Below are 115,343 nucleotides of genomic sequence, written 5' to 3' on the forward strand. Positions count from 1 at the left end.
CGCTCAGGCGGCCGCCGACCGGCTCGCGCACGACATCATCGCGTACGACGTCAGTGATGTGCTGTCGATCACCGACGCCTTCCTGCTCGCCTCCGCGCCCAACGACCGCCAGGTCAAGTCGATCGTCGACGAGATCGAGGAGCGGCTCAACAAGGAGCTCGGCGCCAAGCCGGTGCGCCGCGAGGGCGACCGCGACGCCCGCTGGATCCTGCTCGACTACGTCGACATCGTCGTGCACGTCCAGCACAGCGAGGAGCGCGTCTTCTACGCCCTGGAGCGGCTGTGGAAGGACTGCCCCGAGCTGCCGCTGCCGGACGACGCCATGAAGACGCGCGGCAAGGCCGCCGAGCACGCCGCGCTGACGACCGGCGCCGACGAAGCGGACGGTGAGCTGAGCTGAACAGCACCACCAAGGGCGGCCGGGGCCGCCGGATAGTCCTGTGGCGGCACGGCCAGACGGCCTGGAACCTGGAGCGCCGCTTCCAGGGCTCCACGGACATCGAGCTGACCGAGACCGGCATCGGCCAGGCACACCGGGCCGCGCGCCTGCTGGCCGCGCTGAAGCCGGACGCGATCGTCGCCTCCGACCTTCAGCGGGCCGCCACCACCGCCGCCGAGCTGGCGGCCGTCACCGGCCTGCCGGTCGAGCACGACTCGGCCCTGCGCGAGACGTACGCGGGCGCCTGGCAGGGGCTCACGCACGAGGAGATCGTCGCCCAGTACGGCGAGCAGTACGCGGCGTGGAAGCGCGGCGAGCCCGTGCGCCGGGGCGGCGGCGAGCTGGAGACCGAGGTCGCCGACCGGGCCGCCCCGGTCGTGCTGCGCCACGCCGACAAGCTGCCCGACGGCGGCACCCTCGTCGTCGTCAGTCACGGCGGCACCATCCGCACCACCATCGGCCGGCTGCTCGGCCTGGAGGCGCACCACTGGGAGAGCCTTGGCGGGCTCACCAACTGCTGCTGGTCCGTCCTCGGTGAGGGCGCGCGCGGCTGGCGCCTGCTTGAGCACAACGCCGGCACGCTGCCCGAGCCGGTCCTCGGCGACGACGACTAACCGCTGCTCAGGGGCGGTGACAGCCGGATTTCACTTTCCGGCAGGTCACAGGCTAGAGTTCTTCTTGTTCGCAGCGCGGGACCGCCGAAGAAGCGGAAACAAGGCGAACAGCGGGGCTATAGCTCAGTTGGTAGAGCGCCTGCATGGCATGCAGGAGGTCAGGAGTTCAATTCTCCTTAGCTCCACAATCGGATCCCGTCCCCTCATGGGGGCGGGATCTTCTTGTTGTCCACCCCCGGTGGCCGGTCTCGTACGGCGACAGCACTGACCCCCTTGCGAGGACATGGCAGAATCGGGACGGCCGGAGGGGGACGACGGACCGAACGGGAGGGAGTGCGCGATGCCCGCGAGTCGCGAAGAATTCCCGGAACCGCCCGGCGGGCCCGAAGCCGCGTCGCACGGCGCCCGCCTGAGCTGTCCCTCCTGTGGCTCCCTCCACGTCGCGCAGATGCTCGGCGACAACGGCGGGGTGTCCTACGTGTGCACGGCCTGCGGCCACAGCTGGAGCTGAACATGGGTGCACACAGGCGGAAATGCGACTGGTGCGGCAGCGGTACGCCCATCGTCAGGGACATGGATCCGGTCAACACCGACTATCAGTACTGGTGCGAGGAATGCGCCAGGGCGCTGATCATAAAGGGCGACCCGATCGAGACGTATCGGGAACTCGAAGGGGAGCCGATCTACGGCCGTCTCCTCGAGGCGCACTGCACGCTCAAGCGGTTCTACTCCTTCGCCACGGCCTGAGCGCCGCCAGGGCGAGCAAGCACGTCCCGGCCGGCGGACAGAACGCCGAGAGTGCCATCTGGCCGCCGCTCCGGGCGAGTTCGGGCCGGCCCGTGCCGTGCGGGACCCACCGCGGCGGGCCGGGGCGGCCGGTGTGCAGCAGCCGGGCCTCGGTCGCCCGCATCGCATAGAGGTCGGCCCCGGCCCGTACGGTCCGGCCCTCCGCCCGGCAGGCCATCAGGCCGATCATCGACCCCGGCGGCCCGCTGAGCCGTCCAGAGCCCCGCGAAGGAGAGCCGGCGGACGGCTGCGGCGAGCGGCATGGGACGGCGGGCGGAGGGGAGGCGGGCAGCGCTGTGCGCGAGTGCCTTCACGGTTACGAAGATGGACATTGCCGACCTTCTCCGTACATAACGGAAACCGATTTGGTGAAGTGCCGGGGGGACCGTGTAATGTTCTCGATGTCGCCGCGGGAAACCGGGCGGAGGGAAAACAAGGGGCTATAGCTCAGTTGGTAGAGCGCCTGCATGGCATGCAGGAGGTCAGGAGTTCAATTCTCCTTAGCTCCACAGTAAAGAAGGCGGGCCATCCGATTCGGATGGCCCGCCTTCTTGTTGTGCTCCCTCTCTGATCGTTACGCCGCCCCTTAGAGCGGCGTAACGATCAGGAACGGTCAACTCCGGCCGCTGCCCAGGGCTTTGCGGGGGATCTGGGGGAGCGCGGCAGGGGCCTGCTCGATCCGGAGCGCGAGTGCCGGGCAGCGGCGCACGGCTCGTTGGGCGCGCCCCCGCAGATGCATCGGCACGGTGGCGTCGGCGACGAGCGGATAGCCGTCGGGGCCGAGCCGGATCAGCTCCGGCACGATGTCCGCGCAGAGCCCGTGGCCCTCGCACAGCGTCCAGTCGACCAGCACCTTCTCGCCGCTCGGCACGCCCTCCTCCTGGTAGCCGGGCGAGGGCAGCGGCAGCACGCCCACCGTCGGCCGGCCGCAGCCCCCGGCCAGCACATGGGCCGCCAGGTCGTCCGTGAACGCCGCGAGCGTCGAGGCGAGGAAGCGGGCCGAGCCGTCCGGATGCTTGCAGGCACCGCGGCCCTTCACCGCCCCCGTCACCTCGCGCAGCGCCTCCAGGGCGGCCGGGCCACCGCCGTTCAGCACATCGGCGAGCCCTCCCGCGGCGGCCGGCAGACCCAGCCTGCACGGGCCGCACTGGCCGGCCGTCTCGGCCGCCAGCCAGTTGGCGACCCGCAGCGCCTCGCCGAGCGCACAGGTCTCCGTGCCGATCGGCAGGATCGCGCCCGCCCCCAGGGCGCCGCCGAGCGCCGAGAGCGAGGCTCGCGAGACGGCCGCGTCATGGGCGGCCACCGAGTTCAGCCAGCTGCCGTGATAGCCACCGGTCAGCACGCCCTGGGGCAGCGAGGGCGCCCCGGCCAGCTGGAGGACGTAGCGCAGCGGCACCCCGGTGGGCACCTCGACGACCATCGGGCGGGCGACCGCCCCGGACAGCGTGAGCAGCACGGTGCCGGGCTCGGTCGGCTCGCCGGTGTTGCAGAAGCGGCGCGGGCCGAGCCGGGCGGCCACCGCGAGCTGGGCGTACGTCTCCGCGTTGGACAGCAGCGTCGGGGCGCCGCCCACGCCCGATTCGGCGGCCCGCTCGCGGCGGCCCGGCGGCAGGGCGGGGCCGCCGTCCACGGCCCGGATCACCGCGGAGGCCTCGCCGGACACCATGCGCTCGGGGGTGCGGACCACGCGGGCGCGCAGGGGGGAGCTGCGCTTGTCGGCGAGGCCGCGCTCGGCGAGGGCGGCGCGCACGGAGGCCTCCGTGGAATCGCGTGTCACGGCGACGACCAGGGTGCGGGCACCGAGCGCCTCGGCGGCCAGCAGAGCGCCGTCCAGGACGAGATGGGGGGCCCGGCACACCAGGACGGTGTCCTTGCGGCAGGCGGGCTCGCCCTCGCTCGCGTTGACGACGACGACCGGGCGTATCCCGCGCCGGATCGCGGCGGAGGCGACCGCGCGCAGCTTGCGGCCGAAGGGGAAGCCCGCGCCGCCGCGGCCGTTGAGGGCGATGTCGTCGGCGAGTTGGGCCAGGCGTTCGCCGTCGACCGGCTTCAGCGGGCCGTGCACCTTGAGGTGCATCGGCAGGGCGAGGCGTTCGACGAGATCGAAACCCGCGGTCAGATGGGGCAGGCCGACGACGCGGACCTCGGGAACATCGGGGAGGGGGGTGTTCATGGTCGTACTCCTGCTGTTGCGGGCACCGTCACGGGCGTTCTTCGGAGGCCGAGCCCGGCTGCGAGTGCCAGGGCTCGCCGGCGGCCGGCGGCTGATAGGGCGTGGACGGCGAGGGCAGCGGCTCGGGAGGCCGCGGCGACGGCGCGGGCCAGCGGGCGGCCGGGGGAGCGGGGGGAGCCAGGGAGACGGCGCGGTAGGCCGCCGAGATGCCCGTGCCCGCATCGCCGCGGACCTCCTGCCCGGCGGCCGGACGATAGCGGGGCAGCGCCTCGTGCGGGGGCTCGTACAGGGCGTGCGCTTCCTGGAACTGTGGCGCCTCTTCGAGGGCTTCGTACGCAGGCTGCGCTCCACGGAGCGGCTGCGTCGGCTGCGCCTCATAAGAGGGCTCGTACGAAGGCTCGTAGGAGGGCGGCTCGTAAGCCTCATAAGAGGGCGGCGTCGCTGGACGCGGCGGTACGGCGGGCTCCGCGGGCTCGCTCTCCGGACGCGGCCGGAAGGGGGCGAGCCGGTCGGCGATGCGGCGCTTCACCGGCCGCGGCAGCGCGCGTACGGCCAGCGCGCTCGCCACTCCCGCCAGGGACAGGCCGTACATCGCGACCACCCAGCCGGCCGGCGGGCGTCCCGCGTACAGGCCGTGCACCAGGGCGAAGCACCAGGCCGGGTAGGCCAGCATGTGCACCGCGCGCCAGCGTGCCGCGATGCGGCCCGGGGTGGCGAAGGCGCTGCGCATCGCGCCCGTGACGGCCGTGAGGATCATCAGGATCGCGGCGAGTGCTCCGAAGCCGATCAGACCGGACGCGCCGGTGATGCCGAGCCCGAACGGGACCACCGCGCCGAGCAGCCCGACATGGCCGAGCGCGATCTTGACGGTGACGTGCAGCAGGAGGAAGCCGATCGAGGCGATCGCGGTCGCCCGGTGGACGGCCTGCGCCATGAGGCGGTCACGTGGAGTGAGGAGCAGCCGGTCGGTGGCGAGCAGGCCCCAGGCGACGGAGGCGGTCAGCGAGACCAGCGACAGGACGCCGGCGGTGAAGTCCAGGGCGGCGCGCAGCCCGTCCGAGGAGAGCAGCGCCAGCGGCGGTATGAGCAGGGCGACGACGCCCAGTGCGGCTGCGGAGAGCCCGCCCCTGCGGGCCGGGCGGCCCCGTGCCGGATTCTGGCGTGGGCGGTGCGGGTTGAGCGGATTGCGAGATTTCATGGTGGGGCGACTCCGAATGGTTCGGCAAAGCGGTCCCGTGGCGGCATGCTAGGTCGCCCCATACCGGCCGGTACGGGGTTTGAGCGGTTGCCCCAGAAGAGGGCGGTACGCGGAGTAACCTCGCCCTCGGCACCCCCAGGGGGTAGTCCCGGGCACCCCCCACGGGTACTCCGTGCGTGCCTTGCGGGGCCTGCGGTACCCTGACGCCATGCGTGCCGTACGCCTTCTGCTTAGCGAGCCGCGCTGAACACTCCCGACCGATGAAGAGATCCGGTCGGACTCGGCGCGGCGCCCCCTCCTGTGCGAGGGGTTTTTTCGTTTGGCGATTCGATGGCGGATCGACGGACGAACGCTCGTAACCGCTGGCAGAGACGATCGATGGAGCTTTGAGGACATGAGCGAGACGAATACCGCTGCCGCCGCAGAGACGGCCGCGCCGCACCGCTACACGGCAGCCATGGCCGCCGACATCGAGGCACGCTGGCAGGACTTCTGGGACGCCGAGGGCACCTACGCGGCGCCGAACTCGGCCGGTGACCTGGCCGGGGATCCGGCGGTCGTCGCCCGGCCCAAGAAGTTCATCATGGACATGTTCCCGTACCCCTCGGGCTCGGGCCTGCACGTCGGGCACCCGCTGGGCTACATCGCCACCGACGTGTACGCCCGTCACCAGCGCATGACCGGCCACAACGTGCTGCACACGCTGGGCTTCGACGCCTTCGGCCTGCCCGCCGAGCAGCACGCGGTCGCCACCGGCACGCACCCGCGGGTCTCCACCGAGGCCGCCATGGACAACATGAAGCGGCAGCTGCGCCGGCTGGGCCTGGGCCACGACAAGCGCCGGTCGATCGCGACGATCGACCCGGAGTACTACAAGTGGACCCAGTGGATCTTCCTGCAGATCTTCAACTCCTGGTACGACGCCGACGCGCAGCGGGCCCGCCCGATCGCCGAGCTGGTCGCCGCGTTCGAGAACGGCACCCGCGAGGTCCCCGGCGGCCGTGACTGGGCCGCGCTGAGCGCCGCCGAGCGCTCCGACGTCCTGGGCGAGTACCGCCTGGCGTACGCCTCCGACGCGCCCGTCAACTGGTGCCCCGGCCTGGGCACTGTGCTGGCCAACGAGGAAGTCACCGCCGACGGCCGTTCCGAGCGCGGCAACTTCCCCGTCTTCAAGTCCAAGCTGCGCCAGTGGAACATGCGCATCACCGCCTACGCGGACCGCCTGCTGGACGACCTGGACGCGCTGGACTGGCCGGACGCCATCAAGCTGCAGCAGCGCAACTGGATCGGCCGTTCCGAGGGCGCCCGCGTCGACTTCAAGGTCGGCGACACCGACGCCATCACCGTCTTCACGACCCGTCAGGACACCCTGTTCGGCGCCACCTACATGGTGCTGGCCCCCGAGCACGAGCTGGTCGACACGATCGTCCCGGCTGCCTGGCCCGAGGGCACCCACGACGTGTGGACGGGCGGGCACGCGAGCCCCGCAGAGGCCGTCGCCAAGTACCGCGCGTTCGCCGCCTCCAAGTCGGACGTGGAGCGCCAGGCCGACGCCAAGGAGAAGACCGGAGTCTTCACCGGCGCGTTCGCCATCAATCCCGTCAGCGGCGAAAAAGTTCCCGTCTTCATCGCCGACTATGTGCTGATGGGCTACGGCACCGGCGCGATCATGGCTGTGCCGGCGCACGACACCCGTGACTTCGCCTTCGCGCGCGCCTTCGAGCTGCCGATGCGCTGCGTCGTGCAGCCCTCCGACGACCGTGGCACGGACGCCTCGATGTGGGACGAGGCGTTCGCCTCCTATGAGGCGAAGCTGGTCAACTCCGCCAACGGCGAGATCTCCGTGGACGGCCTGGGAGTCGTCGAGGCCAAGGCGAAGATGACCGACTGGCTGACCGAGCGCGGCATCGGCGAGGGCACCGTCAACTTCCGGCTGCGCGACTGGCTGTTCAGCCGCCAGCGCTACTGGGGCGAGCCCTTCCCGATCGTCTACGACGAGGACGGCGTCGCCCACCCGCTGCCCGAGTCGATGCTGCCCCTGGAGCTGCCGGAGGTCGACGACTACTCGCCGCGCACCTTCGACGCGGACGACGCCGACACCTCGCCGGAGACCCCGCTGTCCCGCAACGAGGACTGGGTCAACGTCGAGCTGGACCTGGGCGACGGCGTCAAGAAGTACCGCCGCGAGACCAACACCATGCCCAACTGGGCCGGTTCCTGCTGGTACGAGCTGCGCTACCTGGACCCGCACAACAGCGAGCAGCTGGTCGACCCGGCCATCGAGCAGTACTGGATGGGTCCGCGCGAGGGCATGCCCACCGGAGGCGTCGACCTGTACGTCGGCGGCGCCGAGCACGCCGTGCTGCACCTGCTGTACGCGCGCTTCTGGTCCAAGGTGCTGTTCGACCTGGGCCACATCTCGTCGGCCGAGCCGTTCCACAAGCTGTACAACCAGGGCATGATCCAGGCGTACGTCTACCGGGACGGCCGCGGCTTCCCGGTGCCGGCTGCCGAGATCGAGGAGCGCGACGGCAAGTTCTTCTTCGAGGGCGAGCCGGTCAAGCGCGAGCTGGGCAAGATGGGCAAGTCCCTGAAGAACGCGGTCACTCCGGACGAGATCTGCGCCGAGTACGGCGCCGACACCCTGCGCCTGTACGAGATGGCGATGGGCCCGCTGGACGTCTCGCGCCCCTGGGACACCCGCGCGGTGGTCGGCCAGTACCGGCTGCTGCAGCGGCTGTGGCGCAACATCGTCGACGAGGCGACCGGCGAGGTCACCGTCACCGACGCCGAGCCCGACGAGGCGACGCTGCGCGCCCTGCACAAGGCGATCGACGGCGCGGGCGGCGACATGGCGGGGCTGCGCTTCAACACCGCCATCGCCAAGATCACCGAGCTGAACAACCACCTGACCAAGGCGGGCGGCCCGCTGCCGCGGCCGGTCGCCGAGCAGCTGGTGCTGCTGATCGCCCCGCTGGCCCCGCACATCGCCGAGGAACTGTGGCGCAAGCTGGGCCACACCGACTCCGTGGTGCACCGCGACTTCCCGGTCGCCGACCCGGCGTACGTCGTGGACGAGGCCGTGACCTGCGTCGTCCAGATCAAGGGCAAGGTCAAGGCGCGCCTGGAGGTGCCGCCCTCGATCTCCGACGACGAGCTGGAGAAGCTGGCGCTGGCGGACGAGGCCGTCGTCGCGGCGCTGGCCGGCGCAGGCATCCGCAAGGTGATCGTGCGCGCGCCGAAGCTGGTGAACATCGTCCCCGCGTAGGGGGCCGAAACGGTACTGGGGGCTTTCCCCTACGGGCAGGTTGGGGGTTCCACGGGAACCCACGGCCTGCCCGTTCCGTTTACGGTGGAGGGGATGATGCCGACCGACCGAGGGGACGTTCATGGAAGCCGCGATCCTGATCCTGGCGCTGCTGTTCGTCGCCTTCGTGGTGCTCGGCGTGTATGTGACGGTCAAGGTGGTCGGCGCCGCCAAGCGCGGAGTGGAGCGTACGGTCACGCAGGCCCGCAGGACCGTCGAGGACACCACCCTGCGCGCGAAGAGCGTGGGCCAGCCGGGCGTCGCGGGCCAGCTCGCCCAGCTGCGGCTTTCATTGCGTACGTCGATGCGGGCCACGCAGGACGCGCTGCACGCGCGCCTCGCCGAGGACGAGTCCCTGAAGGAGTCGCTCGCCCTGTTCGAGCGGCTCAGCGCACACGGTCATGAACTGGACGACGAGCTCAGGCGCTTGGAGCGGGAGCCGGACAAGCGCACCATAGCGGCCCGGATGCCCGAGCTCCGCGAGCGTACCGAGCGGATCACGCACTCCGCGGACTCGCTGCGCTGGGCCGCGCTGGACCGGGCCCGGCAGTTCGCCGACGACGATCTCGCCTCGCTCAGCGAGCAGATCGAGATGGAGTCGGGAGCGCTGCGGGACTGGTCGACCAAGGGGCCGACCAACGGCGAGTCCGTTTCCTGGGGCGACCTTTCGGACAACCCGGCGCCCGCGCAGAGCAAGCCGTCGCCTTCTCCGGCGCCGGAGCGAGGCGCGCAGACGCGACCCGAACCGCCGGCCCAGGCACCTCAGGCGATAGGCGCCGCCGAGGCGCCGGTGACGTACCCCTGGCAGAAGGCGCCGCGCCCCGAAACCACGAGCTGACCCGGCGAACACCAGGTCAAGGCGCTGGAACAGGGCGCCTGGCGCTGACCCGAACTGATCATTCCACCAGGGCCGGACTGCCGTCCGGCGGCCTCGGCGGGTAACCTCCCGCTCATGTCCCGCCATGTCGCGATCGTCACCGATTCAACGGCCTATCTGCCGCCGCAGACGATGGAGCGGCACAGTGTCACCGCAGTGCCGCTGACCGTTGTCCTGGGCGACCAGGCGCTGGAGGAGGGCACCGAGATCTCGGCCCGTTCGCTGGCGCTTGCCCTGCAGAAACGACGTCCCGTCACCACTTCCCGGCCCAGCCCCGAGGTATTCGCGGCCACCTATCGCAAGGTCGCCGAAGCCGGGGCGACCGGGATCGTCTCGCTGCACCTCTCGGCCGAGTTCTCCGGCACCTACGACGCCGCCGTGCTCGCCGCCAAGGACGCCCCGGTGCCGGTGCGGGTGGTCGACACCGGGATGGTCGCGATGGCTCTCGGGTTCTGCGCGCTGGCCGCGGCCCAGGTTGCGGACGCGGGCGGCACGCTGGACGAGGCGGTGGCCGCCGCGGAAAAGCGCGCCGGTGAGACCTCCGCCTTCTTCTACGTCGACACCCTGGACTATCTGCGCCGCGGCGGCCGCATCGGGGCCGCTCAGGCGCTGCTCGGTTCGGCCCTGGCGGTCAAGCCGCTCCTCCAGCTCGACGGCGGCCGGATCGACATGCTGGAGAAGGTGCGCACCGCCTCGAAGGCCATCGCCCGGCTGGAGGAGATCGTGGTCGACCGGGCCGGGAGCAGCCCGGTCGACATCGCCGTGCACCATCTCGCGGCACCGGAACGCGCCGCCACCCTCGCCGACCGGCTGCGGGCAAGGGTGCCCGGCCTGGTCGACCTGTACACGAGCGAGGTCGGAGCGGTGATCGGCGCACACACGGGGCCGGGGCTGCTGGGGGCGATCGTTTCACCGCGCTGAGCCCGGTGGGGCGGTTCGGGGCCGTCGAGTCGGCCGAACTGAGGGGCGTCGACGTGCCGTGGCCGCCCCGCCGAGCGGTCCGGACCGGGCCGGGCTCCCTCGTACGAGTGGCGGAGTTATCCACAACTTGCTTGCGGTCCACCGGAATTGGGCCTGCTCAGCGGGCTCGCGCTCGGGTGCCTAACGTCTCGTGACATGGCACTCCGATCACCACGCACCGCCACGAGCGGACCGGGCCGGGCCCCTGGCTCCGACGGCCGGGCCCGCCCGGGCCACGCCCGCCGAAGCCGCACCGCCCAGGCCCACGTCTCCGCCCTGACCGCACGCAGGCGCGCGGACGCGCTGTTCCTCCCGCCGCCACCGGGCACGGCGGCCCCGCCGCGCGAACCCGTCGCCCCGACTGCGCGCACCCTCGGAGAGTCGGCGCTGGCACCTCCGTCTGTACCCGAGCGGGCTGCCCGGCAGGAGGGGCCGATCGGTTCGGCCCTGTCGGCCGACCCCGCTGGTCCGCGTGTGCGCGAGCGGGTCTGGGTGGCGGTGCGGGAACGGCTGCCGGTGTGGGCGCAGTTGAGGTTCGGTCTCGCGCCGCGCAGCCTGGCCGCGCTGTGTGTGGTCCTGGTGGTCGCGGCGGGGTTTGCCGTACACCACTTCTGGGCCGGGCGCCCGCAGTCCGTACGTGCCCCTGACCTGGTCGACGGGCCGGCGCCGCCGCTGCCCGGGGCGAAGAGCGCGGAAGGCGGCGCATCGGGACGTGCGGCGAGCGCCGCGGCGACGCCTCGGCCGGTGGCCAACGCGGTGCCGTCGCCGGCCGGAGTGCTCGTGGTGGACGTCGGCGGGAAGGTGCTGCGGCCGGGGATCTACCGGCTGCCCACCGGATCGCGGGTCGCCGACGCGCTGGCCGCGGCGGGTGGGGTGCGGGACGGTGCCGATCTGACCGGCCTCAACCGGGCGCGGCTGCTCACGGACGGCGAGCAGGTGCTGGCCGGAGTGCCGGGCGCGGCGCCCTCCGGCACGGGCGGCGGTGCCGGTCCCGGAGGTGGCGCCGGCAGCGGATCGAGCGGGCCGGTCAGTCTCAACTCCGCTTCGGCGGAGCAGCTGGACGGGCTGCCCGGCGTCGGTCCCGTACTCGCGCAGCACATCGTGGACTACCGCGCCCAGCACGGCGGCTTCCGCTCGGTCGATGAACTGCGGGAGGTCAATGGCATCGGCGAGCGCAGGTTCAACGATCTGCAAGCGCTGGTGCGGCTGTGAACCGCCTGGAGATCCATGCCGAGTCGGGCCACCGGCTGGGCGCGGCCAACCCGTATCAGGAAGGACCGGCGGACCTGCGCCTGATCGGCCCGGCGCTGGGGGTGTGGGGTGGCGCGGCTGCGGCGCTCAACTCCTCCGCAGATGCGGCGAGTTGGGGTGTTGTTGCGTGTCTCGCCGTGGCAGGAGTGCTGGTGGCGCCGGTCGTCCGGCGGGCTCTGCCGGGGTGGATCTCGGGCGCGGGGGTACGTGGAGTTCGCGAGCGGGGCCGGGAGGAGGGAGGCCGTCACGTCGGTGTAGTCGGCGAGCGCGATGAGGCACTGGGGGCCGGTGGGGTCTGGAGGTATCGGGGTGCTGTCGCGGGGGTGTTGGTCTGTGCGGCGGCGGGGATCGTGGCCGGGGGGCTGCAGGCTGCCGAGGCGCGGCGGGGGCCTCTGCCGGGGCTGGCGCGGGAGTTCGGGCAGGCCACCGTGGAGCTGGTGGTCCGGGGGGACCCGAGACCGACGCGGTCAGCCGGGTGGGGCGGTGCCTCGTTCGCGGTGGATGGCGAGGTCGAGCGGGTCCTCGGGCCGGGCGGCAGAGTCGATCGGGTCCACACGCCCGTCCTCGTCATCGCGCCCGCGAGCTGGCAGGGGCTGCTGCCGTCCACCCGGGTGCGGGTGACCGCGCGGCTCGCGCCGGGCGACGGGAAGATCGCCGCCTTGCTCAGGGCCCCGAACGGGCCGCCCCGCATCACCGGGCCGCCAACTGGCCTGCAGCGCCTGGCCGGTGGGCTGCGGGACGGGCTGCGCGAGGCGGCCGACGGGCTTGCGCCGGATGCGCGGGCGCTACTGCCCGGTCTGGTCGTCGGTGATACGTCCCGGGTGACGCCCGAGCTGCGCGCCGCCTTCGAGTCGACCGACCTCATGCATGTCATGGCGGTATCCGGAAGCAACTTCGCGATCATGCTTGCCCTGTTGATCGGATCGCCGGGGAAGGCCCTGCTGGCCGAGCGGGGCGGCCTCGCGCCACGGCTCGGGATCTCCCTGAGGGCGACCGCAGTGCTGGGCGGGGCGCTCACGCTGGCCTTCGTCGTGGTGTGCCGGCCGGAGCCGAGCGTGCTGCGGGCCGCCGCCTGCGGCCTGGTCACGCTGCTGGCGATCGGCACGGGCCGGCGCAGATCGCTGATCCCCGCGCTGGCCGCCGCCGTCCTGCTCCTGGTGCTGTACGCCCCCGAGCTGGCCCGGAGTTACGGGTTTCTGCTGTCGGTGCTCGCGACCGGGGCACTGCTCACGATCGCGCCGGGATGGGGCGCGGCACTACGACGGCGCGGGGTGCCGCCCCGGCTCGCCGAGGTGCTGGGGGCGGCGGGAGCGGCGCAGGCGGTGTGCGCTCCTGTGGTGGCCGTGTTCGCGGCGCGGGTCAGCCTGGTCGCGGTGCCCTGCAATCTGCTGGCCGAGCCGGCGGTGGCGCTGGCGACGGTCGCGGGCTTCGCCGCACTCGCCGCCGCACCGATCGCGATGCCCATCGCCAAATTCCTTGCCTGGTGCGCTGGTTGGCCCACGGGCTGGATCGCGTCGGTGGCCCGCACCGGAGCGGCCCTGCCCGGGGCGGAGTCGGGGTGGCCGGGCGGCTGGCGCGGGGGAGCGCTGCTCGCCGTCGTCACCGGGGTGGCGGTGCTCGTGGCGCGGCGGCTGCCCCGATACCCCTGGGCGGCGGCAGCGCTGGCGCTCATTCTGCTGCTCGCCGTGGTGCGGCCCGCCCCGCTGACCAGGATCGTCACGGGCTGGCCGCCGCCGGGCTGGTCGTACGCCATGTGCGATGTGGGGCAGGGCGATGCCACGGTGCTGGCCGCCGGGGCGGGCACGGCGGTGGTGATCGACACCGGGCCCGAGGCTCTGCCGGTCGACCGCTGTCTGCACGAGCTGGGGGTGAACCGCATTCCGCTGCTCCTCCTCACCCACTTCTTCTTCGGGCACTTCAGTTCTGTCTCATCCCTTGTAACTCGTCTCAGTGAACGCGTCGTACATCGAATCTCCTTCGCTGCTATCTCTCTTCTCCGCGGTGTCTCAGGAAGGAGAGAGAGTGCAACTGTTTTCAGTTGACGTGGAGTTGGCTCGGAAGTACTTGGACAGTCCGCTGTTGTCGGGTGACGAGGTGGCTGCCTTGCTCGACAAGCAGGCGATCTCCGACGGCACGCCGATCTACCTCGATGAAGAGACGATGATGCCGGTGGAGCCGTACTGCTCGTGGGGCCGGAAGATGTCGTACGAGGAACTGGCGAAGTCGACGCTCAAGGAGTACGGCCGGATCATGGCCCGCGTCGACGTACACCAGCGCAAGCGTGGCCGTGACATTTTGTCGGCGACGGAGTCTGACCTCGTCGCCTACAAGCGGTCGCGCACCCAGCGGACCCGGTTGGCCGACTCGGCCGAGGGAACCACGGCCGCCGATGAGGGGGTGCCCGCTCGAAAGCCATCCCGGCCGGTGGGCCATGCGGCGTGGACCAAGGAGTCCGGGGTCATCGACAAGTTCTACACGTACGCCGTCAAGGACCGGAAGTGCCTGGAGAGCGCCCCGATGCGGGTCGCCGCGCGGGGGCGGAATGCGTTGTCCTCGGGGATCCGTCTCGGTATGGATATCCGGCATCTGACCTTCGACCAGTTCCGGTATTTCCGGGATGTCGGGCTGGGCGGGCAGCGGCCCGATTCGAGCGTGAACCGGTCCTTTCGTGCCAGCGGCCCGCACCGCGGCCGGTGTGCCTGCGACCTGGCCTTGGGAACGGGGATGCGGTGGCAGGAATGGGCGACCGTGCTGCTGCCCGAGCTGGGCATCGGATGGGGGCGCCCCGGTGAAGCGGCCGAGTTCAAGGTCCAGGCCTGCGCTAAGTACGGCAAGGAACGCACGATCTACGCCCCCGAGGACTCCGTTGACTCGGCCGAGACCTACTGCCTGTTGGAGAGGCCCTATGTGGTGGAGGCTGCCGCTCGCAGGCTGGGCCGGCTGCACCGGGACTTGTTCGTCGTCTCGCGCATCGAACCCGCAACGGGCCTGGTTCGCGGCACGCTCGACGGGATCCAGCAGGAGTTCCTGATGTCCGCGATGGACCCCGACCTGCGGCGGATCACCGTGCGGGAGGGGGAGTTCGGGCTGGAGGCCCTGACTCTCTTCGTCTGCCGGGGCGGCCTGATGCCACTGGCCGACTCGTGGAAGCGCTACCGCCACGACGCCTGGCGCCGGATGGAAGCCCTCGCAGACGAGACCACGCCGCTGATGCCCGCGAAGAGGTGGCGCTGGCACGACCTCCGCCACACCTACGCCCTGCAGCTACTGACCTACCTGGAACGGCAGATGGACGGTGAAGAGCCAGATCAGGCAGCCCGCCGCCGCCGTCACCGCTCCTACCTGACGGGAAACATCCGCTACAACCCGCTGCTGATCGTGAGCCGCAGATTGGGCCACTCGAACCCGTCGACCACCTACGACTATCTCCAGTACACCGACGACCTGGTGAACGACTTTGAGGCGGCCTTCCGCGACTGGCTCGGCGACCTCGACGAACAGACCACCTACGCACAGATCGCCTCCCACGCCTTCCGTGTGGAGAAGCCCGCCTTGAAGAGCATGGAGGGCTGATGCCCAGGAAGCGCGTCGTCCAACAACGCCTGCTCGAGGCCCTGGACGCCCCGACGGGGACGTCCGGCCTGGGGCTGCGGGTCGTCTCCACGGCGAGCCGGGGTCGGGAAGTGCTGCAGTACGTCGACCCGGCCGCCTACCGATGCTCGCGGCTGGCCGCTCAACTGGCGGACGAGTGGGTTGAGTACGTCGCCTCCACTGGCCTCACCGCCGGCCCTTCGGACAGCTACCGCAGAGCCATCGAGAAGCTCTGCGAGACGGCGGATGCCGAGGCGGACGCCGGGCTGATGACACTGGAGAGCCCCGGGCTGAAGCCCGTCCTCTCGAAGTGGGAGCGGAATCTACCGGCCGACTTCACCGCGGGGTCACAGTGGCCCGCCATACTGGCCCGCGCCATGCATGTGCTGATCGTCCGGCGCGACGACCATCGGCACCGCAGCGTCGACGAGGGCCTCGCCCGCCTTGCCCGCGGCTCGATTCTGATCGGCTGGGGTGAGACGAACGAACGCGATGAGTTCAAGCTCGCAGAGAAGCAGGCCATGGTCCGAGCCGCGTGGACCTCGGCGAACGCCCTGCAAAAGCGCCTGGACGAGGGCTGGGCCCTGGCCGGGCAGGGACAGCACCCCGACCAGGGAAGTTGGTTCAACATCGCCGACTTGCTGTGGATCCTGTCCCAGAACACGGTCCACCCGAAGGAGATCACCCGGGCTCTTCCTCCCGCCTCCCAGTGGCCCGAGGACCTGCGCGCGCTCATCACCAGGCCGGACGGGCACATCTACTCCTGCACGGCAAAGATCATGCTGGTCAGCCGGCTATTGAGCCGTCTCTATCCGACCACCTTGGACCTACATGCGTTCCGGGTGCTGCTGATGGATGCCACCGGACATGCCTCCGAGGAAGTGACGGACTTCGGCCCCGGCGACGTCGAGTTCCTCCCCAAGGGTGTCCGGCTCACGTTGGTCAAGGACCGCGCGAAGCGGCTGCGGCACCGAGCCTTCCGTGACGCCGCCCAGCCCCAGCAGGAGGCGGGAGAGCGGAGTGAACACGAGAGCCACGACAAGCCCCGCCGGGAAGCGAGCGCGATCGTGCGCCGCCTGCTTCAGGCCACTGAGAAGGTCCGGGAACGGACACCGCACCTCACCAACACCCTCTTCGTCCGGGCCGTGGTGCACGCCAACCTGGAGATCGAGTTCTGCCGCTGGGACCCAGTGGTTCCCTCGATGGCTTTCGGGAAGTGGCTGGACTCCGTCGGCGTGACCATCGAAGGGGACCGGCACATCGGCCGACTGCGGAAATCGACCAAGGTCGAGAAAGCCATCGTGAGTGGCGGCCGGATCAGCGAGGCCGCCGACGACCACCTGGAAGAAACCTTCGCTGGCCACTACGCGCAGGGAACGACCCTGCGGGTGATCTCCGGCGAAGTGATCACCACGGCCCAAGACCACTGGTTCAGCAAGGCAACTGGAGGACCCACCGTCATCACCCCCGACGTGGCGGAGGCGGCGGGGGACAGCACGACACTCCAGGCCCTCGGGCTGCAGCCCGAGGAAGCGGACGGGATCGTCCAAGGCCAGCTCGACATGGGGATTTCCCACTGCAAGAACCCATACGACGGTCCCTACAGCCCGCCCGGTGAGCTCTGCGCGGTCGCCCCGCTGCGGTGTCTGGAGTGCCGCAACGCCTGGGTGATGCCCAGTCAGCTTCCGCAACTGCTGCTTTTCCAGTCTCACTTGGAGAGAGTCAAGCGGCGGCTGACGCCGCAGGCATTCACCAAACACTGGGGCCAGTCCTACACAAACCTCAAAGCGATCCTCGCCGACCGCAGCGACGAGGAGATCGCGCTGGCTCGTATGCACATCGAAGCCGGAGAGGTCACCTTGGACCTTCCATTGTCCGCGCGCGTGGAGTTCGACTCATGATCCTGACGAGCCCCGCAGCCGAGTGGATCCCTCTCTTTCCCGCGGACGAACCCGTCGTCCAGGGCCGCCCACTGCACAAGGATGCTCGACGCCCGGACGCTCGGATTCCCGTGTTCGGCGACATCAGATGCTGGGACTACAACGGTGTTCTCGAGCGGCCGGCCAACTTCTCCGTCTGCGAGTGGAAGATCAACTTCGTTGGTGTCCTGGAGCCGCCGGCATGGAACCTGCTGGCCCGCGAAGTCATGATGATCCTTTCCAATCCGCGGCACGAGACGCTGCAGGACAGAGGCATCCATCTCGGCTACTCCGAAGCCGAGGTGACCACCTTGCGTAATGCACTCTCGTGCCTTCGAGCAGCGGTCAAGTGGGGGCGCAAGAACGGCCTCCCTGATACCCCCTCGGAGTGGGAGGCCGCCGACCTCAAGCGCCACGTCAAGGACTTGGCCAAACGCCTGCGTCCGGCATCGGTCCATGGGCACGTCGGGCTCTTTAAGAAGATGTACGCGTTCAGCGAGGTGCTCACCGTCGGCTGGCTCACGGCGGACCCCTGGCCCGGGAAGAGCGCCCGCCAGGTCTCGAAGTACGTCAAGACGGCCGAACTGTCCACGCAGGCCGTCGCACCGGAAATCTGGTTCCCGCTGATTCGTGCGGCCTGGGCGTTCATCCACACGTTCGCGCCGGACATTCTCCGCGCCGTGCGATGCTACGGCGAACTCCGCCAGGCCGCCGGTCTGTCCACTGCAGGGAAGACCGCAGAACTCAAAGCGTGGCTAGCCGACCCGGCCAACAAGGTCCCTGTCTACTACGACCGTGACCGGCCTGAAGAGCAGCCCCCGCGGGTCAACTGGCGCTTGATGGCTCTGTTCCTTGGCGTTGCTGAAGAGCTTCACCATGCCCTGTTCTCCGAACGCCGCCGTCCCAGCAGCCGCGAGCGGCGCGAGATGGTCTTGAACGCCGTTGCCGACGGCCGGTTCACTCATGCTGGACCCGTGCAGGACCTGGCGGAGGTCACCCGACCGGACGGCAGCGTCGGCCCATGGCACCCCGGCTTCGACGCCCAGCAACTCCACAGACTCCAAACGGTGCTGCGGGATGCCGCGTTCGTATTGGTCGCGGCCTTGTCGATGATGCGCGACTCGGAGCTGCACAAGATCGGCCGCAACTGCATCGTCGAGCACTACAACTCGCCCGCCATCGCCTCGACCCTGAGTAAGGGCAACAGCAACAAGCCCCGCAAGCACTGGTGGATCTCCGAGCCGGTTGCCGAGGCCATCGCGGTCGCTGAAATCGTCTCAGTACACCCCGACCGGGTTTTCGCCCCGATCCAGAGGCCGGACTCCGACGAGGCCATCGACGGCTCTGAGATGGTGAGTTCCTTCATCGCCTTCGTCAACGAAGGCCGAGGCTGGTCAGGGCTCGACCGGATCCCTGAAGGGGATGCCTCGCCCCACATGTTCCGCAAGACCATGGCGATGCTGACCGACCAGTTCGCAGGATCGGAGATCGCCCTGGGCATTCAGCTCAAGCACATCGCTACCCGGGCTCTCGCCAACAGCTCCACCCGCGGCTATGCAGCCGCAGACGACGCCTGGGCCAAGCACCTTGAGAGCGCCATCGACGCCGCCCGATTCCGGCGACTGAAGAACCTCTACCAGGCCCACAAGGACGGAGAGGCCATCGGCTTCGGCCACGGAGCCGACCGCGTCAAAGCCGCCTTCGACCAGATCATCGCAACCGTCAAAGCCCGAAACGTCAGCTCCCGCGTCGAAGAGGACCTCCTGCGCAAGGCCAGAATCACCATCCGTTTTGGCGTCCTCAACAACTGCCTCTACGACGCCTCGCAACCCGCCGGGGCGGTCTGCCTCGAAAACGCGATCATCCCGGAAGGCCACACGGGTCCGCTGCCGGACCGCTGCCGTCCCGACCGTTGCGGCAACAGCATGATCGGCGTCGAGCATGTCCCGATCTACGACTCCCATCACCGCACTCAGCTCAAGCTTCTTCAGACCCCCGGCTTGGCACCCTGCCGCCGAGCCGTCATCACCCGCGAAGCCGAACGAGCCGAGGCCGTCCTGAACCAAGTCCAAGAGGCATCCGCATGAGCACTGCCCGCCCTGCCAAGGACCAAGTGTCCGACAAAACAGCCCAGGCCCTCCGGGCCGCCATGCAACGGCTCATCGCAGGCAAGCCCCAGCACACGGACGGCAAGCTCACCAAGGAGAACCTTTGGAGAGAAGCCCAGGTCAGCCGGGCGACGATGAACCGGGCCCCCAGCATCCTCGCCGAGTGGGACGCCTACGTCGCAGTCCACGGGAAGGTCACCCGCGGCGAGGCGCAACGCGACGGGCAGATCGCGGAACTCCTCAAGAAACTGAGGGCGAAGACTCAGGAATGCACTGGCCTTGAGAAGCGTCTCAAGGCCGCCGCCACGGCAATCGCCGCTCTGCACCACGACAACGAAGCCCTCCGAGAGGAGCTCAGCAAGCGAAGCGAACGCACCGTTGTCGAGTTGACTTCCCGCCGCCGAGGGACAACCGAGGACGAATGAGCTGTCACTCTCCAGCCTGACACGCGCGGAGCCAGGCTCCCGGTCTGCCCCAGGCCGCCTGGCTCTACTTCCGACCACCCACGGCGATCGTCACTGTCCTCAACAACCGGCGCCGCGAACGCATGGTCGACCTCGTCCGCCAGCAGCTCGACGGCACCCTCATGGGCAAGCGGATCACCGTCTGGGGCGCCGCCTTCAGGCCGAACACCGACGACATCCGCGACTCGCCCGCCCTCGCCGTCACCGACCCACAGGCCCTCGACAACGCCCGCAAGCAGCACCCCCGAACTCGACTACGTCGACGACCCGATCGCCGCCGTCCAGGACGCCGACCTGCTGCTGCACCTGACCGAGTGGCCGCAGTTCTCGCACATCGACCCGCACACTCTCGCTGCCCGCGCCGCGAACCCGAAGGTGGTCGACGGACAGGGAACTCTTGACGCGAACACCTGGCGCGAGGCCGGCTGGACCTTCCGGGCCCTCGGCCGCCCGTGAACCTGACACGGACAAGGCCTAGATCGTCGTGGCACGGCAGCCCACGCAGCCCACACGGTCCGGGCCTCGCCCACTTCGGCATCAGGGACACAAGGGACAGATTTCCTGGATGAACGGTGGCTAGGCACTGATCGGACAGTCCGACGCGCCTCTGAGACAGGCCGCCGCTCCCTCCTCCTCTCCCGGACGAGGGCGGATGCTTGCGCGTCTGAAATCCCAGGAGGTGCGATGCCGTCCTCTGGGATGCTTTGGCAACACCCTTGTCGAGGAGACGTGCGTGATCGTTTTTGACTCGAACGCGCTGTTCGGACTGAGTCCGGATGCCCCCAAGTTCGACCTGCTGCGCGCTCTGAAGAGGTCCGGCCGGCACAGGGTCGCCATCCCCTGGATGGTCCAGGAGGAGCTGGTCGCGCAGAAAGTGATCCGGCAGGCCGAGGCCCACCAGGAGGCAGTTTCCGCGGTCCGAGCCCTGAACCGTGTCACGCCCTGGCGGTTGGAAGCCGAGCCGCGCGCGTTCGACCCCGAGGAAGCGCGGCGCTACTGGCGGCAAAAGTACGGGGAGCTGTTCGAGATCATCGAGACCTCCGGTGACGTCGCCCGGCAGGCGCTGTCGAGGGAAGCACACTGCGAGAAGCCGGCCAAAGGCGCAGATGCGAAGGCCAAGGGCGGCGCGAGGGACGCGGCGATCTGGCTCTCCGTGATCGACTACCTGACGAAGAATCCGGGTGAAACGGTGCACTTCATCAGTGCGAACACGCGCGACTTCGGGGACGGGAATTCCTTCCCCTCCCCGATGGGTGAGGACGTCGAGGGTCTCGGAGATCGGCTCGTGCTCATGACCTCCTTCGACGCAGTCGTCGCGGAGTTCACGACGCCTCTGGAGATCGACGAGAAGCACATCGAGGACGTCCTGGTCGGCCTGCTGACGAGAGAGGAAACGCTCAGTCCCCTAGAGTCCGCGGTCAAGGACCTGCTGATCGCCAAGACGTGCTCCTGGGTGGGCACCGAGGCCAACGGCTTCCTGGCCGGGCTCGGCTCCACTGACGTCTATGCCCCGATCCGATGGAATGCCTGGGTCGGCACGCCCAAGGCCTTCCTGCGACGCGTCCACGAGGTCTCCGGTCACAGGATCGGCGAGGAGGAGTGGTACACGGCAACGGTCGACTGGATCCTCGTCGGCTATGCCACCCGGCCCACGACCGTCTCGCCTTCGATCCCTGCGGCGTCCCTGTCCGAGAACACGGGGAGGATCGCCTGTCAGTTGAGGAGCAAGCTCCTGTTCAGCTCGAAGCCCGGGGAAACACCCACCTTCCTGCAGTTCTGGCCTCCGACTGCCCTGGATCCGGCGGAAGTGGCCGAGTGGGAGCCTCGTGTCCTCGAAGGGATGAGCACACCCGGAGCCGCCACGGCTGCACTTGGCGTGTTGCTGGCGTTCATGGCCGCGAGCTTCCTCAAGAGTAAGAACAAGGGAGAGGAGAGCACGACGGGTTGATGCCGGGCGGGCAGGGGCCATTGTCGGCAGCCCCTACCCCTCCGTCGCGGTTACGCGGCGTTGAAGATCTTCCCCAGCTTGATCTCCCAGAGGTCGCTTTCCAGCTTCCCCCATCCCATCACCTGATGGCTCCGGCGGTATGCCTCCCGGAACGCGACGATCGCCATCTGGACCGTGCTGTCCAGGACATCGGGGTCCAAGTGCCAGTGCAGGACGGCTTCTCCGGTCGAGGAGACGCCCGGCGCCATGAAGTTCATCAAGCCATAGAGCTCGCCATGGGTCACCGCTGAATAGATGCGATAGACCGACTCCGCCGAGGCATTCGCAGGCAGCGCAGCCTTGAGCATCTTGGCCGTGCCGGCCGTGGCCGACTCCGCCTGCTCGCCCTCGATCACAGGCCGATTGCCTGAAGTGGGCTGTCCCACGATCAGCTCCGCAATACGCTGCAGTACCCGGGACTCCTGCTGGAGTGCGTCGGCCACCGCCTGGCTTGCCCCCATGTCCTGGGCAACCTGCTTCGCCCGGCGGGCGCTCTTCAGGCTGAGCACCAGCTCTCGGCACACGCGCCTTCGCGCACCGATCCCCGGCTCCATCAGCCACCAAACCGTCGACGCGATCTCGACTGCAGATCGCGCGACGACCGTCGGGCCGATCACGGGCATGCGATCGCCGAGCAACTGCTGCAAAGCCCCCAGATCGTCCAGGACCGCGCCCATCATGAGATTCGCCGCCGCATACGCGGTCCGCACCGGCCGCTCGCCCCAGTGACCGCTCTGGCCGGTCTCGTTGTTGGCGAGTTCGGCCTCCGCCTGGGACGCCGGACCAGGAGTCCACGCCAGCTCACGCACAGCGCGCTCGCCGAACTGGAGGGTCGCCTCAAGAGCTTCCCGATTCTGAGCGATCACCACCTGATGATCCATTTCCGGCATCCACCTCACATCGCCTGCACAGACCGTCCAGTCTGGCAGCGCCGGTCTCCGGTCACCGAGGGATTTTCCCGTCCGCCCGCTCGGCCGCTGCCAGCTCGCGCCGCACCCGCCGCTGCCGGTCAGGGTGGAACATGCCCAGGCGCGAGGACGTGTGCTCGACATCGTCGAGTAACCCTCGCGGGTGAAGAATTGAGTGCTTCGAACTGTGCCAGTCAACGACTGCGCCCCAGCTGGCCCAGGGACTTCCCTCGCGATGCAAACCCCAGGTCAAGCGTCCGGAACGTGACAAGCCGTCTGTCTCATGAGACATGCTGAACGCGAAGAAAACGGCCACGCCGATCATGTCGGCGGCCTGGCAGGGGTGTTGCGGGGCCGGTCCGTCGGGCTGATCGAGACGACGGGGTTCGCGGAGCCGCCCGAACAGGCGGCGTTCGTGCGGCGCACCGCCGCCGCGGACGGGGTGCCGGTGGTGCCGGCCGCGTACGGGGAACGGCGGGAGCTCGGCGGGCTTTCGTGGGAGGTGCTGTGGCCGCCGCCCGCGCCCGGACCGGTGCCGGACGGGCCGAACGACGCCAGTGTCACCCTGCTCGTCCGCACCGCCGCCGGGCTGACCCTGCTGTTGCCCGGCGACCTCGAACCGCCTTCGCAGCGTGGGCTGTTGAGGCGGTCCCCGGGGCTCGGGCGGGTGGACGTCCTCAAGGTCGCCCACCACGGATCGGCACACCAGGACCCCGCGCTGCTCGAAGCCGTACGTCCGAGGCTGGCGCTGATCTCGGTCGGCCGGGGCAACCGGTACGGCCACCCCGCGCCCGGCACCGTCGCCCTACTGCGCGCGTGGGGTGCGGCGGTGCTGCGCACGGACACGGACGGGGCGATCGCGGTCACGGGGGTGGGGGACGGGCTGCGGGCCGTACCTCGGGGGCGGGATCCCTGACGGGGGTGCGGCCAAGGCGTGGGCCGGCCGGGGAGGCGCCGGGTGCCCCGTGGTCTCGCGGGTCAGACGAGCCAGATTCCCTCGTGCATCAGGTCGCGGTCGGGGATTTCGTTGACCTCGCGCCAGGCCTGGATGCGCTGGGGGACGACGCGGAAGTAGGTGTACGAGGGGCCGCTGTTGCGCGGATCCCAGATGATCTTGGCGGCGAAGGCGTCCCCCGAGGACTTCGGGAGTTCGGAGGCCGGGATCACGGTGGCGGTGCCGGTGATGTGCACGACGTCCCGGGTGTGGCCGAGCGTGACCTGCACCGGGCGGTCGCCGGACCGGAGGTTGCGCAGGGTGGGGTTGGTCAGGCGGGTGCACATCAGCAGGGAGCTGTCCTCCCAGACGAAGGAGAGAGGCATGAGGTGGGGTTCACCGGAGGCGGAGGCTGTCGCGACCCAGGCGTCCTCGTCGTTTTCGAGGCGGGTCAGAACGTCCTGCTTGCGTTGTTCGCGGCTGCGCGCCGGCTCGCGTGTCGTCATGTCCCGTTACGCTAGCGGCGGTTGGGGCCTGAGTGCCTCGGGCGCCGGACCTAGGGCTTGCGGGGGAGAGCGGGGTTCGGAGGGGGCGGAACGCGGGCCGTTCGGGCCGGGCAAGCGGAATGGCCAATTCGGGCCTCTGGTGACAGGTGCCTCAACAGTGCCCAGGCGCCGCGTTTGCCTCGAACAGCACAACAGTGATCGAATGCATCTTCGTCAAGGGGCCGCAGTCCTGCTGTGGCGAGGACGGACGAGGATGTCTGCCCCCTGCGCGGCCCGGCAGAAACTTCAACGCACGGGGGTGCGTACACAGTGTTCAGCCGCTGGTTCGGCAAGAGCTCGACCAGTTCTCCGCTTCGTACCGGGCCACTGGCCGGCCTGTCCGTCCCGTCGACCGCGGGCGTGCTCAGCTGCCGGGTGCTCGATCCGGTCAGCGAGCCGGTGCCGCGGGCCGAGTTCGTGGTCAGCGATGCCTCGGGCCGCCGGGTCGTGGGCGGGGAGACCGACCCGTTCGGGACGGTGGTCACGACGGTTCCGGCGGGTGAGTACCGGCTGGCCGTCACGGCCGAGGGATTTACGCCCTTCCACGCCAATGCCACCGTCAGCGCGAGCGGGCTCGCCGCGCTCGGCGACGTCACGCTCCAGGTCGCGGCCCCTCCCTCGCTGCCCGACCCGGGCGAGTGGGAGCTCGACCCGACGCACTCCCAGATCGGCTTCACCGCGAGCCATATCGGCCTGGCCCGGATCCACGGCCGGTTCAACACCTTTGCCGGGGCCATCCGGATCGGGGAGCGCATGGAGGGGTCCGCCATGCACGTCATCATCGACACCGCCTCCATAGACACCGGCGTCCAGATGCGCGACGACCACCTGCGGTCGGGCGACTTCCTGGACGTCGGGAGCTATCCGACGATGGAGTTCTACAGCGACCGGTTCGTGCACCGGGGCGGCGGCCGGTGGGCGATCATCGGCGGGCTCACGCTGCACGGTGTGAGCCGCACGGTGACGCTCGACACGCAGTACCTGGGGCTCGGCACCGGGCTCGGAGGCGAGACCCGGGGCGCCTGCCGGGCCAGCACCGAACTGCACCGCGAGGACTTCACGCTCACCTGGCAGACCATGCTGGCGCGGGGCATCGCGGCGATCGGGTCCTCGATCTCGATCGACCTCGACATCCAGATCGTGCCGAAGACGGGCTGAGCCCGGGCGAGTCAGGGGGATTCGAGCCAGCCGTCGTGTTCGGCGGCCAGGGCGTCCAGGGCCTTGGGGTCCAGGCGGGCGTCCGGGTCCTCCACGACGACGAGCCACTGGGCGTCCTCGGCGTCGTCCTCGCCGGCCAGGGCGTCGCGGACGAGCTGAGGTTCCTCGGCGAGGCCGAAGAGGTCGGTCAGCTCGGTGGCCACGTCCTCGGCGGCATCGCGGTCCGGGAGCACCAGTACGTGTCGGGTCACATCGTTCACCTGGCCATTCTCCGATATGGGGGTGGCACGGGAGGGAGGGGGCCGAGGAGCGGGCCGGGACTGTCAGTGGCCCGTGGGATGCTGGAAGGCGATGGCCACCAGGAAGAACTCCACCGACGATCCGCTCGCCCCCGTCACGCTCGCCGTGGGCCAGGAGGACCTGCTGCTCGACCGCGCCGTGCAGCAGGTGGTGGCGGCCGCCCGGGCCGCCGACTCCGACACCGATGTGCGTGACCTGACCTCCGACCAGTTGCAGCCCGGCACGCTGGCCGAGCTGACCAGCCCTTCCCTCTTCGCCGAGCGGAAGGTCGTGGTCGTACGCAACGCGCAGGACCTGTCCGCGGACACGGTCAAGGACGTGAAGGCGTACCTCGACGCGCCCGCCGAAGAGATCACCCTGGTGCTCCTTCACGCGGGCGGCGCCAAGGGCAAGGGGCTGCTTGACGCGGCCCGCAAGGCGGGGGCGCGGGAGGTCGCGTGCCCCAAGACCACGAAGCCTGCCGAGCGGCTGACGTTCGTACGGCAGGAGTTCCGGGCGCTGGGGCGTTCGGCCACGCCCGAGGCCTGCCAGGCGCTGGTCGACTCCATCGGCAGCGATCTGCGCGAGCTGGCCTCCGCGGTGTCGCAGCTCTGCGCGGACGTGGAGGGGACGATCGACGAGTCGGTCGTCGGGCGCTACTACACCGGGCGCGCCGAGGCCTCCAGCTTCACCGTCGCCGACCGGGCGGTCGAGGGGCGGGCGGCGGAAGCGCTCGAAGCGCTGCGGTGGTCGCTGTCCACCGGGGTCGCGCCGGTGATGATCACCAGCGCGCTCGCGCAGGGGGTGCGGGCGATCGGGAAGCTGTCCTCCGCGCGGGGGGGCCGGCCGGCGGATCTCGCACGGGAGCTGGGCATGCCGCCGTGGAAGATCGACCGGGTGCGGCAGCAGATGCGGGGGTGGACGCCGGAGGGGGTCTCTTTGGCCCTGCGGGCCGTGGCTGAGGCGGATGCGGGGGTCAAGGGCGGGGGGGACGACCCCGAGTACGCCCTTGAGAAGGCCGTCGTCACGATTGCCCGGGCTGCGCGGTCCGGGCGGTAGCGCGCTGGGCTGCGCCCTGGCCCGCCTCGGGGGGGGGCCGGGGTTTCGCCCCGGGCCCCTTTGAATGGGGCTTCGCCCCGGGCCCCGCTTTTTCGTCGGGTGCGGGCCGTCTGTGGCTGGTCGCGCAGTTCCCCGCGCCCCTGATGGGCCTGGGCTGCGCCCGGCCCCCAACTTCCGGACCGCGTGGCCTTGGTGGGCTTGGGCTGTGCCCGGCCTCCGGACCCCGTGCCCTTGGTGGGCCTGGGTTGCCCCCGGCCCGACCTCCGCCCCCCCGCGCCAAGGCGGCCAGGTCCGGGGCGGGGGGGCGGTGTGGGCGGGACTACGCTGCCCTTCGCCAGCTCACCGGTGGCTCGTACGGCTGGCGGCGCCAGGCTGCCAGGGGGATGACCGGGGCCAGGGCCGCGGGGGGCTCCGCTGTCAGGGAGAGGAGGACCACGGTCAGGGCGGCCAGTTCGGCTTCCGTCGGGGTGCCTCTCAGTACCCGGAACAGCGGTTCAGGCGATTCATTCGGCACGCTCGCTCCTCACTGCGGGGGGTTGCCATGTTTGCGGGACGGCAGGTCTGCGTGCTTCGTGCGGAGCATCGCCAGGGCCGCGGCCAGCACCGCCCTCGTCTCGGCCGGGTCGATCACGTCGTCCACCAGGCCACGCTCGGCCGCGTAGTACGGGTGCATCAGCTCGGATTTGTACGCTGCGATCTTCGACGCTCGGACCGCCTCCGGGTCGTCCGAACTCGCTATCTCCCGGCGGAAGATGACGTTCGCCGCGCCCTCCGCGCCCATCACCGCGATCTCGTTCGTCGGCCAGGCATAGGTCAGGTCGGCGCCGATGGACTGGGAGTCCATGACGATGTACGCGCCGCCGTACGCCTTGCGCAGGATCAGGGAGATGCGGGGCACCGTCGCGTTGCAGTACGCGTACAGGAGCTTCGCGCCGTGGCGGATGATGCCGCCGTGCTCCTGCGAGACGCCCGGCAGGAAGCCCGGCACGTCGACCATCGTCAGCAGCGGGATGTTGAACGCGTCGCAGAGCTGGACGAAGCGGGCCGCCTTTTCGCTCGCCTCGATGTCCAGGACGCCCGCCAGGAATTGCGGCTGGTTCGCCAGGATGCCCACCACGCGGCCGTCGATCCGGGCCAGCGCGCAGATGATGTTGCGGGCCCAGTGCTCGTGGACCTCAAGGAGGTCGCCGTGGTCGACGATCTCCTCCAGGACCTTGCGCATGTCGTACGGGCGGTTGCCGTCCGAGGGCACCAGGTCGAGCAGCACGTCGTTGCGGCGGTCCGCCGGGTCGTCCCCCGGGGGCAGCGGCGGGGGCATCTCCCTGTTGTTGGAGGGGAGGAGGGAGATCAGGTAGCGGACTTCCGCCAGGCACGTCTCCTCGTCGTCGTGGACGAAGTGGGCCACGCCCGAGACCCCGGCGTGCACGTCCGCGCCGCCCAGGCCGTTCTGGGTGATCTCCTCACCCGTCACCGCCTGCACCACGTCCGGGCCGGTGATGAACATCTGCGAGGTTTCTCGCACCATGAACACAAAGTCCGTGAGCGCCGGGCTGTACGCCGCGCCGCCCGCGCACGGGCCCAGCATCACACTGATCTGCGGGATCACCCCCGACGCCTTCGTGTTGCGCTGGAAGATGCCGCCATAGCCCGCCAGTGCGCTGACGCCCTCCTGGATGCGGGCTCCCGCGCCGTCGTTCAGCGAGACCAGCGGCGCACCCGCCGCGATCGCCATGTCCATGATCTTGTGGATCTTCGTCGCGTGGGCTTCGCCAAGGGCGCCGCCGAAGATGCGGAAGTCATGGGCGTACACGAAGACCGTGCGGCCCTCGACCGTGCCCCAGCCGGTGACCACGCCGTCCGTGTAGGGCTTCTTCGCCTCCAGGCCGAAGCCCGTCGCGCGGTGCCGGCGCAGCTGCTCGACCTCCTGGAAGGTGCCCGGGTCCAGGAGCAGGTCGATGCGCTCGCGCGCGGTCAGCTTGCCCTTGGCGCGCTGGGCCTCGGTCGCCTTCTCGCTGGGGCCGAGCTTGGCCTGCTCGCGCAGCACGTGCAGTTCGGCGACGCGCACCGCCGCGGTCTGCGGCGGCGGCTGCTCAGTCACGGTCACGGTCGGTCCCTTCCTGTCGCGAAGTCGAAGAGATAGTCGAAGAGATAGGTGTAATAGGTGAGATCGAAGACGTCGCCCTCGCTCGCACCGCGTCCAGCAGGCTCGCCTGCTCCAGGCACTCCCCGGCGTCCGGCGACTCGACGGCGCCCGAGCGCACCGCGCGCACGAACGCCCGGACCGTGGCGGCCACTTGGTCGTGCGGGGCCAGGGTCAGCTCGCGCGGGCCGTGGGCGTCCGTGATCCACACCGCCGGTTTGTGGTCGGCGGGCGGGGTGAACGCCGGCTCGACGCGGATCCGGCCCTCGCTGCCCCACAGTTCGTACGCCGAGCGGTACGCGTGCTCCATGCCGAAGGCCAGCTGGCCGAGCACCCCGGCGGGGGAGCGCACGAGCACCGCGCCCGAGGTCTCCACCGCCGAGCCGCCGGAGTTCTCCAGGGCGGCGCCGACGATCTCCAGGCCCGCGCCGAGGAAGTACAGGGCGGCCCGCACCGGGTAGTAGCCGACGTCCAGGAGGGCGCCGCCGCCGAGTTCCGGGCGGTGCCTGATGTTCCCGGCGGGCAGCGCCGGGATGGCGAACGCCGCGCTGAACGCCCGGAGTTGACCGATCGCGCCACTCGTCACCAGCTCCCGTACGACGGAGTGCTGGGGATGGTGGACGAACATGACGTTCTCCATCAGCACCAGGCCCGAGGAGCGCGCGAGGCCGAGCAGCGCCTCGGTGGTCGGCCGGTCGGCGGTGAGCGGCTTCTCGGCCAGGACGTGCTTGCCCGCGCGCAGCGCCCGGCCCGCCCACTCGGCGTGCAGGGAGATGGGCAGCGGCACGTACACCGCGTCCACGTCGTCCCGGGCGAGGACCGCGTCGTACGACTCGACCGCCGCGCAGCCGAACTGGTCCGCGACCTCCTTGGCGCGCCCGCCGTCCCGGCTCGCCACCGCGGTCAGCTCGACCTCCGGGTCGGCCGCCATGGCGGGCAGCACCCGGCGGCGGGCGATGTCGGCGGTGCCGAGGACGGCGATGCGCAGGGGTCGTTCAGTCATCCGTCAGATGTCCCATGGCGTTGAGGCAGGCGAGGAGGGTCCTGGCCTGCACATTGACGTAGTGTCCGTGCTTGATCAGCGCCGTCAGCTGACTGATCGTTACCCACTGATAGCCGGTCGGTGGCTCAATAGGCGCGTCCTGTTCGTCGGCCTCGATGACCAGGTAGCGGTTCTCCGCGTACAGGAACCGGCCGCCCTCCTCCGAGTGGATGGCGTCGTAGCGGATGCGGTCGGGGGCCGCCTCCAGGACGAGATCCAGGAACGGCGGGCGGACCTGGAGGCCCTCGAAGTTGTCCGGCGAGCACTGCACGGTGGGGGCCAGTTCGACCGTGTCGAGGAAGCCGCCCTCGACCTTGGCGTTGGCCAGGACGTGCAGGACGCCGTCGAACGAACGGGTCAGGAAGGCCGCGATACCGCGGCTGCACGGCTCGATCAGGGGCTGCGTCCAGCTCGTCACCTCGCGGTTGCCGGCCTGCACCTCGACCGCGACCACGTTGAACCAGCGGCCGTCGTCCTTGCCGATGCGCGCCTCGTCCCGGGTCCAGCCCGGCACGTCGTCCAGCGGTATCCGGTCGGCCTGCACGTCGTAGCGCGAACGCTCCGAGGTGAACCACGAAAGCAGGTCGACGTCCGTGAGCAGCGCGCCCGCCTCGGGGTCGCGCGAGCGCACCAGGGACTGGCTGAAATCGTCCCCCCGCACGGCGCCCGCGCGGTAGGCGGGCAGGCAGGCCAGGACGGTGCGCGAGTCCATGTTGACCAGGTTGTCCCGGTGCAGGAGTTCGGATATCTGACCCAGCGTCAGCCAGCAGAAGTCCTCGTCGAGCGGGACGTCGCCGTCCACCTCGACGATCATGTTGCGGTTGCTCTTGTGGTAGAACCACGAGCCGTGCTCGGACTGGAGCACATCGGCGAGGACGCGGCCTCGCCCGCTGCCCGTGAAGTACTCGATGTACTTGACGTCCGTGCCCTGGTGGACCTTGGTGTAGTTGCTGCGGGTGGCCTGGACGGTCGGGGAGAGCTGGAGCAGATTGCGGTTGCCCGGCTCCATCTTGGCCTGCATCAGGAAGTGCAGTACGCCGTCGAACTCCTTCACCAGGATGCCGAGGATGCCGACCTCGGGCTGCTTGATGATGGGCTGGTACCACTCCTTGTGGGGGCCGTCGTCGGTCGTGACGTGCAGCCCTTCCACGCTGAAGAAACGGCCGCTGGAGTGCACCAGGTTCCCGGTGTCCGGCTCGAAGGACCAGCCGCGCAGCTTGGAGAACGGGATGCGCTCGATGTGGAAGCGGCCCGCCTTCCTGCGCTCGGCGAACCAGTGGTGGAACTCCCCGGTGGTCAGGAGCCCGCCGGTGGAGGCCGCGGACGCCGCGATCCGGTCGGCGACCGACACCGGCTCACGGGGCTGGACCACCGGCTGAAGCTCAGTCAGCTCCGCAAGTGTCGACGACATGTACGCTCTCTCCTCGTCAAGGGTGCTGTGGTGGAGGGGTGTCGGGGGCCGTCACCAGCCGGCGACGAAGTCCCGGATCGAGGACGTCATGAAGTCGGTGTGCTCGTCGGTGAGCCCCGGATAGACGCCGATCCAGAAGGTCTGCTCGGTGATGATGTCGGAGTTGGTGAGGTCGCCCACGATCCGGTGCGGGGCGTCGACGTAGGCGGGCTGGCGGGTCAGGTTGCCGGCGAACAGATTGCGGGTGCCGATCTTCCGCTCTTCGAGGAAGTTCACCAACTCCTTGCGCTTGAACGGCGCGTCGGGGTCGACGGTGATGACGAAACCGAACCAGCTGGGCTCGCTGCCCAGCGTCGCCTCGGGCAGGATCAGGTGCGGCACACCCTCCAGGCCCTCGCGCAGCCGCTGCCAGTTGCGGCGGCGGGCGGCGGTGAAGTCGTCGACCTTGTCGAGCTGAGTCAGACCGAGGGCGGCCTGGAGGTCGGTGGCCTTCAGGTTGTAGCCGATGTGCGAGTAGATGTACTTGTGGTCGTACCCGGCCGGCAGGGTGCCCAGCTGGTACTGGAAGCGCTTGAAGCAGCGGTCGCTCTCGCCCGGCTCGCACCAGCAGTCCCGGCCCCAGTCGCGCAGCGACTCCACGATGCGGGCGAGCGCCAGGTTCGAGGTCAGCACGCAGCCGCCCTCGCCCATCGTCAGGTGGTGCGCCGGGTAGAAGCTGACCGTCGTCAAGTCGCCGAAGGTGCCGGTGAGTTGACCGTTGTAGAGGGAGCCGACCGCATCGCAGTTGTCCTCGATGAGGAAGAGGTCGTTCTCCTCGGCGATCTGCGCGACCTCGGCCACCTCGAACGGGTTGCCGAGCGCGTGCGCGACCATGATGGCCCGGGTCTTGGGGCCGACGGCGGCCTTGATGCGCTCGGCGGTCGTGTTGTACGTCTTCAGCTCGACGTCCACGAAGACCGGGATGAGGCCGTTCTGCAGGATCGGGTTGACGGTGGTGGGGAAGCCCGCGGCCACCGTGATGACCTCGTCGCCGGGCTTGAGGCGGCGGTCCTCCAGGTGCGGCGAGGTGAGCGCCGACATGGCGAGCAGGTTGGCCGAGGAACCGGAGTTCACCAGGTGGGCCTTGCGCCGCTTCATGTAACGGGCGAAGCGGGACTCGAACTTGCGGGAGCTGGTGCCGGCGGCTATCCGCATGTCCAGTGCCGCCTCCACCAGCGCCACTCTGTCCGCCGGTTCCAGGACCGCGCCGGACGGCCAGATCTCGCTGACTCCCGGCACGAACTCGCGGGACGGCTCCTTCTCCAGGTGGTACTCCCGCACAGAATCGAGAATCCGTGCCTTGGTGTCACTCATTTTGGCTGCCTCCATGGTCGTCAGTTCGGCACGAAGCCCTCAGCGGTGATCCGACAGGGCCATCGTTGTGGGGGCGACTTGAAGGGCACTGGACAACGGCTCGCGATGGGCGGCGGCGCGGGCGTGGGCCAGCAGATCGCGCAGCGAATCGTCCAGGCTCCGCCGCGGCGACCAGCCGAGAAGCCGCTGCGCGCGCCCGATGTCCATGCGCTGCCACTCGGCCTCGGGAGGCCGTCCGCCCGCGCTCGGCGCCTCGACGATCTCGGCGGCCGCGCCCGCAAGGTCGGTCAGCCGCAGCACCAGGCTGCGCACCGAAGTCGCCTGCCCGCCACCGATGTTGAGGACTTGACCCGTCGCCCGGGACCGGGCCGCGGCGAGCGCCGCATCCGCGACGTCCCGTACGTCCACGAAGTCGCGGTGGGCGAGCAGCGGTGCGAGCCGCAGCGGTTCGGGGGAGGACGTGGCGAGATGGTGGGCGACCATCCCGAGCAGGCTCGCCCGGTGGGTGCCGGGGCCCGACACGTTCGAGACGCGCAGCACCAGGCCCTCCGCCTCGCCCGACGCCGTCGCCTCCAGCAGCGCACGGGCACCCGCCAGCTTCGAGCGGCCGTACGGGGTGACCGGCGCGGTCGGGGTGTCCTCGGTGATGCCGGTACGTGGCACCGGGCCGTACTCGTGCACCGAGCCCAGCTGGATCAGCCGGGGCCGTTCGTCGAGCCGGGCGGTCGCGGCCACCAGGTGCTCCACCAGGACGGCGTTGGCGCGGGTCATGTCGTCCTCGGTGGCCTGCCACACCGCGCCGGCCGCGTTCACCACCGCCCCCGCGCCGCGCTCGGCGAGCAGCCGGGCGATCTGCTCCGGCTTGGCGCCCACGACGTCAAGGGGGATGATTTCGTGGGGAGTTGACGGATCCTGGGCGCCGCGGGCGATGCCCGTCACCGTCCAGCCCGCCGCGCCGAACACCTCGCAGATGTGCCGGCCCACGAACCCCGTGGCGCCGAGCACCACCACCGACCCGGCTTCGCCGCCGCCTCTGCCGTCTGCTCTTCGGTCGTTCACCGACACCGTTGCTACCTCCTGTATGCGCGGTTTGAGCGGCACTGTGGCGTGCCTCGCTCGGGGACCGCTGGACAGGTGGTCATGCGGCGCTACCGGGACTTGAGTCGGGGCGCCTACCGTCCGGGAACATGAGGATCGAAGAGACCGCCGTACCGGACGCGTACCGCATCATGCCGAAGCTGCTGACGGACCCCCGCGGCAGTTTCCACGAGTCGTACCGCTACGACCTGCTGGCCGCCGAGACCGGGCACGAGTTCGTGCCGCGCCAGGTCAACTACTCCGCCTCCTCCCGCAATACGGTGCGCGGGCTGCACGGCGTGGCCATTCCGCCGGGCCAGGCGAAGCTGGTGAGCTGCGTGCGCGGGGCGCTGCTCGACGTGGTCGTCGACGTACGCGTGGGATCCCCCACGTTCGGCGAGCACGTGACCACGGTGCTGGACGCGCGGGAGGGGCGCGCGATGTTCGTGGCGGAGGGGCTCGCGCACGGGTTCGTGGCACTGACCGACGACACGTGCATCAGCTATCTGTGCTCCACGGAGTACGTGCCGGGTACGCAGCTCGACCTCCAGGCCTTCGACCCCGCCCTGGGTCTGCCCTGGGCGAAGTGGCTCACGGGGGAGCCGGTGCTGTCGGAGAAGGATGCGGCGGCTCCTGTCGTCGCTGAGGCCTTGGAGCTCGGGTTGCTTCCTACGTATGCGCAGTGCCTTTCCCTTTACGGGAGGGGTTCGCAGGAGGAGCAGGCTGCAGCCTAGGTACCGGGGGCTCTGCCCCCGGACCCCCGCTCCTCAATCGCCGGAGGGGCTGAATTTTGCTCCCCGGCGCCGAATCCGTGCCCGAAGCCGGACCTTTCTGTCCGGTAAGGGCACTTTTTGTGCTGCCCTGGAACTCCGCGCACACCACTTGGGCCCGCCCCGGACGACTTCCGGAAGCGGGCCCAATCGGTGTGCTCAGTACGTCAGTTGACGGGATTGTGCCGGGTGGATTCCCAAAGAGGTCAGTGCGGTCGACGGGGACTCCTTTGCTGTGCCTCTCGCGGCCAGGTAGCCGTCCGGGCGGATCAGGAGCCAGGTGCCCTCGGGGGCGCCCAGGGCCGTGGACAGGTGGCCGGCCGGGTCGGACAGGGTGTCCGGGCCGGGGGTGTTCACCGTGCGGATGCGTACCGAGGGGCCGTAGTGGTCCTCGGGGGCCTCGCCGAAGGTGAGCAACAGCCATTCCGGGCGCTGGAGTTCGGCGATCACCTCCTGCCAGCCGGGGCTGGTGGCCAGGTCCGGTGCTGTTACGCGGGCCACTCGCTCGCCGGGACGGACGCCGTCGGAGGGAGCCGAGGGGTGGGCCAGCGGGCCCGCCGCGTAGCCGAGGCCCAGTGCCGACATGCCGCCCATGATCTTGCGCTGGATGCGGCCCTTGACCGGGGGCAGCGAGCGCAGGACCGTGAACGCGGCGCGCAGGGCGGCCGCCGCCTTGCGGCTGCGCAGCTGGACCAGCATCGTCGCCATCTTGGTGGTGCGCAGCAGCTCCGCGCCCACCGGGACCCGTTCGTCGCTGTAGCTGTCCAGGAGCGCGTCCGGGGCCTCGCCGCGCAGGACCGTGGCGAGCTTCCAGGAGAGGTTGACCGCATCCTGGACGCCCGTGTTCATGCCCTGCCCGGAGGCCGGGCTGTGGACGTGGGCCGCGTCGCCCGCGAGCAGCACCCGGCCGTTGCGCATCTTGCCGATCATGCGCTGCTGGATGGTGAACACCGAGACCCAGGACGGCGATTCGACCACGGCGGGCTTGCCCGTACCCGTGGTGATCTTCGCCGAGAAGCGCCGGGCCACCATCGCGTCGTCGCCCCCGTAGGACGTCTCCGCGGTGTCGAGCAGGCGCCACTTGCCGGGCTCGGGGAACGGCACCATCATCACGGTGCCGGTGGGCGTGCGCATCCAGTGGATGCTGTCCTTCGGCAGGTCGCAGTGGACGGTGGCGTCCGCGATCAGCCAGGTCTCGCTCGACTCGCCTTCGAGCTTGAGGCCGAGCTGCTTGCGGATGGTGCTGTGGCCGCCGTCGGTGCCGACCAGCCAGTCCGCCGTGACGGTCTCGGTGGTTCCGTCGGCGTGGGTGAGGTGGGCGCGTACCCCGTCGGAGCCCAGGTCCTCGAACTCGGTGAGGCGTACGCCCCATTCGACCTCGACGCCGCGGCGGGCCGTCGCGGTGCGCAGCACCTCCTCGGTGATGACCTGGTCGACCATCAGCGTGAACGGGAAGCGGGTGGGCAGCCGGCTGTAGTCCGTGTCGAAGCGGATCAGGCGGCGGCCGTTCTGGTGGAGCGTGAAGTGCTCCACCCGCTGGCCGCGCGGCAGGAGCTCGTCCAGGATGCCCATCTGGTCGTACGTCTCCAGCGTGCGGGCGTGCGTGGCGAGCGCCCGGCTGGTGGTGGCCGGGCCGGCCGCCGCGTCCACGAGCCGGACCCGGACGCCGTGCCGGGCCAGCTCGTGGGCGGCGCTCAGCCCGACCGGCCCGGCGCCCACGACCAGCACCTGAGGTGCGGGCGCCGTTTCGCTGAGCAGTGTCACTTCTGGCCCTCCTGCGGCGCGTGCTTGACCGCCTTCCACCAGCCCGGGTTGTCGCGGTACCAGGCGGCGGTCTCGGCGAGGCCGTCCTCGAAGGAGATGCGCGGCGCGTAGCCGAGCTCCTCGGCGATCTTGGCCTCGCTGAGCGAGTAGCGCAGGTCGTGTCCCTTGCGGTCGGCGACCCGGACCACCTTCGACCAGTCGTTGCCGGTCAGCTCCAGGAGACGCTCGGTGATCTGACGGTTCGTCTGCTCGTTGCCGCCGCCCACGTTGTAGATCTCGCCGGCGCGGCCCTTGGTGAGGACGAGCTGGATCGCGCGGCAGTGGTCGTCGACGTGCAGCCACTCGCGGATGTTGGCGCCCTCGCCGTACAGCGGGACCGTCTCGCCTTCGAGCAGGTTGGTGACGAAGCGCGGGATCAGCTTCTCGGGGTGCTGGTAGGGCCCGTAGTTGTTGGAGCAGCGGGTGATGGAGACGTTCAGGCCGTGGGTGCGCCAGTAGGCACGGGTGATGAGGTCCGAGCCCGCCTTGGAGGCGGCGTACGGGGAGTTGGGCAGGAGCGGCCACTCCTCGGTCCAGGAGCCCTCGTCGATGGAGCCGTACACCTCGTCGGTCGAGACGTGCACCACGCGCTGGACGCCGGCGCGCAGCGCGGCCTCCATGACGTTCTGGGTGCCGCCGACGTTGGTGGCGATGAACTCGGCGGCCGACTCCAGGGAGCGGTCCACGTGGGACTCGGCCGCGAAGTGGACGACCGCGTCGTGGCCGGGGAACAGCTCCAGGAGCAGCGGCAGGTCGCAGATGTCGCCCTCGACGAAGGTCAGCCGGGGGTGCGAGGCGGGCAGGTTGTCGCGGTTGCCCGCGTAGGTGAGCTTGTCGAGGACGGTGACCTCGGCGTTCTCGTACCCCTCGTAGCCGCCCTCCAGAAGCGTGCGTACGTAGTGCGAGCCGATGAAGCCCGCGCCGCCGGTGACCAGGATCTTGTTCATGCCGCTCTTCTCCGTGGTGTTCGTCATGCCGCGACCTCCACGCGGGTGTGGTCGCCGACCACCAGGCGGTGGTGGCGGCTTGCCAAGTCGATGCCCGTGACCGCGGCGGACCTGCCGAGCAGGGAGCCGTGCAGGCCCCGCACCGCGGAGATCGTCGCGCCGTCCAGGGCGATCGAGTAGTCGAGATGGGTGCCGGACAGGACGCAGTCCCGGCCGATGGACGTGTGAGGTCCGACGTGGCTGTCCTCCAGGACCGTGCCCGCGCCGATCACGACGGGGCCCTCCACGAAGGAGCGGGTGATCTTCGCGCCGGGCTCGACGACGACCGCGCCGATCAGCACGCTCTGGTCGTCGACCTCGCCCTCCACGCGGCGCTCGATGCCGTCGAGGAGCATCTGGTTGCACTCCAGGACGTCCTCGACGCGGCCGGTGTCCTTCCAGTACCCGCGGTACTCCTGGGCCCGGACGGTCTGGCCGTCGGTCACCAGCCACTGGATGGCGTCGGTGATCTCCAGCTCGCCGCGCGCGCTCGGCACGATCGAGTCGACGGCCTCGTGGATGGCCGGGGTGAAGAAGTAGACGCCGATCAGCGCCAGGTTGGAGCGCGGCACCGGGGGCTTCTCGACCAGGCGCTCCACGACGCCGGTCGCGTCCACCTCGGCCACACCGAAGGCGCGCGGGTCCTCGACCTGGGCGACGAGCACCTGGGCGGCCGGGCGCAGCGCGTGGAACTCGGCGGACGCCTCGGCGATGCCCTCGGGGAGCATGTTGTCGCCGAGGTACATCACGAAGTCGTCGTCGCCGAGGAACGGCTGGGCGAGCTGCACGCACTGGGCGAGCCCCTGCGGGCTCTCCTGCGGGATGTAGGTGATCTCGACACCGAGCCGGGACCCGTCGCCGAGCGCCTCGGCTATCTCCTCGACGTGGTTGCCGACGATGATCCCGATCTCGGTGACACCGAGGTCGCGGATGTTGTCGAGCACCCGCTCCAGGACGGGCTTGTTGGCGATCGGGATGAGCTGCTTGGGCATGGAGTAGCTGAACGGGCGCAGTCGGCTTCCCGTACCGCCGCTCAGAACCAGAGCCTTCATGGGGTCCTCTTCTGTCGTGGTTACGTCGTGATCGACACATCAACAGGCGGATGAATAGGGGGAGTTGCGGGGTCAGGGGTGGCTCCGCGATGCCGGTCAGGCGGCGGGCACAAGGCGGACGGTCGGGGTGGCGGCCTCGGTGAGGCTCTCCACCAGGTCGGCGAACTTGTCGGTGGCCTCGTGCAGCAGGGCGTCCGTGTCGGGCTCAAGGCCGGCGAAGCCGCCCGGGCCCTTGCGGATGCCGCCCGCGTGCACGAAGAAGCTCTCGGAGACGGCCCGCGGCTTCATCGACATCAGCACCGGGCGCAGCCCGTAGTCGAGCGCGAGCACATGGGCGAGCGAGCCGCCGGTGGCCAGCGGCAGCACCACCTTGCCTTCGAGGGCGAACTGCGGCAGTACGTCGAGGAAGGACTTGAGCAGTCCCGAGTAGCCCGCCTTGTAGACGGGGGTGGCCAGGACGACGGCGTCCGCCCGCGCGAACTGCTCTGCCGCGTCGGCGAGTTGGGGGTGGTTCAGATCGGCCCGCAGGAGTTCGGCCGCGGGCAGGGTGCGCACGGCGAGCGTCTCCACCCGGTGCCCGCGGCCGGCAAGTCGGTCCGCCGCGAGGGTGAGTACCTGGTGGGTGCTGGAGACCGGCGACGGGCTGCCGGAGACGGCGAGGATCGTCGGCATGGACAACCTCCTGATCAAGTGAGTGAAGAGGCTCTTGCGTGGGGTCGGTGGTGGTGGATCAGGCGGCCGGCACCGGCTCGGCGGGGGTGGCCGCCTCGCGGCGGACCGCGGCGACGCGCTCCAGGGAGGCGAGCACCAGCTCCGGGTCGGCGACGAAGTCCACCAGGCAGGCGATCTCGTCGACGCCGGCCGCGCGCACCCGGCGGGCGGTCTCCGTGCACTCCTCGGCCGAGCCGATCAGCGAGTTCCCGGACAGATAGCGGTTGACGCCGAGCTCGGCGAGCTTGCGCTGGGCCTTCACCGCGGAGAGCACCTCGCGGCCCTGCTTGTTGCCGCTCATCCGGCCGCCGGCCTCGACCGCGAGGGCCTCCAGGTCGATGGCGGAGAGCAGGTAGTCGCGCAGGGCGCCGCCGCCCACCTCACGGGCCTCGGCCGCGTCGTCGGCGACATAGGTGTGCATCATGACGGTGACCTTGCCGGGGCCGTCCCAGCCGGCCTCGGCGCGGGCCGCCCGGTACAGGGCGATCTTGTCGGAGAGCGACTCGACGTCCTGGTTCTCCAGATGGGTCAGGATGTTGCAGCCCAGCCGCCCCGCCTCGCGGAACGTGCCCTCGCTGCGCGACGCCGTCACCCACACCGACAGGTCCTCCTGCACCGGGCGGGGGAAGACGGGCAGCGTGGTCTCGGCGCCCAGCGGGTTGGGGCCGGTCCAGTGACCGGTGCGCCAGGCGGTCCGGATGTCACCGACATCCTTGATCATCTGCTCGCGCCGGGTCTCGTACTTCTCCGGAGCGATCACGAAGTCGTTGACGTTCCAGCCCGAGCCCACCGAGATCGCGACCCGGCCGCCCGAGATGCCGTCCACCATCGCGAAGTCCTCGACGATGCGGGCGGCCGGGTGCAGCGGCGTCACGACGCTGCCGGCCCGGATCTGGATGCGGCTCGTCACCGCGGCGATGGCCGCCGAGGTCACGGCCGGGTTGGGGAAGGCACCGCCGAACCGGTGGAAGTGCCGCTCGGGCGTCGATACGAAACCGAAGCCGAGCTCGTCGGCGCGGCGGGCCGCGTCCAGCATCAGCCGGTAGGTCTCCTCCGCCCGGTCGCCGACCGCGGCGAAGAAGAAGACACCGAAGTCCAGCGGCCGCTCACCTGCCGAGCCGTCCGCACCCTGGCTGCCGGTCTGCCGGGAATCCGCGTTCATTTAGCGCTGCCTCCTTCCCCGTCGGACGTCGTCGCGGCGGGGTCGTCACCATGGGGGCTTGCTGCCCGGCGACACCATGGGACGCCCTCCTCGCAGCCCACTTGAGTCCCGGGCAGGTCAAGAGCGCTCCAGTGCGGCTCAAGTGCAGTGCGAGTCATGCCAGTTGTGATGGATTCGAGCAAGATCCGAGGGAGGCTAGATGAACCCCCTAGGGGCGCGGGGCTGCAACATTGTGCGGCTCCGCCGCGTGGGCGCGACCGGCCACGTACGGCCCGCAGCCGAAACCGCACACCCGGAAGGGGTGTCCACCGGCGCTCGATCCGGGGTCGAGGCAACCCCCTCACGCTCAGGGTGACCAACATCCGTTCCGATGACCACGAGGTTGCTGGATGACGACTCAGACGCTGGTTGCCGCGGACACCGGCACCGATACCGTCCACGGACTGCTCGCGGCGGCCGTGGCCGCCCGGCCCGACGCCCCCGCGGTGCGCGACGCCTCGGGCGTGTGGACCTATGCGGAACTGGACGCCTGGTCACGGGCGTACGCCGACTGGCTCACCGCCCAGGGTGTGGGACACGCGGACCGGATCCTGGTCCGCGTCGGCAACACCCGCGAATTCACCGCCCTGATGTTCGGCGCGCTGCGCCGCGGCATCGCCTTCGTGCCGGTCAACCCGGCGATGAAGCGCTTCCACCTCAACACCGTCGTACCGGACTGCGACCCGGTTCTCGTGATCGGCCAGGATGCCCAGGACACCGCGATTCTGCGGGAGTTGACGGACCGACCGGTCTACGGGCTCGACGAGGTGCGCCGCGGCGCCGAGGCGCTGTACGACGCCGCGCCCGCCGCGCTCGACGAGGCGCCGGTCGCCCCGGACGACCTGGGCCTGCTCATCTACACCTCGGGCTCCACTTCGGCGCCCAAGGCCGTGGTGAGCACGCACGCCCCGATCGTCTTCGCCGCCCGCGCCATCCAGGCCCGGCTGAACTACCGCGAGGACGACGTCGTCCTGGTCGCGGTGCCGGTCTCCTTCGACTACGGGCTGTACCAGATCCTGCTGTCCGTCATCGCGGGCGCCCAGGTGGTGCTCACCTCGCCGGACCGCCACGTACGGCTGCTCTCCACCCTGCACGAGCACGGGGTCACCGTCGTTCCGCTGGTGCCCTCGCTCGGCGAGATGCTGCTCACGCTGTCGAAGCGGGACCGCCGCGAAGCGCCCCCGGTACGGCTCTTCACCAACACCGGGGCCGCGCTGACCGGGCCCGTCATCGCCCAGCTGCGTGCCGCGTTCCCGGGGGCCCAGGTGTCGCCGATGTTCGGCACCACCGAGTGCAAGCGCATCACCGTGCTCGAACCGGACGGCGACATCGTCCGCCCCGGCTCGGTCGGCCGCGCCCTGGACGGCACCGAGGTGCTGATCCTGGACGACGACGGCCGGCTCCTGCCGCCCGGCACGGTCGGCGAGATCTGCGTACGCGGACCGCACATCATGACCGGCTACTGGCAGGCCCCGGAGCAGACCGCCCTGCGGTTCCGCCCCGACCCGGTCACCGGCGAGGTCACCCTGCACACCGGCGACTACGGCCACCTCGACGAGGACGGCCACCTCTACTTCGAGGGCCGCCGCGACGACCTCTTCAAGCGCAAGGGCGTCCGCATGGGCACCCTGGAGATCGAGACGGCCGCCCTGGACATCAAGGGTGTGACGGCCGCCGCCGCCCTGGCCCCGGCCGAGGGCCACGACCTCACGCTGTACGCCGTCACCGAGCTGACGGCCGACGAGGTGCTCGCGCAGCTGACGGAGCGCCTGGAGGCCGCCAAGGTCCCGGCCGCCTGCCACCTGCTCGGCGAGCTCCCGCTCACCCCGAACGGCAAGACCGACAAGCAGCGGCTGCGCCGCGAACAGAAGTGACCGAATCGACCGACTCCCCGAGTCAGTAACCCAGTAAGGAGATTCCGCCAATGACCACCACTGACGTCTCGTGGGACGCCGGCTTCGAGCAGCTGCTGACCTCGGTCCTGCCGCGTGTCACGGGCCCGCTGGACCCCGCGCTCGACCTCAAGGCCGTCGGCCTCGACTCGATGGCCACCATCGAGCTCCTGGTCCGCCTGGAGGACCAGTACGACGTGGAGATCCCCGAGGACAAGCTCACGGGCGCGACCTTCGCGACCCCGGGCGCGCTGTGGGCGGTCCTCGCCGCACAGCGCACCGCCGCCCACGTCTGACCGGCACCACAAGTTTCCGCCGCACCATCCAACCCCCCACCCACAACCGTCCTTTGGAGGACATCATGAGCCACCTCATCATCGGTCTCGCCGTCACCGTCGTCGTCTGCCTCGTCGTCAAGTTCGGCGGCGACGCCCTCAAGAAGCGCCGCGGCTGAGCCACCCCGGCAGGACCGAGGGGGCCCACCGACCACTCCGGTCGGTGGGCCCCCTTCCGTATGTCCACGTACACCGACCCCACTCGCGCCGATGGAGAAGGGCCCTTGCGTGATATCGCAAGGGCCCTTCTGCGTACGGGAGTTGAGGTCAGACGGCCACCAGGCCCTCCAGGTCCTCCACCACCCGGGCCGGGCTCGGCATCTCGTTCATGTCGGCGCGCAGCTCCTGGGCGCACTTGAGGTGGCGCGGGTCGTCCAGGACGTCCCGGATCGCCTCGCGGACCTGGCCGGGGTCGTTCTGCGGGGCCGCCTCGCCAAGCACCCGGGCGGCGCCGGCCGCGGCGAGCAGCTCGGCCGAGGCGAACTGGTCGACGATCTGCGGGAGCACCACCTGCGGGAGGCCGAAAGCGCACGAGGTGAGCGTGGTGTTCGCGCCGCCGTGGTGGATCACGGCGTCGCAGTCGCGCAGGAACAGGTTCAGCGGAACGGGCTCAACCACCTTGACGTTGGCGGGGAGTTCACCGAAGCCCTCGTGGAAGGCGGCGTCCGCCGTCACCACCGCCTCGACGTGCTCCAGGCCCTCGAACGCCGCGATGATCGAGCGGTACAGGCCGGTGCCGTTGAGCACCAGCGTCTGGCGGCCCAGGCACACCACGACGCGGCGCACCCCGTCGGCGGCCGGCCGGTGCAGCCAGTCGGGCACGGTGCCGGTGCCGTTGAACGGCACGTAGCCGATCGGCGCGCCCGGCGCCGCGCTCGGGTGGCGCAGCGCGGGCGGGCACGGGTCGAGCAGCAGCGTCGGGTCGGGCAGGCCGTCGAGGCCGAGCCGCTCGGCGGTCCCGTACAGGAAGTTGCGGGCCGAGGCGCGCGAGGGGCCGCTCAGCGGGTCGACGCCCCAGCGGTGCTGCACCGACGGGATGCCGAGCGCGCCCGCGACGAGCTGGCCCGCCAGTTCCATCTGCTCCGAGACGATCAGGTCGGGCCCCCACTCCCGGGCGAACTCCAGGTAGGAGCTCACCAGGTAGCGGGCGTGGGTCTCCCACAGCTTGGTCGTGCCCGCCATCTTCTCCGGCGGGGTCGGGCCCATCAGCTCCAACGGGCGTATCCCGTCCGGGAGGTGGCGCTGGAGGACGTCGAGGCCGTGGAAGCGGTCGCCGATGTCGACGGCCGATATCCCGGCGGCGCGGGCCGCGTCGGTGACGTCAGGCTGCGCGGCGACGATCACCTCGTGGCCCGCTCCCATCAGCGCCCAGGCCAGCGGCACCATGGGGGTGAAGTGGGTGGGGAAGGGGGTGCTCAGCATCAGTACGCGCATCTTCGTCGTCCTCCTCGGACATGGGGGCGGCCTCTTCGGCGGAAACCTCGGTGGACTCGGCGTCGGAGTTGACGTCGACGTCCTTCATGAGCACCGCGGTCACGAGTGCGAGCAGCAGCAGCCCGGCCGCGGTCAGGAGCAGGGTGCCGGTGGCGTGCGCGAAGGCGTCCGTCACCAGGTGGCGGCGGGCCGCGTCGAGTCCGGCCAGCTGCGCCGCGGCCGCGTCGGGGTCCTTCACACCGGAGGCTCCGGCGGCCGACGCGAAGCGGTCGCTCAGGATCGCGCCGAGCACGGTGCCACCGATGGTGGTGCCCAGCATGGTGGCGAACCGCGAGGTGGTGGTGACCACGCCCAACTGGTCGGCGGGAGCGGCCGACTGGGTCATGAACAGCGCGATCTGGGTCACGCCGCCCAGGCCCACGCCGAGCAGCAGGAGCAGGACGTCGAACTGCCAGACCGGGCCGTCGGCCACGGTGAGGCCGAGGCCGGCGACCGAGGCGGTCGCCGTCGCCGTGGTGGCGATCAGGACGGCCTTGCACTTCCCGGTCCGGGCGATGATCTTGCCCCAGCCGATGAACACGAGGACCACGCCGATGGCGAGCGGGATCAGATGCAGCCCGACCGCGTCCAGGCTCACGCCCCGCACGATGTTGAGGTAGTTGATGAGGAACACCGGCAGCGAGAGCAGCGCGAAGCCGCCCGCGAACTGGAGGATGGCGGCGGGCCGGAACACCTTGTCCTTGAACAGGCTGAGCGGCATCAGCGGATCGGCCGCCTTCAGCTGGCGGGCCACGAACGCGCCGGCCATGAGGAAACCGCCGTAGAAGTAGGGCAGCACCGGGCCCGAGAACGAGTTCTGGTCGCCGTACGCCTTGACGCCGAGCAGCAGTGCGCAGGTGGCCGCCGCGATCAGGACCGAGCCGAGGATGTCGACCTTCTGCCGAGTGCCCTTCACGGGCAGCCGCAGTGCCCAGGCCACTCCGGCGAGGGCGAGGCCGGCGAGCGGCACGTTGAGCAGGAAGATCCAGCGCCACGAGAGGTTCTCGCTGAGCGGCCCGCCGATCATGGGCCCGGCGATGAGGCCGGCCGCGATGAGGGCGCCGCCCGCGTTGGAGCGCCCGGCGCGGGACTTGGGCGGGTACAGCGTGGCGATCACGATCAGCGTCATGCTCATCAGGCCGCCGCCGCCGAGTCCCTGGATCGCGCGGAAGACGATCAGCTGGGTGAGCGACTGGGCGGTGGCGCACAGGGCCGAGCCGGCCAGGAACGCCGCGAGCGCGCCGAGGTAGACCCGGCGCGGCCCGTAGCTGTCGCTGAGCCTGCCGTACAGCGGCTGCGCCGCCGTCGCGGCAAGGAGGTAGGAGGTGATCAGCCAGGGGAAGCGGTCGATGCCGTGGGCCGGGTCGAGGTCGCGCACGATGGGCAGGACGGCCGAGGAGATGATCGAGCCGTCGAGCAGGGCAAGGGTCATGGTGGCCATCGCACACACGATGAACACCAGGACCTGGATGTCGGTCATCCCGTGCGGATTGGGCTTCTTCTCCTTGGCCCCGGCCTTCGCGGCCGCTTCGTTCTCGGTGGTTTCGGCGGTCACGTCCGTGCTCACGCCAGTACCTCCTGACGTGTCGTCAATTCTTCGAGCAGGGTGATGGTCTCGGCCGGGGCCGGCATGTCCTGGATCTCGGCGCGAAGGCGCTGGGCGCCGTCCCTGAATGCGGACTCGGTGAGCAACTGGCGGACGCTGTCGGCCAGTTCGGCCTCGCTGTTCTGCAGCTCGGCCGTGTCCAGGGTGGTGCCTGCGCCCGCGGCGGCCACCTTGTCGCCGGCGAGGAACGTCTCGTCGAGCTGGGGGAGCACGAGCTGGGGAATGCCGAGCGCGGCCGCGGCCAGGGTGGAGCCGGGCCCGCCGTGATGGACCACGAGGTCGGCGCCGGGGAACAGCAGTCCGGGGGCCGTCTCGGCGGAGTACGCCATGCCCGCGGGCAGGGCGCCGATCGCGGCCCGGTACTCGGGGGCCGCGGAGACGACCGCCTCCACACCGCCCGCCGCGGCCAGCGCGTCGACGATCCGGCGCACCAGCGGGGCGCCGTCGAGGTCGAGGGTGTAGCCGCCGAGCGCCACCGCGACCCGGCGTCCGGGCGGGGCCGCGTACGTCCAGGGTGTGCCGTCGCCGGTGTGCGGCACGGGGCGGATCGGCCGGGCGGCCGGGGCCTCGGTGCTCGCGAGCGCGGGCGGCGCGGGGTCGAGGATCAGGTCCGGCTCGGGGACGGAGTCGAGGCCGAGCCGCTCGCACAGCGGGCCGAGCCACATCCGGGTCTGGCCGAGCATGAACGTGGTGGTGGGGGCCACGCCCCAGCGGTGCCACACGCTCGGGACGCCGAGCACCTTGGCGACGACCGGGCCCGCGAACTCCATGTGGTCGGAGATCACCAGATCGGCCCGCCACTCGCGGGCGAGCTCCAGGTAGTCGTACAGGAAGTACGGGGCGTGGTTGCGCCACATCTGGGCGGCGCCGTCGATCTGCTGGACCGGCGGGCGGCCCACCACCTCGATGGGGCGCAGGCCCTCGGGCCGCCGGCCCCGGCGCAGATCCATGTAGTGGAAGGCCTCGCCGAACGTGGCGGTGGCGAGGCCCGCCGCCTCGGCGGGCCCGGTGACGTCGGGCTGCCCCGCCACGAGCACCTCGTGACCCGCGCCGGTGAGCGCCCGGACCAGCGGCAGCATGGGCAGGAAGTGCGTGTCGACGGGGGTGCTGATGATCAGTACGCGCATCGGAGGTTCTCCAGGTCACGGACGACGGCGGCGGGGCTGGGCATGGCGGCCATGGTCTCGGCGAGGACGGTCGAGCCCTTGGCGATCCGCTCCGAGGCGAGCAGGGTGCGCACGGCCTCGGCCACCTGGGCCGGGTCGTTCTGCGCCTCGGCCGTGCGCAGGGTCAGACCGGCGTCGGCGGCGGCGAGCAGGTCGCCGCCCTCGAACTGGTCGACCAGCTGCGGCATGATCAGCTGCGGGACGCCGAAACTGGCCACGGCGAGCAGGGTGTTGGCGCCGCCGTGGGTGATCACCGCGTCCGTCTTGTCGAGGAAGCCGTTGAGCGGCGTCGGCGGGATGATGGTGACGTTGGACGGGATGGTGCCGAGCTCGTCGACGAACTCCTCCTGCACGGTCATCACCGCCTCGGTCTCCGGCAGGTCGCCGAAGGCCTGGACGATGCCGCGGAACATGGGGAGCCCGCCGAGCGAGATGGTCTGGCGGCCCATGGTCACGCAGACCCGGGGCCTGTCGCCGCGCCGGCGCAGCCAACTCGGCACCGCGCCCGTGCCGTTGAAGGGAACGTGCCGGATCGGCGCGCCGGCCGGTGCACCCTTCACCAGGAGCTGCGGCGGGGCCGGGTCGAGCAGCAGGTCGATCTTGGGCAGGCCGCCCTCGATGCCGAGGCGCTCGCAGGTGCCCTGGAGCAGGTCCTCGGCGGTGGCCCGCATCAGGTGGCTCATCGGGTCGACGCCCCAGCGGTGCGAGACCACCGGGATCCTGTGGACGCCGCCGATGAGGCAGGCGACCCAGTCGAAGATCTCCGAGATCACCAGGTCCGGCTTGAACGCGTCGGCGACCTCCAGGTACTTGGGCGCCATGTAGCGGGTGTGGAGGACCCACACCCGGGAGCCGATCATGGTCATCTTCGGGGTGAGCGGCCCGACGATCTCGATGGGCCGCTTGTTCGGCGGCAGCGGCGGGCTGAGCAGGTCCTTGCCGAAGAACTGCCGTCCCACGGTGACCGTGTTGAGGCCGGCCGAACGAGCCATCGGGATGATGTCGGGCTGCCCGGCGACCAGGACCTCGTGCCCGGCGCCGCGCAGCGCCCAGGCCAGCGGCACCATGCAGGTGAAGTGGGTGGACTCGGGGCTGCTCAGGATCAGTACACGCATGAGGTGTCCTCGGATGTGATGGGAGCGGCGGGGGCTTCGGCCCAGGGCTCGGGGCCGCGGCGCAGGCCCTCGGTGTACGCGGTCACCACCCGGTCCGCGATCTCGGCCGGGATGCGGTCGGTGCGTACCGAGGCGGTGATCAGGGCGCCGTCCGCGGTGGTGCGGACGTCCAGCTCCAGCTCGGTGAACATGGTGGGCGCGCCGATGCGGGACAACTGGGCGGTGCAGTGGGCGAGTTCGAGCCGGGGGTCCGGGTCGTCCTGCATCAGGAAGCTCGGCATCGGGCGGAGGGACTCGCCGCCGCCGGTCAGCACCACGGTGCGGGCCAGCTGGGCGCCGCCGGTCTCCTGGGCGGCGAGCGCCTCGTCGACATGGGTGACCGCCTGCTCCAGGAGCCCGGAGCCGTCGTCCTTGTGCGGCGGCCAGAAGCGCAGGAACAGCAGGTCGACCCGGCAGCTGACGGCGGAGGCGAGCACCTCGCTGCCCCGGCGGGCCACCGGCACCTTGACGGCGATGTCGGGCTGCCCGGTCAAGTCCCGCAGTACGAGGCCGAATTGGGCCGCGAGCATCGCGAAGCGGGTGGTGCCGAGCGCGCGGGCCCGCTCGTCCCAGCGGGCGAGCTCGGCGTTGGTCACGGTGCGTGCGGGGGAGTAGCCGGGCCCGGCGTTGAGGTCGTTGTCGGCCCGGCCCGGAAGCTCCAGGGGCTCCTGGAGCTCCAGGTGGTCCTCCCAGTACTCGGCCTGCGCCGCCAGGTCCACCCGGGAGATCACCCTGCGGTGGTCGGCGGACACCTCGGCCAGCGTCGCGGCCGGCGCCGGGAACCCGGGGGCGCGGCCCGCTGCGCGTGCGGCGTAGGCGACCGAGAGGTCCCTGGCGAGCACCGTCTCGGAGGCCCCGTCGAACGCCACGTGGTGGGCGACCAGGCCGAACAGGGTGCGCCCGGTCTCCTCGGCGCGTATGACCGCGCACCGCCACACCTCGGCGTCCCGGACGGCGAGCGGGGTGAGCGCGGCGGCCAGCCACGCGGTGGCCGCGGTCTCCTCGTCGGCGGCGTCGGGCAGCCGGATCATCTCGGCGGCGGCCGGGATCTCGGGCACCACCGCGTACCCGATCTCGTTGTTGCGGATCAAGTACCGGGAGTGCAGGGCCTGGTGGCGCAGATGGACGTCGCCGACGGCGGCCGTGAGGGCGTCGACGTCGACCGGTCCCTCGATCCACCAGGTCATCCGGCACAGACCGCCGAGGCCGTCCTTGTCGTGGGCGGCGGCGAACAGGAAGCCGGACTGCTCGGGCGGCAGCGGGATCTCGCCGGGCTCAAGCCCCGGCACCGGGGCGTCGGCGGCCTCGGCCGAGCGCGCGGTGGCGTCGAGCCAGTCGGCGAGCCGGCGCACGGTCGGGGTGCGGAAGATCTGCGAGGGCTGGACGGCCGCGCCGAGCACCGCGTCCAGGTGCTGGCACAGCCGGGCCGCCTCCAGGGAACTGCCGCCGAGCTCGAAGAACGAGACGTCGCCCGGCACCCGCTCGGTGTCGAGGACGGTACGGAACCCGTCGGCGACCAGGGCCGCCGTGCCCTCGAACGCCTCGGCGGGCGCCTCGGCGCGCTCCTGCTCCGGGCGGACCCGCGCGGCCAGCTCACGCCGGTCGATCTTGCCGTTCGCCAACTGCGGGAACTGGTCCAGGAGTTGGACGCGGCGCGGCACCAGGTACTCCGGGAGCAGCTCGGCGAGCCGCTCGCGCAGCTCGTCGGGCCCGCTCCCGCCGTCGCCGCGCGTGTAGAACAGCGCGAGCCCGTGGTAGGACCCGTCGGGCTTGGGCACCGGCACCACCGCGGCGCCGGTCACCGTGGCCACCCGCTCCACGGTCCGCTCGACCTCGGCGGGCTCGATCCGGTGCCCCCGGATCTTGATCTGGCGGTCGCCGCGGCCGGTGTAGTGGTACACGCCCTCGGCCGAGCGGTTGCCCAAGTCGCCCGTACGGTAGAGGCGTTGGCGTCGGCCGTCGATCTCCGCCTCGACGAAGACCTCCTCGGTCAGCGCGGGATTGCCGAGGTAGCCGCGGGCCAGGCCCGGGCCGCCCAGGCACAGCTCGCCGGTCTCGCCCGGCGCGCACACCCGGGTGCCGTCCAGGACGTACACATCGGTGTGCGCGAGGGCGTGGCCGAGCGGGATGCCGGCCGGGTCGTCGCAGTCCTCGGGCCGTATCTCGTGCCCGGTGACGACGGCCCCGCACTCGACGGGCCCGTACACATTGAGCAGCCGGATGCCGGGGTGCTCGGCGAGGAAGGCGCGCACCCGGGTCGGGGCCGCCCGCTCGCCGCCGATGGACAGCCACTTCATTCCGGCGAAGGCGCCCACATCGGTGGTGACCAGCATGTTGAACAGCTGCGTCGTCATGAACGCGGCGTTCACGCCCTCCTCGGCGATCAGCGCGCGCAGAGTGCGCGGCACCAGGACCGTCTCGTCGAGCAGCACGGTCCGCCCGCCGGTGAGCAGCATGCTCCAGCAGTCCAGGGTGAAGCCGTCCCAGGTCGGGGGAGCGGTCTGCGGCATCACGGTGCCGGGGCCGAGCTCGGCGTAGAAGTCGCCGTCGAACAGGCGCACCGCGTTCTCGTGGCTCGACACCACGCCCTTGGGGGTGCCCGTGGAGCCGGAGGTGAAGAACACCGAGCAGGCGTCGGTGCCGGTCACCGCGACCGGCGCCGGGGTCAGACCGCGCGCCGCGGTGAGGGTCAGGTCCTCGGCCGGCGGCGTCCAGGCGGGCACCGACCAGTCGCCGTCCACGGTGGTCACCAGGAGCGGCGCGCCCAGCTGGCCGATCACTCCTTCGAGCCGGTCGACGGGCCAGCGGGCGTCCAGGAACGAATAGGCGGCCCCGCACTTGAACAGCGCGAGCAGGACCGCGATCAGCGGGGTGCCGCGCTCCATGAGCACCGGCACCAGGTGCCCGCGGCGCACGCCGTGGGCCTGCAGCAGCGCCGCGTACCCGTCGGAGGCGGCGTCGAGGTCGCGGTAGGAGACGCCGACTCCCCGGTGGGACACGGCAGTTGCCCCGGGGAAGCGGCGGGCCGCGTCCTGGAAGAGGCCGTGCATCGTCTCGCCCCGCACGAAGCGGTTCGTGCCCGTCGTGGGCTCAAGGAGTACGGTCATCGTCTTCCTGTCTCCTCAGGTGTGGGAACGTCCGTGTGACCGGCTCTCACGCACTCCTCCAGGAAGCCCACGAGCTGGTCGGGGGTGGGCATCCGGTCGGTCTCGGCCCGCAGTGCCTTCGACCGCTCCCGGTACGAGGGCCGCGTCAGCAGGTCCTGGACGGCCGCGCCGACCGCGCCCTCCTCGGCGTCGGCGGGCAGCGCGGTGCCCGCGCCGGACGCGCGCACCAGATGGGACCAGTGCTCCTGGAAGGCGTTGCGCGGCAGCAGGAGCTGGGGCAGTCCGTGGGTGACGGCGATGAGCCCGCTGCCGACGCCGCCGTGGTGGACCAGCGCGTCGCAGTGCGCGAGCAGCACGTCCAGCGGGAACGACTCCACCATCCGTACGCCGTCCGGGAGTTGGCCGGTGTTCGCGGCCTGCTCGGGGGTGACCGCGAGGACGACGTCGGTGTCCAGGTCGAGGAGTGAGCGGACCACGTGGTCGCGCACCTCGTCCAGGGCGGTGGTGGTGACCCCGCCGGTCACGCAGACCAGCGGCCGGCCCGAGGGGCGCTCGGAGCGCAGCCACTCGGGCAGTGCGGCCGGGCCGGCGAACGGGATGTAGCGCATGTCGGCGCGGCGCACCCCGTGCGGCGGGCGCAGGCCCGGCGGGCACGGGTCGATCCACACCGAGGGGCCGACCACAGGGTCCGCCCCGAAGCGCTCGAAGAGCTTCGCGTAGGAGGGGCGGAGCTCCGCCTCGCTCTCGCAGTGCACGCCGAGCGAGACGCCCCAGGTGTGGCCGACCGCCGGAACCTTGATCGCGGCGGCTGCGACGAGGCCCGCGGCGGCCGCGGTGTCGTGCACCACGACGTCCGGGCGCCAGAAGCGGGCGAAGTCGACGAGGTCGTCGGTGAGGGTGTCGGCGACGGCGATCATCTTCTCGATGAGCGCCTCGCTCAGGTCGGCGTCGAGCACGGCCACCGACTCGGCGGCCGCCTTCAACCGCCCCGGCCCGAGGCCGAGTTGGCGGGCCGCGACCTCTGCGGTGGCGGCCTCGTCGCCGACGGGCACGGCCACCAGACCGGCCCGGGTGACCGGGGCCACGCACTGGGGCCGCACCGCCACCCGCACCTCGTGGCCCGCAAGGCGGCAGGCCCAGGCGAGCGGGATGATCCAGGGGACATGGGCCGGGCCGTGCCCCACGAACAACACGCGCATTCAGTTGCCTCACTCCATCGCGTACGGTCAGTGGCAGGGCAAGGGTGGGGGCACCCGCTCGAATGCGACTCGCGTCCGGTACGAACACGAAAGTGCCCGCAGGGGAAGTCCCTGCGGGCACTTGGTGAGCCGTACGGATCAGGCGCGACGGCCGCCCCTGCGGTAGGCGAAGGCGGCGAAGGCCGCGAGCAGCGCCGTCCACAGGGCGAGCACACCGAGCCCGGTGCCGCTCGGCGCGGAGTTGGCCGCCGCGTCCCAGGAGAGCTGGGCGTAGCGGTAGACCGGGGTCTCCTTCGACAGCGGCTGCAGCCACTGGGGAAGGCTGTCGGTCGGCATCATCAGGCCGCCGAGCAGCGTCAGGGTCAGGTACGAGACGGTGCCGGCGATCTGCGCGAGCTGCGCCTTGAAGAGGTAGCCGATGCCGATGCCGAGCATCGCGAGCGGGGCGATGCCGACCCAGAGCAGCAGGAAGATCTCCAGCCAGGTGCCGGGCGAGAGGTCGACGCCCCGGTAGAACTTGCCGATCAGGCCGATGACCACGATCGGCAGGATGCCGAGGCAGGTGGCGACGGCGCCGCGGGCGATGACGACCTGCACCGGCGAGAGCGGGGTGAGCCGCAGCTGGCGCAGCCAGCCGAGCGCCCGGTCCTCGGCGATGCCGGTGCCGTTGGTGATGACCACGCCGAGCGCGCCGAACGCCGCCGCGCCGACCATGGCCCGCACCAGGGACTCCTGGTCGGGGCCGCCGCCCGCGAGGGTGACGTACAGGCCGACCGGCATGATGAGGCTCATCATGAGGTAGCCGCCGTTGCGGACCAGCCGCAGGATTTCGAGGCGGATGTAACCGAGCATCAGTTGGTCCGTCCTTCCGGAGCGGCGGCCGCGTGGCGGGACTGGTGGGTCAGCGCGATGAAGGCCTCCTCCAGGCCCACGCCCGAGACCTCCAGGTCGGTGAAGGCGTCGGCGCGCGACAGGGCGTGCACCGTCGAGTCGGAGTCGCTGGTGCGCAGGTGGACGCGGCCGCCGCGGAACTCCACGGAGCTGACGCCCGGCAGCAGGTCGAAGCCGTTCTGGGCGCCGCGCGGCACGAAGCTGACCGTGCGGCCCTCGATCATGGACTTGATCTGCGAGGTGGTGCCGTCGGCGACCACCCGGCCGGAGGCGATGACGATGACGCGGTCGGCGCTGTCGTCGGCCTCTTCGAGGTAGTGCGTCGAGAACAGGACGGTGTTGCCGCGCTCGGCGTACCGCTGCATCGCGGCCCACAGCTCGCGCCGCGACTCGACGTCGAGGGCGGCGGTCGGCTCGTCGAGGACCACCAGGTCCGGGTCGCCGGCCAGCGCGAGCGCGAACCGCACGCGCTGGGCCTGGCCGCCGGAGAGCCGGTCCACATTGCGGCCGGCGATCTTGGTGAGCTCGGCGAGCTCCAGGACCTCCTGGAGCGGCAGCGGCTTGCGGTAGGTCTGGCGCACGAAGTCGACCAGCTCGCGCACCGTCACCCGGGGAATCATCTTCCCCTCCTGGAGCATGGCCCCCAAGTGCCCGGCACGCATGGCGAGTTCGGGCTTCTTGCCGAAGACCTCGATGGTGCCCTGGTCCGGCGGGAACAGCCCGAGGAGCATGTTGATGGTGGTGGACTTGCCGGCGCCGTTGGGGCCGAGGAGGGCGACCGTCTCACCGCGGCCGATCGTCAGATCGATCCCGTCGACGGCACGGACGCTGCCGTACTCCTTGACGACACCCTTGAAGACGACCGCGGGCGGGCCGTGCTGTTCTGCCATGGGGGGTGGCACCTGTTCCCTTTCCTGTGTGAGTGAGCGCATGTCAGATCAGCCCTTCCAAGGTGTGGACCAGTTCCGTGGGGCCTGGCAGGCATTCGATCTCCGCGCGTACGTCGAGCGCGGCCTTGCGGTGACGCTCGTCCTCCAGAAGGCCGGCGAGGGCATCCCGGACGAGCTGCGGGTCGTGCTGCTCGGCCTCGGTGGCGAGGCTGAGGCCGGATCCGGACTCCTGGACGAGCCGGCCGGTGGTCTGGAGGAACGGCTTGTCGCCGGGCAGCACCAGCTGCGGGACGGCCGAGGCGAACGAGGTCATGCTGGTCCCGCTGCCGCCGTGGTGGACGGCGACCGCCGTGTGGCGCATCACCGGTCCGATCGGGAAGCGGTCGACGACCTTGACGGAGGACGGGATCCCGGCGAGCGCCGCGTGGTACTGGGCGTCGATCGGGAACAGCACGTCCAGGCCCTGCTCGGTGCAGGCGTCCAGGACGTGCCGGAAGCCCAGCGGCAGCTCGCCCGTCTCGGCGAGCACCCGGCCGTGCCACATGCCGAGGCAAAGGAGCGCCCTCGGCCGCTCGGGCCGCATGACCGCCCAGTCGGGCAGTTCGGCGGTGCCGCAGTACGGGACGTACCGCGAGAGCAGGCCCGGGGTGTTGTCGCCCTCGGGGAGCAGCGAGGCTGGGCTCGGGTCGATGATCAGGGCCGGGTCGGGGAAGCCGTCGGCCCCGAACTCGGCGCACAGGTCGTGGAGTTGGACCTTGGCTTGGCGAAGGAGCGGGCTGGTGAAGTCGTCGGGGCCCCAGCGGTGGATGACGCCGGGCACACCGAGGGCGGCCGCGACGACGAGCCCGCCGAACTCCACCGGGTCGGTCATCACCAGGTCGAGCTCCGAGGCCCGGCCGAGCGTCACCAGGTCGTCGATGTAGCCGCCGAGCCGGGTGCGCCAGCGCTCGCCGACCGCGTCCCACTCGGAGTCCGCGCGGCGGTCCATGCCCGCGCGGTCGGGCATCGCCACGGCGCCGGGCCGGGTGAGCCGCTGGCGGGTCTCGCCGCCGCCGACCAGCCGGGTGTCGAGTCCGGCCGCGGACGCGAACTTCACGAGCTCGGCGTCGCCGGCCACGAGCACCTGGTGTCCGGCCGCCCGCAGCGCCCAGGTCAGCGGCACCATCGGCACGATGTGGCTGGGGACCAGGGCGGTCACTAGGACGCGCATGTTTTCTCCTGAGCGGTCGCGGCCACAAGGGCTTCGAGGTCGGTGACCAGTTGTTCCACCGGGGGGCAGGCGAGGACCGAGCGCCTGACGGCGGATGCCCGGCGCCGGAAGGAGGGCTCGGTGAGCAGCCGGCCGAGGGCTTCGCCGACCGTCTCGCCGGTGGCCCAGTAGGCGGGCAGGCTGATGCCGCTGCCGACCTCGGCGACGTGCTCGGCCGAGTTGGGCTGGTCGTCGTACATCGGCGTGACGAGCATCGGCGTACCGCTGCGCAGGCCCTCGCGGATGCTGCTGTGGCCGCCGTGCGTGATGAACACGTCGGCCGCCTCCAGGAGCACGTCCTGCGGGACCCACTCGGTGAGCAGCCGTACGTGCGAGGGGACTTCGCCGAACTCCTCGGGGTCGCGGCCCACGCCGATCGAGACGAGCGCCGTGCAGTCGAGGCGTGAGACGGCCTCGATCACCGCGTGCAGTACTTCGTCGGACTTCCACGGCATGGACGGCGCCATGGTGCCGATCGAGGCGTACACCACCGGCTTGTCGTCGGGCAGCTCGGCGAGCCAGGGCAGGGCCTTGTCGTCGCTGCGGTACGGGGTGGTCTGGCGGTAGTGGCGCAGGGTGCGCGGGTCCAGGTCGTCGCCGGTGCACTCGGCCGGGAGCCAGCTGACCAGCAGGTGCCGGTAGGCGGAATTGTCCTCGGCGGCCTCGGGCAGGCCGAGCTCGGCCCGCAGCTTGTTCAGCGGCTCGTGCATCACGGACGGAGGCAGCAGGTGGGTCGAGCCGCCGGCCACCGCGATGTGCGGGATGCCGAGCGACTCGGCGGCGAGCAGGCCGCCCATCTCCTCGCCCTCGCGGACGATCAGGTCGGGCTTCCAGCCGGCGGCGATCTCCAGGATGTCGCGTGCCGCGGCCAGGGCGGGCGGCCCGAGCACACACTCCACGAGCCCCTCCTCGTACGCCTCCTGGTCGGCCCGGAACAGCGGAAGTGCGATCGCCTCGATGCAGAAGGGGTCCTTGGCCCAGTCGAACCCGGCCGGGAAGAACGCGAGCCCGTAGCTCACGCTCTCCTCGCGCATGGACTCGTCGTCGGCCACGGCGACGGTGTGCCCGGCCCGGACGGCGGCCTGGGCCAGGGGGATCAGCAGGCGCAGATGCGACTTGCCCGCATGGGCGGTGAACAGGATGCGCACGGCGGGTCTCCGATTGGGGGGTGGGGACGGCCCTTCAGGGCCGTCCGTCGGTCATGCCCAAGAGCGTGACCTGCCCCACTCGAACGGCACTTGAGCCGCCCTTGGCCGGGCTTTCCCCGGCCGCACTCAAGTCCGATTCGAGAGGCGGTGGCGACCTTGGGCGCATGCCGTATGCCCGAAGGATTCGACCGAACCGCCGAACAGGGGAGTAGCTGGATGCGTTGGAACGAGATCTATGTCGCCTCGCTCGGCAGCTGGCTGCCCGAGCCCGTCCCGGTGGCCGAGGCCGTCGCGGCCGGGGAGTGCGGCCAGGAGTGGATCGACGACTTCGGGTACGAGTCCGTGCGGATCGCCCGCGAGAGCGAGGAGGAGGGCTGGACGGCGCCGCCGGACATGGCCGTCGCCGCCGGACGCACCGCGCACGAGCGCTCCGGCCTGAACAAGTCCGCGTACTCGCTGCTCCTGCACGGCAGCACCTGGTTCCAGGGCCTCGACATCTGGCCGGCCGCGTCCTACATCGCCAAGCGGACCGTCGGCGCCACCGTGCCCGGCCTCGATGTGCAGCAGCGCTGCAACATCGGCATCAGCGGGCTCGACCTGGCCGCCGCCCACCTCACGGCCGGCTACGGCAAGGGCAGCGCGGTCATGCTCACCACCGCCGACCGCTTCGGCGGCCCCGGCGCCGACCGCTGGCAGCTGCGGCACGGCAACGCCTACGCCGACGGTGCGACCGCGACCATCCTGTCCACCGAGGGTGGCTTCGCCCGCCTGGTGGCCACGGCGACCGTCGCCGACAACTCCCTGGAGCCGATGGCCCGGGGCGACGAGGAGTTCGGCCCGGTCTCGCGCGCCGCCGAGCGGCAGATCGACCTCACCGCACGCGGCGACGCCCAGAAGGCCGTCAGCGACGAGACGATGACCAACATCCGCTTCGGCAAGGTGATGCAGGAGGCCAAGCAGGCCGTCCTCGACGACGCCGAGCTTGAGATGGACGACATCGCGTACGTCATCATCCCCTCCACCGGCCGGATCAAGGGCCCCTTCCAGATCCACCACCTCCTCGGCGTGGACGAGTCCGAGACCACCTGGGAGTTCGCCCGGCGCAGCGGCCACATCGGCGCCGGCGACTGGGCGGCCGGCCTCGAAAACCTGCTGCTCACCGGCCAGTTGAAGCCCGGCGACCACGTGATGCTCTACGGCGGCGGAGCGGGCTACACCATCACCACCGCCGTACTGGAAATCCTGGAGATCCCGGCCTGGGCCGAGCCCGCCGCGGCCTGAACCGGCCGCCCACCACAAGGAGTTGGCACACCCCATGGAGATAGTCGGCAGGGGCTTCCTGGCCGGACACCTGGCAGGCATCGCCGGACACCACCGGGACGTGGTGGCGCTGGCCGCCGGGGTCTCGGCCGCCGGGGACATCCCGCCCGAGCAGTACACCCGGGAGTCCAAGCGCCTCTACGAGGTGCTGCGGCACTGCGAGAAGACCGGCAAACGCCTGGTGTTCTTCTCCACGGCGTCCGCCGGGATGTACTCGGTGCCCGACGCCTCGCCCGGCCGCGAGGACGGCCCCGTCTACCCGGCGACCCCGTACGGCCGCCACAAGCTCTCCCTCGAAGCGGTCGTCAAGTCCTCGGACGTCGAGTACCTGATCCTGCGCCTGTCGCACGTCGTCGGCTTCAACCAGCCCGCCCACCAGCTACTGCCCGCGCTCGTACGGCAGTTGGTGAGCGGCGAGATCCAGGTCTACCGCGGCGCGCAGCGCGACCTGATCGACGTCGAGGACGTCATCAAGATCGTGCACACGCTGCTCGTCGACGGACGCACCCGTGACGTCGTCAACGTCGCCTCGGGCCACGCCCCGCACATCGAGGACGTCGTCACACACATGGAGCACCTGCTCGGCACCCGTGCCGAGAAGTCCTACGTGGAGGCCTCGGGCGCCCAGCCCGTCTCCATCGACAAGCTCTGCCGTCTCGTGCCGCCGGTGTACGGGCTCGGCTTCGGACCCGACTACTACCGCAAGGTCCTCGACAAGTACGTGCACGCCTACGCGCACCAGCCGGTCACCGCTTAACCACACACCCACTCAGGCACCTCCTTTTCAGGAAACGGAAGGTCACACCCCATGAGCGAGAACAGCCCCGTCGTCGCGGTCGCCCACTTCGTCCTCAAGGAGAAGCACAAGGCGAAGGGCGCCGAGTTCGAGAAGGCCTACCTCAAGTACAAGGAGGCCGTCGCCGCCAAGGACGGTCTGCTGCGCACGGCGCTGCTCCGCGGCATCAAGGAGCCCGACAACTTCGTCATCCTCACCTGGTGGCGGGACGCCGACGCGCACCGCACGGTCGTCGGCGACTGGCAGTTCTTCACCGCCGTCAGCAGCCGCTTCGTCTACCTCGCCGCCATCACCAGCGTGCACGGCCCGGTCCTGGCCGGCCAGAACGCGGCCGACGGCCTCGGCGAGCTCGCGGTGCCGTCCGCGGACGCGGCCGTCGCGCTCACCACGTTCACCCTGCGCGAGGGCGCCGACCAGCAGGCCTTCGAGTCCTCCTTCCTCGGCCACCTGTCCTTCGTCAAGGGCCACGAGGGCTTCCTCGGCCACCAGCTGGTGCACTCCAACCGTGAGACCGGCGCCTACGTCAACATCGGCTGGTGGAGCGGCCCGCAGGCCTACCTGCCGGTCCTGCAGAGCCCGGAGATGGCCGCCGACGCCAAGACCATGGCCGTGCACGCCGAGGTCAAGGGCGGCCTGTACAAGGCGGTCGTCGACTCGGCCCGCACCGAGGTCGCAGCCCTCTGAACCGCTGAACCACCGCACACCGAAAGGCGGGCCGGGTCTTCGAGACCCGGCCCGCCTTCGGCGTTTGAGTATGTGTCAGCGAGCCGTGAACAGCCCCTCGGCCACCTCGATCGACGGGTTGCCGAACGCGATGGTGCGCAGCACCTTGCGGTAGACCGGGGTGTGCTTCACGACGGCCGCCAGCTTCGGGCGCACCCGCGTCGCGAACGTGCCGGTCGACAGCATCGCCTTGGACTGCATGCCCTGGAGCCGCATCATCGTCGCGATGTCGGGCGCCCGGCGCTCCTCGAAGCGGGACAGGAACGCGGCGCCGGCATCCCCGCGGCCCACCGACTCGACAAGCAGCGGATGCAGAACGACCGCGTCCTGCACCGACAGGTTGATGCCCTGCGCGCCGATCGGGCTGTGCGTGTGCGCCGCGTCGCCCATCAGGACCAGGCCGTCGGTCGCCCAGCGCTCGGCGCGCCCGGAGAACACGTCGAGGAGGCTGAGGTCGCGCAGCGAGGTGATCTGGGCGTCGATCAGGTCCGCGTACGCCGGAACCGCCTTCGCCAGCTGCTCCTTGACATGGCCGAGGCCCTCGGCGACGACGGCCTTGTAGCCGCCGTGCGGCAGCGTCCAGCCGACCTGGATCCGGTTGGGCCAGGACCCGTACGAGAGCACCGGGCTGGTGCCGGCGCTCCGGAACACCCGGACGTCATGGCTGACTTCGGGCTCCTCCTTGGTCAGCTTGAACCACAGCACGTCCTGGTCGAAGGCCTCGCTGCGGCCCGCCTCGATGCCGGCGAGCCGGCGCACCTTGGAGAACCGCCCGTCGGCGCCGACCACGACCTTGCTGTGGAAGACGTGCCCGTCGGCGGCGGCCCCGGTGATCCGGCCCCGCTCGTCGCGCAGGAGCGCGTTGACACGGCAGCCGTCCACGTAACTGAAGTCGGCGAACTCGGCGCAGTGCAGCAGGAGTTCGGTCAGCAGATGGGACTGCGGGATGGACAGGAGGTGGTCGTACGGGGCCGGAAGCGCGCGGTAGTCGATGTCGAGCAGGACCCGGTCCTGCTCCACGAGGCGGAAGCGGTCGTGCTCGTGGCAGCCGCGTTCACGGGCTCCGGCGAGCACGCCGAGCCGGTCCAGGACCGTCATCGCGCCCGGCTGGAGGATCTCGCCGCGGAACTCCCGCTGGTGCGAGCGCGAGCGCTCCACCACGGTCACCCGCACCCCGGACTTGAGCAGCAGCAGAGCGAGGGTCAGACCGGCGGGGCCCGCCCCGACGATGCACACGTCACTGCGGTGCTCCTCGTCGGTGCGGGCCCCCGCGCGGACCTCCTCGGCGGCCGCGGTCATCGCTGCCCGGCCAGCGCGAGCGCGGAGCGCACGTCGTTGGTGGCCATTTCGAGGACCCGGTCGCGGCCGGCCGAGGCGACGGCGAGCACGTCCGCCGTCACCAGGACCCCGCCGGGCGCCTCGACCAGACGCCAGCGGCGCCGGTAGAGCTCGGCCGGCGCGGGCGGCGCGAGCGGCTTCTGTACGAGGGTGTGGCCGCCGTGCTCGATCTGCACGGTCGGTACGTCGTCCTGGGTGCCGAACCAGGCGCTCTCCTCGCCGTCGCGCCACGGCAGCGCGTCCAGGAGCCGGGCGTGCACCGAGGCGACCGAGCCGGACAGGATCGCACTGTCCTCCACCCGGATCACGTCGGAGGTGAGCGAACCGGGCTGCTCCGTCTTGGACTTGAGGGTGCGCATCTGGAGCCCGCCGTGCCGGTCGAGCTCGCCCGCCGTCTCCGCGGGGTCCGCGTCCGTGGTGAACCAGTGCCCGGACACCACGCGGCAGCCGCCGTCGGGGCGGGGCAGGAAGTCCCAGGTGCCGCCGAGCTCCTTGATCGGGCCCACCGAGCCCTGCTGCGCGAAGTCCATGCGCAGCGCCACCGGGTCCAGGGTGCGCCTGGAGGTCCAGATGCGCAGGCCGCCCTCGGGGCCCGGGCGCACCGCCCAGAACTTCACCTCGTCGTCCTGGCCCTCCTGGCTCAGGGTCTCGGTGTGCGCGATCCAGGGGTAGAGCAGCGGCCAGTCGGCCACATCGGTCAGCGCCCGGTAGACGGTGTCCGCCGAGGCGTCGATCTCGATGCCGGCACGCGTCCGGTGGATCTCCCTGTCGGTCGTGGAAGTGCTCACAGCAGTACCTCTCAGAGGGTGGCGGGGGAGGGGGAGGCCGCGGCCTTGGCGCGGAGCATGCGGCTCAGGGTCAGCCCGGGGTCGGTGACCACGACGGATCCGAGGGCCGCGTCGACGCGGGCCAGCAGCTCCGGGTCGAGCGCGGCCTCGGCGGCCGCGAGGTTGCGGCCGATCTGCTCGGGCGCGGAGGCCCCGATGACCGCCGTGGCGACCTGGGCGTTCTGCAGCACCCAGGCCAAGGCGAGTTGAGGCATCGTCAGATTCGTGTCCTCGGCCAGCTCGGCGACCCGGCCGACGGCGGTCAGGACCTCGTCCGACAGGAAGCGGTAGCGCTGGATGGAGACGTCTCCGCCCTTGGCGGCCACCGCCCGGGAGCCCGCGGGCGCCTGCCGGCCCGGCTTGTACTTCCCGGTCAGTACGCCGCCGGCCAGCGGCGACCAGACCATCTGCCCGATGCCGAGCGGCGCGCACGCCGGGACGACCTCGGCCTCGATGACCCGCCACAGCATCGAGTACTGCGGCTGGTTCGAGACCAGCTCGATGCCCAGCTCGCGGGCGAGTTCCGCGGCCCGCTCGATCTCGTCGGCGGCCCACTCCGAGACGCCGACGTAGCGCACCTTGCCCGCGGCCACGGCGTCCGCGAAGGCGCCCATGGTCTCTTCGAGCGGCGTCGAGTCGTCGTACAGGTGCGCCTGGTACAGGTCGATGTGCCCGGCGTTAAGGCGGCGCAGCGAGGCGTCCAGGCTCTCGGTGATCCGGGTGCGCGACAGCGCGCCCGGGCCGGGACCGCCGCCCCTGCCGACCTTGGTGCAGATCACGACGGCGTCCCGGTCGACGCCCGCGAGGGCCCGGCCGAGGTGCTCCTCGGCCCGGCCCTCGGCGTACGCGTCGGCGGTGTCGAACGTGGTGATGCCCGCATCCAGCGCGGCCCGTACGCAGGCGGAGGCGGCCCGGTCGTCCAGCTGGTTGCCCGCGGTCAGCGAGTTCCCGAACGCGACCCGGCTGACCACCGGTCCCGAGGCACCGAGACGGCGGTACTCCATGGTGAATCCCTTCTGTTCTGGGCGGGGCCCGCCTCCCGAGCCGTCAGGCCCCGGCCGGGGCGGGCTCGGCGCGGTTGCCCGCGACGTGGGCGGCGGGCACGGTGCGCACCTCGGCGAGCGCGGCGAGCGGCGCGTACTCCGGCAGGACGGTCGCCGCGAGTGCGGCTTCCGCGTCGCGCCAGCGGGTGAGCGCGGTGAACCCGCCGGGCCGGGCGAACAGCGACTTGGCGAGGTCGGCGGCGACGAAGCCGTCGATCGAGGCGGCCGCCCGGGCGTGGGCGCGGTAGGCCCCGATGAAGGCGTCCGTCGCGTCGGCGTTGTCGGCCTCGACGGTGAAGAAGTCCACGAGGAGCACGTCGCCGGGCTCGCCCGCGGCGCCGTCGAAGCGCGCGATCCCCATCGAGGGGTCGGCCTCCACGGAGACGATCTTGTGGAACTCCTCGGCATGCTCCTGGAACGTGGCGCTCGCCAGGACCTGCTGGAAGTCCTCGGGCCGCTCCCACCAGCCGAGGTTGACGTACACCTCGGGCCGGTCGGCGGAGCGGACCGCCTGGTGGGCGAGGAAGCCCGGCTGGGCGCGCATCCACTCCACGTGGGCCAGGAAGCGCGCCTCGAACTCCTCGGCGCCGGCCGGGTCGAGCAGCGTGAACGTGTTGATGACGGTGAAGGACATGAGGTGCCTCTCCGGCTCAGCCGGCGACAGGCTGACGAGTGGTCAACTGCTCGGCAAGCAGGCGTCGTTGGATCTTTCCGTTGCCCGAACGCGGGATCGCGTCGAGCGTCATGGCGTCGCGCACGTGCTGGTAGTACGGCAGGGCGTCATTGGCCTGCGCGATCACATCCGCGAGGCCGTCCGGGTGAGCGCCGACGAGCACCACGAGGGCGCCCGCGACCGCGCCGTGTTCGACATCGGCCAGCTCGACCACGACGACGTCGGCGACCCGCGGGTCGCGGCGCAGCACGCGCTCCACGTCCGAGGGTGCGACGAGGAAGTTGTCGCACTTGAAGACGTCCTTGAGGCGGTCCACCAGGAACAGCCGGCCGTCCTCGTCGATCCGGCCGACGTCGCCGGTGCTCAGCCAGCCGTCCGGCTCCAAGCCGGTGCCGTCGGGCCCGCCCGCGTACCCCTGCATCACCTGCGGGCCGCGCAGCTGCACCTCGCCGACGCCGCCCGCCGCGAGCACCGCGCGCGAGTCGATGTCGACGACCCGGCACTCGGTCCCGGCGACCGGGGTGCCGACCGAGCCGTGCACCGGGTGGTCCGGGTCGTCGCTGTGGGTCAGCGGGGAGGTCTCGGCGAGCCCGTACCCCTGGAAGACCGGCACGCCGAACCGCTTGGACAGGCGGCGCGCGGCAGGCACCGGAAGGCCCGAGCCGCCGGACGCGATGCGCCGCACCGACGTCATCGAGACGGAGTCCAGGTCCGGGTCGGCGGCGAGCCGGGCGAGCCGCACCGGCAGGCTGTACAGGATCGTCGCCCGATGCCGGTTCGCGGTCATCAGCGCGGCGTACGGCTCCGGCGAGGCACACAGGACCTGCGTGGCGCCCGCGGCGATCGCCGAGTTGAGGTGCATCGGGTGATAGGTCGGCAGATGGTTCAGGCTGACCGTCTCGCCGTCGAGCCGGTGCGCCTGGGCGATCTGCGCCGCGTTGACGGTCACATTGCGGTGACTGAGCCGAACGGCCTTGGGCCGCCCGGTGGTTCCGCTGGTGAACTGGAGCGCGGCGGTGTCCGCGGGCCCCTTGGCGGGGGCGGCGAGGGGCCGGTCGGAGGCAAGGACATCCAGTCCATCGGTACCGGCGCCGATCAGGACGACCTCGCGCAGCTCGGGCAGCCGGTCGCGGACGTTCTCCAGGCGCGCGTTCAGGCCGGTGTCGAGCAGGGCCACGCGGGCCCCGCCGAGACCGAGCACATGCAGCAGGTCGTCCTCGCGGAGCAGCGGGTTGACCACGGCCACGGTGTGCCCGGCCCGCACGGCCGCGTAGTACGCGACGGCGATGTCCGGGTGAAGGACGGTGCCCACCGCCACGACCGTCGGCTCGGGCGCGAGCGCCTGGAGCCCGGCGGCGACGGCGGTGACCCGGGCGTCGAAGGTGGCGTAGTCCATCGCGAAGTCGTCGGTGACGACGGCGCGCCGCGCGGGGTGCGCGGCGGCGGCCCGGGAAAGCAGCTGGTCGAGCCGGTCCGGCACATCGGGCACAGTGTCAGGCACGGAGCGCCTCCGCGTAAGTGCGGGCCAGCTTCAGGGTGTTGGTGGAGTTGGTGGACAGCGCACGGTGCACGTAGGCGCGCGCGTCGGCGACGGTCTTGCCTTCGCCGAGGTACTTCTCGATGGTGTCGGTCCGCAGCGTGACGGTGTGCCGAGAGGTCACATCGACGCCGCCCTCGACCTCGACGACGGTCCAGCGACCGGTGTGGGCGGTCATCAGCCCGGGCACGGTGGTCTGCTTGTAGACGATGCGATCCGGGGCGAAGACGACGCGGATCGACTCGGTGGTGTGCACCGAACCGTCGGCGGTGCTGGTGTCCATCGCCATGACCTGCACGCCCGGCTCGTCCTCGGTCAGGTCGAGGCGCGCGACGTGCGGCAGGCGATCGGGCCACAGGTCGGCCCGGTTGAGGAAGTCGAAGACGTCGGCGGCGTCGGCCTCCATGTGGACGGTGTCGTCGAAGGTGAAGACCAGCTCGTCCAGCTGGGCGTGCTGCTCGGCGAGTTCCTTGATGTTGTTCAGTTCGGCCGCGCTGTTGCGGTCCACCGCGGAGTTGATCCAGTCCACGGCGTCCGGGGCGTCGTCGACGGCCTCGAAGTCGTGGTGGAGTTCGAGCAGCGAGGTCTCGGAGTCCACGGGGGAGACCACCCAGGCGCCGCCCATACCGGCCACCGGCGGCGTCGAGACCTCCTGGCGGAAGTCGACCCGGAGGCGCTGGGGGTCGAAGGTGCGGCGCGAGATCCAGTTCTTGACGGCGCCGTTGGCGGTCGCCCAGATGTGGATGCGCTCGGCGCGGTCGTCCCGTTCCAGGTGCTCGACGTGCACGTTGGGGCCGAAGTACTGCGGCCACTTGGTGACATCGGCGACGATCCCGTACACGACCTCGGCGGGGGCGGCGACGGCGACGCTGTGAAGGGTGTGGTGCTTCGTTCCGGTCACGGACACGGGATAACTTCCTTATGTGGTAGGGGAGTTGATTGGAGCCGTCGGGCTCGTCGTGTGGGGCTGATCGACGGTGCCGGCGTCGTCAGAAGTTGCCGAGGCCGCCGCAGACGTTGAGGGCCTGCGCGGTGATGGAGGCGGCGGTGTCGGTGGCCAGGTAGCCGACGAGCCCCGCGACCTCCTCCGGGGTGGAGTAGCGGCCGAGCGGGATCTTCGAGGTGAACTTGGCGAGGATCGCGTCCTCGGAGGTGTCGTACGCCTCGGCGTAGCCCTGCCGCACGCGCTGCGCCATCGGCGTTTCGACGTAGCCGGGGCAGACCGCGTTCACGGTGATGCCGGTCGGGGCGAGCTCGTTGCCGAGCGCCTTGGTGAAGCCGACCACGCCGTGCTTGGACGCGGAGTACGGGGCGCCGAGCACCACACCCTGCTTGCCTGCGGTGGAGGCGATGTTGATGACCCGGCCCCAGCCGCGCTCGCGCATGCCGCCGGCGTTGAGCACCTCGCGGGTCACGCGGAAGACGCTGTTCAGGTTCGTGTCGATGACGTCGTCCCACACCTCGTCCGACACGTCGGCGGTCACGCCGCCGCCGCTGCGGCCGGCGTTGTTGACCACGACATCGACGCGGCCGTACGCGGTGACGGCGGCGGCCACGAGCTCCTTGACGGACTCGGGGCTGCGGACGTCGGCGGTCGCGCCGGACACCTCCAGGCCCTCCTCGCGGAGCTCCTTGACGGTGAGCTCGACGGACTCGGCGCTGCGCGCGCAGATGAACACGGCGAGGCCGGCCGCGCCGAGCGCCCGCGCCGAGGCCAGACCGATCCCGCTGGTCGCCCCGGTGATGAGCGCGACGCGGCGCTCGGCGGTGGGCTTGGGCTGAGTCATACGAATCTCCTCCGGAGGGGGTTGGGGTATGGGGGCCAAAGTGCGCCGGGGCACTTGAACGGGTATCGAGCGGGGCTGGACTGCTCGGCTCGGGCCCGGCGGGCGGCCCTGGGGCTCCGCCCCGGACCCCGCTCCTCAAAGGCCGGAGGGGCTGGATACGTTGCTGGTCGACTGCGGGTAGTCGGTGGCTGGTCGCGCAGTTCCCCGCGCCCCTAACAGGGTTGCCCCTGGCCAGCACCGGCATCTTCGGCCCGTCCGGCAAACACGGGCATCAGCCCAATCCAGCCCGTCCGGCGTTTGAGGACGAGCGCCCTTAAGGCGCGAACGGGGTCTGGGGCGGAGCCCCAGGTCACGACCGACGGGCCGCAGCCGACCCACTCACCCCAGAGGGTTTGGGGAAGGGGCGGGGCGGGAGCCCCAGCGGGGCACCAGCACGGGTCGAGCGGGGAGCGGCACGCTCCTGGGGCAGGAAGATCCAGGAGGAGAGGACCCCCATGAGCGTCACCGAGCTGCCGCAGGCCGCCACCATCGCCGGGCTGTACACGGAGATCCAGCAGTTCTACGCGCAGCAGATGCACCTGCTCGACGACGGCAAGGTCGAGGAGTGGGCCCACACCTTCACCACCGACGGTGTGTTCGCCGCCAACGCGCAGCCGGTTCCGGCGGTGGGCCGTGAGGCCATCACCGCGGCCGCGGCCGCCGCCACCGAGGCGTACGCCAAGGCCGGCGTCCAGCGTCGGCACTGGCTGGGCATGGTCTCGGTCGAGGGCGTCGACGGCGACGCCGTGAACGCCCGTTGCTACGCGCTGGTCATCGAGACGCCGCGGGGTGGGCGGCCCGAGATCAAGGCGAGCACGCTGTGCGAGGACCGGATCGTGCGCGTGGACGGTGCCTGGCAGATCCAGGACCGCCAGATCACCCGGGACGACCTGATCTGACCCTCCCCCCAGAGCCAGTGCCCGCACGCAATCCCCCGGCGTGCGGGCACTTCTGCGTGTACCGGTGGGCGGGGGTGGGGTGCGGGTCGGGCGGGGTGCGCTGGGGCTCCGCCCCAGACCCCGTTGTGACCCCACCCCACCCCTTCCCGAAACCCGCCGGCTGCGGCCCGTCGGTCGTGACCTGGGGCTCCGCCCCAGACCCCGTTCGCGCCTGAAGGGCGCTCGTCCTCAAACGCCGGACGGGCTGGATTGGGCTGATGCCCGTGTTTGCCGGACGGGCTGGGGGTGGGCTGGTGTCCGTGTTTGCCGGGCGGGCTGGGGTGGGCTGATGTCCGTGTTTGCCGGGCGGGCTGAAGATGCCGGTGCTGGCCGGGGGGGGGCGACCCTGTTAGGGGCGCGGGGAACTGCGCGACCAGCCACCGACTACCCGCAGTCGACCAGCAACGTATCCAGCCCCTCCGGCGTTTGAGGAGCGGGGTCTGGGGCGGAGCCCCAGGGGGTTGCCTCGCGGGCACACCCCGCGCAACGCAAACGGCCGCCGCACCCCGTAAGGGATGGGCAGCCGATCGCACCCGGAACCCCCGGAGGGGCTACGCCGCCGTCGCGGTAGACGACAGGCACTCGTTGATGAACTCCAGCAGCAGCCGAGGCGTGGACGCCTCCGCAACCGTGTCGTCGGACAGCTGTATCTGGTAGTCCCGCTCGATGACCCCCGTCACCTGAAGGATCGCGAGCGAGTCGTAGCCCAGGTCGTCGAACGGCACGTCCAGGACGTCGCCGTCCAGGTCGATCCCCTCGCCGACACCGGCGCACTCGCGCAGCAGCGTGGTCAGTTCCTTGAGATTCATGAAGCTCGCCTTCCAGGTTGGAGTTCAGTTCGCCGCGGTCACGACGGCCGCGGCGTTGAAGCCGCCGGTCCCGCGGGCCAGGACGAGTGCGGTACGGACCGGGCCGCGCCGGGCCTCGGTGACCAGGTCGAGCGCGTCGGCCGCGACCGGGTCGGTGACGTTCACGGTCGGCGGGATCACCGCGTCCCGGATGGAGAGCAGCGCCGCCGCCAGGTCGAGCGAGGCGCCGCCGGCCGACAGGCGGCCCGTCATGGTCTTGGGGGCCGTCACCGGCACGCCGCGGGGGCCGAAAAGGGCGGTCAGCGCCGCCTCCTCCTGGCGGTCGAGCTCCGGCACTCCGGACGCGTCCGCGAAGACGACGTCGACGTCGGATGCGGTCAACCCGGCTTCCGCCAGGGCCAGTTCGGCCGCTCGGCGCAGACCCGGCTCGCCGCCCCGGCCCGGTGCCGGGTCGAAGGTGGCGGCGTAGCCCGAGAGCTGTCCGTAGATCCGGGCGCCGCGCTCGCGGGCCGCCTCGGCGTCCTCCAGGACGAGGATGGCGCCGCCCTCTCCGGCGACGTAACCGCTGGCCTCGCTGTCGAACGGCAGGAACGCGCGCGCCGGGTCGGAGACCGCGCTCATGCGGCCGCCGGCGAGCTGAGCCGTCCAGCCCCAGGGGCAGACCGCGCCGTCCACGCCGCCGGTGACGATGAGCTTGCTGCCCTTGCGCAGCTGGCGCCGGGCCTGGGCGACCGCGTCGAGGCCGCCCGCCTGCTCGGTGACCAGCACGCCGCTGGGGCCGCGAAGGCCGTGCCGGATGGAGATCTGGCCGGTGTTGACGGCGTAGAACCAGGCGTACGACTGGTACGCGGAGACATACTGGCCGCCCTTGCTCCACAGCGCCTGGAGCTCGCGCTGGCCGAACTCGAAGCCCCCCGCGGAGGCCGCGGTGACCGCGCCCGCCGAGTACTGCGGCATCTCGGCCGGGTCGGCGCCGGAGTCCTCCAGGGCCTCCTTGGCGGCGGTCAGCGCGAGCCGCGTCATGTGGTCGGTCTGCGGAAGCAGCCGGCTCGGGATGTGCTCCTCGGCCTCGAAGCCGGGCACCTCGCCCGCGAGCGTGGCCGGGTAGCCGGAGGCGTCGAAGCGGGAGACCGGGCGGATGCCGCTCTCGCCCGCCACGGTCGCCTCCCACCAGGCCTGTGTGCCGAGGCCGTTGGGGGCGGTGACGCCGATTCCGGTGAACACCGCGGTGGCGGAGCGCACCGCCGTACGTTCGAGCAGCTCGCTCGTCATGCCGTCTTCCTCCGCTCGGGCTTGGTGAGCACGATCGCGCTCTGGAATCCGCCGAAGCCGCTGCCCACGCTGAGCACCGTGTTGATGTCGCGCTCGCGGGCGTGGATCGGCGTGTAGTCGAGGTCGCACTTGGGGTCGGCCTCGTGCAGATTCGCGGTGGGCGGCACCATGCCGTGCTCGATGGCCAGCGCGGACGCGGCGATCTCCAGGGAGCCGATGGCGCCGAGCGAGTGCCCGATCATCGACTTGATGGAGGAGACGGGCGTCGCGTACGCGTGGTCGCCGAGGCTCTTCTTGAACGCGGCCGTCTCGTGGCGGTCGTTCTGCAGGGTGCCCGAGCCGTGCGCGTTGATGTAGTCGATGTCGGTGCCGGGGATGCCCGCCTCGTCGAGCGCCGCGCCGATGGCCTCGGCCATCTCCGCGCCGTCGGCCCGCAGTCCCGTCATGTTGTACGCGTTGGAGCGCGAGGCGAACCCGGCGATCTCGGCGTAGATGTGCGCGCCGCGCGCCACGGCCTGCTCGTACTCCTCCAGGACGAACACCGCGCTGCCCTCGCCGAGCACGAAGCCGTTGCGGGACTTGTCGAAGGGCCGCGAGGCCGTCTCCGGCTCGTCGTTGCGGTTCGAGGTGGCCTTGATGGCGTCGAAGCAGGCGACCGAGATCGGCGAGATCGGCGCCTCGGTGGCCCCGGCGATCATGACGTCGGCGCTGCCCTCACGGATCAGCTCGACCGCGTGGCCGACCGAGTCCAGGCCCGAGGTGCAGCCGGTGGAGACCACGGCGGTGGGACCCTGCGCGCCGAACTCCCAGGCCACCTCGGCCGCGAACGAGCTCGGCACGAAGTAGTCGTACAGGTGCGGCACGGCCCGCTCGTGGTCGACGAGCCACTCGGCGCCGTTGTTGCTGACCGCCGCGTACTCGTAGTCGAGCCCGGTGGTCGCGCCGACCGCGCTGCCGATGGTGACGCCGGTGCGGAACGGGTCGATGCCCGCCATGTCCAGGCCGCTGTCGGAGACCGCCTCACGGGCGCCGACCAGCGCGAACTGGGCGGCCCGGTCGAGGCGTCCGGCCTGCTCCTCGGTGAGACCCTGGGCGACCGGGTCGAAGTCCACCTCGGCGGCGATCCTCGACCGGAAGGCCGAGGCGTCGAAGAGCGAGACGGCCCTGGTCGCGGTGCGGCCCGCGGTCAGCAGGGACCAGTACTCCTTGGTGCCGACGCCCCCGGGGGCGACCACACCGATTCCGGTGATGACTACGCGTCGGCTCACCTGTCCCCCTCGTTGGGCTGGGCCTGGGGGTGCGCCCCGGGAATGTGCAGCACGGCTGCGTCACCTCTCTGATAGGTCCGCTGTGAGATCCGCTGTTGGAAGGAGTCTCGTCCCGCCCTCTTGACGCCCGCTCGACTCGCCGTCGTACTTCCCCTTGAGCGACTCCCGCAGCTCAAGGGCCACTTCGCGCAGCAGCTCGGGGACCACGCGCTCGCGTACGAAGAAGTGGCCGCCGGGCATCGTCTGGAGCCGGAAACGGGTCACCGAGTAGTCGGCCCACTCGGCCACCTCCCACAGCGGCGCGATCGGGTCGTCGCGCCCGGCAAGGGCCATCAGCGGCGTACCGACCGCCATGCCGGCGTTGACCTGGCACAGCGCCTCGCCCAGGTGCAGATCGTCGCGGAGCGCCGGGATGACCTGGCGCTGCCACAGCGAACGGTCCCGCCCGGCGGCCTCCACAGGCGCCGCCTCCAAGTCGACCAGGAGATCGATGAGTTCGTGGTCGGGCAGCCGCGCCCCGCGCAGCAGCGTGTTGCGCAGATGCGGCGGCGGTACGGCGCCGATCACCAGGCGGGCCGGCGGCAGCAGGCCGTCGTCCTCCAGGGTGCGGGTCAGCGCGTGCGCGACCAGACCGCCGAGGCTGTGCCCGTACAGGAGGTAGGGCCGGTCGAGCAGCGGAGTGATCAACTCCCGCAGCTCGTTCATGAGTTCGGTGGCGTCGGTGATCCGCGCCTCCTTGGCGCGTGGACCGCGGCCCGGCAGCAGGACCGGCACCACCTCGGCGGTGTCGCCGAGGATCTTCTGCCACTTGGCGAAGGAGGAGATCCCGGCGCCCGCGTGGTGGAAGCAGAACAGCCAGGGCGTCACGGTGTCCTCCCGTGCGGCGCTCTCGGTTCTCATTCGTCGATCAGGGCGACGGCCCGGGTCCAGCCCGCCCCCGCTCCGGCGATCTTCACGGGGAAGCAGGACACCCGGAAGCCGTGCGCGGGCAGCGTGTCGAGCTGGGCGAGCCGCTCGACCTGGCAGTACTCGCGGCGCCGGCCCGCGAAGTGGGCCGGCCACAGCACCGACTTGTCGCCGGTCTCCTGGAAGGTACGGATCATGTGCCCGAAGGGCGCGTCCAGGCTCCAGGCGTCGGTGCCGATCACGCGTACGCCGAGGTCGAGCAGATAGTCGGTGGCGGCGCCGTCGAGCCCCGCGAAATCGGTGAAGTACCGTGGCGTACCGGAGTGTTGTGAAGCCCCCGTGTGCAGCATGACGATGTCGAGCGGCTGCGGGGTGTACCCGATCTCGGCGATCTGCTTCTCGATGCGCTCGACGCCGATGGTGCCGATGCCGACATCGCTCACGTCGAGCACGACGGCCGGGCGCAGGAACCAGTCCAGCGGCATCTCGTCGATGTGCCGGGGCCGCCCGTAGTCGCCGACCGAGCCGTAGTGCGAGGGCGCGTCCACATGCGTACCGGTGTGGCTGGTCAGGGTGAGGGTGTCCAGGGACAGGAGTTCGCCCCCGGGCAGGTCGGCCGGATCGAAGTCGAGCCCGAAGTGCTCCTTCATCTCCGCCGCCATGTGCGCGGCGCCCTCGGCGGGCGTCATGATCTCGTGGACGATCGGGTCCGGCTCCCAGCCGGCCGCGTCCACGGGCGACGACAGATCGATGACTCGCAAGGTAACCCCCAGTGTCGTTGGCGACGTTCGCGGGGCACTGTGCGTCGATCGCCTAGAGGCCGGATCGAGCCACGCACGCGTCGGACCCCGCCCTGTGGGGGGAGAGGGCGGGGTCCGGACGCGTTGCTGCCGGGCGGTCGGGCCGCCCGCGCGCCGCTCAGGCGGCGAAGAGGTCGAGCACCGGGCGACGCCCGGCCAGGTGCGAGTCGAGCGCCGGGTCACCGGCGAGCACCGCGCGGTGCAGCTGCTGGAGCCGCGCCGAGGGGTCGAGCCCCAGCTCGTCGGCGAGCCCGCGCCGCAGGTTCTGGAACACGTCGAGCGCCTGCCACTGCCGGCCGGACCGGTACAGCGCCACCATGCACTGGGCGTGCAGGCCCTCGTGCAGCGGGTGACGGGCCGTCAGAGAGGTGAGCTCGGCGAGCAGTTGCATGTGCCGCCCGAGCCGCAGATCGGAGTCGATCCGCTGCTCAAGCACACCGAGCCGGCTCTCCTCCAGACGCACCAGCTCGATCTCCAGGAGCGGCCCGAGGCGGACATCCACCAGGGCCGGACCGCGCCACATGCCGAGCGCCTCGCGGTAGAGCGCCGCGGCGCTCTCGTCGTCACCGCGCTCGGCGGCACCGCGCCCGGTCGCCACCAGACGGTCGTACTCGTGCACGTCCACCGCACCCGGCGTCACTTCGAGGAGGTAGCCACCGTGCCGGGTGGCGAGCACCTCACGTGCGGTGTAGGGGCTGTCCGGGCCGAGCGCCCCCGCGATCAGCCGGCGCAGCTGAAGGATGTACGTCTGCAGGGTGGTCAGCGCGCTGCGGGGCATGTCGGCACCCCAGATCTCCTCCATCAGCGTCGGCACCGGCATGACCTGGTTGGCGTACACCGAGAGCAGCGCCAGTATCTGCCGGGGCTTGCCGGCGCTCGGGACGACCGACGTGCCGCCCGACTCGGCCATGAGCGGACCGAGAACCTTGATCTCCATGGGATTCCTCCGGGGTCGGATCTGCCGGATGACCCGATGGATTTCGGACCCGGCTCCAAGCACCCTCAAAAGCTGTCACCCAGCCCCGACTTACGGCAGTGCCGGGCTCCTGAACCCGGCATGTGAGTGTCCTGGGGACGGGTATGAAAGTTTCATGTGCATCCCGTGACCGCGGCACTGGGGCGGAATCGGCCGACCCGGCAGAGTTCTGGACGTCGGCCCGACCAGGAGTCGAGAGCCGACGGCTAGGGGGTCAGGTCCCCCGAGTCTTCGTCAGCTGTCTGCCAGGGGGAAAACCATGAATGCGAACATCAGCCTCGGCGTCTCCGGTAGTGACGATCTTGTGATCGAGGAGTTCGGGCGCCACGCGTCCTTCGGCCAGGCTCCGTTCCTGTGCTCGGGCTCCGGCGTTGCCCAGATTCCGGCCTCCGCCGCCGCCGAGACCGCACGGCGCTCCGCCTGATGGCGGCCGTCCAGACCGCCGCCCCGCTCCTGGGGTTCAAGCCGCACCTGCGGGTCGAGCAGGTGCCCGGTGAAGCGGTGTACCTGATCTCCGACCAGCGCGTGACCGCACTGCACGGCGAGCAGATCGCCCGGCTCGCCCCCTTCCTCGACGGCACCCGCCCCCTGGAGCGCATCGCCCAGGACACCGCGGACGCGCTCCCCTCCGGGCAGGCCGCCCGGCTGGTGTCGCGGCTGACCGGCGCCGGGCTGCTGTGCGGCCGCGAGCGCCAGGTGACCGCGCAGGAGGCCGCCGAGCAGGCGTACTGGGAAGCGGCGGGACTGGACGGAACCCGGGCGGCGAACGCCCTGGCCCACGGCGCGGTAGGCGTCGCCTCGGTCGGCAGCACGGACGCGGACGAACTGTCCGCGAGCCTCACGGCCGCAGGACTCACCACCACCGAGGATCTCGCGGAACTCACGGTCGTCCTCTGTGACGACTACCTGGATCCCGAACTTGCTGTGATTGACGCGGAGTTCCGCGCCGCCGGGCGACGCTGGCTGCCGGTGAAGACCGAGGGCACCGAGATGTGGATCGGCCCCTTCTTCGGCGACCCCGACGGGCCCTGCTGGTCCTGCCTGGCCGAACGCCTGTGGCGGACCCGGCCGGTGGAGGCCCACGTCCAGCGCATGCTGGGCCGCTCGGGCCCGGTGCCCCGGCCCTCCTGCACGCTGCCCGCCGCCCGGCTCGCCGCCCTTCAGCTGGCCGGCCTCGAAGCCGCCAAGTGGCTTGCCGGATACCGCGATGAGAGCCAGCAGGCGCTGCGTACGCTCGACGGGCTCACCCTGGCCGGTGAACTCCACCCCGTCGTACGCCGCCCGCAGTGCCCGAGCTGCGGCGAGCCCGCGATGACCACCGCACAGGTGCAGGCTCCGGTCGTGCTGCGTTCGCGGATCAAGCGGGACACCAACGGAAACGGCCACCGCAGCCTCACCCCACAGCAACTCCTCGACCGATACGGCCACTTGGTCGACCCGGTCACCGGCCTGGTGCGTGGCATTGACCGCAACGAGTGCGGCCCCGCTTTCTTCAACTCCTTCTCCGCGGGCCTCAACCCGGCTGCGGGCACCCAGGGCCTTGGCGCGATACGGGGTGGACTGCGCGCTTCCTGCGGAGGCAAGGGTGCCACCGAGATCCAGGCCAGGGTCAGCGCTCTCGCCGAGGCTCTCGAACGCCACTCCGGCCACTTCGAGGGGGGCGAGGCAACGATCCGTGGCAGCTATCGCGAACTGATCGAGGACGCTGTCCATCCCAACGCCGTCCAGCTCTATGACGAGCGGCAGTACATCGGCCGCGCCGACTGGAACGAGATCCACGCACCCTTCCAGCACGTCGCCGACCCCTTCGACGAAGAGGAATCGACGGACTGGACGCCGCTGTGGTCGGTGACCGAGCAGCGGCACAAGCTGCTCCCGACCGCGCTGCTCTACTACGGCGTACCCCAGCCGCCCGGCGCCTTCTCCTGCCTGGCCACCTCGAACGGCACCGCAGCCGGGGGAACGGTGGAGGACGCCGTGCTCCAGGGCTTCCTCGAACTCGTCGAGCGCGACGCGCTGGCCCTGTGGTGGTACAACCGCACCCAGCACCCAGCGGTGGATGTCGATGCGTTCGACGATCCATGGATCACTGAACTCAAGCGCGTACACGCCTCGTTGGACCGTGAAGTGTGGGTGCTCGACCTGACCGCGGACCTCGGCATTCCGGTCATGGCCGCACTGTCGAGGATTGCCGGCGCCGAACCCGGGCAGCGGCAGGACATCATGTTCGGCTTCGGTGCCCACTTCGACCCCGCGATCGCGCTGCGCCGCGCCCTGACCGAGCTGAACCAGATGATGCCGCACGTGGTGGCACCCGACGGCAGCGTCTCCCGGGCGGCCGCCGAGGACCCCGACGTACGCGAATGGCTGCGTACGGCGACGGTGGAAGATCACCCGTATCTCCTCCCCGCGGACTGCGCCCCGACGGGTCCGGACACGCACCCCTACACTCCGAACGACGACCTGTACGAGGACATCGAAGCGGTCGTAGGGCTGCTGCGCGGCAAGGGGATGGAACTCCTCGTACTCGACCAGACGCGGCCCGACGTCGGCCTGCCGGTGGTCAAGGTTGTAGTGCCCGGACTCAGACCGCACTGGGCCCGCTACGCCCCCGGACGCCTCTTCGACGTCCCGGTGCAGCTCGGCAGACTGGCCGCGCCGACCGCGTACGAGGACCTCAACCCGGTCCCGCTCTTCCTCTGAACCCGCTGAACCCGAACGTCACACGCGAACCACACCCTGCCGGTGGAAGGACCCCCTCTCATGCGTATCGACCGCCTCGCGGCCCGTGAACTCGGTGAGTTCTGGTCGCTGCGCGAGGACGTCACGGTGCTGTTCGGCCAGAGCACCGTGCTGCGCACGCCGTGGGGGGAGCTGCACCTGGAACGCCCCGGGCCGCTGCTGTGCGAGGCGCTGCGCCGGATGCAGCTGGGCCCGGTGTCGCTCGCCAACGTGGTGCCCGGCTTTCCCGGCTACGACGTGCCCGAGGACGAGTGGAACGAGGACTCGCGCGAACTGCTCGACGCCCTGGCCCCGCTCCAGCACGTGATCGTGCGCCACCTCGCGATCGGCGCCTCGCCGCTGCTGAGCGTGGTTCCGCTCTCACCGCGTGCGTCGTTCCGGCCGCCGCCGGTCGCCCCCGGAGGCGAACTCCGCGTGCCGAAGGAAGCGGTCCTGCGCAGGCCGGGACGCGATCCCGTGCTCTCGTACGAGGGCTGCGACCACCGCATCGAGCTGCACGGACCCGACGCTCCACGACTGCTGCTCCATCTGCAGGGAGGGAGGGGCGATTTTCGGTCACCGCTCGATGTTCCGCTGCCGCAGACCGTCGTCCTGGCCGCCCGCGCCTACGCGGTCGCCGCCGGGATGCTCTCCGCGGTGGATCTCAAAGGTGCCGCCGGGCTGTGAGAACCGGTCGAGCACTACAGATTCGGCCTCCGGATTACCTATGATCCGGACCGGAGAGGTGCTTCTGACCGGGCGCCACGAACCATGGGGGACAGTTGAAAGAAGAAGTAGTCGACCGTACGGAAGGAATATCCGCGGACGTCGGCAGCGTGGTGCTTCCACCGCGTAAGGCAATAGCCGTGACCGCGGCCGCACTCCTCGGTTTTTTCGTGATCGACGCCGTTTTCATCTGGAACGAGAATCCGCCATGGTGGGAGGGGCTGGTCGCGCTCTTCTGCTTCGTGGCGATCATGGGTCTGCAACTCGTCCACTCTTTTCCGCAGCTCCTGCCGGGCCTGCACCGCTACCGGTACGCGACCTGGAGCCTCCAGGCGGTCCTGGCCTACGCACCCATCGCCCTGTTCGGCTCCGCGTGGAGCGGGATGACGGAGTTCCTCACTGCCTCCTCGGTCCTGGTCTTCCCGGCGGTGATCGGCTGGCCGCTCTACGGCGCCGGAGTGCTCACGTGTTGGGCCCTGTACAGCGGACGCGATACCAGCACCGTTCTCTACAACGTCCTCGAAGGCGCGTTGATCCCGCTGACCATCATCGGGCTCTCCCGCATGTCCGACATGATCGTCAAGCTGCACCGGTCCCGTGCTGAGCTCTCCCGTCTCGCGGTCGCCGGCGAACGACTGCGCTTCGCCCGCGACTTGCACGACGTCCTCGGATACAGCCTCTCGGCGGTCTCCCTCAAGTGTGAGCTCGCCTACCGGTTGTTTGCTGACGCGCCCGCCAAGGCGCAGGAGGAGCTCGGCGACGTGCTGCGCACTTCGCGCAAGGCGCTCGCCGATGTGCGTTCGGTCAGCCGCGGCTATCGCGAGATGTCGCTGTCCGGTGAGGCGCATGCGGCGGTGTCGATGCTCTCGGCGGCAGGCATTCGTACCTCGCTCACCTTCGACGGGGGAGAGCTGCCGGGCGCGGTGGACACGGTGCTCGCCACTGTCTTGCGCGAGGGTCTGACCAACATGCTGCGGCACAGCAAGGCCGAGCAGTGCGAGATCCGGGCGGAACGCCGGGATGGCACGGCTGTGCTGAGCCTGGCCAACGACGGCATTGGCCGCTCACGGCTCCCGAAGGGCGGCGCGGATGGCGGCCTGACCGCACTCGACTCCCGGGTCCAGGAGCTCGGCGGCACCCTGGCCCATGGCTCGGACGGGCAGGGTTGGTACCGCCTGGAAGCCGTTGTGCCCCTGCCCGCCCGCGCGGAACAGGAGTCCGGTGCGGGGCGGCCCGTTGCGCCCGAGGCGAGCGATGCTGATCAGCCGATGCTCCCTGGCCGGGGTCTCGGCCACCCGGACATGGTCCCGCGCGCGGCCGCCGCGATGACGTTCACGGTCCTGGTGGGCTACTTCCTGGCGTACTCGGTGATCGCCATGTCCTACCGGCCGCCGCTCGGCAAGGCCGTTGCGATCGAGCTCTGCATGTTCGCCACCCTCGTGCTCCAGCTGGCGATCTCCTTCCAGTGGCGATTCGCCTGGTCTGCGCGCCAAGCGCGACTGTTGCGCCATGGCGCCCTCGCCGGACTGCTGTTGCTCCAGTGCGTGCCCTGGAGCTTCTTCGGCCCGAGTTGGCTGGGGCTGCCGGGGTTCGTTGCGGGCGCCGTCCTTCTGACGCTGCCGACCGCCGTCGCCTGGCCGCTGATCGTCGCCATAACAGCGGCCACCGAAGTCGCGCTGTACCAGGCGGGCAACGCGCCCTGGGACATCATTTACGAGGGCTTCTACACAGTGATGTGCGCCCTTGTGGTCTTCGGCCTCTCCCGCATGGCCCAGCTGGCCTCCGAACTCCACTGGTCCCGTACGGAGATCGCCCGCCTGGCGGTGACGACGGAGCGGCTCCGCTTCGCCCGTGACCTGCACGACCTCCTCGGCTTCAGCCTTTCCGCGATCACGCTGAAATGTGAGCTGGTGCGACGCCTCGCGCAGACCAAGCCGGTGCAGGCACAGGCGGAGTTGACCGAGGTGCTGCAGATCGCCCGTCAGGCGCTCGCCGACGTTCGTACGGTGGCCGAGGGGCGGCAGCGCATGAGTCTGACCGCCGAGGCGGAGAGTGCTACCGCGATGCTGGCCGGGGTGGGGATCCGGGCGACCGTCGACACGGACTGCGGTGAGCTGCCGGGCGAGGTGGAGACGGTGCTCGCGACCATGCTGCGCGAGGGTCTGACCAACATGCTGCGGCACAGCAAGGCCGCCCACTGTGAGATCACGGCGGAGCGCACGGCAGCCGGTGTGCGGCTCACGCTCGTCAACGACGGGGTGGACGGGTGTGCCGCCCCGGGCCTTGACTCGAAGGTCAACGGCGGTAGCGGGATCGGCAATCTGACCACGCGGGTCAACGCGGTGAACGGCCGCCTGGAGGCGGGGGCCCGGCCGGACGGCCGGTTCGAGCTGAAGGCCGAAGTCGAACTCCTCGCGGCCGCCGCCTGACGCGTCAAGGCGTCAAGCCTGCCGGAAGGCGTTCACACGCCTCACCACGACGCGGTCTACGCGCGATGCACCACCCACAACCGAAGAAGAGCAAGCTCATGGGGGAGACTTGAGGACCGATGCGGTCGGCCGCGCGGCCGGGGAACCGGCGGGTGACGACGTCACTGTGCTGCCGCGACGTACGGCGATCGCCATCACCGCGGGGGTGCTGATCGGCTTCTTCGTGATCGACGGCGCTTTCCTGTGGGTCCAGCATCCGCCGTTCTGGGAGCGCATCGGCGCCGTATTCGGCTTCGGTGCGATCCTGGTTCTGCAACTCAGCCATTCCTTCCCGGAGTTCCTTCCGGGGCTCCGTCGGTATCGGTACGCGACGTGGGTGCTCCAGGCGCTTCTCACCTACATCCCGATGACGCTGGTCGGGAATGCCTGGGGCGGTATGCAGGCGTTCCTCTCGGCGTCAGCCGTGCTGGTGTTCCCGGCACTGCTCGGCCGGCCCCTCTTCGGCGCCGTGACCGTTGCCACCTTCCTGGGCATCGTGAACAACGGGGACGACGCGGTCACCATTCTCTACAGCACCTTTGATGCCATTCTGATCGCCCTGATCGTGGTCGGTCTTTCGCGGATGTCGGACCTGATCGTGAAGCTGCACCGGTCCCGTGCTGAGCTGTCGCGGCTCGCGGTGGCAGGGGAGCGGTTGCGGTTCGCACGCGACTTGCACGACGTTCTCGGCTTCAGCCTGTCGGCGATCACGTTGAAGTGCGAGCTGGCGTACCGGCTGTTCGCGGATTCGCCGGCGAAGGCTCAGGAGGAGCTGGCGCACATTCTGCGTACCTCGCGCAAGGCGCTCGCCGATGTGCGTTCGGTCAGCCGGGGCTATCGCGAGATGTCGCTGCGGGGCGAGGCGGACGCCGCGGTGTCGATGCTGGAGGCCGCTGGAATCCGGACCACTCTGCGCTTCGACGTGGGGGTGCTGCCCGGACCGGTGGACACCGTTCTTGCGACCGTGCTGCGCGAGGGCCTGACGAACATGCTGCGGCACAGCAAGGCCGAGCAGTGCGAGATCACCGCCGAGCGGCGTGACGGCGCCTTGCTGCTGACGCTCGCCAACGACGGCGTGGGGCGCTCGGGGCGGCAGGCGAAAAGCGGCATGGACGGCGGGCTCACCGCCCTCGACGAACGGATCCGCGCGCTCGGCGGCACCCTCAGCCACGGCCCGGCCGAGGACGGTTGCTTTCGGCTCACCGCCTCCGTGCCGGAGCGCGAGTGCCCCGATGCGGGCGCGGCGGCCGCGCCGCCCCCGAGCCGGGCCGACCACGACCATCCGTCGGACACGGCTGCTCGGTCGCGCGGGTTCGGCCACGCTGCCGTGGCGCCCCGGGTGGCCGGCAGGATCGCCGTGGCCGTCCTGATCGGCTACTTGCTCGCCAACTCCGTGATCGTGCAGTCCTTCCGGCTGCCGACCGGCAAGGCGGTCGGTGCGGAACTCTGCATGCTGGCCCTGCTCGGGCTGCAACTCGTGGTGAGCTTCCACCGGCGGTTCGCCGAGGTGAACCGGAGTACCCGCGCACTCCGGTACGGGACGCTGGGTGTGATGGCGCTGATCCAGTTCGTGCCGTACCTGTTCCTTGGCGACTCCTGGCTCGGGCTGCCCGGCTTCGTGGCAGGCTCGGCCCTGCTGCTTCTCCCCGCTCCGGCCGCCTGGCCCGCCGTCGCCCTGATGACCGCGGTCACCACCGAGGCCTGGTACGCGGCGGGCAACGTGCTGCTGGAAGTGATCTACGAGGCGGCGTACACGCCAATCTGCGCCTTGGTCGTCTTCGGCCTCTCCCGTATGGCGCAGCTGGCTTCCGAACTGCACCGTTCCCGTACGGAGATCGCCCGCCTGGCCGTGACGACAGAACGCCTCCGCTTCGCACGCGACCTGCACGACCTCCTCGGCTTCAGCCTGTCGGCGATCACCCTCAAATGCGAGCTGGTGCGTCGGCTTGCGCAGAGTCGGCCGGTGCAGGCGCAGGCGGAGTTGACCGAGGTGTTGCAGATCGCCCGTCAGGCGCTCGCCGACGTTCGTACGGTGGCTGAGGGGCGGCAGCGTATGAGTCTGACCGCGGAGGCGGAGAGTGCTACTGCGATGCTGGCCGGCGTCGGGATCCGGGCGACCGTCGACACCGACTGCGGTGAGCTGCCCGGGGATGTCGACACCGTGCTGGCCACCATGCTGCGCGAGGGGCTGACCAACATGCTGCGGCACAGCAAGGCCGCCCACTGTGAGATCACGGCGGAGCGTACGGCTGCCGGGGTGCGGCTCACTCTCGTCAACGACGGGGTGGACGGCGGCACTCCGCCCGGCCTCGGTTCCGAGGTCAACGGCGGTAGCGGGATAGGGAATTTGACCACGCGGGTCAACGCGGTGAACGGCCGGTTGGAAGCCGGGGCGCGTCCCGACGGCTGGTTCGAGCTGAAGGCGGAGGTCGAACTCCTCGCCTCGGTCTGAAGACGGAGCAGCACGCACCACACCACCACACCACCAACAGACGCATCGCACGGCACGCACCACCAACAGCCAAAGAAGCAAGCTCACGGGGGGACACTTGAGGACCGATGCAGTCGGCAGAACGGGCTGGGACAGGGCGAGCCGGGACCCGGCGGACGGGGACCCGGCGGGGCGCGGGGCCGGGCGGGCGCTGCCTCGGCGTACCGCGATCGCCATCACCGCCGGCGTGCTGCTCGGCTTCTTCGTGATCGACGGCAGTCACGTCTGGGCCGAACACCCCACGGTGCGGCACGCCGTGGCCGCCGTGCTCGGGTTCGCCGCGATCATGGGGCTCCAACTGGTCCATTCCTTCCCGGGGTTCATCCTTCGGCTCGGCCGCTACCGGTATGCGACGTGGGTGCTCCAGGGCCTGCTCGCCTATCTGCCGATCCTTGCGTTCGGGGCCGCGTGGGGCGGGATGACGGAGTTCTTCGCGGCCTCGGCGGTGCTGGTCTTCCCGGCGGCCCTCGGCTGGCCGCTGTTCGCCTGTGCGGTCGCCGGGGAGCTCGCGCTGTTCGACCACTTCGGCTTCGACGCCGGGGACTTCGTGTACGGGGGCATCGAGGCGGTGCTGATTCCGCTGGTCGTCATCGGGCTCTCGCGGATGTCCGACATGATCGACCGGCTGCACGCCTCGCGCGAGGAACTGTCGCGGCTCGCGGTCGCGGGGGAGCGGTTACGGTTCGCCCGCGACCTGCACGAGGTGCTCGGGCTCAGCCTCTCCGCGATCTCCCTCAAGTGCGAACTCGCCTACCGGCTGCTCGCGGACGCGTCACAGGAGGCCGCCAGGGCGTACGAGGAGGTCGGTGAGGTGCTGCGCACCTCGCGCAAGGCGCTCGCCGATGTGCGTTCGGTCAGTCGCGGCTACCGCCAGATGTCCCTGTCGGACGAGGCGAACGCGGCGCTCCCGTTGCTCTCGGCGGCCGGCATCGACACCACCGTGCGCCACCGCTGCGGCGACCTGCCCGCCCCCGTGGACACCGTGCTGGCCGCCGCGCTCGGCGAGGGCCTGACGAACATGCTGCGGCACAGCAAGGCCGAGCGCTGCGTGATCAGCACCGAGTGCGGAGGCGGCGTCGCCGTCCTGGTGCTCGGCAACGACGGCGTCGGCCGCGGCCGTACGGCCGGGCCGGAGCCGGGCGGCGGCCTCGCCGCGCTCGACTCCCGGCTCAAGGAACTCGGCGGCAGCCTCACCCATGGCGCCGACGGCCGCGGCTGGTTCCGGCTGCGCGCGGTCGTCCCGCTGAGGCAGGACGCCGAGGCGCCGAGGGCGCGGCGGCGTACCCCGGCCGTCGGTGACCGGAGCAGGGCGGCCCGGCCGGGCCGCACCGACATGATGCCCCGGGCCGCGGGAGCGATCACCCTCGCTGTGCTTGTCGGCTACTTCCTGTCGTACTCGGCCGAGGGCTGGTCGTACGCGCCGTACGCGCGCGGGCTGCCCACCGTCGAACTCTGTCTGCTCGGCTGCCTCGCGCTCCAGCTCGCCGAGTCCTTCCACCGGCGTTTCGCCTGGGGGCCGCGCTGGAGGGGACAGGTGCGGTACGGGGCGCTGGCGGCGCAGGCGCTGCTCCAGTTCGTGCCGTTCCTGGTGTTCGGCAAGGCCTGGGCCGGCATCCCCGGCTTCCTCGCCGGATCGGCGCTGCTCGCCCTGCCCACGCTCGCCGCCTGGCCGGTTCTGGTCCTGGTCACCGTGGCGAGCGATGCCGCGCAGTACGCGGTGGGCGTCTCGACGCAGGACGTGATCTACGAGACCGCGTACACGCCGATCTGTGCCGTGGTCGTGTTCGGGCTGACCAGGATGGCCCAGCTCGCCACCGAACTGCACCGCTCCCGCGCCGAGATCGCCCGCCTGGCGGTGACGACCGAGCGGCTGCGGTTCGCCCGTGACCTGCACGATCTGCTCGGGTTCAGCCTCTCGGCGATCACCCTCAAGTGCGAGCTGGTACGCCGCCTCGCGCAGGCCAAGCCGGTGCAGGCGCGGCACGAGCTGACCGAGGTGCTCGGCATCGTCCATGACGCGCTCGCCGATGTCCGTACCGTGGCGGGCGGAAGCCGGCGGATGTGTCTGAGTGCCGAGGCCGAGCACGCCATGGCCATGCTCGCCGGGGCCGGCATCCACGCCACCGTCCGGCTCGACTGCGGTGAACTCCCCGGCGACGTGGAGACCGTACTCGCCACCCTCGTACGCGAGGGCCTGACCAACATGCTGCGGCACAGCAAGCCGGAGTGCTGCGAGATCACCGTCGAGCGGACGGCCGGCGCGGTGCGGCTGACCCTCGTCAACGACGGGGCGGACCAGAGTGGAGATCCCTCGCTCGCCGCGCGGCTCGGCGGCGGCAGCGGGATCGGGAACCTGACGACGCGCGTCGAGGCGGTGAACGGCCGGCTCACGGCGGGGCCGCGGCCCGACGGCCGGTTCGAGCTCAGGGCCGAGGTCGAACTCCTCGCAGCCTGAGACCAGGGGCGGCAGGAACGTTTCGGCCGGGGCTGATGCGGCAGCTCCGGCCCGGTACTCAGACCGAGTGCAGCCAGCCCGCCTCGCGGGCGATACGGATGGCATCGACCCGGTTGCGCGCGTTGAGCTTGCTGACGGCCGAGGTCAGATAGTTGCGCACGGTGCCGGACGACAGATGGAGCCGGGACGCGATCTGGCCGGCTTCCATGCCCTCCGAGGCGAGCTGCAGCACTTCCTGCTCGCGGTCGGTGAGAGGGGAGGGGCCGGAGTCGAGCGTGGCGAGTGCCAGTTGCGGATCGATGACGCGCTCGCCCGCCGCCACCTGGCGGATCGCGGCGCAGAGGCTGTCGGGGTCGGAGTCCTTGGGAAGGAAGCCGGAGACATGGGCGGCGAGCGCCCGTCTGAGGTTCCCGGGTCTGCCCAGGCTGGTCAGGATGAGCGTGCGGCACTCCGGTACCGAGGTGTGCAGCCTGGCGGCGGCGGTGATTCCGTCGGTGCCGGGCAGGTCGATGTCGAGGACGGCGACATCCGGCCGCATGGCCATCGCGGTCGGCACGATGTCCGTACCGGACGACAACTCGGCGACCACTTCCAGGTCGGACTCCAGTTCAATGAGTGACACCAATGCCTTGCGCAGCATATGCATGTCTTCGGCAATCAGAACTCGCACCATGGTGCCCCCCGTTGTGCTGGATCATGGGTCGGTTGTTAGCGATTATGCAGTAGGCGGCGGCCAAGACCCGGGGCTGAGACTAATCCGGCACATGCCGTTTCCGGACCGGTACGAGCGGTTCCGCACCCGCACCTTTCAGCCAGAACCCGACCACGGCTCAAGTGGCCGCTCCCATCCTCCCTCCACCCAGCCGCCGTCCGGCGGCCAGGGGAAGGGAGAGGTGACGTGAACATGAACGGACATCCCAGCTCGGAAGGTGTTCTCTGACATGGCCCGCCGGAAGAACCCGGATGTTCCGGACGGACCGGACGGCTCCGCCCGCCGCCGTCCCAAGGGCTCATGGCGCCGCCTCGTCGGCCGCTTCCTGCGACCCGTGGGCGAAGCCCTCATGGTGCACGGCGGCGTCGACATGTATCTGACCGCCGCCGACGGGAACAGGGCCCGGCTGCGCTCGCTCGACAGCGGGTTCCGCCTGATGCTGCGCACCGACGACGACGGCCCGCCGCCGGGCCACCCCGAGCGGCTGCGCCCCGACGTCCCGCTCACCCGCCAGGAACTCCTGCTCCTGCAGGACCTGCTGAACGAGGTGCCCGGACGCAGAGGATGAGCGGCCCGGCCGCCCCAGCACAGTTGATCTTCAAGTACCCGTCTAGGGCCGAGGCACAGAGTAGGAGGACCAACCATCCGTCCGAGCACCAGGGAGCAGAGGATGACCCCAGCGAAGAGCTTCACGCAGGCACTGGCGGCGCGGTTCGCCGACCGGGCCGCACGGACCGCTCTGCTCTGCCTGGACGGTGAGGGCAACGCCCATCACCGCACCTACCGGGAGCTGGACGTACGGGCCAGGTCCGTCGCGGCCGCGCTGCTGCGCCGCCGCGCGGCCGGCGCGCCCGTCCTGATCTCGATGGACGGCGGCCCGCACACCGTCGCCGCCCTCGTCGGCTGCCTGTACGCGGGCGCCGTCGCCGTGCCCGTGCCGCCGCCGGACAGCTCGCGGGCCGCCGCCGAACGTACCGCCGCGATCGCCGCCGAGACCGACGCCGCCGTCATGCTCACCGAGTCCGCGCACGCCCCCGAACTCTCCCGGCGCCTCGCGGAGGCCGGGCGCTCGGCCGTGGTGTGCCTGGCCGTCGACTGCCTCCCCGACGACGGCGCCGACTGGCAGCCGCCCGCGCTGACCGGCGCCGACACCGCACTCCTGCAATACACCTCCGGGTCCACCGCCGCCCCGCGCGGCGTCCAGGTCACCCACGCCAACCTGCTCGCCACCATGGAGAGCCTGCGCACCGCGCTCGGCACCGACGAGGACGCCCGCATCGGCGGCTGGCTCCCGCTCCACCACGACCTCGGCCTGATCGGCCAGCTCCTTCACCCGCTCTGGCTCGGCGCCACCGCCGTCCTGATGCCGCAGCGCCTGTTCGCCGCCGACCCGCTGAGCTGGCTGCGCGAGGTCGCCCGGCACCGCGTCACCGTCACCGCCGCCCCCGACTCCGCATACGCCCGCTGCCTCGCCGAAGCCGGCGACGACGACCTCGCGGGCCTGGACCTGAGCGCCCTCGTCACCGCCGTCAACGCCTCCGAGCCGGTCTCCGCCGTCACCCTCAGCGCCTTCGCCCACCGCTTCGCCGCCGCGGGCCTGCGCCCCGGCGCGCTCGCCGCCGGGTACGGGCTCGCCGAGGCCACCCTCCTGGTCAGCCTCGCCGACGGGCTGCCGCCCGCCCCGGCCACCGTGTCCGCCGAAGGCCTGGAGCGCGGCGAGCTGAGACCGCCGGTGCCGGGCCACCCGGTGCGCACCCTGGCCGGCTGCGGACCCGCGCGCGGCGTCACCGTACGCATCGTCGACCCGGACAGCTCGGCCGTCCTTCCCGAGGGGGCCGTCGGCGAGATCTGGGTGCGCGGCGAGGCCGTCGCCGACGGCTACTGGCGCCGCCCCCTGGAGACCGCCGCCGCCTTCGGCCACGCCACCTCCTCGGGCGAGTACGGCTTCCTGCGCACCGGCGACCTCGGCGCGCTGCGCGACGGCGAGCTCTACCTCACCGGCCGCATCAAGGACGCCCTCCTCGTCGACGGCCGCACCCTGCACCCGCAGGAGGCCGAGCGCCAACTCGCCCAGTCCGGCGCTCCGTTCGGCTCCGCCGTGGTGCTCTCCGCGCCCGCCGAACGCGAGGAGATCGTCGCCATCCAGGAGATCCGCGGCGCCGGCTGGAGCCGCGGCCAGCTCGCCGACCTCGCCGAACGCGTCCGCGGCTGCCTGCACGAGGAGTTCGGCGCCTCGCTCGGCGGCGTCGTCCTGGTCCGCCCCGGCACCGTCCGCCGCACCACCAGCGGCAAGGTCCGCCGCTCGCTGATGCGCGAGCTCTATCTGCGCGGCGAACTGCGCCCGCTGTACGCGTCGGCGCCGCCGTACGCCGCCGAAGGAGGCTGAGTCCATGCCCATCGCCGCCGTCCGGGCCGCCGCAGAGCCGGACGTACGCCGCCGCGCCGAGCGGCTCGAATTCCGCTTCGGCGACCCCTGCGACCCGGCCAACCCGCTGGGCTTCCGCGCCCTGCTCGCCGCCGACGGCGACAGCCGACTCCTGGGCGCGGCCGAGGAGTTGCTCGACGAGGAGGGCTTCGGCGCCGAGCTGGTGCCGGTCGCCCTCGGCGGCCGGCTGCGCGACGCAGACCAGCTGATGCGGATGCTGCGCCCGGTCTTCCGCCGCGATGTCGCACTCGCCTTCGGCTACGGCATCACCTCGCTGTTCGCGGCCGCCCCGGTGTTCGCCGCCGGGTCCGACCGGCAGCGCGAGAGCGTGGCCCGGCTCCTTGTGTCGGGCGGCCGCGCGGCCATCGTGCACCGCTCGCTCGCCCACGGCACCGCCATGCTGCGCGGCGAACTCACCGCCATGGAGTACTCCGGCGGTTTCGTCCTGGACGGCCGCAAGGACGTCGTCATCAACGCCGAACGCGCCGGCGCCGTCGTCGCCTACGTCCGCACCGACCCGGCGCCGGGCCCCGCATCACACTCGGTGTTCCTGCTCGACCCGGCTCAACTCCCCCCGGAAGGCGTCCAGTTGCTCAAGCGTCGGCCCACCACGGGCATGCGCGGCTGCCGCTTCGCCGGGTACGAGTTCGACGAGTGCGAGGTGCCGGGCGACGCACTGGTCGGCGAACTCGGCGCGGGCGTACGCCTGTCCCTGCGTACGTTCCAGCTCAACCGCACCCTCATCACCGGCGCCGTCATCGCCTCCGTCGACACGGTGCTGCGCGCCGCGGTGCGGGCAGCGCTCGCCGAGGGAACCCTGGGAAGGCGCCAACGCGGCGTCCTGGCAGGGGTGTTCGCGGATCTGCTCGCGGGCGACGCCATGGCCACCGCCGTGCTGCGCGCCCTGTCCCTGCTGCCGGGAGCGGCCCACCTGGCCGCCGCCGAACTCAAGTACCTCGTACCGGATCTGCTCAGGGACGACCTGGAGGAGCTCGCCACCGTGCTCGGGGCCGGCGGCTACAGCCGCGACACCGACCAGGGCATGCTCACCAAGCTTCTGCGCGACCTGCCCGCCGCAGGTCTCGGCCACGCCGGGACCGCCTCCTGCCAGGCCGTGGTCATCCCCCAACTGCCCATCCTGGCACGGCACTTCTGGGGCCAGGAGGCCGAGCCGCCCGCCGCCCTGTTCCGCGGCACCGAACCCGTACCGCACCTCGACATCGGCGGCCTCGAAGTCGCGGGCGGCGGCGACTTCCTGGCCGCATCGCTGACCGCGTCCGCCGCCCGCCTCACCGCATCGGCGGCCACGGAACCGTACGGCGAGGTGCTCGCTGCGATGGCCGCCGCCTTTCATGCCGACCTGCTCGCCGTGCGCGAGGCCTGCCTCCGGATCGAACCCGGCGACCGGGCCGCGCTCGCGAGCCCCGCGACCGCGGCCCTGGCCGACCGGCACTCCGTGCTTGTCGCGGCCGGTGCGGCGCTCGCCGTGTGGGAGCGCCACCGGCACACCGCCGGATTCCTCGCCGACCCCGCCTGGCTGGTGCTCGCCCTGCACCGCTACGGCCGCAGGCTCGGCCTCACCCTTCCTCCGTTGCCGCCGGACTGCGTCGACCGGGTCGCGGAGGAGCTGCTGGCGCGCTTTCGGGCCGGCCGCAGTTTCGATCTTCACGACGCGCCTCTGGCGGAAGCAGGTACCCCATGAGCCCCCTCACAAGGACGGGCATCGCCGAACCCCTTCTGATGCCGGGACCCGACAGCCCATGGAGCCGGGTGCGGCAGTCCATGGCCTGGCACGGCCATGTCGTCGTCCACGCGAACTGGCGCGACTGGCTGCCCGCGGCCGTCGCCGACCCCCAGCTGCGCCCGCTGCTCGGCGCCCGCGACTGGCAGCGCCTCAACAACCTCCAGGACCCCGAGGCCCGCGACCGCTTCGCGGCCTCCCGGCTCCTGGTGAAGTACACCGCGGGCGCCGCCCTGCAGACCCCGCCCGAGACCGTCGAGCTCGCCTCCAAGGCGGGCGGGCGCCCCTATCTGCGCGGCTGCGACCAGATCGAGGTCAGCCTCAGCCACACCCGGGACCTCCTGGTGGTGGGCCTGAACCGGCGCGGCCGGGTCGGCGTCGACACCGAGCTCGCCGACCGCCGCATCCAGTACTCCGCCGTCCAGCGCCACCTGTGCACCCCCGCCGAGCGCCGCTGGCTCGGCGCCCTCGACGAGGCCGAGCAGCAGAGCCGCCTGGTGCGCACCTGGACGCTGAAGGAGGCGTACACCAAGGCGCTCGGCCAGGGCATGCGGATGGGCTTCACCCAGTTCGGCTTCGACGCGGAGGCCACCACCCTGCTCACCCCGCAGGGCGAGCCCGCCTCGCACGGCGAGTGGGCCTTCGCCACCTTCGAGCTCGACGGCGGCTATCTGGTCGGGGTGGCCTGCCACGACGCGGGGCTGCGCGACGAGGGCGACACCGCCGTCTCCACCATGCTCGACGAGGGCTTCCTCGGCGAGGTCGTCGACCTGGTCGGCCGCGTCCACCGCTGACCCCGGGCAGCACGAAGGCCCCGTTTCCTCCTGGGGAAGGAGGCAACGGGGCCTTCGGGTACTTCTGGCACTAGCACCGCGCCCGCGTGGCGAACGCGTCCGCGCGCGGCACTGGGGTGCCCTCGGGGAGCGGTAGAGGGGCCGCTTGGTCCCGTCGGGCGGGTCGATCAGATGAAGCGGGGTTTTCAGCCCTGGAGGCCGGCCACCTTGTGCGCCAGCGCCGACTTCTTGTTGGCGGCGGCGTTCTTGTGGATGACACCCTTCGAGACAGCCTTGTCCAGCTGACGCGAGGCGGCGCGGGTCGCAGCCGTGGCCTTCTCGACGTCACCGGCGGCGACGGCCTCGTTGGCCTTGCGGATGAAGGTGCGCAGGGAGGACTTGACGGACTTGTTGCGCAGGCGCGCCTTCTCGTTCGTCTTGTTCCGCTTGATCTGGGACTTGATGTTCGCCACGAAAGAGCCTTTGCAGGTTCGATGATTCGATCTTCGGTCGTGCCCGCCGCCACAAGGGTGACGAGACACAGCTGTCCACGGTACCAGCCGCCCCTCGACCGGCCCAAACCGAGCACAGGCCCGCAGGCGTGGGACGATAGAGGCTGTTCCTTACGTATCGAACCGTCGTCGACCCGAGACGAGGCGCCGCGATTTGTCCGCGGGCCTCAAGAATCAGGACCCTGCGTGCCCGCGACTCCTCCCAACGTGCCCGAGCCGAGCCGTACCGACCCGGCGCTGATCCGCAACTTCTGCATCATCGCGCACATCGACCACGGCAAGTCGACCCTTGCCGACCGGATGCTCCAGCTGACCGGCGTGGTCGAGCAGCGGCAGATGCGTGCTCAGTACCTCGACCGCATGGACATCGAGCGCGAGCGCGGCATCACGATCAAGAGCCAGGCGGTCCGCCTGCCGTGGGCCCCCACCGAAGGCCCCGGCCAGGGCCGGGCCCACATCCTGAACATGATCGACACCCCGGGCCACGTGGACTTCACGTACGAGGTGTCGCGCTCGCTGGCCGCGTGCGAGGGCACCGTCCTTCTGGTCGACGCCGCCCAGGGCATCGAGGCGCAGACGCTGGCCAACCTGTACCTGGCCATGGAGAACGACCTCACCATCGTTCCCGTCCTCAACAAGATCGACCTGCCGGCCGCCCAGCCCGAGAAGTTCTCCGAGGAGCTCGCGAACCTCATCGGCTGCCAGCCGGAGGACGTGCTGAAGGTCTCGGCGAAGACCGGCGTCGGCGTGGACGCGCTCCTGGACCGCGTGGTCCGCGACGTGCCCGCCCCGGTCGGCGTCGCCGACGCGCCCGCCCGTGCGATGATCTTCGACTCGGTGTACGACTCCTACCGCGGCGTCGTCACCTACGTCCGTGTGGTGGACGGCCAGCTCAACAAGCGCGAGCGCATCCGCATGATGTCGACCGGCGCCACCCACGAGCTCCTTGAGATCGGCGTCTCGTCCCCCGAGATGACCCCGTCCGACGGCATCGGCGTCGGCGAGGTGGGCTACATCATCACCGGCGTGAAGGACGTCCGTCAGTCCAAGGTCGGTGACACCATCACCAGCCTGCACAACGGCGCCACCGAAGCCCTCGGCGGTTACAAGGACCCGAAGCCGATGGTCTTCTCCGGTCTGTATCCGCTGGACGGCTCGGACTACCCGGACCTGCGCGAGGCCCTCGACAAGCTCCAGCTCAACGACGCCGCCCTGGTGTACGAGCCGGAGACCTCCGCGGCGCTCGGCTTCGGCTTCCGCGTCGGCTTCCTCGGCCTGCTGCACCTGGACGTGATCCGCGAGCGCCTGGAGCGCGAGTTCGGCCTCGACCTGATCGCGACGGCGCCGAACGTGGTCTACCGGGTCGTCATGGAGGACGGCAAGGAAGTCACCGTCACCAACCCGAGCGAGTTCCCCGAGGGCAAGATCTCGGACGTGTACGAGCCGGTCGTGCGGGCCACCATCCTCGCGCCGTCGGAGTTCATCGGCTCGATCATGGAGCTGTGCCAGACCCGCCGCGGCACCCTGCTCGGCATGGACTACCTCTCCGAGGACCGGGTCGAGATCCGCTACACGCTGCCGCTCGCGGAGATCGTCTTCGACTTCTTCGACCAGCTGAAGTCCAAGACGCGCGGCTACGCCTCGCTCGACTACGAGCCCACCGGCGAGCAGGCCGCCAGCCTGGTCAAGGTCGACATCCTGCTGCACGGCGACAAGGTCGACGCCTTCTCCGCCGTCTGCCACAAGGACGCGGCCTACGCCTACGGCGTGCGCCTGGTCGCCAAGCTGCGCGAGCTCATCCCGCGCCAGGCCTTCGAGGTGCCCGTCCAGGCCGCCATCGGCTCCCGGGTCATCGCCCGCGAGACGATCCGCGCCATCCGCAAGGACGTCCTCGCCAAGTGCTACGGCGGCGACATCTCCCGTAAGCGGAAGCTGCTTGAGAAGCAGAAGGAGGGCAAGAAGCGGATGAAGATGGTGGGCTCCGTGGAGGTCCCCCAGGAGGCCTTCATCGCGGTGCTCTCCAGCGACGACTCGGGCGCCAAGAAGAAGTAGTACGCCCTCGATCAGTCCTCGATCACCGGCTCTTTGCACCACCGCCACAACGGACCCCCGCGCCTTCGCACGGGGGTCCGTTCGTTATGAAACCACTCTCCGTTGCCTCTTACGCGCCGGGCGGCGGCGCTCTACTCTGATCACGGCCCGATGGTTACTCGCCAGTTAAACAAGCGTCGGACAGCCAGAGCACCCGGAGAACCAACCAGTCGCGCAGCCTTGCCGCAGGCCAGCCCGGAGGACGTCGTGAGCGACACACAGACCTTGATCGAGAATCGGCCGCCGTCCGTGGCGGCCCTCTTCGTCCAGCGCGTGGACGCCACGCCCGACGCGGAGGCCTACCGCTACCCCGTGCCGGGTGCGGGGCAGGCCCCCGACGAGTGGAAGTCGCTCAGCTGGGCCCAGGCCGCCGAGCGGGTCTACGCCATCGCCGCGGGCCTCATCGACCTCGGGGTGCGCGGCGAGGAGCGGGTCGCGCTCGCCTCCTCGACCCGCGTCGAGTGGATCCTGGCCGACCTCGGAGTGATGTGCGCGGGCGCCGCCACGACCACGATCTACCCCTCCACCAACGCCGAGGAGTCGGCCTTCATCCTGGCCGACTCCGAGAGCCGGGTCCTGATCGCCGAGGACGCGGCCCAGCTGGCCAAGGCCCGCGAGCGCCGTGCCGAGCTGCCGAACCTGAAGCACGTCGTGGTCGTCGACCCGGCCGGCGCCGAGGCGGCCGAGGGCGACCCGGAGGGCTGGGTGCTCAGCCTCGCCGACCTGGAGGCACGCGGCGCCGCCCACCTGGAGAAGAACCCCGAGGCGGTCAAGGAGCGGATCGCGGCCATCACCGCCGACCGGCTCGCCACGCTCATCTACACGTCCGGCACCACCGGCAAGCCCAAGGGCGTGCGGCTGCCGCACGACAACTGGTCGTACATGGCCAAGGCGATCGCCGCGACCGGCCTCGTGACCGGCGAGGACGTGCAGTACCTGTGGCTGCCGCTCGCGCACGTCTTCGGCAAGGTGCTCACCTCGGGCCAGATCGAGGTCGGGCACGTGACGGCCGTCGACGGCCGCATCGACAAGATCATCGAGAATCTGCCGGTGGTCCAGCCGACCTACATGGCCGCGGTGCCCCGCATCTTCGAGAAGGTCTACAACGGCGTCGCGAGCAAGGCCCGCGAGGGCGGCGGAGCCAAGTACAAGATCTTCCAGTGGGCGGCCGGGGTGGCCCGCGAGTACGCGAAGGTCAGCCAGGACAACTTCCGCCGCACCGGCCGGCCCGGCGCCCCCTTCGCGCTCTCGGCCAAGCACAAGGTCGCCGACGCGCTCGTCTACAGCAAGATCCGCGAGGCGTTCGGCGGACGGCTGCGGGCCTGCATCTCCGGCTCGGCCGCGCTCGCCCCCGACATCGGCTTCTTCTTCTCCGGCGCCGGCATCCACATCCTGGAGGGGTACGGACTCACCGAGTCCTCGGCCGCCTCCTTCGTCAACCCGGGCGAGGCCTACCGCACGGGCACCGTCGGCAAGCCGCTGCCCGGCACCGAGGTGCGGATCGCGGACGACGGCGAGATCCTGCTGCGCGGCCCCGGCATCATGCAGGGCTACCACGGGCTGCCCGAGAAGACCGCCGAGGTCCTGGAGCCCGACGGCTGGTTCCACACCGGCGACATCGGCGAGCTGTCCGCGGACGGCTACCTGCGGATCACCGACCGCAAGAAGGACCTGATCAAGACGTCGGGCGGCAAGTACATCGCACCCGCCGAGGTCGAGGGCCAGTTCAAGGCGGTCTGCCCGTTCGTCTCCAACATCCTGGTGCACGGCGCCGACCGGAACTTCTGCACCGCGCTGATCTCCCTTGACGAGCCCACCATCCTCGGCTGGGCCAAGGAGCAGGGCATCCAGGGCTCGTACGCCGAGGTCGTGGCCTCCCCGAAGACCGTGGAGATGGTCGACGGCTACGTCCAGCGCCTCAACGAGGGCCTCCAGCGCTGGCAGACGATCAAGAAGTTCCGGCTGCTCCTGCGCGACCTCGACGTGGAGCACGGCGAGCTGACGCCCAGCCTCAAGCTGAAGCGGCCGGTCGTCGAGCGCCAGTACCGGGCTCTCATCGACGAGATGTACGCGGGCTCCCGCGAGGCCTGAGCCTGCTCAAGGAAGACTGCGGGCCCGTCTCAGGGCCCGCAGGGCGTCCTCCAGGCGGGCCATCTGGTGACGCAGCTCCGGCACCTCGGCCAGCCGGCCCCGGGCCAGCTCGTCCTCGATCGCGGAGAGGCGCGCGGAAATCTGGTCGAACTGCTTCTGCTCGCCGGCCAGCATCCGCTCCAACTGCCGGTTCTTGCGGTGCAGTTCGAGGAACACGTTGACCTTGGCACGCAGCACCCAGGGGTCGAAGGGCTTGGTCAGGAAGTCCGCCGCGCCCGTGGCGTAGCCGCGGAACGCATAGCCGTCGTCGCCGTCCGTGCCGGTCAGGAAGATGATCGGCACGTCCTTCGTCTGGTCCAGGCGCTTGATGTTGGACGCCGTCTCGAAGCCGTCCATGCCCGGCATCCGCACATCGAGCAGCACCACCGCGAACTTCCGGCGCAGCAGCGCCTTCATCGCCTCCTCGCCCGAACGCGCCCTCACCAGCGGCTCGTTGAGGGAGCCGAGGACCGCCTCCAGGGCGACCAGGTTGTCCTCCATGTCGTCGACGAGCAGGATGCTCGCCCGCTCGCCGGGTGGTGCCTCTGTGCTCATGCCAGGTCGCCTCACGCGCTCGGTGGTGCAGTCGCGGACTCCCCGGTGCCGCTCGACTGCTCCGGTACGGACGGGGTGGTGCCGGCCGGCCCGGCCTGGTTCTCCGGATCCAGGAGCGCGCAGACGACGCCGAGAAGCAGGTCCACATCCACGGGCTTGGGTACGTACTCGTTGGCGCCCTGGGCGATCGACTTCTCCCGGTCGCCGGGCATCGCCTTCGCGGTGAGCGCGACGATCGGCAGGTCCTTCCAGAGCGGGCTGCGCCGGATGGCCTCGATCGTCTCGTAGCCGTCCATCTCCGGCATCATGATGTCCATCAGGACGAGCTCGATGTCGGGGGTGCGCTCCAGCGTCTCGATGCCCTCCCGTCCGTTCTCCGCGTACAGGACCGGCATGCCGACCCGGCCGAGCACATGGGTGAGCGCGAACACGTTGCGGATGTCGTCGTCGACGATCAGCACCCTTCGCCCGGGCAGGACCTGCCCGGCACGGCCCCGCTTCCACTCCTCCAGCTTGTTGGCCGTCGGCCAGCCGTCGTCCTGGTCGGGCAGCAGGAGATGGTCGTCGGAGAGCCGGTCGGAGGTGTCGAGGGTGAGCTCGGGGCCCTGCTGCTCGGCCTCGCTGGGCACGTGTCCCGGGTAGAGGACGGGGACGTACAGGGTGAAGGTGGAGCCCTGGCCCGGCTCGCTCTCGGCGATGATGCGGCCGCCGAGCAGCCCGGCGATCTCGCGGCTGATGGACAGGCCGAGGCCGGTGCCGCCGTACTTGCGGTTGGTGGTGCCGTCGGCCTGCTGGAACGCCTCGAAGATCACCGGGAGTTTCTCGGGCGCGATGCCGATGCCGGTGTCCCGTACAGCGAAGGCGATCAGGTCGTCGGAGCCGCGCAGTACCCCGTTCTCCGGGTCCTTGATGCGGCTGACGTGCAGCTCGACGCGGCCCGACGAGGTGAACTTGATCGCGTTGGACAGCAGGTTGCGCAGGATCTGCTGGAGGCGCTGCTCGTCGGAGTACATCTCGCGCGGCACGTCCTCGCCCACCGCCACGTCGAAGGCGAGGCCGCGGTCGAGGGTGATGGGGCGGAAGGTGGCGTGGACGTAGTCCAGGACCTTGATGAGCGGGAGCTTCTTGGGCCGTACGTCCATGCGGCCCGCCTCGATCTTCGACAGGTCCAGGATGTCGTTGATCAGCTGGAGGAGGTCGGAGCCCGAGCGGTGGATGGTGGTGGCGAACTGCACTTCCTGGTCGGACAGATGGGCGTCCGGGTTGTCGGAGAGCAGCCGGGCGAGGATCAGCAGCGAGTTGAGCGGGGTGCGCAGCTCGTGCGACATGTTCGCCAGGAACTCGGACTTGTACTGGGAGCTGGTCGCCAACAGGGCGGCCTTCTCCTCCAGTTCGGCATTCGAGCGCTGCAACTCGGCCTGTTGGCGCTGGAGTTCGTCCGAGCGCTCCTGGAGCTGGACGGCGAGCCGCTGGGACTCGCTCAGCAGGGACTCGGTGCGGGAGTTGGCGATGATGGTGTTGATCGCGACGCCGATGGTGTTCACGAACTGGTCGAAGAAGGCCAGGTGGACGTCGGAGAAGCGGGAGAAGGAGGCCAGCTCGATCACGCCGAGCAGCTTGTCCTCGAAGAGGATCGGGATGATGACGACGCTGGCGGGCGACGCCTCGCCGAGCCCCGAATTGATCTTGATGTAGTCCGGCGGGGCCTCCTCCAGGAGGATCCGCTTCTTCTCCAGGGCCGCCTGCCGGACCAGACCGTGCCCCGGCATGCCGGTCGTGTCCACCGTCGCGCCCTGCGCCGAGCCGTACCCGGCGATGAAGGCGAGCCCCTTGGTGGCGCTGGTGGTGCGGGCCGGGGTGCCGTCGCCGTCCGGGTCCGCCAGGAAGAACGCGCCGTACTGCGCGTTCACCAGCGGGGTCAGCTCGCGCAGGATCAGGTCGGCGACCTCCATCAGGTCCCGGTGGCCCTGCATCAGCCCGGCCAGACGGGCCAGGTTGGACTCCAGCCAGTCCTTGGCGCGGGTCGTCTCGCGCAGGTTGGACACCATCAGGTTGATGTTGTCCTTCAGCTCGGAGACCTCGCCCCGGGTCTCCACGGTGATCGAGCGGGACATGTCGCCCTGGGCGACGGCCGAGGCCACCTCGGCGATCGCCCGGACCTGGGTGGTGAGGTTGAGGGCGAGCTCGTTGACGTTGGTCGTCAGGCGCTTCCACGTCCCGTACACGCCCTCGACCCTCGCCTGGCCGCCGAGCTGCCCCTCGGAGCCCACCTCGCGGGCCACCCGGGTGACCTCCGAGGAGAACGAGGACAGCGTGTCCACCATCGTGTTGATGGTGGTCTTCAGCTCCAGGATCTCGCCGCGCGCGTCCACGTCGATCTTCTTCGACAGGTCGCCCTGGGCCACCGCCGTGGCGACCTGTGCGATGTTGCGCACCTGCGAAGTGAGGTTGTCCGCCATGTAGTTGACGTTGTCGGTGAGGTCCTTCCACACGCCCGACACGCCGAGCACCTGGGCTCGCCCGCCGAGCCGGCCGTCCGTGCCGACCTCGCGGGCCACGCGGGTGACCTCGTCGGCGAAGGCGCGCAGCTGCTCCACCATCGTGTTGACGGTGTCCTTCAGCTCCAGGATCTCGCCCCGGGCATCCACGGTGATCTTCTTCGACAGGTCGCCGTTGGCGACGGCGGTGGTGACCTGAGCGATGTTGCGTACCTGGGACGTCAGGTTGGAGGCCATGAAGTTGACGTTGTCGGTGAGGTCCTTCCAGACGCCGGACACGCCCCGCACCTGGGCCTGACCGCCGAGGTTGCCTTCCGTGCCGACCTCGCGGGCCACGCGGGTGACCTCGTCGGCGAAGGCGGAGAGCTGGTCGACCATGGTGTTGATCGTCGACTTGAGCTCCAGGATCTCGCCCTTCGCCTCCACCGTGATCTTCTTGCCGAGGTCGCCCTGGGCGACGGCGGTCGACACGAGGGCGATGTTGCGGACCTGAGAGGTCAGGTTGTCCGCCATGAAGTTGACGTTCTCGGTGAGGTCCTTCCAGACCCCGGAGACCCCGCGCACCTGGGCGCGCCCGCCGAGGTTGCCTTCGGTGCCGACCTCGCGGGCCACGCGGGTGACCTCGTCGGCGAAGGCGGAGAGCTGGTCGACCATGGTGTTGATCGTCGACTTGAGCTCCAGGATCTCGCCCTGCGCGTCGACGGTGATCTTCTGGGACAGGTCGCCGTTGGCGACGGCGGTGGTGACCTGGGCGATGTTGCGTACCTGGGACGTCAGGTTGGAGGCCATGAAGTTGACGTTGTCGGTGAGGTCCTTCCAGACGCCGGACACGCCCCGCACCTGCGCCCGGCCGCCCAGCTGCCCCTCGGTGCCGACCTCGCGGGCCACGCGGGTGACCTCGTCGGCGAAGGCGGAGAGCTGGTCCACCATCGTGTTCACGGTCAGCTTCAGTTCGAGCAGCTCGCCGGTCGCCTCGACCGTGACCGTACGGGTCAGATCGCCGCGGGCCACCGCCGTGGTCACCGCCGCGATGTCGCGGACCTGCGCGGTGAGGCGCGAGGCCATGGTGTTCACGGCTTCGGTGACATCGCGCCAGCTCCCGCTCAGGCCCTGCACCTTGGCGCGCCCGCCGAGCCGCCCCTCGGTGCCCACCTCCCGCGCGACCCGCGTCACCTCGCCGGTGAACAGCGACAGCTGGTCGACCATCTTGTTGACCGCCCGGCCGAGCCGGCGCAGATCGCCGCGCAGCTGCCGGTTGCCGTCGTGCAGATCGACCCGCTGGGTCAGATCACCGCCCGCCACCGCGTCCAGGACCCGCGTCGCGTTCGCCGCCGGCACCACCAGGGCGTCGATCAGCGTGTTCGCATGGCCGATACCGGCCGTCCAGGCGCCCTGCCCGGGGCTGGCCGCGAGCCGCTCGTCGAGGCGCCCGTGCCGGACCACCTCGCGGCGCACCCGCATCAGCTCGTCGGTGAAATGCTGGTTGCGTACGGCCACTTGGTTGAAGAGCCCGACCAGTTCGGCCGGCACTCCGTCGTGGACTTCCTGGAGTCGCACCCGGAAGTCGCCGTCACGCAGGGCCGTCATCGCCGCGATCAGGGGACGGAGCTCCGAGGCGCGGACCCAGCCGCCCTCGTCCGGTGGCATACCACTGTCTTTGTTCATGCAGGCCCACTTCGGTGACTCGGTGCTTATGGGCCCGCTCAGTCTGTCACTCTGTCGGTGTCGTGAGCGGCGCATTCGCGAGAACCGGTCAGGAGCCGCACCGTGGGACCCTTACCAGCGCAGCGAGGGAGCATGAACCGGCCGTATCCTCCGACTTCCTACGACCCCGCCGAGGGCGGACAGGTGCGGTCCGCCGCGGCGAAGCCCGGTGCCTGCCCGACCTCCCGCACCAGCCTGCCCGGCAATCCGCTCGCCCCCGGGGCCGCCCGGCGGTTCATACGGGCCGCGCTTGCCGACTGGGCCGGGCTCGGCCCGCCGGTATCGGGTCAACTACCCGAATTTTCGGAGCAGTTCACATACGACGCGGCCATCCTCGTCAATGAGCTGGTCACCAATGCGGTCGTGCACGCGGGCACCACCGTCGACGTGCTGTGCCGCCTGGAGTGCGGGGACGGCCAGGAACCGGCCGCCCTCGTCATCGAGGTCTCCGACCGCCATCCCTCCCGTGCGGTACGCAGCGAACCGCACCGGGCCCGGGACGAGCACGCGGCATGCGAGTACGGACGCGGCCTCCATGTCGTCGCCGCCCTCGCCGAATGCTGGGGCATCACCTACCGCAGCGGGCTGAAGACCGTCTGGGCCCGCCTCGCCGCGGACGCCGGCGAGCCGGCCGGGCAACCCGACAGCCACCGGGACGAGCTCCTCCAACGCGGCCTGCGCGCCGCCGAGATCCTCGCCCCGGCCCCGCACCGCACGCCGCGCCGGCACGACCGCGACTGGGTCAACCGGGGTGCCCTCTCCTTCCTCGCCGAGGCCTCCGACCTCCTGGCCGGACAGTTCGACGAGGACATGATCGCGGCCCTGGCCGGCCAGCTCCTGGTGCCCCGGCTCGCCGACTGGTGCGCGATCTGGCTCGACGAGGACGCGGGCGGCCCGCTCACCGCGCCCCGCCTGGCCAGGGTCTGGCACGCCAAGGAAGCCGCCATGGAGCCACTGCGGGCCGCCGTCGAGAAGGAGCCGCCCCGGCTGCCCGCCTCCGCCCGCGGCGGCCCGGTGCCGATGCCCTGGCCCCGGACGCCCGAGCTCGGCGCGGACGGCGCGGCGCTCGCGTACCGCCTGGTCGCGGGCGGCAGCGACGTGGGCGTGCTGCTGCTCGGCCGGGCCGGCCTGTCGCGCATCCCCGACGAGGTCACCGGCCTCATCGAGGACTTCCTGCGCCGGGTGGCCCTCGCGATCGGTGCGGCCCGCCAGTACACCCGGCAGGCCACCATCAGCAGGGTGCTCCAGCGCGGCCTGCTGCCCACCCGGGTCGCCGAGATCCCGGGCATCGACAGCGCCTTCGTCTACGAGCCGAGCAACGAGGCGCTGGCCGGCGGCGACTTCTACGACGTCTTCCCCGGCGCCGACGGACGCTGGTGCTTCGCACTCGGCGACGTCCAGGGCAGCGGCCCCGAAGCCGCCGTGGTCACCGGCCTAGCCCGGCCCTGGCTGCGGCTGCTCGCCCGCGAGGGGTACGCGGTGCACGAGGTCCTGGACCGGCTCAACCAGCTGCTCGTCGACGACGCCACCGAGGCGGCCGAGGCGGCGGTCCGCCTCGCGACGGCCGAGCACGTGGGGGAGGCCGAGGGACCGCAGGCCCGCTTCCTCTCCCTGCTGTACGGAGAGCTGGTGCCGGACGCCCGGGGAGTGCGCTGCACCCTGGCCAGCGCCGGACACCCGCTGCCCCTGCTCCTTCGGCCCGACGGCTCGGTCCGGGCGGCCGCCGTCCCGCAGGTCCTGCTCGGCGTGGTCGAGGGCGCCCGCTACGAGAGCGAGAGCCTGCGCCTGACCTCGGGCGACACCCTGCTGTGCGTGACGGACGGGGTGACCGAGCGCCGCTCCGGCCCGCGCATGTTCGACGACGCCGACGGGCTCGCCACGGAACTGTCCGGCTGCGTCGGCCTGACCGCGTCCGGGGTGGCCGGCCGGATCAAGCAGGCGGTGTACGACTTCGGCGAGGCCCCGCCCGCGGACGATCTGGCACTCCTCGTCCTCCGGGCGGACTGACCCGGCCCGCACGCCGGGCCGGTCCCCAGTAGTGGGGCGTTCGGGCTGCCCCTGGCGGGGTGCCCGTGCGGGCATGGCTCCGGGGCGGTCAAGGGAACGGCGGGGGTGGCGGACAATGGGGGCATGCCTTCCGTACTGCCCGATGGTGAGCCCATGCCCGAGGACGGGTCGCTGCCCCGCCATGCCCTGGAAGGCGCCGGGGAGCGTCCGCTCGGCTTCTACCTGCACGTTCCGTACTGCGCGACACGCTGCGGCTACTGCGATTTCAACACGTACACGGCGAGCGAGCTGGTGGGCAAGGGCGGCGTCCTCGCCTCCCGCGACAACTACGCGGACATGGTCGTCGAGGAGATCCGCCTGGCCCGGAAGGTGCTTGGCGAGGACCCCCGCCCGGTGCGGACGGTGTTCGTGGGCGGCGGCACGCCCACGCTGCTCGCGGCGGCCGATCTGGTACGCATGCTGGCGGCGGTACGGGACGAGTTCGGCCTGGCCGAGGACGCGGAGGTCACGACCGAGGCGAACCCGGAGTCGGTGAACCCGGCGTATCTCGCGGAGCTGCGGGCGGGCGGCTTCAACCGGATCTCCTTCGGCATGCAGAGCGCCCGGCAGCACGTTCTGAAGGTCCTCGACCGTACGCACACGCCGGGCCGGCCCGAGGCATGCGTCGCGGAGGCCCGCGCGGCGGGCTTCGACCACGTCAACCTGGACCTGATCTACGGCACCCCGGGCGAGAGCGACGAGGACTGGCGGGCCTCGCTCGACGCGGCCGTCGGCGCGGGCCCGGACCACGTCAGCGCGTACGCCCTGATCGTGGAGGAGGGCACCCAGCTCGCCCGCCGCATCCGGCGCGGCGAGGTGCCGATGACTGACGACGACGAGCACGCGGACCGGTACCTGATCGCGGACGAGGTCCTCGGCGCGGCGGGCTACTCCTGGTACGAGGTCTCGAACTGGGCCACGACGCCCGCCGGGCGCTGCCTGCACAACGAGCTGTACTGGCGCGGGGCGGACTGGTGGGGGGCGGGTCCCGGCGCGCACAGCCACGTGGGCGGGGTGCGGTGGTGGAACGTGAAGCACCCGGGCGCGTACGCGGCGGCCCTGGCCTCGGGCCGCTCCCCCGGCGCGGGGCGGGAGGTGTTGGCCCCGGAGGACCGCAGGGTGGAGCGGATCCTCCTGGAACTCCGCCTGCGCGAGGGCTGCCCCTTGACCCTGCTGCACCCGGCGGGCCTGGCGGCGGCGCGCCGCGCGGCGGAGGAGGGGCTGCTGGACGCGGCGTCCTTCGCGGCGGGGCGGGCGGTTTTGACCTTGCGCGGTCGGCTGCTGGCGGATGCGGTGGTCCGGGACTTGGTGGACTGAGCGGGGCGGGGCTGCTTGCGCAGTTCCCCGCGCCCCTAACCCCTTTTCGGCCTCGGGCCGTGGGTGGCTGGTCGCGCAGTTCCCCGCGCCCCTAAAACCCGCCTTCGGCCGCGGGCCGTGCCGGGTTGCTCGCGCAGTTCCCCGCGCCCCTGGCAGGGTCGGTGCTGGCCCGCACCGGAGCCCCGTGGCACCCCGCCCGGCCCCAGCACCCAGCCCCCCCGGAGGGCTACGGCGCAGTCACGAAGTCGATCAAGTGCTCCACCGAACCCAGCAGCGACGGATCCAGGTCCTTGTACGACCGCACCCCCGAAAGGATCCGCTGCCAGGCCGCCCCCGTGTTCTCGGGCCACCCCAGCGCCCGACAGACCCCCGTCTTCCAGTCCTGCCCCCGCGGCACGACCGGCCACCCCGCAATCCCCACGGACGCCGGCTTCACCGCCTCCCACACGTCGATGTACGGGTGACCGACGACCAGCACATCGGGATGCGTCACGGACGCCGCGATGCGGGACTCCTTCGAGCCCGGGACCAGGTGGTCCACCAGAACCCCCAGCCGCGCATCCGGCCCGGGCGCGAACTCGGCCACGATCGCCGGAAGGTCGTCGATGCCCTCCAGGTACTCGACGACCACGCCCTCGATCCGGAGGTCGTCCCCCCACACCCGCTCCACGAGCTCGGCGTCGTGGCGCCCCTCGACATAGATCCGCCCCGCCCGCGCGACCCGGGCCCGCGCCCCCGGCACGGCCAGCGATCCGGAGGCCGTACGGGCGGGCCCTGCGGGGGCGGACGCGGAGGGGCGTACGAGCGTGACGACCTTGCCCTCCAGGAGGAAGCCGCGGGGTGCGAGCGGGAAGACGCGGTGCTTGCCGAAGCGGTCCTCCAGGGTGACCGTCGGCCCCTCGGCGGTCTTCTCGCAGCGGATCACGGCTCCGCAGAATCCCGTGGAGACCTCCTCGACGACGAGGTCGACCTCGGCAGGCACCTCGGGAACGGGCGCCTGCTTCTTCTTCCAGGGCGGCGTGAGATCAGGGCTGTAGCTACGCATGGGCCCCATTATTCGGGGCTGCGGCCGGGGGGCCGGGGGTCGGCCCCCCGGGAGATGCAGCCAGGGCGGCGTGAGATCGGGGCTGTAGCCGCGCATCGGCCCCATTGTCCGGGGGTGGCCGGGACGGACCGGCGCCGGGGTTACAACACGCCGAACCGCGCCGCGAGTTGGTCCCGCTGACCCCGTACGAAGGCCGCGTCCACCACCGCCCCGTGCCCCGGCACGTACACCGCGTCCTCGCCGCCCAGCGAGAGCAGCCGGTCCAGGGCGGTCGGCCAGCGCGAGGTCACCGCGTCGGAGCCCGCCTGGGGCTCGCCCGACTCCTCGACCAGGTCGCCGCAGAAGACGATCTCCGGCGAGCCGCCGGTCGCCGGGACCAGGACCGCGAGGTCGTGGCCGCTGTGACCGGGGCCGACATTGGCGAGCAGCACCTGACGGCCGCCCAGGTCCAGCGTCCACTCGCCGCACACCGCGTGGTGCGGAAGCACCAGCAGGTCGGCCGCCTCGGCCGCGTCCTCGGTGGACACGCCCTGGCGGGCCGCGTCGTCACGCAGCGCCTCGCGCACCAGCGCCCGCTCGATGCCGACCGCCCCGTACACCTCGGCCCCGGAGAACGCGGCCGTGCCCAGGACGTGGTCGAAGTGGGGGTGGCTGAGCGCGATATGGGTCACACGGCGGCCGAAGAGGGCCTCGGCCTGCGCCCGGAGTTCGGCGCCCTCGCGCAGCGTCGCACCGGTGTCGTACAAGAGGAGCGAGGTCTCCCCGGCGATCAGTGCGGCCGTGGCGTCCCAGACGGGCAGGCGCCTGCGCCCGACTCCGTCGCCGAGGCGCTCCCAGCCGAACTCTTCCCAACTGACGTCCATGACGCGACGCTATCCGCAATCGACCGGCGACGCCGCACGGTAGCGTGGTCGGCCGCCCTTGCTAGGGGCGTACCGGTCGGCCGTACACTGGCCGGGGGATTGCTGGCACTCGAACACAGTGAGTGCCAAACGGACGGCAACTGGAGGTGTGCGCGATGCTCAGTGAACGCAGGCTCGAGGTGCTGCGCGCCATCGTCCAGGACTATGTCGGCACCGAGGAACCGGTGGGGTCCAAGGCCCTCACCGAGCGGCACGCCCTCGGCGTGTCCCCGGCGACCGTGCGCAACGACATGGCCGTACTGGAGGAGGAGGGCTTCATCGCCCAGCCCCACACCAGCGCCGGCCGGATCCCGACCGACAAGGGCTACCGGCTCTTCGTCGACCGGCTGGCGGGCGTCAAGCCCCTGTCGTCGCCGGAGCGCCGCGCGATCCAGAACTTCCTGGACAGCGCGGTGGACCTGGACGACGTCGTGGCCCGTACGGTGCGGCTGCTCGCGCAGCTGACCCGGCAGGTGGCGGTCGTCCAGTACCCGTCGCTGACCCGGTCCACGGTGCGGCATGTGGAGCTTCTCTCACTCGCCGCGGCCCGGCTGATGCTGGTGCTGATCACCGACACCGGCCGCGTCGAGCAGCGCATGGTCGACTGCCCGGCGCCGTTCGGCGAGGCCGCGCTCGCGGACCTGCGGGCCCGGCTCAACGCACGGGTGGTGGGACGCCGCTTCGCGGACGTGCCGCAGCTGGTGCAGGACCTGCCGGAGTCCTTTGAACCGGAGGACCGAGGAACCGTTTCGACGGTCCTCGCCACCCTCCTCGAAACCCTGGTCGAAGAGACCGAGGAGCGGTTGATGATCGGCGGCACCGCCAATCTCACCCGCTTCGGACACGACTTCCCGCTGACCATCAGGCCGGTGCTGGAGGCGCTGGAGGAGCAGGTCGTGCTCCTCAAGCTGCTCGGCGAGGCCAAGGAATCGGGCATGACCGTACGCATCGGGCACGAGAACAACGCCCACGAAGGACTGAACTCCACGTCCGTCGTATCGGTCGGCTACGGTTCCGGCGGCGAGGCGGTCGCCAAACTCGGCGTGGTCGGACCGACCCGCATGGATTACCCCGGAACGATGGGAGCGGTACGCGCAGTGGCACGTTACGTCGGACAGATCCTGGCGGAGTCGTAAGTGGCCACGGACTACTACGCCGTACTCGGCGTGCGCCGCGACGCATCACAGGACGAGATCAAGAAGGCGTTCCGGCGCCTCGCACGTGAACTCCACCCGGATGTGAATCCGGACCCGAAGACGCAGGAGCGCTTCAAGGAGATCAACGCCGCGTACGAGGTGTTGTCGGACCCGCAGAAGAAGCAGGTGTACGACCTCGGCGGGGACCCGCTGTCGTCGTCGGGCGGCGGCGGTGCCGGCGGCTTCGGCGCGGGTGGCTTCGGCAATTTCTCGGACATCATGGACGCCTTCTTCGGCACGGCATCGCAGCGCGGCCCGCGCTCGCGGACCCGCCGCGGCCAGGACGCCATGATCCGCCTGGAGATCGACCTCAACGAGGCGGCCTTCGGCACCACCAAGGAGATCCAGGTCGACACCGCGGTGGTGTGTACGACCTGTTCGGGCGAGGGAGCCGCCCCCGGCACCTCCGCGCAGACCTGTGACATGTGCCGCGGCCGCGGCGAGGTGTCCCAGGTCACCCGGTCCTTCCTGGGCCAGGTCATGACCTCGCGGCCCTGCCCCCAGTGCCAGGGCTTCGGCACCGTGGTCCCGACCCCGTGCCCCGAGTGCGCGGGCGACGGGCGCATCCGTTCGCGGCGCACCCTCACGGTGAAGATCCCGGCCGGTGTCGACAACGGCACCCGGATCCAGCTCGCGGGGGAGGGCGAGGTCGGCCCCGGCGGCGGCCCCGCCGGCGACCTGTACGTGGAGATCCACGAGCTTCCGCACGACGTGTTCCAGCGCCGCGGCGACGATCTGCACTGCACGGTCACCATCCCCATGACGGCGGCGGCGCTCGGCACGAAGGTGCCGCTGCAGACGCTGGACGGCATGGAGGAGGTGGACATCCGCCCGGGCACCCAGTCCGGCCAGTCCATCCCGCTGCACGGCCGCGGCATCACGCACCTGCGGGGCGGCGGGCGCGGTGACCTCATCGTGCACGTCGAGGTCATGACCCCGGGCAAGCTGGACCCCGCGCAGGAGGACCTCCTGCGTCAGCTGGCCAAGCTCCGCGGCGAGGAACGCCCCACGGGCCAGTTCCAGCCGGGGCAGCAGGGGCTGTTCTCCCGCCTGAAGGACGCGTTCAACGGGCGTTGAGCCGTGGGAGGGGGCTACGGGGTGCATCCCCGTGGCCCCCTTTCCTTTTTTGGGGCTGCGCCCCAAACCCCCGAGACCTTCGGTCTGCAGACCGTGCTCCGGTTGTGCCCACCCCGAGCAAGGGGGGCTGGGGTTACTCACCCCGGGAGGGACAGGCGATTCGGTGCGAGAGCAACGCCGTGGCACGATGCGGGCATGGCTTTGACCGATCTCTGCCGGTATCCGATCGTGCAGGCGCCCATGGCGGGCGGCGCCTCCGGTCCGGCGCTGGCCGCGGCCGTCTCCGAGGCCGGAGGGCTCGGATTCCTGGCCGCCGGGTACAAGACCGCCGACGGCATGTACCAGGAGATCAAGCAGATGCGCGGGCTGACGAACCAGCCCTTCGGAGTCAACCTGTTCATGCCGCAGGACCCGCACACCGATCCCGCCGCCCTTGAGGTCTACCGCCACCAACTGGCCGGCGAGGCCTCCTGGTACGAGACCCCGCTGGGCGACGCCGACACCGGGGGCGACGACAACTACGAGGCCAAGCTGGCGATCCTGCGCGAGGACCCGGTGCCGGTGGTCTCGTTCACCTTCGGCTGCCCCGAGCGCCCGGTGTTCGACGCGTTCGCGAAGGCCGGTACGTACACGATCGTCACCGTGACCACCCCGCAGGAGGCGCAGGCCGCGCAGTGGGAGGGTGCGGACGCGGTGTGTGTGCAGGGCATCGAGGCGGGCGGTCACCAGGGCACGTACCGGGACGATCCGCAGGTCGGCGGGGCCGGTATCGGGCTGCTCACGCTGATCGGGCTCGTCCGGGAGACGGTCCAGCTGCCGATCGTGGCGGCGGGCGGCCTGATGCGGGGCGCGCAGATCGCGGCGGTGCTGGCGGCGGGCGCGGACGCGGCGCAGCTGGGCACGGCGTTCCTGGCGTGCCCGGAGTCGGGTGCGAACGTGCTGCACAAGCAGGCGCTGACCAACCCCCTTTTCGTCCGTACGGAGTTGACGCGGGCGTTCTCCGGGCGGCCCGCGCGGGGCCTGGTGAACCGCTTCATGCGGGAGCACGGGCCGTACGCCCCCGCCGCGTATCCGCAGGTGCACCAGCTCACCGCGGGTCTGCGCAAGGCGGCGGCCGAGGCGGGCGACCCCCAGGGCATGGCGCTCTGGGCGGGCCAGGGCCACCGTCTGGCCCGGGAGCTCCCGGCGGGCAGGCTCGTCGAAGTCCTGGCCTCCGAACTCGACGACGCGGCAGCGGAGTTGACCCAGAATCTGCAGAACCTGAAGAACATGAGGAGTGCGTCATGACCGCCCCGGTCTTCGTTGTCGACAAGGTGCCGGGCGGCGGCGAGTTCGTCCTGGACGGGGCGGAGGGCCGGCACGCCGTCTCCGTCAAACGCCTGCACGCCGATGAGGAGGTGACCCTCACCGACGGCGCCGGTAACTGGGCGGACGCGGTGGTCGTCGCGGCCGAGGGCAAGGACCGCCTGGTCGTACGGGTCACGGCGCACGCCACCGAGGACGAGCCGGCGGTACGGATCACCGTGGTGCAGGCGCTGCCCAAGGGCGACCGGGGCGAGGTCGCGGTGGAGACGATGACGGAGACCGGCGTCGACGCGATCGTGCCCTGGCAGGCCGGGCGCTGCATCACGCAGTGGAAGGGCGAGCGCGGCCTCAAGTCCCTTGCGAAATGGCGCAGTACGGCGCGGGAGGCGGGGAAGCAGTCCCGCCGGGTGCGCTTTCCGGACGTACGGGAGGCGATGACGACGAAGCAGGTCGCGGCGCTCCTTGCGCAGGCGGACCTGGCGATGGTCCTGCACGAGGACCGCGCTCTGGGCTCGGCCGCCCTGTCCACGGCGGACCTCCCCGACCGGGGTGAGATCGTCCTGGTGGTCGGCCCGGAGGGCGGCGTCTCCCCGGAGGAACTGGCCACGTTCGCCGCGGCGGGCGCGAAGCCGTACCGCCTGGGGAGGAGTGTGCTGCGTACGTCGACGGCGGGGACGGTGGGGGCGGCGGTGCTGATGGCGAGGACTGGGCGCTGGTCCTGACGCTCCTTCAGCCCCTTGGGGGTGAGCAGAGCGAGGCCGGCGTTTCGCCCCGGACCCTGGCCCCTCCCCACCCCTTCCCGAAACCCGCCGGGGGTGAGTGGGTTCGGTTGCGGACCGATGGGGGTCCCCCCTGCTCGATCGAAGTTGAGAGCTCGGGGGAGGTTGCTCGCGCAGTTCCCCGCGTCCCTGAGCCCCTTTCGGCCTAGGCGCCCCCAGGGCCAACCCTGCCAGGGAAGGGGCGGGGAGGGGCCACCGGGGTCCGGGGCGAAAGCCCCGTGCCCGCCGGGCGGCAGCCGGGTCGCGGCCGGGGCGCGCCCGAAACGCGACGGGATGGCCGCAAGGGGGCTACCGCGTCCGATGCCGCGGTGGCACCCTGGCGCTCATGGGGGCCAAGAGGTCGCACCGCCGAGCACCGCACACCGCCCGCCGCAGGGCCTACCGAACCCTGCCCGCCGTGGCCGTCGCCGCGCTGGCCATCGGCGGGGCGGCGGCCTGCGACCCCGTCGGCGGGCTCAACTCCGCCGCGGTCGCGGTCACCACGGACCAGACGGCGACCGCCGCGCTGCAGCACCAGCACGTCGACATCAAGTGGCTCACCTGCACCGCCAACCTCAAGGGCGGCCCCAGCGCGACCCCTTCGGCCGGCAGCACCACCCGGCAGGTCGCCGACGTGAACTGCCAGGGCGAGACCAAGGACGGCAAGCCGATCACGGTCAGGGGAACGGTCACTCAGGAGGTCGAGGGCCGCTGCGTGAAGGGCGACCTGACCGCCAAGGTCGCCGACAAGACCGTCTTCCGTGCCAGCGTGCTCGGCAACTGCAACGCCCCCGCCCCGACGACGGGCCCCGCCACGCCCGCCCCCGGCGGCCGCCCCACGGTCACGGTGACCGTCACCGTCACGGAGTCGGAGTCCTTCCGGGGCAAGTAGCGGGCAAGTGGGCGTAGGGCACAGCGCACAGCGCACGAGTCGAGCCCCCTCCATGGGCCGGAACGCCAGAACGCGTTGAGTAGCATGCGGTTACCTGATCAACGCGACCAAGGAGGACCGGACCGTGGCCGGAGAGCCGCAGGCCGACTGCCTGTTCTGCAAAATCGTCTCGGGTGATGTCCCGGCGACCGTCGTGCGGGAGACCGAGACGACCGTCGCCTTCCGCGACATCAACCCCCAGGCGCCCACTCACGTCCTGGTCATCCCGAAGGTCCACCACCCCGACGCCGCAGCCCTCGCCGCCGCCGAACCGGCGATCCTCGCGGACGTGGTGCGCGAGGCCGGGGAGGTCGCCCGCGAGGAGAAGGTCGACGGCACCGGCTACCGGGTCGTCTTCAACACCGGCAGCGGCGCCGGCCAGACCGTCTTCCACGCGCACGCGCACGTGCTGGGCGGCCGCGGCCTCCAGTGGCCGCCCGGATAACCACCCCGCACAGCCCGCACAGCAAGGCAACTCACCGTGTCCGTACGTGAATTGGTGGTGCTCGGCACCGCCAGCCAGGTCCCCACCCGGCACCGCAACCACAACGGCTATCTGCTGCGCTGGGACGGCGAGGGCATCCTCTTCGACCCCGGCGAGGGCACCCAGCGGCAGATGCTGCGGGCCGGGGTCGCCGCCCACGACATCAACCGGATCTGCGTCACGCACTTCCACGGTGACCACTCGCTGGGCCTGGCCGGGGTGATCCAGCGGATCAACCTCGACCGGGTCCCGCACCCGGTCGCCGCGCACTACCCGCTCAGCGGCGAGCACTTCTTCGAGCGGCTGCGGTACGCCACCGCCTACCGCGAATCCGTGCAGCTGGCCCAGGAGCCGGTCGCGGGGGAGGGCGCGGTGCTGGCCGAGACGGCCTCGTACACCCTTCAGGCGCGCAGGCTGTCGCACCCCGTCGAGTCGTACGGCTACCGGATCGTCGAGCCCGACGGGCGGCGGATACTGCCGGAGCTCCTCGCCGAGCACGGCATCAAGGGCCCCGACGTGGGGCGCCTCCAGCGCGAGGGCGAGCTGAACGGTGTCACCCTCGACGACGTCAGCGAGGTCCGGCGAGGACAGCGGTTCGCGTTCGTCATGGACACCCGTCTGTGCGAGGGCGTGAGCGCGCTCGCGGACGGCTGCGACATGCTGGTCATCGAGTCCACATTCCTGGACGGTGATTTCCAACTGGCCGTGGATCACGGTCACTTGACGGCCAGTCAGGCAGCAGCCGTGGCGCGTGACGCGGGCGTACGCCACCTCGTCCTCACGCACTTCTCGCAGCGGTACTCCGACCCCGGGGAATTCGAGCGGCAGGCACGGGCCGCCGGGTACGAGGGCGAGCTGACCGTGGCCGCCGACCTGATCAGAGTCCCGGTCCCCAAACGCACCCCCTGAAGCACCACCCGCTGCCCTCCGCCGAACTCCCTGAAGCACCCCCCTGGAAAGTCCCCCCATGCCCCTCCCCATCCCCAAGGCCGAACTCCACCTCCACATCGAAGGCACCCTCGAACCCGAGCTGGCCTTCGAACTCGCCGCCCGCAACGGCATCGAGCTGCCGTACGCCGACACCGAGGAACTCCGCAAGGCGTACCTCTTCGACGACCTGCAGTCCTTCCTGAACCTGTACTACTCGCTGATGACGGTGCTGCGGACCGAGGAGGACTTCGCCTCGCTGGCCGACGCGTACCTGACCCGGGCCGCCGCGCAGGGCGTGCGCCACGCCGAGATCTTCTTCGACCCGCAGGCGCACATCTCGCGGGGCGTGCCCATCGGCACGGTGGTGGAGGGCCTGTGGCGCGCCCTGTCGGTGAGCGAGGAGCGGCACGGCATCTCCACTCGCCTCATCCTCTGCTTCCTGCGGGACGAGCCGGCCGAGTCGGCGCTGCTCACGCTGGAGGCGGCGCGGCCGTACCTGGACCGGATCACCGGCGTCGGACTCGACTCGGCGGAGGTCGGCCACCCGCCGGCCAAGTTCCGCGAGGTGTACGAGCTGGCCGCCTCGCTCGGGCTGCGCCGGGTCGCGCATGCGGGGGAGGAGGGGCCGCCGGAGTACATCACCGAGGCGCTCGACGTACTGGGCGTGGAGCGCATCGACCACGGCCTGCGCGCCCTGGAATCCCCGGACTTGGTGGCCCGCCTGGCCCGCGACCGCATCCCGCTCACCCTCTGCCCCCTCTCGAACGTACGGCTGCGCGCGATCGACACCCTGGAGGAGCACCCGCTGCCCGCGATGATGGACGCGGGGCTGCTGTGCACGGTCAACTCCGATGATCCGGCGTACTTCGGGGGGTACGTGGACGACACCTTCCACGCGGTCCACGAGGCCCTGGGCCTCGACCAGGACCGCCTGCGGGAGCTGGCGCGGAACTCGTTCGAGGCGGCGTTCCTCGACGGCGAGGAGGGGCGGCGGGCGGGGTACCTGGCCGAGGTGGAGGCGTACGACTTCGACGCGGAGTAGTGGGCGGGGGGCCACCCTGCACGCCCCCACTCCCGAGAGTCCGAACCCCTGGGGCTGCGCCCCAACCCCCGCCGCTTTTCGACCTGCGGACCGTGGAGGGTTGCTCGCGCAGTTCCCCGCGCCCCTGGCGGGGTTGGCCTTGACAGGGTGCTCATGCGGGCATACCCAGCCTGTCATGGGGGTCCCCCCTGGCTCTTGAGGCCTTGGGGGAGTTTGAGGACGAGCGCCCTTAAGGCGCGAACGGGGTCTGGGGCGGAGCCCCAGGAGTCCAGCTCAGCCCACCACACCCCGGAGGCCACGCGGCGGAGCCGCAGAGTGTCACAGCGGGAAGGGGCGGGGTGGGGAAAGGGTCAGGACGCCAGGACCTTGCGGCGGCGTCTCGCCCGGGAGCTGATCGGGATCTCCGCGACCTCCTGCTCCGGCACCCCGATCTGCGGAAGCAGCGCGGAGGACGCCCCCGCCCGGCCCGCCGCGACGGCCGCCGCCGCACCACCCCGGCGCCGGATGGAGCCCGGTACCAGCGGCCGCCCGGCCGTATGCAGCGCGACCGCCGTCATCGGCGCGGCGATCAGCAGGAGCAGCGTGCACAGCACCAGCCCCATCCCCCGGTACCCCGCGTACTCGGACAGCAGGCTGCCCGTGAGGGGGCCGCAGGCCACCCCGAGGGAGGAGGCCGAACCCGCGAGTACCGCCCAGCGGCCGCGCGGATCGAGCGAGGCGGACAGGCCGATCAGGTAGGAGAGGACGACCGGGTAGAAGACGTTCCAGAGGATCTCGCCGGACGCGAAGGACACCAGGCCCCGCGCCGACGAACTCGCCACGATGCAGCACGCGATGACCGCCGTGCCCGCCCCGATCGGCACCGCCCGCCCGAGCCGCGCGCCGAGCGCACCCGCGCCCAGCACGCCGAGCAGCCCCGCGCCGAGCCCAGCCGCGAACACCATGCCGACGGTGACCTCGGTCAGCCCGGCCTGGGTGAGGCCGATCCGCCCGCTCACCCCCCACAGCGCGTTCTGCGCGAGGGACCAGCAGAGCATGGTCGCGGCCAGGACCGTACCGGAGCGGCGGTGCGGGAGCCGTACGCCCGTCGCCTCGGTGGTCTCCACCGGCCGGCCGGGACCGTAGGCGTCCGGAAGCCGCCGCGTCGCCGGCCACACCAGCGCCGCCACCGCCGCGATCGCGGCGAGCGGGGTCGCATGCCCACCCCCGAGGTGAGGGATCGTCAGATACAGCGCGCCCGCCGTCGCGGAGACCGAGAGCAGGCCCAGCGTGGAGGTGCGGTGGGGGTCGCGCTGGGCGGCGATGCCGGCCGCGGCCACCGCCGTGGCCGTACCGGAGCCGAGGCCGCCGACCACCGCGCCGGCCACGACGAGCGGGACCAGGGTGGTCAGGGCGGCGCCGCCGTACCCCGTGATCATGAGGAGCAGGCCGAGTCCGGCGAGGCGGCGCGGGCCGTGCCGCTCCACTCTGGAAGCGAGGGTGAAACCGGCCGTCGCCGAGCTCAACAGCAGGGTGGAGCCGACCAGTCCGGCCTCTGTGGGCGAGAGCCCGAGGCCCGCCGAGAGGCGGCCGACGACGGTGGGAAGGAGGTATGCGGCGAGGTAACCGGCGGTGAAGACGGCGACCAGGGGCCAGGCGGCACGAGAGCGTGCGGACATGGGCGTTCCAAGGAACAGTGCCCGTGGGGCAGGGAGGTCAAAGAGGGGGGATGCGCCCGGTGTTGTACGGGATCGCGGGCCCAATTTGTATCAAGCGTCCCGAGTGCGCGAAAAGCCGAGAGTCAGTGATCTGGGTCACATGTTGTTTGGCCTGGGGTTGGTCGGGTAAACGAGCGAATTTCGTTGGAGGGGAGGGGTGTTGGGGGTGATTGTCGGCGGCCGGGTCCCTTGACGTCCGGCTGTTCACATATCTAGTCTCCATTCCCATCGGTGGACTGGTTGCTTCTTGGTGGACGAGATCGCAGAGGAGAGTTGGCGCCGTGCGCGGACAGCGGATTGCCGAGGTGCGGCTCACCCCGGTCCTCATCTCCGACCCCCCGCTCCTCAATGTCCAGGGCGTGCATCAGCCCTACACGCCCCGCCTGGTCGTCGAGATCGTCACGGCCGACGGGGTTACCGGAATCGGTGAGACGTACGGTGACACCAAGTACCTCGAACTCGCCCATCCCTACGCCGGGGCCGTGGTCGGGCACGACATCGCTGACCTCAATGGGCTGTTCACATTGGTGAACAGGATCGGAGTGGCTGACTCCCGGATCGACCACGCGGTCGACGTCGGCGGGCTGCGCGGCGTCCAGAGCGCCGACAAGCTGCGCCTGTCCGTCGTCTCCGCGTTCGAGGTGGCCTGCCTGGACGCGCTCGGCAAGATCCAGGGCGTGCCCGTGCACACCCTGCTCGGCGGCAAGGTCCGCGACACCGTGGAGTACAGCGCGTATCTCTTCTACCGCTGGGCCGAACACCCGGGCGGCGCGGGCGAGAAGGACGACTGGGGCGCAGCCCTCGACCCCGCCGGGATCGTCGAGCAGGCCCGCCGCTTCGTACGCGAGCACGGCTTCACCTCCTTCAAGCTCAAGGGCGGCGTCTTCCCGCCCGAGCAGGAGGTCGCCGCGATCCGCGCCCTGGCCGACGCCTTCCCCGGCCACCCGCTCCGGCTCGACCCCAACGGCGGCTGGACGCCCCAGACCTCGCTCGGGGTTGCCGCCGGACTCGCGGACGTACTCGAATACCTGGAGGACCCGGCGCCGGGCACGGCCGCGATGGCCGAGGTGTCGCGGGGCACGGGCGTGCCGCTCGCCACCAACATGTGCGTGACGACGTTCCCCGAGATCAGGCAGGCGTTCCTGACCGACGCCGTCCAGGTGGTCCTGTCCGACCACCACTACTGGGGCGGCCTTCGCAGCACACGCGAACTGGCCGCGATCTGCCGGGTGTTCGGGGTCGGCATGTCCATGCACTCCAACACCCACATGGGGATCAGCCTCGCCGCGATGACCCATGTCGCGGCGACCGTCCCCAACCTCGACTACGCCTGCGACAGCCACTAC

Annotated in this window: 92 protein-coding genes, 2 tRNA genes and 2 pseudogenes (2 of these 96 only partly in view); 50 read left to right on the forward strand and 46 right to left on the reverse strand. The window is 71.1% G+C overall.

Features of this window, described 5'->3' with window-relative positions:
• The 6 genes from rsfS to ACSHXC_RS25795 form a co-directional block, all read left to right on the forward strand.
• A protein-coding gene (gene rsfS / locus ACSHXC_RS25770; RefSeq protein ID WP_189964309.1) for a ribosome silencing factor crosses the window boundary here: on the forward strand, positions 1–400 show its 3' portion. It extends 41 nt beyond the left edge of the window; 400 of the gene's 441 nt are visible here — the last part of the coding sequence; the start codon falls outside the window, past its left edge; it ends in the stop codon at positions 398–400.
• Positions 397–1,053 carry a histidine phosphatase family protein gene (locus ACSHXC_RS25775; protein ID WP_438296825.1) on the forward strand — a complete coding sequence of 219 codons (657 nt, stop codon included), beginning with the start codon at positions 397–399 and terminating at the stop codon, positions 1,051–1,053. The genes rsfS and ACSHXC_RS25775 overlap by 4 nt, the downstream gene beginning before the upstream one ends.
• Positions 1,054–1,165: 112 nt before the next feature.
• Positions 1,166–1,238 (forward strand) — tRNA-Ala (locus ACSHXC_RS25780).
• A gap of 155 nt (positions 1,239–1,393) precedes the next feature.
• Positions 1,394–1,564: a hypothetical protein gene (locus ACSHXC_RS25785; RefSeq protein WP_344378610.1), complete on the forward strand. Its 171-nt coding sequence runs from the start codon at positions 1,394–1,396 to the stop codon at positions 1,562–1,564.
• Between the two features lie 2 nt (positions 1,565–1,566).
• A complete protein-coding gene (locus ACSHXC_RS25790; protein ID WP_053726163.1) occupies positions 1,567–1,800 on the forward strand; it encodes a hypothetical protein in 234 nt (77 codons plus the stop codon).
• A 475-nt stretch (positions 1,801–2,275) separates the two neighbouring features.
• A tRNA-Ala gene (locus ACSHXC_RS25795) sits at positions 2,276–2,348 on the forward strand.
• Positions 2,349–2,452: 104 nt separating this feature from the next.
• Here the strand turns inward: ACSHXC_RS25795 and ACSHXC_RS25800 are convergent.
• The gene (locus ACSHXC_RS25800; protein WP_189964302.1) at positions 2,453–4,012 is read right to left on the reverse strand and encodes an NADH-quinone oxidoreductase subunit NuoF family protein; all 1,560 of its coding nucleotides are present in this window, start codon (positions 4,010–4,012) and stop codon (positions 2,453–2,455) included.
• 28 nt (positions 4,013–4,040) lie between these two features.
• Complete coding sequence (locus ACSHXC_RS25805; RefSeq protein ID WP_438293853.1) at positions 4,041–5,210, reverse strand: hypothetical protein; 1,170 nt, start codon at positions 5,208–5,210, stop codon at positions 4,041–4,043.
• A gap of 394 nt (positions 5,211–5,604) precedes the next feature.
• Here ACSHXC_RS25805 and leuS point away from each other — a divergent pair, with 394 nt between their 5' ends.
• The 11 genes and pseudogenes from leuS to ACSHXC_RS25860 all read left to right on the forward strand — a co-directional run bounded on the left by leuS (position 5,605) and on the right by ACSHXC_RS25860 (position 21,635).
• On the forward strand, positions 5,605–8,478 hold the full coding sequence (gene leuS, locus ACSHXC_RS25810) for a leucine--tRNA ligase (RefSeq protein ID WP_438293854.1): 2,874 nt from the start codon (positions 5,605–5,607) through the stop codon (positions 8,476–8,478).
• A gap of 121 nt (positions 8,479–8,599) precedes the next feature.
• Entirely contained in the window at positions 8,600–9,355 is a 756-nt protein-coding gene (locus ACSHXC_RS25815) for a hypothetical protein (protein ID WP_438293855.1), read from the forward strand.
• Positions 9,356–9,469: 114 nt separating this feature from the next.
• Entirely contained in the window at positions 9,470–10,315 is an 846-nt protein-coding gene (locus ACSHXC_RS25820; protein WP_399485944.1) for a DegV family protein, read from the forward strand.
• 195 nt (positions 10,316–10,510) lie between these two features.
• Positions 10,511–11,566, forward strand: a complete 1,056-nt coding sequence (locus tag ACSHXC_RS25825) for a helix-hairpin-helix domain-containing protein (RefSeq protein ID WP_438293856.1) — start codon at positions 10,511–10,513, stop codon at positions 11,564–11,566.
• Positions 11,567–11,601: 35 nt separating this feature from the next.
• Positions 11,602–13,545, forward strand: a pseudogene (locus tag ACSHXC_RS25830) (ComEC/Rec2 family competence protein); the annotation flags it as partial.
• A gap of 82 nt (positions 13,546–13,627) precedes the next feature.
• Positions 13,628–15,178, forward strand: coding sequence for a hypothetical protein (locus tag ACSHXC_RS25835; protein WP_438293857.1), 1,551 nt, complete (start codon positions 13,628–13,630; stop codon positions 15,176–15,178).
• On the forward strand, positions 15,178–17,097 hold the full coding sequence (locus ACSHXC_RS25840) for a hypothetical protein (RefSeq protein WP_438293858.1): 1,920 nt from the start codon (positions 15,178–15,180) through the stop codon (positions 17,095–17,097). The genes ACSHXC_RS25835 and ACSHXC_RS25840 overlap by 1 nt, the downstream gene beginning before the upstream one ends.
• Complete coding sequence (locus ACSHXC_RS25845; RefSeq protein WP_438293859.1) at positions 17,094–19,202, forward strand: integrase; 2,109 nt, start codon at positions 17,094–17,096, stop codon at positions 19,200–19,202. Before ACSHXC_RS25840 ends, ACSHXC_RS25845 begins: the two co-directional genes overlap by 4 nt.
• Positions 19,199–19,648, forward strand: a complete 450-nt coding sequence (locus ACSHXC_RS25850; protein WP_438293860.1) for a hypothetical protein — start codon at positions 19,199–19,201, stop codon at positions 19,646–19,648. Before ACSHXC_RS25845 ends, ACSHXC_RS25850 begins: the two co-directional genes overlap by 4 nt.
• Positions 19,649–19,987: 339 nt before the next feature.
• On the forward strand, positions 19,988–20,143 hold the full coding sequence (locus tag ACSHXC_RS25855) for a hypothetical protein (protein WP_438296827.1): 156 nt from the start codon (positions 19,988–19,990) through the stop codon (positions 20,141–20,143).
• A 196-nt stretch (positions 20,144–20,339) separates the two neighbouring features.
• Positions 20,340–21,635 (forward strand): PIN domain-containing protein, encoded by a 1,296-nt coding sequence (locus ACSHXC_RS25860; RefSeq protein ID WP_438293861.1) that lies wholly within the window; start codon positions 20,340–20,342, stop codon positions 21,633–21,635.
• 50 nt (positions 21,636–21,685) lie between these two features.
• Here the strand turns inward: ACSHXC_RS25860 and ACSHXC_RS25865 are convergent, their stop codons facing one another.
• On the reverse strand, positions 21,686–22,555 hold the full coding sequence (locus ACSHXC_RS25865; protein ID WP_438293862.1) for a hypothetical protein: 870 nt from the start codon (positions 22,553–22,555) through the stop codon (positions 21,686–21,688).
• 340 nt (positions 22,556–22,895) lie between these two features.
• Here ACSHXC_RS25865 and ACSHXC_RS25870 point away from each other — a divergent pair.
• Positions 22,896–23,498 (forward strand): annotated as a pseudogene (locus ACSHXC_RS25870) (ComEC/Rec2 family competence protein); the annotation flags it as partial.
• Positions 23,499–23,560: 62 nt separating this feature from the next.
• On the opposite strand, the gene ACSHXC_RS25875 reads toward ACSHXC_RS25870, so the two are convergent.
• A complete protein-coding gene (locus ACSHXC_RS25875) occupies positions 23,561–24,022 on the reverse strand; it encodes a pyridoxamine 5'-phosphate oxidase family protein (protein ID WP_438293863.1) in 462 nt (153 codons plus the stop codon).
• Positions 24,023–24,331: 309 nt separating this feature from the next.
• Between ACSHXC_RS25875 and ACSHXC_RS25880 the strand changes: the two genes are divergently transcribed.
• Positions 24,332–25,219: a YceI family protein gene (locus tag ACSHXC_RS25880; protein WP_438293864.1), complete on the forward strand. Its 888-nt coding sequence runs from the start codon at positions 24,332–24,334 to the stop codon at positions 25,217–25,219.
• An 11-nt stretch (positions 25,220–25,230) separates the two neighbouring features.
• Here the strand turns inward: ACSHXC_RS25880 and ACSHXC_RS25885 are convergent, their stop codons facing one another.
• Positions 25,231–25,479 (reverse strand): hypothetical protein, encoded by a 249-nt coding sequence (locus tag ACSHXC_RS25885; protein ID WP_189964280.1) that lies wholly within the window; start codon positions 25,477–25,479, stop codon positions 25,231–25,233.
• A 91-nt stretch (positions 25,480–25,570) separates the two neighbouring features.
• Here ACSHXC_RS25885 and holA point away from each other — a divergent pair, with 91 nt between their 5' ends.
• Positions 25,571–26,557, forward strand: coding sequence for a DNA polymerase III subunit delta (gene holA, locus ACSHXC_RS25890; protein WP_438293865.1), 987 nt, complete (start codon positions 25,571–25,573; stop codon positions 26,555–26,557).
• A gap of 319 nt (positions 26,558–26,876) precedes the next feature.
• Here holA and ACSHXC_RS25895 read toward each other — a convergent pair whose 3' ends face one another.
• The 6 genes from ACSHXC_RS25895 to ACSHXC_RS25920 are packed head-to-tail and all read right to left on the reverse strand — an operon-like array spanning position 26,877 to position 33,568.
• Positions 26,877–27,071 carry an acyl-CoA carboxylase subunit epsilon gene (locus ACSHXC_RS25895; RefSeq protein WP_438293866.1) on the reverse strand — a complete coding sequence of 65 codons (195 nt, stop codon included), beginning with the start codon at positions 27,069–27,071 and terminating at the stop codon, positions 26,877–26,879.
• A gap of 9 nt (positions 27,072–27,080) precedes the next feature.
• Positions 27,081–28,655 carry an acyl-CoA carboxylase subunit beta gene (locus tag ACSHXC_RS25900; protein ID WP_438296829.1) on the reverse strand — a complete coding sequence of 525 codons (1,575 nt, stop codon included), beginning with the start codon at positions 28,653–28,655 and terminating at the stop codon, positions 27,081–27,083.
• On the reverse strand, positions 28,648–29,700 hold the full coding sequence (locus tag ACSHXC_RS25905; protein ID WP_438293867.1) for a Gfo/Idh/MocA family protein: 1,053 nt from the start codon (positions 29,698–29,700) through the stop codon (positions 28,648–28,650). The genes ACSHXC_RS25900 and ACSHXC_RS25905 overlap by 8 nt, the downstream gene beginning before the upstream one ends.
• On the reverse strand, positions 29,693–31,150 hold the full coding sequence (locus ACSHXC_RS25910) for an NDP-hexose 2,3-dehydratase family protein (RefSeq protein WP_438293868.1): 1,458 nt from the start codon (positions 31,148–31,150) through the stop codon (positions 29,693–29,695). Before ACSHXC_RS25910 ends, ACSHXC_RS25905 begins: the two co-directional genes overlap by 8 nt.
• A gap of 51 nt (positions 31,151–31,201) precedes the next feature.
• Positions 31,202–32,503: a lipopolysaccharide biosynthesis protein RfbH gene (gene rfbH / locus ACSHXC_RS25915; protein ID WP_386002865.1), complete on the reverse strand. Its 1,302-nt coding sequence runs from the start codon at positions 32,501–32,503 to the stop codon at positions 31,202–31,204.
• A gap of 39 nt (positions 32,504–32,542) precedes the next feature.
• The gene (locus ACSHXC_RS25920) at positions 32,543–33,568 is read right to left on the reverse strand and encodes an NAD-dependent epimerase/dehydratase family protein (protein ID WP_438293869.1); all 1,026 of its coding nucleotides are present in this window, start codon (positions 33,566–33,568) and stop codon (positions 32,543–32,545) included.
• Between the two features lie 122 nt (positions 33,569–33,690).
• Between ACSHXC_RS25920 and ACSHXC_RS25925 the strand changes: the two genes are divergently transcribed.
• Complete coding sequence (locus ACSHXC_RS25925; RefSeq protein ID WP_438293870.1) at positions 33,691–34,314, forward strand: dTDP-4-dehydrorhamnose 3,5-epimerase family protein; 624 nt, start codon at positions 33,691–33,693, stop codon at positions 34,312–34,314.
• Positions 34,315–34,509: 195 nt separating this feature from the next.
• Here the strand turns inward: ACSHXC_RS25925 and ACSHXC_RS25930 are convergent, their stop codons facing one another.
• The 5 genes from ACSHXC_RS25930 to ACSHXC_RS25950 form a co-directional block, all read right to left on the reverse strand.
• Entirely contained in the window at positions 34,510–36,114 is a 1,605-nt protein-coding gene (locus tag ACSHXC_RS25930; RefSeq protein ID WP_438293871.1) for an FAD-dependent oxidoreductase, read from the reverse strand.
• A complete protein-coding gene (gene rfbB / locus ACSHXC_RS25935; protein ID WP_438293872.1) occupies positions 36,111–37,127 on the reverse strand; it encodes a dTDP-glucose 4,6-dehydratase in 1,017 nt (338 codons plus the stop codon). The genes ACSHXC_RS25930 and rfbB overlap by 4 nt, the downstream gene beginning before the upstream one ends.
• Positions 37,124–38,191, reverse strand: a complete 1,068-nt coding sequence (locus tag ACSHXC_RS25940) for a glucose-1-phosphate thymidylyltransferase (RefSeq protein ID WP_438293873.1) — start codon at positions 38,189–38,191, stop codon at positions 37,124–37,126. The genes rfbB and ACSHXC_RS25940 overlap by 4 nt, the downstream gene beginning before the upstream one ends.
• Before the next feature lie 96 nt (positions 38,192–38,287).
• A complete protein-coding gene (gene ssuE, locus ACSHXC_RS25945) occupies positions 38,288–38,863 on the reverse strand; it encodes an NADPH-dependent FMN reductase (RefSeq protein WP_438293874.1) in 576 nt (191 codons plus the stop codon).
• Positions 38,864–38,921: 58 nt separating this feature from the next.
• Complete coding sequence (locus tag ACSHXC_RS25950) at positions 38,922–40,064, reverse strand: MupA/Atu3671 family FMN-dependent luciferase-like monooxygenase (protein WP_438293875.1); 1,143 nt, start codon at positions 40,062–40,064, stop codon at positions 38,922–38,924.
• A 389-nt stretch (positions 40,065–40,453) separates the two neighbouring features.
• Here ACSHXC_RS25950 and ACSHXC_RS25955 point away from each other — a divergent pair, with 389 nt between their 5' ends.
• On the forward strand, positions 40,454–41,977 hold the full coding sequence (locus tag ACSHXC_RS25955) for a class I adenylate-forming enzyme family protein (RefSeq protein WP_438293876.1): 1,524 nt from the start codon (positions 40,454–40,456) through the stop codon (positions 41,975–41,977).
• A gap of 50 nt (positions 41,978–42,027) precedes the next feature.
• Positions 42,028–42,291, forward strand: a complete 264-nt coding sequence (locus ACSHXC_RS25960; RefSeq protein WP_438293878.1) for a phosphopantetheine-binding protein — start codon at positions 42,028–42,030, stop codon at positions 42,289–42,291.
• A gap of 306 nt (positions 42,292–42,597) precedes the next feature.
• On the opposite strand, the gene ACSHXC_RS25965 is transcribed toward ACSHXC_RS25960, so the two are convergent.
• From ACSHXC_RS25965 to ACSHXC_RS26010, 10 genes are all read right to left on the reverse strand, one after another.
• Positions 42,598–43,764 carry a nucleotide disphospho-sugar-binding domain-containing protein gene (locus ACSHXC_RS25965; protein WP_438293879.1) on the reverse strand — a complete coding sequence of 389 codons (1,167 nt, stop codon included), beginning with the start codon at positions 43,762–43,764 and terminating at the stop codon, positions 42,598–42,600.
• Entirely contained in the window at positions 43,652–45,370 is a 1,719-nt protein-coding gene (locus ACSHXC_RS25970) for an MFS transporter (RefSeq protein ID WP_438293880.1), read from the reverse strand. Before ACSHXC_RS25970 ends, ACSHXC_RS25965 begins: the two co-directional genes overlap by 113 nt.
• A complete protein-coding gene (locus ACSHXC_RS25975; protein WP_438293881.1) occupies positions 45,367–46,536 on the reverse strand; it encodes a nucleotide disphospho-sugar-binding domain-containing protein in 1,170 nt (389 codons plus the stop codon). The genes ACSHXC_RS25970 and ACSHXC_RS25975 overlap by 4 nt, the downstream gene beginning before the upstream one ends.
• Entirely contained in the window at positions 46,524–47,690 is a 1,167-nt protein-coding gene (locus tag ACSHXC_RS25980) for a nucleotide disphospho-sugar-binding domain-containing protein (RefSeq protein ID WP_438293882.1), read from the reverse strand. Before ACSHXC_RS25980 ends, ACSHXC_RS25975 begins: the two co-directional genes overlap by 13 nt.
• Positions 47,678–50,836 (reverse strand): amino acid adenylation domain-containing protein, encoded by a 3,159-nt coding sequence (locus tag ACSHXC_RS25985; protein WP_438293884.1) that lies wholly within the window; start codon positions 50,834–50,836, stop codon positions 47,678–47,680. Before ACSHXC_RS25985 ends, ACSHXC_RS25980 begins: the two co-directional genes overlap by 13 nt.
• Positions 50,833–52,035 carry a nucleotide disphospho-sugar-binding domain-containing protein gene (locus tag ACSHXC_RS25990; RefSeq protein WP_438293885.1) on the reverse strand — a complete coding sequence of 401 codons (1,203 nt, stop codon included), beginning with the start codon at positions 52,033–52,035 and terminating at the stop codon, positions 50,833–50,835. Before ACSHXC_RS25990 ends, ACSHXC_RS25985 begins: the two co-directional genes overlap by 4 nt.
• Positions 52,036–52,173: 138 nt before the next feature.
• Complete coding sequence (locus ACSHXC_RS25995; protein WP_053726133.1) at positions 52,174–52,887, reverse strand: ABC transporter permease; 714 nt, start codon at positions 52,885–52,887, stop codon at positions 52,174–52,176.
• Positions 52,887–53,816 carry an ABC transporter ATP-binding protein gene (locus tag ACSHXC_RS26000; RefSeq protein WP_438293886.1) on the reverse strand — a complete coding sequence of 310 codons (930 nt, stop codon included), beginning with the start codon at positions 53,814–53,816 and terminating at the stop codon, positions 52,887–52,889. Before ACSHXC_RS26000 ends, ACSHXC_RS25995 begins: the two co-directional genes overlap by 1 nt.
• Before the next feature lie 43 nt (positions 53,817–53,859).
• Complete coding sequence (locus ACSHXC_RS26005) at positions 53,860–55,026, reverse strand: nucleotide disphospho-sugar-binding domain-containing protein (protein ID WP_438293887.1); 1,167 nt, start codon at positions 55,024–55,026, stop codon at positions 53,860–53,862.
• Positions 55,014–56,213 carry a glycosyltransferase gene (locus ACSHXC_RS26010; RefSeq protein WP_438293888.1) on the reverse strand — a complete coding sequence of 400 codons (1,200 nt, stop codon included), beginning with the start codon at positions 56,211–56,213 and terminating at the stop codon, positions 55,014–55,016. Before ACSHXC_RS26010 ends, ACSHXC_RS26005 begins: the two co-directional genes overlap by 13 nt.
• Before the next feature lie 216 nt (positions 56,214–56,429).
• Here ACSHXC_RS26010 and ACSHXC_RS26015 point away from each other — a divergent pair, with 216 nt between their 5' ends.
• From ACSHXC_RS26015 to ACSHXC_RS26025, 3 genes are read left to right on the forward strand one after another with little or no spacing between them, the layout of a single operon-like run.
• Positions 56,430–57,494: a ketoacyl-ACP synthase III family protein gene (locus ACSHXC_RS26015; protein WP_438293889.1), complete on the forward strand. Its 1,065-nt coding sequence runs from the start codon at positions 56,430–56,432 to the stop codon at positions 57,492–57,494.
• 34 nt (positions 57,495–57,528) lie between these two features.
• Entirely contained in the window at positions 57,529–58,290 is a 762-nt protein-coding gene (locus tag ACSHXC_RS26020; protein ID WP_438293890.1) for an NAD-dependent epimerase/dehydratase family protein, read from the forward strand.
• A gap of 51 nt (positions 58,291–58,341) precedes the next feature.
• Positions 58,342–59,013 carry an antibiotic biosynthesis monooxygenase gene (locus ACSHXC_RS26025; protein WP_438293891.1) on the forward strand — a complete coding sequence of 224 codons (672 nt, stop codon included), beginning with the start codon at positions 58,342–58,344 and terminating at the stop codon, positions 59,011–59,013.
• 75 nt (positions 59,014–59,088) lie between these two features.
• On the opposite strand, the gene ACSHXC_RS26030 is transcribed toward ACSHXC_RS26025, so the two are convergent.
• The 7 genes from ACSHXC_RS26030 to fabG form a co-directional block, all read right to left on the reverse strand.
• Complete coding sequence (locus ACSHXC_RS26030) at positions 59,089–60,351, reverse strand: FAD-dependent monooxygenase (protein WP_438293892.1); 1,263 nt, start codon at positions 60,349–60,351, stop codon at positions 59,089–59,091.
• Complete coding sequence (locus ACSHXC_RS26035) at positions 60,348–61,178, reverse strand: aromatase/cyclase (RefSeq protein WP_438293893.1); 831 nt, start codon at positions 61,176–61,178, stop codon at positions 60,348–60,350. The genes ACSHXC_RS26030 and ACSHXC_RS26035 overlap by 4 nt, the downstream gene beginning before the upstream one ends.
• Positions 61,179–61,189: 11 nt before the next feature.
• On the reverse strand, positions 61,190–62,221 hold the full coding sequence (locus ACSHXC_RS26040; protein WP_438293895.1) for an aldo/keto reductase: 1,032 nt from the start codon (positions 62,219–62,221) through the stop codon (positions 61,190–61,192).
• A gap of 43 nt (positions 62,222–62,264) precedes the next feature.
• On the reverse strand, positions 62,265–62,894 hold the full coding sequence (locus tag ACSHXC_RS26045; protein WP_438293896.1) for an antibiotic biosynthesis monooxygenase family protein: 630 nt from the start codon (positions 62,892–62,894) through the stop codon (positions 62,265–62,267).
• A gap of 16 nt (positions 62,895–62,910) precedes the next feature.
• Positions 62,911–64,434 (reverse strand): class I adenylate-forming enzyme family protein, encoded by a 1,524-nt coding sequence (locus ACSHXC_RS26050; protein ID WP_438293897.1) that lies wholly within the window; start codon positions 64,432–64,434, stop codon positions 62,911–62,913.
• The gene (locus ACSHXC_RS26055; RefSeq protein WP_438293898.1) at positions 64,427–65,377 is read right to left on the reverse strand and encodes an aromatase/cyclase; all 951 of its coding nucleotides are present in this window, start codon (positions 65,375–65,377) and stop codon (positions 64,427–64,429) included. Before ACSHXC_RS26055 ends, ACSHXC_RS26050 begins: the two co-directional genes overlap by 8 nt.
• Before the next feature lie 82 nt (positions 65,378–65,459).
• A complete protein-coding gene (gene fabG / locus ACSHXC_RS26060; protein ID WP_438293899.1) occupies positions 65,460–66,257 on the reverse strand; it encodes a 3-oxoacyl-ACP reductase FabG in 798 nt (265 codons plus the stop codon).
• A 494-nt stretch (positions 66,258–66,751) separates the two neighbouring features.
• On the opposite strand from fabG, the gene ACSHXC_RS26065 reads away from it, so the two are divergent.
• Positions 66,752–67,195 (forward strand): nuclear transport factor 2 family protein, encoded by a 444-nt coding sequence (locus ACSHXC_RS26065; protein ID WP_438293900.1) that lies wholly within the window; start codon positions 66,752–66,754, stop codon positions 67,193–67,195.
• Between the two features lie 590 nt (positions 67,196–67,785).
• On the opposite strand, the gene ACSHXC_RS26070 is transcribed toward ACSHXC_RS26065, so the two are convergent.
• The 6 genes from ACSHXC_RS26070 to ACSHXC_RS26095 form a co-directional block, all read right to left on the reverse strand.
• Complete coding sequence (locus tag ACSHXC_RS26070; RefSeq protein ID WP_438293902.1) at positions 67,786–68,043, reverse strand: acyl carrier protein; 258 nt, start codon at positions 68,041–68,043, stop codon at positions 67,786–67,788.
• A 24-nt stretch (positions 68,044–68,067) separates the two neighbouring features.
• Complete coding sequence (locus tag ACSHXC_RS26075) at positions 68,068–69,315, reverse strand: ketosynthase chain-length factor (protein WP_438293903.1); 1,248 nt, start codon at positions 69,313–69,315, stop codon at positions 68,068–68,070.
• Positions 69,312–70,583 (reverse strand): beta-ketoacyl-[acyl-carrier-protein] synthase family protein, encoded by a 1,272-nt coding sequence (locus tag ACSHXC_RS26080; protein ID WP_386038323.1) that lies wholly within the window; start codon positions 70,581–70,583, stop codon positions 69,312–69,314. The genes ACSHXC_RS26075 and ACSHXC_RS26080 overlap by 4 nt, the downstream gene beginning before the upstream one ends.
• Before the next feature lie 60 nt (positions 70,584–70,643).
• Positions 70,644–71,483, reverse strand: a complete 840-nt coding sequence (locus ACSHXC_RS26085) for a thioesterase II family protein (protein ID WP_438293904.1) — start codon at positions 71,481–71,483, stop codon at positions 70,644–70,646.
• Complete coding sequence (locus tag ACSHXC_RS26090) at positions 71,480–72,250, reverse strand: cyclase family protein (RefSeq protein ID WP_438293905.1); 771 nt, start codon at positions 72,248–72,250, stop codon at positions 71,480–71,482. Before ACSHXC_RS26090 ends, ACSHXC_RS26085 begins: the two co-directional genes overlap by 4 nt.
• Positions 72,251–72,407: 157 nt before the next feature.
• Complete coding sequence (locus ACSHXC_RS26095) at positions 72,408–73,226, reverse strand: AfsR/SARP family transcriptional regulator (protein WP_053726113.1); 819 nt, start codon at positions 73,224–73,226, stop codon at positions 72,408–72,410.
• A 298-nt stretch (positions 73,227–73,524) separates the two neighbouring features.
• On the opposite strand from ACSHXC_RS26095, the gene ACSHXC_RS26100 reads away from it, so the two are divergent.
• From ACSHXC_RS26100 to ACSHXC_RS26125, 6 genes are all read left to right on the forward strand, one after another.
• Positions 73,525–73,689, forward strand: coding sequence for a hypothetical protein (locus ACSHXC_RS26100; RefSeq protein WP_438293906.1), 165 nt, complete (start codon positions 73,525–73,527; stop codon positions 73,687–73,689).
• Complete coding sequence (locus ACSHXC_RS26105) at positions 73,689–75,968, forward strand: TOMM precursor leader peptide-binding protein (RefSeq protein WP_438293907.1); 2,280 nt, start codon at positions 73,689–73,691, stop codon at positions 75,966–75,968. Before ACSHXC_RS26100 ends, ACSHXC_RS26105 begins: the two co-directional genes overlap by 1 nt.
• Positions 75,969–76,028: 60 nt before the next feature.
• Entirely contained in the window at positions 76,029–76,673 is a 645-nt protein-coding gene (locus ACSHXC_RS26110) for a hypothetical protein (RefSeq protein ID WP_438293908.1), read from the forward strand.
• A gap of 209 nt (positions 76,674–76,882) precedes the next feature.
• Positions 76,883–79,141, forward strand: coding sequence for a sensor histidine kinase (locus ACSHXC_RS26115; RefSeq protein ID WP_438293909.1), 2,259 nt, complete (start codon positions 76,883–76,885; stop codon positions 79,139–79,141).
• Between the two features lie 109 nt (positions 79,142–79,250).
• The gene (locus ACSHXC_RS26120) at positions 79,251–81,632 is read left to right on the forward strand and encodes a sensor histidine kinase (RefSeq protein WP_438293910.1); all 2,382 of its coding nucleotides are present in this window, start codon (positions 79,251–79,253) and stop codon (positions 81,630–81,632) included.
• 97 nt (positions 81,633–81,729) lie between these two features.
• Positions 81,730–84,126 carry a sensor histidine kinase gene (locus ACSHXC_RS26125; RefSeq protein WP_438293911.1) on the forward strand — a complete coding sequence of 799 codons (2,397 nt, stop codon included), beginning with the start codon at positions 81,730–81,732 and terminating at the stop codon, positions 84,124–84,126.
• 58 nt (positions 84,127–84,184) lie between these two features.
• Here ACSHXC_RS26125 and ACSHXC_RS26130 read toward each other — a convergent pair whose 3' ends face one another.
• Positions 84,185–84,799 (reverse strand): response regulator transcription factor, encoded by a 615-nt coding sequence (locus ACSHXC_RS26130; protein WP_438293912.1) that lies wholly within the window; start codon positions 84,797–84,799, stop codon positions 84,185–84,187.
• A 268-nt stretch (positions 84,800–85,067) separates the two neighbouring features.
• Here ACSHXC_RS26130 and ACSHXC_RS26135 point away from each other — a divergent pair, with 268 nt between their 5' ends.
• The 4 genes from ACSHXC_RS26135 (at position 85,068) to ACSHXC_RS26150 (ending at position 89,798) form a co-directional block, all read left to right on the forward strand.
• Positions 85,068–85,406 (forward strand): DUF6059 family protein, encoded by a 339-nt coding sequence (locus tag ACSHXC_RS26135; RefSeq protein ID WP_438293913.1) that lies wholly within the window; start codon positions 85,068–85,070, stop codon positions 85,404–85,406.
• A 102-nt stretch (positions 85,407–85,508) separates the two neighbouring features.
• The gene (locus ACSHXC_RS26140) at positions 85,509–87,224 is read left to right on the forward strand and encodes a fatty acyl-AMP ligase (protein ID WP_438293915.1); all 1,716 of its coding nucleotides are present in this window, start codon (positions 85,509–85,511) and stop codon (positions 87,222–87,224) included.
• Positions 87,225–87,228: 4 nt separating this feature from the next.
• A complete protein-coding gene (locus ACSHXC_RS26145; protein WP_438293916.1) occupies positions 87,229–88,965 on the forward strand; it encodes an acyl-CoA dehydrogenase in 1,737 nt (578 codons plus the stop codon).
• Positions 88,962–89,798 carry a 4'-phosphopantetheinyl transferase family protein gene (locus ACSHXC_RS26150; protein WP_438293917.1) on the forward strand — a complete coding sequence of 279 codons (837 nt, stop codon included), beginning with the start codon at positions 88,962–88,964 and terminating at the stop codon, positions 89,796–89,798. Before ACSHXC_RS26145 ends, ACSHXC_RS26150 begins: the two co-directional genes overlap by 4 nt.
• Before the next feature lie 185 nt (positions 89,799–89,983).
• Here the strand turns inward: ACSHXC_RS26150 and rpsT are convergent, their stop codons facing one another.
• The gene (gene rpsT, locus ACSHXC_RS26155; protein WP_053726104.1) at positions 89,984–90,250 is read right to left on the reverse strand and encodes a 30S ribosomal protein S20; all 267 of its coding nucleotides are present in this window, start codon (positions 90,248–90,250) and stop codon (positions 89,984–89,986) included.
• A gap of 225 nt (positions 90,251–90,475) precedes the next feature.
• On the opposite strand from rpsT, the gene lepA reads away from it, so the two are divergent.
• Positions 90,476–92,341, forward strand: a complete 1,866-nt coding sequence (lepA, locus tag ACSHXC_RS26160; protein ID WP_438293919.1) for a translation elongation factor 4 — start codon at positions 90,476–90,478, stop codon at positions 92,339–92,341.
• Between the two features lie 246 nt (positions 92,342–92,587).
• Positions 92,588–94,471: an AMP-dependent synthetase/ligase gene (locus tag ACSHXC_RS26165; protein WP_438293920.1), complete on the forward strand. Its 1,884-nt coding sequence runs from the start codon at positions 92,588–92,590 to the stop codon at positions 94,469–94,471.
• Between the two features lie 6 nt (positions 94,472–94,477).
• On the opposite strand, the gene ACSHXC_RS26170 is transcribed toward ACSHXC_RS26165, so the two are convergent.
• Positions 94,478–95,065 carry a response regulator gene (locus tag ACSHXC_RS26170; RefSeq protein WP_438293922.1) on the reverse strand — a complete coding sequence of 196 codons (588 nt, stop codon included), beginning with the start codon at positions 95,063–95,065 and terminating at the stop codon, positions 94,478–94,480.
• 11 nt (positions 95,066–95,076) lie between these two features.
• Positions 95,077–99,150: a HAMP domain-containing protein gene (locus tag ACSHXC_RS26175; protein WP_438296830.1), complete on the reverse strand. Its 4,074-nt coding sequence runs from the start codon at positions 99,148–99,150 to the stop codon at positions 95,077–95,079.
• A gap of 210 nt (positions 99,151–99,360) precedes the next feature.
• Between ACSHXC_RS26175 and ACSHXC_RS26180 the strand changes: the two genes are divergently transcribed.
• Both ACSHXC_RS26180 and hemW read left to right on the forward strand, forming a co-directional pair.
• The gene (locus ACSHXC_RS26180) at positions 99,361–101,274 is read left to right on the forward strand and encodes a SpoIIE family protein phosphatase (protein ID WP_438293923.1); all 1,914 of its coding nucleotides are present in this window, start codon (positions 99,361–99,363) and stop codon (positions 101,272–101,274) included.
• 123 nt (positions 101,275–101,397) lie between these two features.
• The gene (hemW, locus tag ACSHXC_RS26185; RefSeq protein ID WP_438293924.1) at positions 101,398–102,630 is read left to right on the forward strand and encodes a radical SAM family heme chaperone HemW; all 1,233 of its coding nucleotides are present in this window, start codon (positions 101,398–101,400) and stop codon (positions 102,628–102,630) included.
• Between the two features lie 226 nt (positions 102,631–102,856).
• On the opposite strand, the gene ACSHXC_RS26190 is transcribed toward hemW, so the two are convergent.
• Both ACSHXC_RS26190 and ACSHXC_RS26195 read right to left on the reverse strand, forming a co-directional pair.
• Entirely contained in the window at positions 102,857–103,675 is an 819-nt protein-coding gene (locus ACSHXC_RS26190) for a DUF3097 domain-containing protein (RefSeq protein WP_438293926.1), read from the reverse strand.
• 140 nt (positions 103,676–103,815) lie between these two features.
• Positions 103,816–104,538 (reverse strand): MBL fold metallo-hydrolase, encoded by a 723-nt coding sequence (locus tag ACSHXC_RS26195; protein ID WP_438293927.1) that lies wholly within the window; start codon positions 104,536–104,538, stop codon positions 103,816–103,818.
• A 155-nt stretch (positions 104,539–104,693) separates the two neighbouring features.
• On the opposite strand from ACSHXC_RS26195, the gene hrcA reads away from it, so the two are divergent.
• From hrcA to ACSHXC_RS26235, 8 genes are all read left to right on the forward strand, one after another.
• Entirely contained in the window at positions 104,694–105,713 is a 1,020-nt protein-coding gene (gene hrcA / locus ACSHXC_RS26200; RefSeq protein WP_100578282.1) for a heat-inducible transcriptional repressor HrcA, read from the forward strand.
• Positions 105,714–106,850: a molecular chaperone DnaJ gene (dnaJ, locus tag ACSHXC_RS26205; protein WP_438293928.1), complete on the forward strand. Its 1,137-nt coding sequence runs from the start codon at positions 105,714–105,716 to the stop codon at positions 106,848–106,850.
• A gap of 195 nt (positions 106,851–107,045) precedes the next feature.
• Positions 107,046–108,137 carry a nitronate monooxygenase gene (locus tag ACSHXC_RS26210; RefSeq protein WP_438293929.1) on the forward strand — a complete coding sequence of 364 codons (1,092 nt, stop codon included), beginning with the start codon at positions 107,046–107,048 and terminating at the stop codon, positions 108,135–108,137.
• Positions 108,134–108,877 (forward strand): 16S rRNA (uracil(1498)-N(3))-methyltransferase, encoded by a 744-nt coding sequence (locus ACSHXC_RS26215; protein ID WP_438293930.1) that lies wholly within the window; start codon positions 108,134–108,136, stop codon positions 108,875–108,877. Before ACSHXC_RS26210 ends, ACSHXC_RS26215 begins: the two co-directional genes overlap by 4 nt.
• 382 nt (positions 108,878–109,259) lie before the next feature.
• Positions 109,260–109,805, forward strand: a complete 546-nt coding sequence (locus ACSHXC_RS26220) for a hypothetical protein (RefSeq protein WP_438293931.1) — start codon at positions 109,260–109,262, stop codon at positions 109,803–109,805.
• 124 nt (positions 109,806–109,929) lie between these two features.
• Positions 109,930–110,289 carry a histidine triad nucleotide-binding protein gene (locus tag ACSHXC_RS26225; protein WP_438293933.1) on the forward strand — a complete coding sequence of 120 codons (360 nt, stop codon included), beginning with the start codon at positions 109,930–109,932 and terminating at the stop codon, positions 110,287–110,289.
• 36 nt (positions 110,290–110,325) lie between these two features.
• Complete coding sequence (locus tag ACSHXC_RS26230; protein WP_438293934.1) at positions 110,326–111,237, forward strand: ribonuclease Z; 912 nt, start codon at positions 110,326–110,328, stop codon at positions 111,235–111,237.
• A gap of 58 nt (positions 111,238–111,295) precedes the next feature.
• Positions 111,296–112,300 carry an adenosine deaminase gene (locus ACSHXC_RS26235; RefSeq protein ID WP_438293935.1) on the forward strand — a complete coding sequence of 335 codons (1,005 nt, stop codon included), beginning with the start codon at positions 111,296–111,298 and terminating at the stop codon, positions 112,298–112,300.
• Between the two features lie 350 nt (positions 112,301–112,650).
• Here ACSHXC_RS26235 and ACSHXC_RS26240 read toward each other — a convergent pair whose 3' ends face one another.
• Positions 112,651–113,958 (reverse strand): MFS transporter, encoded by a 1,308-nt coding sequence (locus ACSHXC_RS26240; protein ID WP_438293936.1) that lies wholly within the window; start codon positions 113,956–113,958, stop codon positions 112,651–112,653.
• 320 nt (positions 113,959–114,278) lie between these two features.
• On the opposite strand from ACSHXC_RS26240, the gene ACSHXC_RS26245 reads away from it, so the two are divergent.
• Positions 114,279–115,343 carry the 5' portion of a glucarate dehydratase family protein gene (locus tag ACSHXC_RS26245; protein WP_438293938.1) on the forward strand. Its footprint extends 231 nt past the window's final position, so only the first 1,065 of its 1,296 coding nucleotides appear in the window; it begins with the start codon at positions 114,279–114,281; the stop codon falls past the right edge of the window.

It is taken from the genome of Streptomyces sp. HUAS TT7 (genome assembly GCF_051550175.1).
Classification (GTDB): Bacteria; Actinomycetota; Actinomycetes; order Streptomycetales; family Streptomycetaceae; genus Streptomyces.

What these genes read in the sequence shown, in the direction of transcription:
- ACSHXC_RS25850 (WP_438293860.1), top strand. Translation starts at nt 19,199, where the DNA reads ATGAGCACTGCCCGCCCTGCCAAGGACCAAGTGTCCGACAAAACAGCC.
- ACSHXC_RS26180 (WP_438293923.1), top strand. Translation starts at nt 99,361, where the DNA reads ATGAACCGGCCGTATCCTCCGACTTCCTACGACCCCGCCGAGGGCGGA.
- ACSHXC_RS26105 (WP_438293907.1), top strand. Translation starts at nt 73,689, where the DNA reads ATGGCGGCCGTCCAGACCGCCGCCCCGCTCCTGGGGTTCAAGCCGCAC.
- ssuE (WP_438293874.1), bottom strand. Translation starts at nt 38,863, where the DNA reads ATGCCGACGATCCTCGCCGTCTCCGGCAGCCCGTCGCCGGTCTCCAGC.
- ACSHXC_RS26000 (WP_438293886.1), bottom strand. Translation starts at nt 53,816, where the DNA reads ATGGCAGAACAGCACGGCCCGCCCGCGGTCGTCTTCAAGGGTGTCGTC.
- ACSHXC_RS26145 (WP_438293916.1), top strand. Translation starts at nt 87,229, where the DNA reads ATGCCCATCGCCGCCGTCCGGGCCGCCGCAGAGCCGGACGTACGCCGC.
- ACSHXC_RS26140 (WP_438293915.1), top strand. Translation starts at nt 85,509, where the DNA reads ATGACCCCAGCGAAGAGCTTCACGCAGGCACTGGCGGCGCGGTTCGCC.
- ACSHXC_RS25995 (WP_053726133.1), bottom strand. Translation starts at nt 52,887, where the DNA reads ATGCTCGGTTACATCCGCCTCGAAATCCTGCGGCTGGTCCGCAACGGC.
- ACSHXC_RS25955 (WP_438293876.1), top strand. Translation starts at nt 40,454, where the DNA reads ATGACGACTCAGACGCTGGTTGCCGCGGACACCGGCACCGATACCGTC.
- ACSHXC_RS25825 (WP_438293856.1), top strand. Translation starts at nt 10,511, where the DNA reads ATGGCACTCCGATCACCACGCACCGCCACGAGCGGACCGGGCCGGGCC.
- ACSHXC_RS25990 (WP_438293885.1), bottom strand. Translation starts at nt 52,035, where the DNA reads ATGCGCGTGTTGTTCGTGGGGCACGGCCCGGCCCATGTCCCCTGGATC.
- ACSHXC_RS25905 (WP_438293867.1), bottom strand. Translation starts at nt 29,700, where the DNA reads ATGACTGAACGACCCCTGCGCATCGCCGTCCTCGGCACCGCCGACATC.
- ACSHXC_RS26210 (WP_438293929.1), top strand. Translation starts at nt 107,046, where the DNA reads ATGGCTTTGACCGATCTCTGCCGGTATCCGATCGTGCAGGCGCCCATG.
- ACSHXC_RS26095 (WP_053726113.1), bottom strand. Translation starts at nt 73,226, where the DNA reads ATGGAGATCAAGGTTCTCGGTCCGCTCATGGCCGAGTCGGGCGGCACG.
- ACSHXC_RS26005 (WP_438293887.1), bottom strand. Translation starts at nt 55,026, where the DNA reads ATGCGCGTCCTAGTGACCGCCCTGGTCCCCAGCCACATCGTGCCGATG.
- ACSHXC_RS26075 (WP_438293903.1), bottom strand. Translation starts at nt 69,315, where the DNA reads ATGACGAGCGAGCTGCTCGAACGTACGGCGGTGCGCTCCGCCACCGCG.
- ACSHXC_RS26195 (WP_438293927.1), bottom strand. Translation starts at nt 104,538, where the DNA reads ATGGACGTCAGTTGGGAAGAGTTCGGCTGGGAGCGCCTCGGCGACGGA.
- ACSHXC_RS25805 (WP_438293853.1), bottom strand. Translation starts at nt 5,210, where the DNA reads ATGAAATCTCGCAATCCGCTCAACCCGCACCGCCCACGCCAGAATCCG.
- holA (WP_438293865.1), top strand. Translation starts at nt 25,571, where the DNA reads ATGGCCACCAGGAAGAACTCCACCGACGATCCGCTCGCCCCCGTCACG.
- ACSHXC_RS25800 (WP_189964302.1), bottom strand. Translation starts at nt 4,012, where the DNA reads ATGAACACCCCCCTCCCCGATGTTCCCGAGGTCCGCGTCGTCGGCCTG.
- ACSHXC_RS25965 (WP_438293879.1), bottom strand. Translation starts at nt 43,764, where the DNA reads ATGCGCGTACTGATGCTGAGCACCCCCTTCCCCACCCACTTCACCCCC.
- ACSHXC_RS26100 (WP_438293906.1), top strand. Translation starts at nt 73,525, where the DNA reads ATGAATGCGAACATCAGCCTCGGCGTCTCCGGTAGTGACGATCTTGTG.
- ACSHXC_RS25815 (WP_438293855.1), top strand. Translation starts at nt 8,600, where the DNA reads ATGGAAGCCGCGATCCTGATCCTGGCGCTGCTGTTCGTCGCCTTCGTG.
- ACSHXC_RS25875 (WP_438293863.1), bottom strand. Translation starts at nt 24,022, where the DNA reads ATGACGACACGCGAGCCGGCGCGCAGCCGCGAACAACGCAAGCAGGAC.
- ACSHXC_RS26025 (WP_438293891.1), top strand. Translation starts at nt 58,342, where the DNA reads ATGAGCGAGAACAGCCCCGTCGTCGCGGTCGCCCACTTCGTCCTCAAG.
- hemW (WP_438293924.1), top strand. Translation starts at nt 101,398, where the DNA reads ATGCCTTCCGTACTGCCCGATGGTGAGCCCATGCCCGAGGACGGGTCG.
- ACSHXC_RS25940 (WP_438293873.1), bottom strand. Translation starts at nt 38,191, where the DNA reads ATGAAGGCTCTGGTTCTGAGCGGCGGTACGGGAAGCCGACTGCGCCCG.
- ACSHXC_RS26150 (WP_438293917.1), top strand. Translation starts at nt 88,962, where the DNA reads ATGAGCCCCCTCACAAGGACGGGCATCGCCGAACCCCTTCTGATGCCG.
- ACSHXC_RS25925 (WP_438293870.1), top strand. Translation starts at nt 33,691, where the DNA reads ATGAGGATCGAAGAGACCGCCGTACCGGACGCGTACCGCATCATGCCG.
- ACSHXC_RS26065 (WP_438293900.1), top strand. Translation starts at nt 66,752, where the DNA reads ATGAGCGTCACCGAGCTGCCGCAGGCCGCCACCATCGCCGGGCTGTAC.
- ACSHXC_RS26040 (WP_438293895.1), bottom strand. Translation starts at nt 62,221, where the DNA reads ATGGAGTACCGCCGTCTCGGTGCCTCGGGACCGGTGGTCAGCCGGGTC.
- ACSHXC_RS25985 (WP_438293884.1), bottom strand. Translation starts at nt 50,836, where the DNA reads ATGACCGTACTCCTTGAGCCCACGACGGGCACGAACCGCTTCGTGCGG.
- fabG (WP_438293899.1), bottom strand. Translation starts at nt 66,257, where the DNA reads ATGACTCAGCCCAAGCCCACCGCCGAGCGCCGCGTCGCGCTCATCACC.
- ACSHXC_RS25910 (WP_438293868.1), bottom strand. Translation starts at nt 31,150, where the DNA reads ATGTCGTCGACACTTGCGGAGCTGACTGAGCTTCAGCCGGTGGTCCAG.
- rfbB (WP_438293872.1), bottom strand. Translation starts at nt 37,127, where the DNA reads ATGACGAACACCACGGAGAAGAGCGGCATGAACAAGATCCTGGTCACC.
- ACSHXC_RS25790 (WP_053726163.1), top strand. Translation starts at nt 1,567, where the DNA reads ATGGGTGCACACAGGCGGAAATGCGACTGGTGCGGCAGCGGTACGCCC.
- rfbH (WP_386002865.1), bottom strand. Translation starts at nt 32,503, where the DNA reads ATGAGTGACACCAAGGCACGGATTCTCGATTCTGTGCGGGAGTACCAC.
- hrcA (WP_100578282.1), top strand. Translation starts at nt 104,694, where the DNA reads ATGCTCAGTGAACGCAGGCTCGAGGTGCTGCGCGCCATCGTCCAGGAC.
- ACSHXC_RS25865 (WP_438293862.1), bottom strand. Translation starts at nt 22,555, where the DNA reads ATGGATCATCAGGTGGTGATCGCTCAGAATCGGGAAGCTCTTGAGGCG.
- ACSHXC_RS26235 (WP_438293935.1), top strand. Translation starts at nt 111,296, where the DNA reads ATGCCCCTCCCCATCCCCAAGGCCGAACTCCACCTCCACATCGAAGGC.
- leuS (WP_438293854.1), top strand. Translation starts at nt 5,605, where the DNA reads ATGAGCGAGACGAATACCGCTGCCGCCGCAGAGACGGCCGCGCCGCAC.
- ACSHXC_RS25820 (WP_399485944.1), top strand. Translation starts at nt 9,470, where the DNA reads ATGTCCCGCCATGTCGCGATCGTCACCGATTCAACGGCCTATCTGCCG.
- ACSHXC_RS25950 (WP_438293875.1), bottom strand. Translation starts at nt 40,064, where the DNA reads ATGAACGCGGATTCCCGGCAGACCGGCAGCCAGGGTGCGGACGGCTCG.
- ACSHXC_RS26045 (WP_438293896.1), bottom strand. Translation starts at nt 62,894, where the DNA reads ATGTCCTTCACCGTCATCAACACGTTCACGCTGCTCGACCCGGCCGGC.
- ACSHXC_RS26240 (WP_438293936.1), bottom strand. Translation starts at nt 113,958, where the DNA reads ATGTCCGCACGCTCTCGTGCCGCCTGGCCCCTGGTCGCCGTCTTCACC.
- ACSHXC_RS25975 (WP_438293881.1), bottom strand. Translation starts at nt 46,536, where the DNA reads ATGCGCGTACTGATCATCAGCACCCCCGTCGACACGCACTTCCTGCCC.
- ACSHXC_RS25785 (WP_344378610.1), top strand. Translation starts at nt 1,394, where the DNA reads ATGCCCGCGAGTCGCGAAGAATTCCCGGAACCGCCCGGCGGGCCCGAA.
- ACSHXC_RS26170 (WP_438293922.1), bottom strand. Translation starts at nt 95,065, where the DNA reads ATGAGCACAGAGGCACCACCCGGCGAGCGGGCGAGCATCCTGCTCGTC.
- ACSHXC_RS26130 (WP_438293912.1), bottom strand. Translation starts at nt 84,799, where the DNA reads ATGGTGCGAGTTCTGATTGCCGAAGACATGCATATGCTGCGCAAGGCA.
- ACSHXC_RS25980 (WP_438293882.1), bottom strand. Translation starts at nt 47,690, where the DNA reads ATGCGTGTACTGATCCTGAGCAGCCCCGAGTCCACCCACTTCACCTGC.
- ACSHXC_RS25840 (WP_438293858.1), top strand. Translation starts at nt 15,178, where the DNA reads ATGCCCAGGAAGCGCGTCGTCCAACAACGCCTGCTCGAGGCCCTGGAC.
- ACSHXC_RS25960 (WP_438293878.1), top strand. Translation starts at nt 42,028, where the DNA reads ATGACCACCACTGACGTCTCGTGGGACGCCGGCTTCGAGCAGCTGCTG.
- ACSHXC_RS26085 (WP_438293904.1), bottom strand. Translation starts at nt 71,483, where the DNA reads ATGAGAACCGAGAGCGCCGCACGGGAGGACACCGTGACGCCCTGGCTG.
- ACSHXC_RS26215 (WP_438293930.1), top strand. Translation starts at nt 108,134, where the DNA reads ATGACCGCCCCGGTCTTCGTTGTCGACAAGGTGCCGGGCGGCGGCGAG.
- ACSHXC_RS26020 (WP_438293890.1), top strand. Translation starts at nt 57,529, where the DNA reads ATGGAGATAGTCGGCAGGGGCTTCCTGGCCGGACACCTGGCAGGCATC.
- ACSHXC_RS26030 (WP_438293892.1), bottom strand. Translation starts at nt 60,351, where the DNA reads ATGACCGCGGCCGCCGAGGAGGTCCGCGCGGGGGCCCGCACCGACGAG.
- ACSHXC_RS26175 (WP_438296830.1), bottom strand. Translation starts at nt 99,150, where the DNA reads ATGACGGCCCTGCGTGACGGCGACTTCCGGGTGCGACTCCAGGAAGTC.
- ACSHXC_RS26015 (WP_438293889.1), top strand. Translation starts at nt 56,430, where the DNA reads ATGCGTTGGAACGAGATCTATGTCGCCTCGCTCGGCAGCTGGCTGCCC.
- ACSHXC_RS25860 (WP_438293861.1), top strand. Translation starts at nt 20,340, where the DNA reads ATGCTTGCGCGTCTGAAATCCCAGGAGGTGCGATGCCGTCCTCTGGGA.
- ACSHXC_RS26070 (WP_438293902.1), bottom strand. Translation starts at nt 68,043, where the DNA reads ATGAATCTCAAGGAACTGACCACGCTGCTGCGCGAGTGCGCCGGTGTC.
- ACSHXC_RS26190 (WP_438293926.1), bottom strand. Translation starts at nt 103,675, where the DNA reads ATGCGTAGCTACAGCCCTGATCTCACGCCGCCCTGGAAGAAGAAGCAG.
- ACSHXC_RS25845 (WP_438293859.1), top strand. Translation starts at nt 17,094, where the DNA reads ATGATCCTGACGAGCCCCGCAGCCGAGTGGATCCCTCTCTTTCCCGCG.
- ACSHXC_RS26220 (WP_438293931.1), top strand. Translation starts at nt 109,260, where the DNA reads ATGGGGGCCAAGAGGTCGCACCGCCGAGCACCGCACACCGCCCGCCGC.
- ACSHXC_RS26135 (WP_438293913.1), top strand. Translation starts at nt 85,068, where the DNA reads ATGGCCCGCCGGAAGAACCCGGATGTTCCGGACGGACCGGACGGCTCC.
- ACSHXC_RS26110 (WP_438293908.1), top strand. Translation starts at nt 76,029, where the DNA reads ATGCGTATCGACCGCCTCGCGGCCCGTGAACTCGGTGAGTTCTGGTCG.